At 37.6% G+C, this 115,343-nt stretch carries 113 protein-coding genes, 2 tRNA genes, 1 pseudogene and 2 riboswitches; of the genes and pseudogenes, 39 read left to right on the top strand and 77 right to left on the bottom strand.

Annotated elements, in window-relative coordinates; all coding sequences use genetic code 11:
- Positions 1-195 precede the first annotated feature (195 nt).
- The 7 genes from PQG54_RS09880 to PQG54_RS09850 all read right to left on the bottom strand — a co-directional run bounded on the left by PQG54_RS09880 (position 196) and on the right by PQG54_RS09850 (position 5,765).
- On the bottom strand, positions 196-1,512 hold the full coding sequence (locus PQG54_RS09880; RefSeq protein ID WP_271790066.1) for a radical SAM protein: 1,317 nt from the start codon (positions 1,510-1,512) through the stop codon (positions 196-198).
- Between the two features lie 27 nt (positions 1,513-1,539).
- Entirely contained in the window at positions 1,540-2,061 is a 522-nt protein-coding gene (locus PQG54_RS09875; protein ID WP_271790067.1) for a GNAT family N-acetyltransferase, read from the bottom strand.
- A gap of 88 nt (positions 2,062-2,149) precedes the next feature.
- Positions 2,150-3,829, bottom strand: coding sequence for an energy-dependent translational throttle protein EttA (gene ettA / locus PQG54_RS09870; RefSeq protein WP_271790068.1), 1,680 nt, complete (start codon positions 3,827-3,829; stop codon positions 2,150-2,152).
- Between the two features lie 101 nt (positions 3,830-3,930).
- A tRNA-Ile gene (locus tag PQG54_RS09865) sits at positions 3,931-4,004 on the bottom strand.
- Between the two features lie 62 nt (positions 4,005-4,066).
- Positions 4,067-4,387, bottom strand: coding sequence for a hypothetical protein (locus tag PQG54_RS09860; RefSeq protein WP_271790069.1), 321 nt, complete (start codon positions 4,385-4,387; stop codon positions 4,067-4,069).
- A gap of 151 nt (positions 4,388-4,538) precedes the next feature.
- Complete coding sequence (locus PQG54_RS09855) at positions 4,539-4,871, bottom strand: Fe(II)-2OG oxygenase family protein (RefSeq protein WP_271790070.1); 333 nt, start codon at positions 4,869-4,871, stop codon at positions 4,539-4,541.
- 9 nt (positions 4,872-4,880) lie between these two features.
- Positions 4,881-5,765, bottom strand: coding sequence for a hypothetical protein (locus PQG54_RS09850; protein WP_271790071.1), 885 nt, complete (start codon positions 5,763-5,765; stop codon positions 4,881-4,883).
- 295 nt (positions 5,766-6,060) lie between these two features.
- Between PQG54_RS09850 and ppa the strand changes: the two genes are divergently transcribed.
- Positions 6,061-6,585, top strand: a complete 525-nt coding sequence (gene ppa, locus PQG54_RS09845; RefSeq protein ID WP_271790072.1) for an inorganic diphosphatase — start codon at positions 6,061-6,063, stop codon at positions 6,583-6,585.
- 73 nt (positions 6,586-6,658) lie between these two features.
- Here ppa and PQG54_RS09840 read toward each other — a convergent pair whose 3' ends face one another.
- Positions 6,659-7,084 carry a MerR family transcriptional regulator gene (locus PQG54_RS09840; RefSeq protein WP_271790073.1) on the bottom strand — a complete coding sequence of 142 codons (426 nt, stop codon included), beginning with the start codon at positions 7,082-7,084 and terminating at the stop codon, positions 6,659-6,661.
- Positions 7,085-7,494: 410 nt separating this feature from the next.
- Between PQG54_RS09840 and nfsB (PQG54_RS09835) the strand changes: the two genes are divergently transcribed.
- The 6 genes from nfsB (PQG54_RS09835) to PQG54_RS09810 all read left to right on the top strand — a co-directional run bounded on the left by nfsB (PQG54_RS09835) (position 7,495) and on the right by PQG54_RS09810 (position 11,003).
- Positions 7,495-8,139 (top strand): oxygen-insensitive NAD(P)H nitroreductase, encoded by a 645-nt coding sequence (nfsB, locus tag PQG54_RS09835; RefSeq protein WP_271790074.1) that lies wholly within the window; start codon positions 7,495-7,497, stop codon positions 8,137-8,139.
- Positions 8,140-8,334: 195 nt separating this feature from the next.
- Positions 8,335-8,562: a hypothetical protein gene (locus PQG54_RS09830; RefSeq protein WP_271790075.1), complete on the top strand. Its 228-nt coding sequence runs from the start codon at positions 8,335-8,337 to the stop codon at positions 8,560-8,562.
- 70 nt (positions 8,563-8,632) lie between these two features.
- Positions 8,633-8,914: a hypothetical protein gene (locus PQG54_RS09825; protein WP_271790076.1), complete on the top strand. Its 282-nt coding sequence runs from the start codon at positions 8,633-8,635 to the stop codon at positions 8,912-8,914.
- 20 nt (positions 8,915-8,934) lie between these two features.
- On the top strand, positions 8,935-9,864 hold the full coding sequence (locus tag PQG54_RS09820) for a hypothetical protein (RefSeq protein ID WP_271790077.1): 930 nt from the start codon (positions 8,935-8,937) through the stop codon (positions 9,862-9,864).
- A gap of 23 nt (positions 9,865-9,887) precedes the next feature.
- On the top strand, positions 9,888-10,427 hold the full coding sequence (locus PQG54_RS09815) for a hypothetical protein (RefSeq protein WP_271790078.1): 540 nt from the start codon (positions 9,888-9,890) through the stop codon (positions 10,425-10,427).
- A gap of 24 nt (positions 10,428-10,451) precedes the next feature.
- A complete protein-coding gene (locus PQG54_RS09810) occupies positions 10,452-11,003 on the top strand; it encodes a hypothetical protein (RefSeq protein ID WP_271790079.1) in 552 nt (183 codons plus the stop codon).
- 147 nt (positions 11,004-11,150) lie between these two features.
- Here the strand turns inward: PQG54_RS09810 and PQG54_RS09805 are convergent, their stop codons facing one another.
- The 9 genes from PQG54_RS09805 to PQG54_RS09765 form a co-directional block, all read right to left on the bottom strand.
- A complete protein-coding gene (locus PQG54_RS09805; RefSeq protein ID WP_271790080.1) occupies positions 11,151-11,918 on the bottom strand; it encodes an ABC transporter ATP-binding protein in 768 nt (255 codons plus the stop codon).
- A complete protein-coding gene (locus PQG54_RS09800; protein ID WP_271790081.1) occupies positions 11,912-12,847 on the bottom strand; it encodes an ABC transporter permease in 936 nt (311 codons plus the stop codon). The genes PQG54_RS09805 and PQG54_RS09800 overlap by 7 nt, the downstream gene beginning before the upstream one ends.
- A complete protein-coding gene (locus PQG54_RS09795) occupies positions 12,844-13,881 on the bottom strand; it encodes an ABC transporter substrate-binding protein (protein ID WP_271790082.1) in 1,038 nt (345 codons plus the stop codon). The genes PQG54_RS09800 and PQG54_RS09795 overlap by 4 nt, the downstream gene beginning before the upstream one ends.
- A 188-nt stretch (positions 13,882-14,069) precedes the next feature.
- On the bottom strand, positions 14,070-15,353 hold the full coding sequence (locus PQG54_RS09790; protein ID WP_271790083.1) for a glycosyltransferase family 4 protein: 1,284 nt from the start codon (positions 15,351-15,353) through the stop codon (positions 14,070-14,072).
- A 112-nt stretch (positions 15,354-15,465) separates the two neighbouring features.
- Positions 15,466-16,554, bottom strand: a complete 1,089-nt coding sequence (locus tag PQG54_RS09785) for a hypothetical protein (protein WP_271790084.1) — start codon at positions 16,552-16,554, stop codon at positions 15,466-15,468.
- Between the two features lie 82 nt (positions 16,555-16,636).
- Positions 16,637-19,699, bottom strand: coding sequence for a glycosyltransferase (locus tag PQG54_RS09780; protein ID WP_271790085.1), 3,063 nt, complete (start codon positions 19,697-19,699; stop codon positions 16,637-16,639).
- A 51-nt stretch (positions 19,700-19,750) separates the two neighbouring features.
- Positions 19,751-21,679 (bottom strand): tetratricopeptide repeat protein, encoded by a 1,929-nt coding sequence (locus PQG54_RS09775; RefSeq protein ID WP_271790086.1) that lies wholly within the window; start codon positions 21,677-21,679, stop codon positions 19,751-19,753.
- 44 nt (positions 21,680-21,723) lie between these two features.
- Positions 21,724-23,295: an HlyD family type I secretion periplasmic adaptor subunit gene (locus tag PQG54_RS09770; protein WP_271790087.1), complete on the bottom strand. Its 1,572-nt coding sequence runs from the start codon at positions 23,293-23,295 to the stop codon at positions 21,724-21,726.
- Complete coding sequence (locus tag PQG54_RS09765; protein WP_370866908.1) at positions 23,295-25,568, bottom strand: peptidase domain-containing ABC transporter; 2,274 nt, start codon at positions 25,566-25,568, stop codon at positions 23,295-23,297. The genes PQG54_RS09770 and PQG54_RS09765 overlap by 1 nt, the downstream gene beginning before the upstream one ends.
- Before the next feature lie 384 nt (positions 25,569-25,952).
- Here PQG54_RS09765 and metH point away from each other — a divergent pair, with 384 nt between their 5' ends.
- The 11 genes from metH (at position 25,953) to nfsB (PQG54_RS09715) (ending at position 39,521) form a co-directional block, all read left to right on the top strand.
- On the top strand, positions 25,953-29,447 hold the full coding sequence (metH, locus tag PQG54_RS09760) for a methionine synthase (RefSeq protein WP_271790088.1): 3,495 nt from the start codon (positions 25,953-25,955) through the stop codon (positions 29,445-29,447).
- Positions 29,448-29,872: 425 nt separating this feature from the next.
- Entirely contained in the window at positions 29,873-31,285 is a 1,413-nt protein-coding gene (locus tag PQG54_RS09755) for a hypothetical protein (RefSeq protein ID WP_271790089.1), read from the top strand.
- Positions 31,286-31,685: 400 nt separating this feature from the next.
- On the top strand, positions 31,686-33,407 hold the full coding sequence (locus tag PQG54_RS09750) for a Na/Pi cotransporter family protein (RefSeq protein WP_271790090.1): 1,722 nt from the start codon (positions 31,686-31,688) through the stop codon (positions 33,405-33,407).
- Between the two features lie 299 nt (positions 33,408-33,706).
- Positions 33,707-34,237 (top strand): thiamine diphosphokinase, encoded by a 531-nt coding sequence (locus PQG54_RS09745; RefSeq protein ID WP_271790091.1) that lies wholly within the window; start codon positions 33,707-33,709, stop codon positions 34,235-34,237.
- Complete coding sequence (locus tag PQG54_RS12460; RefSeq protein ID WP_370866910.1) at positions 34,219-34,362, top strand: hypothetical protein; 144 nt, start codon at positions 34,219-34,221, stop codon at positions 34,360-34,362. Before PQG54_RS09745 ends, PQG54_RS12460 begins: the two co-directional genes overlap by 19 nt.
- Positions 34,363-34,591: 229 nt before the next feature.
- A complete protein-coding gene (locus PQG54_RS09740; protein ID WP_271790092.1) occupies positions 34,592-35,224 on the top strand; it encodes a CvpA family protein in 633 nt (210 codons plus the stop codon).
- 57 nt (positions 35,225-35,281) lie between these two features.
- The gene (gene purF, locus PQG54_RS09735; protein WP_271790093.1) at positions 35,282-36,751 is read left to right on the top strand and encodes an amidophosphoribosyltransferase; all 1,470 of its coding nucleotides are present in this window, start codon (positions 35,282-35,284) and stop codon (positions 36,749-36,751) included.
- Between the two features lie 3 nt (positions 36,752-36,754).
- Positions 36,755-37,432 carry an SDR family NAD(P)-dependent oxidoreductase gene (locus tag PQG54_RS09730; protein ID WP_271790094.1) on the top strand — a complete coding sequence of 226 codons (678 nt, stop codon included), beginning with the start codon at positions 36,755-36,757 and terminating at the stop codon, positions 37,430-37,432.
- 126 nt (positions 37,433-37,558) lie between these two features.
- Positions 37,559-37,855 (top strand): hypothetical protein, encoded by a 297-nt coding sequence (locus PQG54_RS09725; protein WP_271790095.1) that lies wholly within the window; start codon positions 37,559-37,561, stop codon positions 37,853-37,855.
- A gap of 166 nt (positions 37,856-38,021) precedes the next feature.
- The gene (locus tag PQG54_RS09720) at positions 38,022-38,789 is read left to right on the top strand and encodes a glycosyltransferase family 25 protein (protein ID WP_271790096.1); all 768 of its coding nucleotides are present in this window, start codon (positions 38,022-38,024) and stop codon (positions 38,787-38,789) included.
- Positions 38,790-38,876: 87 nt separating this feature from the next.
- On the top strand, positions 38,877-39,521 hold the full coding sequence (nfsB, locus tag PQG54_RS09715; protein WP_271790097.1) for an oxygen-insensitive NAD(P)H nitroreductase: 645 nt from the start codon (positions 38,877-38,879) through the stop codon (positions 39,519-39,521).
- Positions 39,522-39,709: 188 nt separating this feature from the next.
- Here nfsB (PQG54_RS09715) and PQG54_RS09710 read toward each other — a convergent pair whose 3' ends face one another.
- Positions 39,710-41,122, bottom strand: coding sequence for a lytic transglycosylase domain-containing protein (locus PQG54_RS09710; RefSeq protein ID WP_271790098.1), 1,413 nt, complete (start codon positions 41,120-41,122; stop codon positions 39,710-39,712).
- 475 nt (positions 41,123-41,597) lie between these two features.
- Between PQG54_RS09710 and PQG54_RS09705 the strand changes: the two genes are divergently transcribed.
- The 6 genes from PQG54_RS09705 (at position 41,598) to PQG54_RS09680 (ending at position 48,303) form a co-directional block, all read left to right on the top strand.
- Positions 41,598-42,425: an ABC transporter permease gene (locus tag PQG54_RS09705; RefSeq protein WP_271790099.1), complete on the top strand. Its 828-nt coding sequence runs from the start codon at positions 41,598-41,600 to the stop codon at positions 42,423-42,425.
- Between the two features lie 24 nt (positions 42,426-42,449).
- The gene (locus tag PQG54_RS09700) at positions 42,450-43,553 is read left to right on the top strand and encodes a glycosyltransferase 61 family protein (RefSeq protein WP_271790100.1); all 1,104 of its coding nucleotides are present in this window, start codon (positions 42,450-42,452) and stop codon (positions 43,551-43,553) included.
- 18 nt (positions 43,554-43,571) lie between these two features.
- Positions 43,572-44,399 (top strand): ABC transporter ATP-binding protein, encoded by an 828-nt coding sequence (locus tag PQG54_RS09695; protein WP_271790101.1) that lies wholly within the window; start codon positions 43,572-43,574, stop codon positions 44,397-44,399.
- A 99-nt stretch (positions 44,400-44,498) separates the two neighbouring features.
- Positions 44,499-45,572, top strand: a complete 1,074-nt coding sequence (locus PQG54_RS09690; protein WP_271790102.1) for an AI-2E family transporter — start codon at positions 44,499-44,501, stop codon at positions 45,570-45,572.
- Between the two features lie 136 nt (positions 45,573-45,708).
- Positions 45,709-47,028: an L-fucose:H+ symporter permease gene (fucP, locus tag PQG54_RS09685; protein ID WP_271790103.1), complete on the top strand. Its 1,320-nt coding sequence runs from the start codon at positions 45,709-45,711 to the stop codon at positions 47,026-47,028.
- Positions 47,029-47,301: 273 nt separating this feature from the next.
- Positions 47,302-48,303 carry an aldo/keto reductase gene (locus tag PQG54_RS09680; RefSeq protein WP_271790104.1) on the top strand — a complete coding sequence of 334 codons (1,002 nt, stop codon included), beginning with the start codon at positions 47,302-47,304 and terminating at the stop codon, positions 48,301-48,303.
- Between the two features lie 45 nt (positions 48,304-48,348).
- On the opposite strand, the gene PQG54_RS09675 is transcribed toward PQG54_RS09680, so the two are convergent.
- Entirely contained in the window at positions 48,349-48,678 is a 330-nt protein-coding gene (locus PQG54_RS09675; RefSeq protein ID WP_271790105.1) for a DMT family transporter, read from the bottom strand.
- 65 nt (positions 48,679-48,743) lie between these two features.
- Here PQG54_RS09675 and PQG54_RS09670 point away from each other — a divergent pair, with 65 nt between their 5' ends.
- Positions 48,744-48,908 (top strand): hypothetical protein, encoded by a 165-nt coding sequence (locus tag PQG54_RS09670; protein ID WP_271790106.1) that lies wholly within the window; start codon positions 48,744-48,746, stop codon positions 48,906-48,908.
- On the opposite strand, the gene PQG54_RS09665 is transcribed toward PQG54_RS09670, so the two are convergent.
- The 3 genes from PQG54_RS09665 to mutY form a co-directional block, all read right to left on the bottom strand.
- Positions 48,905-49,333, bottom strand: coding sequence for a POTRA domain-containing protein (locus tag PQG54_RS09665; protein ID WP_271790107.1), 429 nt, complete (start codon positions 49,331-49,333; stop codon positions 48,905-48,907). The two genes, PQG54_RS09670 and PQG54_RS09665, sit on opposite strands and share 4 nt — an antisense overlap.
- 84 nt (positions 49,334-49,417) lie before the next feature.
- Entirely contained in the window at positions 49,418-50,422 is a 1,005-nt protein-coding gene (hemH, locus tag PQG54_RS09660; protein WP_271790108.1) for a ferrochelatase, read from the bottom strand.
- Positions 50,423-50,448: 26 nt separating this feature from the next.
- Positions 50,449-51,513, bottom strand: coding sequence for an A/G-specific adenine glycosylase (mutY, locus tag PQG54_RS09655; protein ID WP_271790109.1), 1,065 nt, complete (start codon positions 51,511-51,513; stop codon positions 50,449-50,451).
- Positions 51,514-51,536: 23 nt separating this feature from the next.
- Here mutY and PQG54_RS09650 point away from each other — a divergent pair, with 23 nt between their 5' ends.
- Both PQG54_RS09650 and PQG54_RS09645 read left to right on the top strand, forming a co-directional pair.
- Positions 51,537-52,043 carry a DUF721 domain-containing protein gene (locus tag PQG54_RS09650; protein ID WP_271790110.1) on the top strand — a complete coding sequence of 169 codons (507 nt, stop codon included), beginning with the start codon at positions 51,537-51,539 and terminating at the stop codon, positions 52,041-52,043.
- A gap of 5 nt (positions 52,044-52,048) precedes the next feature.
- Positions 52,049-52,969, top strand: a complete 921-nt coding sequence (locus PQG54_RS09645; RefSeq protein ID WP_271790111.1) for a bifunctional enoyl-CoA hydratase/phosphate acetyltransferase — start codon at positions 52,049-52,051, stop codon at positions 52,967-52,969.
- Positions 52,970-53,017: 48 nt separating this feature from the next.
- Here PQG54_RS09645 and PQG54_RS09640 read toward each other — a convergent pair whose 3' ends face one another.
- Genes PQG54_RS09640 through PQG54_RS09630 form a run of 3 tightly spaced genes read right to left on the bottom strand, consistent with a single transcriptional unit; the run spans position 53,018 to position 54,093 of the window.
- Complete coding sequence (locus PQG54_RS09640) at positions 53,018-53,371, bottom strand: tetratricopeptide repeat protein (RefSeq protein ID WP_340163359.1); 354 nt, start codon at positions 53,369-53,371, stop codon at positions 53,018-53,020.
- Positions 53,343-53,657, bottom strand: a complete 315-nt coding sequence (locus PQG54_RS09635; protein WP_271790113.1) for a tetratricopeptide repeat protein — start codon at positions 53,655-53,657, stop codon at positions 53,343-53,345. Before PQG54_RS09635 ends, PQG54_RS09640 begins: the two co-directional genes overlap by 29 nt.
- A complete protein-coding gene (locus PQG54_RS09630; protein ID WP_271790114.1) occupies positions 53,650-54,093 on the bottom strand; it encodes an SEL1-like repeat protein in 444 nt (147 codons plus the stop codon). The genes PQG54_RS09635 and PQG54_RS09630 overlap by 8 nt, the downstream gene beginning before the upstream one ends.
- A gap of 113 nt (positions 54,094-54,206) precedes the next feature.
- Here PQG54_RS09630 and PQG54_RS09625 point away from each other — a divergent pair, with 113 nt between their 5' ends.
- Both PQG54_RS09625 and PQG54_RS09620 read left to right on the top strand, forming a co-directional pair.
- The gene (locus PQG54_RS09625; protein ID WP_271790115.1) at positions 54,207-54,683 is read left to right on the top strand and encodes an NTF2 fold immunity protein; all 477 of its coding nucleotides are present in this window, start codon (positions 54,207-54,209) and stop codon (positions 54,681-54,683) included.
- 13 nt (positions 54,684-54,696) lie between these two features.
- The gene (locus tag PQG54_RS09620) at positions 54,697-55,068 is read left to right on the top strand and encodes an SMI1/KNR4 family protein (RefSeq protein WP_271790116.1); all 372 of its coding nucleotides are present in this window, start codon (positions 54,697-54,699) and stop codon (positions 55,066-55,068) included.
- On the opposite strand, the gene PQG54_RS09615 is transcribed toward PQG54_RS09620, so the two are convergent.
- The 3 genes from PQG54_RS09615 to PQG54_RS09605 all read right to left on the bottom strand — a co-directional run bounded on the left by PQG54_RS09615 (position 55,054) and on the right by PQG54_RS09605 (position 58,598).
- A complete protein-coding gene (locus tag PQG54_RS09615) occupies positions 55,054-55,953 on the bottom strand; it encodes a tetratricopeptide repeat protein (protein WP_271790117.1) in 900 nt (299 codons plus the stop codon). The genes PQG54_RS09620 and PQG54_RS09615 overlap by 15 nt on opposite strands.
- A gap of 102 nt (positions 55,954-56,055) precedes the next feature.
- Positions 56,056-57,027 (bottom strand): tetratricopeptide repeat protein, encoded by a 972-nt coding sequence (locus PQG54_RS09610; protein WP_271790118.1) that lies wholly within the window; start codon positions 57,025-57,027, stop codon positions 56,056-56,058.
- A gap of 149 nt (positions 57,028-57,176) precedes the next feature.
- A complete protein-coding gene (locus PQG54_RS09605) occupies positions 57,177-58,598 on the bottom strand; it encodes a sulfatase family protein (RefSeq protein WP_271790119.1) in 1,422 nt (473 codons plus the stop codon).
- A gap of 197 nt (positions 58,599-58,795) precedes the next feature.
- Here PQG54_RS09605 and PQG54_RS09600 point away from each other — a divergent pair, with 197 nt between their 5' ends.
- From PQG54_RS09600 to PQG54_RS09585, 4 genes are all read left to right on the top strand, one after another.
- Positions 58,796-59,704 carry a DMT family transporter gene (locus PQG54_RS09600; RefSeq protein ID WP_271790120.1) on the top strand — a complete coding sequence of 303 codons (909 nt, stop codon included), beginning with the start codon at positions 58,796-58,798 and terminating at the stop codon, positions 59,702-59,704.
- 115 nt (positions 59,705-59,819) lie between these two features.
- Positions 59,820-59,993, top strand: coding sequence for a hypothetical protein (locus PQG54_RS09595; protein ID WP_271790121.1), 174 nt, complete (start codon positions 59,820-59,822; stop codon positions 59,991-59,993).
- Positions 59,994-60,545: 552 nt separating this feature from the next.
- Entirely contained in the window at positions 60,546-60,767 is a 222-nt protein-coding gene (locus PQG54_RS09590) for a hypothetical protein (protein WP_271790122.1), read from the top strand.
- Positions 60,768-60,797: 30 nt separating this feature from the next.
- Positions 60,798-60,980 carry a hypothetical protein gene (locus PQG54_RS09585; RefSeq protein ID WP_271790123.1) on the top strand — a complete coding sequence of 61 codons (183 nt, stop codon included), beginning with the start codon at positions 60,798-60,800 and terminating at the stop codon, positions 60,978-60,980.
- Positions 60,981-61,051: 71 nt separating this feature from the next.
- Here the strand turns inward: PQG54_RS09585 and PQG54_RS09580 are convergent, their stop codons facing one another.
- Both PQG54_RS09580 and PQG54_RS09575 read right to left on the bottom strand, forming a co-directional pair.
- Positions 61,052-61,537, bottom strand: coding sequence for a hypothetical protein (locus PQG54_RS09580; RefSeq protein WP_271790124.1), 486 nt, complete (start codon positions 61,535-61,537; stop codon positions 61,052-61,054).
- 84 nt (positions 61,538-61,621) lie between these two features.
- Positions 61,622-61,939, bottom strand: coding sequence for a hypothetical protein (locus tag PQG54_RS09575; protein WP_271790125.1), 318 nt, complete (start codon positions 61,937-61,939; stop codon positions 61,622-61,624).
- A 162-nt stretch (positions 61,940-62,101) separates the two neighbouring features.
- On the opposite strand from PQG54_RS09575, the gene PQG54_RS09570 reads away from it, so the two are divergent.
- The 3 genes from PQG54_RS09570 to PQG54_RS09560 all read left to right on the top strand — a co-directional run bounded on the left by PQG54_RS09570 (position 62,102) and on the right by PQG54_RS09560 (position 63,929).
- A complete protein-coding gene (locus tag PQG54_RS09570; protein ID WP_271790126.1) occupies positions 62,102-62,311 on the top strand; it encodes a hypothetical protein in 210 nt (69 codons plus the stop codon).
- Complete coding sequence (locus PQG54_RS09565) at positions 62,295-63,239, top strand: SEL1-like repeat protein (protein WP_271790127.1); 945 nt, start codon at positions 62,295-62,297, stop codon at positions 63,237-63,239. The genes PQG54_RS09570 and PQG54_RS09565 overlap by 17 nt, the downstream gene beginning before the upstream one ends.
- Positions 63,240-63,320: 81 nt before the next feature.
- Positions 63,321-63,929, top strand: coding sequence for a tetratricopeptide repeat protein (locus tag PQG54_RS09560; protein ID WP_271790128.1), 609 nt, complete (start codon positions 63,321-63,323; stop codon positions 63,927-63,929).
- Between the two features lie 51 nt (positions 63,930-63,980).
- Here the strand turns inward: PQG54_RS09560 and PQG54_RS09555 are convergent, their stop codons facing one another.
- The 29 genes from PQG54_RS09555 to PQG54_RS09415 all read right to left on the bottom strand — a co-directional run bounded on the left by PQG54_RS09555 (position 63,981) and on the right by PQG54_RS09415 (position 97,469).
- Entirely contained in the window at positions 63,981-64,928 is a 948-nt protein-coding gene (locus PQG54_RS09555) for an ABC transporter substrate-binding protein (protein WP_271790129.1), read from the bottom strand.
- Positions 64,929-64,966: 38 nt separating this feature from the next.
- Entirely contained in the window at positions 64,967-65,209 is a 243-nt protein-coding gene (locus PQG54_RS09550; protein WP_271790130.1) for a hypothetical protein, read from the bottom strand.
- A 172-nt stretch (positions 65,210-65,381) separates the two neighbouring features.
- Positions 65,382-67,781: a TonB-dependent receptor gene (locus tag PQG54_RS09545; protein WP_271790131.1), complete on the bottom strand. Its 2,400-nt coding sequence runs from the start codon at positions 67,779-67,781 to the stop codon at positions 65,382-65,384.
- Positions 67,774-67,869, bottom strand: a riboswitch (TPP riboswitch). (Overlaps the previous gene by 8 nt.)
- A gap of 138 nt (positions 67,870-68,007) precedes the next feature.
- Complete coding sequence (locus PQG54_RS09540; RefSeq protein ID WP_271790132.1) at positions 68,008-70,191, bottom strand: FUSC family protein; 2,184 nt, start codon at positions 70,189-70,191, stop codon at positions 68,008-68,010.
- A gap of 93 nt (positions 70,192-70,284) precedes the next feature.
- The gene (locus tag PQG54_RS09535) at positions 70,285-72,444 is read right to left on the bottom strand and encodes an FUSC family protein (RefSeq protein ID WP_271790133.1); all 2,160 of its coding nucleotides are present in this window, start codon (positions 72,442-72,444) and stop codon (positions 70,285-70,287) included.
- Positions 72,445-72,581: 137 nt separating this feature from the next.
- The gene (locus PQG54_RS09530) at positions 72,582-73,082 is read right to left on the bottom strand and encodes a hypothetical protein (protein ID WP_271790134.1); all 501 of its coding nucleotides are present in this window, start codon (positions 73,080-73,082) and stop codon (positions 72,582-72,584) included.
- Position 73,083: 1 nt separating this feature from the next.
- Entirely contained in the window at positions 73,084-73,929 is an 846-nt protein-coding gene (locus PQG54_RS09525; protein WP_271807721.1) for a tetratricopeptide repeat protein, read from the bottom strand.
- 157 nt (positions 73,930-74,086) lie between these two features.
- Positions 74,087-75,046 carry an SEL1-like repeat protein gene (locus tag PQG54_RS09520; protein WP_271790136.1) on the bottom strand — a complete coding sequence of 320 codons (960 nt, stop codon included), beginning with the start codon at positions 75,044-75,046 and terminating at the stop codon, positions 74,087-74,089.
- Between the two features lie 26 nt (positions 75,047-75,072).
- Positions 75,073-77,199, bottom strand: a complete 2,127-nt coding sequence (locus PQG54_RS09515; protein ID WP_271790137.1) for an FUSC family protein — start codon at positions 77,197-77,199, stop codon at positions 75,073-75,075.
- Between the two features lie 136 nt (positions 77,200-77,335).
- The gene (locus PQG54_RS09510) at positions 77,336-79,438 is read right to left on the bottom strand and encodes an FUSC family protein (RefSeq protein ID WP_271790138.1); all 2,103 of its coding nucleotides are present in this window, start codon (positions 79,436-79,438) and stop codon (positions 77,336-77,338) included.
- A gap of 80 nt (positions 79,439-79,518) precedes the next feature.
- Complete coding sequence (lnt, locus tag PQG54_RS09505) at positions 79,519-81,117, bottom strand: apolipoprotein N-acyltransferase (RefSeq protein WP_271790139.1); 1,599 nt, start codon at positions 81,115-81,117, stop codon at positions 79,519-79,521.
- A gap of 32 nt (positions 81,118-81,149) precedes the next feature.
- Positions 81,150-82,001 carry a GNAT family N-acetyltransferase gene (locus PQG54_RS09500; protein ID WP_271790140.1) on the bottom strand — a complete coding sequence of 284 codons (852 nt, stop codon included), beginning with the start codon at positions 81,999-82,001 and terminating at the stop codon, positions 81,150-81,152.
- Positions 82,002-82,028: 27 nt separating this feature from the next.
- Entirely contained in the window at positions 82,029-82,463 is a 435-nt protein-coding gene (locus tag PQG54_RS09495) for a Fur family transcriptional regulator (RefSeq protein WP_271790141.1), read from the bottom strand.
- Between the two features lie 153 nt (positions 82,464-82,616).
- On the bottom strand, positions 82,617-83,066 hold the full coding sequence (rimI, locus tag PQG54_RS09490; protein ID WP_271790142.1) for a ribosomal protein S18-alanine N-acetyltransferase: 450 nt from the start codon (positions 83,064-83,066) through the stop codon (positions 82,617-82,619).
- Position 83,067: 1 nt separating this feature from the next.
- Positions 83,068-83,763 (bottom strand): tRNA (adenosine(37)-N6)-threonylcarbamoyltransferase complex dimerization subunit type 1 TsaB, encoded by a 696-nt coding sequence (tsaB, locus tag PQG54_RS09485; protein WP_271790143.1) that lies wholly within the window; start codon positions 83,761-83,763, stop codon positions 83,068-83,070.
- Position 83,764: 1 nt separating this feature from the next.
- The gene (locus PQG54_RS09480) at positions 83,765-84,352 is read right to left on the bottom strand and encodes a malonic semialdehyde reductase (protein ID WP_271790144.1); all 588 of its coding nucleotides are present in this window, start codon (positions 84,350-84,352) and stop codon (positions 83,765-83,767) included.
- Positions 84,353-84,367: 15 nt separating this feature from the next.
- On the bottom strand, positions 84,368-84,934 hold the full coding sequence (locus PQG54_RS09475) for a NifU family protein (RefSeq protein WP_271790145.1): 567 nt from the start codon (positions 84,932-84,934) through the stop codon (positions 84,368-84,370).
- Between the two features lie 114 nt (positions 84,935-85,048).
- The gene (locus PQG54_RS09470) at positions 85,049-86,230 is read right to left on the bottom strand and encodes an MFS transporter (RefSeq protein ID WP_271790146.1); all 1,182 of its coding nucleotides are present in this window, start codon (positions 86,228-86,230) and stop codon (positions 85,049-85,051) included.
- A gap of 167 nt (positions 86,231-86,397) precedes the next feature.
- Positions 86,398-87,627 carry a tetratricopeptide repeat protein gene (locus PQG54_RS09465; protein WP_271790147.1) on the bottom strand — a complete coding sequence of 410 codons (1,230 nt, stop codon included), beginning with the start codon at positions 87,625-87,627 and terminating at the stop codon, positions 86,398-86,400.
- 12 nt (positions 87,628-87,639) lie between these two features.
- Positions 87,640-88,086, bottom strand: a complete 447-nt coding sequence (locus tag PQG54_RS09460) for an ExbD/TolR family protein (protein WP_370866909.1) — start codon at positions 88,084-88,086, stop codon at positions 87,640-87,642.
- A gap of 9 nt (positions 88,087-88,095) precedes the next feature.
- The gene (locus PQG54_RS09455; RefSeq protein ID WP_271790148.1) at positions 88,096-88,551 is read right to left on the bottom strand and encodes an ExbD/TolR family protein; all 456 of its coding nucleotides are present in this window, start codon (positions 88,549-88,551) and stop codon (positions 88,096-88,098) included.
- A complete protein-coding gene (locus tag PQG54_RS09450; RefSeq protein WP_271790149.1) occupies positions 88,548-89,477 on the bottom strand; it encodes a MotA/TolQ/ExbB proton channel family protein in 930 nt (309 codons plus the stop codon). The genes PQG54_RS09455 and PQG54_RS09450 overlap by 4 nt, the downstream gene beginning before the upstream one ends.
- 246 nt (positions 89,478-89,723) lie before the next feature.
- The gene (locus PQG54_RS09445; RefSeq protein WP_271790150.1) at positions 89,724-89,870 is read right to left on the bottom strand and encodes a hypothetical protein; all 147 of its coding nucleotides are present in this window, start codon (positions 89,868-89,870) and stop codon (positions 89,724-89,726) included.
- A gap of 65 nt (positions 89,871-89,935) precedes the next feature.
- Positions 89,936-90,361, bottom strand: coding sequence for an energy transducer TonB (locus tag PQG54_RS09440; RefSeq protein WP_271790151.1), 426 nt, complete (start codon positions 90,359-90,361; stop codon positions 89,936-89,938).
- A 14-nt stretch (positions 90,362-90,375) separates the two neighbouring features.
- Complete coding sequence (locus PQG54_RS09435) at positions 90,376-91,083, bottom strand: energy transducer TonB (protein ID WP_271790152.1); 708 nt, start codon at positions 91,081-91,083, stop codon at positions 90,376-90,378.
- A gap of 55 nt (positions 91,084-91,138) precedes the next feature.
- Positions 91,139-92,270 (bottom strand): peptide chain release factor 2 gene (gene prfB / locus PQG54_RS09430; RefSeq protein WP_271790153.1). Its coding sequence is split into 2 segments (ribosomal slippage): positions 91,139-92,200 and positions 92,202-92,270, totalling 1,131 coding nucleotides; the frame shifts between segments, so codons are not numbered across the junction.
- Between the two features lie 71 nt (positions 92,271-92,341).
- On the bottom strand, positions 92,342-94,861 hold the full coding sequence (locus PQG54_RS09425; RefSeq protein ID WP_271790154.1) for a penicillin-binding protein 1A: 2,520 nt from the start codon (positions 94,859-94,861) through the stop codon (positions 92,342-92,344).
- A gap of 111 nt (positions 94,862-94,972) precedes the next feature.
- The gene (locus PQG54_RS09420) at positions 94,973-95,887 is read right to left on the bottom strand and encodes an aldo/keto reductase (RefSeq protein ID WP_271790155.1); all 915 of its coding nucleotides are present in this window, start codon (positions 95,885-95,887) and stop codon (positions 94,973-94,975) included.
- A gap of 46 nt (positions 95,888-95,933) precedes the next feature.
- A complete protein-coding gene (locus PQG54_RS09415) occupies positions 95,934-97,469 on the bottom strand; it encodes a TerC family protein (protein ID WP_271790156.1) in 1,536 nt (511 codons plus the stop codon).
- Between the two features lie 143 nt (positions 97,470-97,612).
- On the opposite strand from PQG54_RS09415, the gene rdgB reads away from it, so the two are divergent.
- Positions 97,613-98,215: an RdgB/HAM1 family non-canonical purine NTP pyrophosphatase gene (gene rdgB / locus PQG54_RS09410; protein ID WP_271790157.1), complete on the top strand. Its 603-nt coding sequence runs from the start codon at positions 97,613-97,615 to the stop codon at positions 98,213-98,215.
- Positions 98,216-98,235: 20 nt separating this feature from the next.
- Here rdgB and PQG54_RS09405 read toward each other — a convergent pair whose 3' ends face one another.
- Positions 98,236-100,839, bottom strand: coding sequence for an MMPL family transporter (locus PQG54_RS09405; protein WP_271790158.1), 2,604 nt, complete (start codon positions 100,837-100,839; stop codon positions 98,236-98,238).
- Positions 100,840-101,288: 449 nt separating this feature from the next.
- Here PQG54_RS09405 and PQG54_RS09400 point away from each other — a divergent pair, with 449 nt between their 5' ends.
- The gene (locus PQG54_RS09400) at positions 101,289-101,906 is read left to right on the top strand and encodes a carboxymuconolactone decarboxylase family protein (protein ID WP_271790159.1); all 618 of its coding nucleotides are present in this window, start codon (positions 101,289-101,291) and stop codon (positions 101,904-101,906) included.
- A gap of 80 nt (positions 101,907-101,986) precedes the next feature.
- Here the strand turns inward: PQG54_RS09400 and ribH are convergent, their stop codons facing one another.
- The 4 genes from ribH to ribD are packed head-to-tail and all read right to left on the bottom strand — an operon-like array spanning position 101,987 to position 105,447.
- Positions 101,987-102,466 carry a 6,7-dimethyl-8-ribityllumazine synthase gene (gene ribH / locus PQG54_RS09395; protein ID WP_271790160.1) on the bottom strand — a complete coding sequence of 160 codons (480 nt, stop codon included), beginning with the start codon at positions 102,464-102,466 and terminating at the stop codon, positions 101,987-101,989.
- 31 nt (positions 102,467-102,497) lie between these two features.
- Positions 102,498-103,772, bottom strand: a complete 1,275-nt coding sequence (gene ribA, locus PQG54_RS09390) for a GTP cyclohydrolase II (protein WP_271790161.1) — start codon at positions 103,770-103,772, stop codon at positions 102,498-102,500.
- On the bottom strand, positions 103,754-104,374 hold the full coding sequence (locus PQG54_RS09385; protein ID WP_271790162.1) for a riboflavin synthase: 621 nt from the start codon (positions 104,372-104,374) through the stop codon (positions 103,754-103,756). Before PQG54_RS09385 ends, ribA begins: the two co-directional genes overlap by 19 nt.
- Positions 104,356-105,447, bottom strand: a complete 1,092-nt coding sequence (ribD, locus tag PQG54_RS09380) for a bifunctional diaminohydroxyphosphoribosylaminopyrimidine deaminase/5-amino-6-(5-phosphoribosylamino)uracil reductase RibD (RefSeq protein ID WP_370866911.1) — start codon at positions 105,445-105,447, stop codon at positions 104,356-104,358. Before ribD ends, PQG54_RS09385 begins: the two co-directional genes overlap by 19 nt.
- 82 nt (positions 105,448-105,529) lie before the next feature.
- A riboswitch (FMN riboswitch) is annotated at positions 105,530-105,686 on the bottom strand.
- A gap of 233 nt (positions 105,687-105,919) precedes the next feature.
- Here ribD and PQG54_RS09375 point away from each other — a divergent pair.
- Positions 105,920-105,994: transfer RNA gene (locus tag PQG54_RS09375), tRNA-Thr, on the top strand.
- An 82-nt stretch (positions 105,995-106,076) separates the two neighbouring features.
- On the opposite strand, the gene PQG54_RS09370 is transcribed toward PQG54_RS09375, so the two are convergent.
- The 13 genes and pseudogenes from PQG54_RS09370 to PQG54_RS09310 all read right to left on the bottom strand — a co-directional run.
- Complete coding sequence (locus PQG54_RS09370) at positions 106,077-106,958, bottom strand: STM4504/CBY_0614 family protein (RefSeq protein WP_271790164.1); 882 nt, start codon at positions 106,956-106,958, stop codon at positions 106,077-106,079.
- Between the two features lie 111 nt (positions 106,959-107,069).
- Positions 107,070-108,203: a hypothetical protein gene (locus PQG54_RS09365; protein WP_271790165.1), complete on the bottom strand. Its 1,134-nt coding sequence runs from the start codon at positions 108,201-108,203 to the stop codon at positions 107,070-107,072.
- A 296-nt stretch (positions 108,204-108,499) separates the two neighbouring features.
- A complete protein-coding gene (locus PQG54_RS09360; RefSeq protein ID WP_271790166.1) occupies positions 108,500-109,018 on the bottom strand; it encodes a hypothetical protein in 519 nt (172 codons plus the stop codon).
- Positions 109,019-109,232: 214 nt separating this feature from the next.
- Positions 109,233-109,550: a hypothetical protein gene (locus PQG54_RS09355; RefSeq protein ID WP_271790167.1), complete on the bottom strand. Its 318-nt coding sequence runs from the start codon at positions 109,548-109,550 to the stop codon at positions 109,233-109,235.
- Between the two features lie 318 nt (positions 109,551-109,868).
- Complete coding sequence (locus PQG54_RS09350) at positions 109,869-110,459, bottom strand: phage neck terminator protein (protein WP_271790168.1); 591 nt, start codon at positions 110,457-110,459, stop codon at positions 109,869-109,871.
- A gap of 571 nt (positions 110,460-111,030) precedes the next feature.
- Complete coding sequence (locus tag PQG54_RS09345; protein ID WP_271790169.1) at positions 111,031-111,216, bottom strand: hypothetical protein; 186 nt, start codon at positions 111,214-111,216, stop codon at positions 111,031-111,033.
- Between the two features lie 14 nt (positions 111,217-111,230).
- Positions 111,231-111,566 (bottom strand): hypothetical protein, encoded by a 336-nt coding sequence (locus PQG54_RS09340; RefSeq protein WP_271790170.1) that lies wholly within the window; start codon positions 111,564-111,566, stop codon positions 111,231-111,233.
- A 19-nt stretch (positions 111,567-111,585) separates the two neighbouring features.
- Positions 111,586-112,281 (bottom strand): hypothetical protein, encoded by a 696-nt coding sequence (locus PQG54_RS09335; RefSeq protein WP_271790171.1) that lies wholly within the window; start codon positions 112,279-112,281, stop codon positions 111,586-111,588.
- Positions 112,247-112,960 (bottom strand): single stranded DNA-binding domain-containing protein, encoded by a 714-nt coding sequence (locus PQG54_RS09330; RefSeq protein ID WP_271790172.1) that lies wholly within the window; start codon positions 112,958-112,960, stop codon positions 112,247-112,249. Before PQG54_RS09330 ends, PQG54_RS09335 begins: the two co-directional genes overlap by 35 nt.
- A 44-nt stretch (positions 112,961-113,004) precedes the next feature.
- Positions 113,005-113,163, bottom strand: a complete 159-nt coding sequence (locus PQG54_RS09325) for a hypothetical protein (RefSeq protein WP_271790173.1) — start codon at positions 113,161-113,163, stop codon at positions 113,005-113,007.
- Entirely contained in the window at positions 113,150-113,563 is a 414-nt protein-coding gene (locus tag PQG54_RS09320) for a hypothetical protein (RefSeq protein WP_271790174.1), read from the bottom strand. The genes PQG54_RS09325 and PQG54_RS09320 overlap by 14 nt, the downstream gene beginning before the upstream one ends.
- On the bottom strand, positions 113,544-113,792 hold the full coding sequence (locus PQG54_RS09315) for a hypothetical protein (protein ID WP_271790175.1): 249 nt from the start codon (positions 113,790-113,792) through the stop codon (positions 113,544-113,546). Before PQG54_RS09315 ends, PQG54_RS09320 begins: the two co-directional genes overlap by 20 nt.
- Before the next feature lie 95 nt (positions 113,793-113,887).
- Positions 113,888-115,343, bottom strand: a pseudogene (locus tag PQG54_RS09310) (hypothetical protein); the annotation flags it as partial.

The raw sequence follows: 115,343 nt of genomic DNA, 5'->3' as shown, positions 1-115,343 counted from the left end.
TAATTACATCTTTAACTTCTCGAAATATTGCAAACGGATTTTAAAAGAAATTGCTAAAGTGAATCAAAGCAATAAAATTTAAAATAAACATTATAATATGCAATTTGTGCAATAAATAGCAAGATTAACATTGCTGTTTATAATAACATTTGTTTGAGATGCTGTTAAAATAAATAAAACAGTTCATTTTATACTTTATAAAATTTGTTTTACTTTCAGTATTTCTTCGTAAAAACCCTTAGGATTCAGTATGTTATTAACATTAGTCTCTAAAATTTTACGATCCATTAAACTAGGAGCCACTTTTGCAAAAACTTCTATCGCCCCATCCCAAGAAACTCTTAACGTAAATTGTCTGTTTAAAATGATCTCTTGTACTTCCTGAGCTACTGGAATTGGTGGTGGATCTAGGTCTATATAATCTTTTTGTTCTTCTTTTTGGATCCTAAAATGTCTGTATAATGCAATCGTTTGTTTATCGATATATTTGAACTGATCCTCAAGCCAATCCCAATCTGCTTCTGATAAAAATTCCTCATCTTTGAAATCTTGGGCAATAAAAGGCAAATCAAAAGTGTCTCTCATTTCAAAATAAGATCCATGATATTTATTTATCAATGACTGATACATTTCAGGAAATTCTTTGAAATTCGTCTTATATGCCATAGCAATATAATTTATTGTTGTTATGGAGTTAAAAGAATTCATTGCTGTTGCAAGTCTTTCTAAATTATCCATAAAGATTTGATAACGTGCCCCTTTACGAAACTTTACATAAGATTGGGGAACAAAAGATTCAATGGATATATTAATATGATCTATGTTTGAGGTAGCAAGGAATTCGAAATAACTATCTGGCATTTTCTTGGCCAAATTAGTCGTAAACGAAATCTTCTTACGATATTGTTGAGGAATTTTTTGTAAAAAATATTCAAATTGAGGATGTAATGCTGGTTCATGTAGACAAGAAAACCAAAACTGACCATCATCTACATAAGGAAGTAACTTGAGCAAAATATCTAGAGTTTTCTCACTCATAAAATAGGTTTTTTTTGTAGAGGAATAATCATACAAACAAAATGGACATCTTAAATTACAATTATTGACAATATCCATTGCCATTTGAGCAAAAGGCTGAAACACAGTCCTTATCTGAGGTGCGAAAGGAATGAGTGTATTCGTTCCTTGAATACGAATAATAACTTTATCCCTTTCATCACTTGTCAACTCACGTGAAAATTTTATCCAAAATGCATAGTAATTCTTTCCATCCCCTACACTGGGGATATCCACATGATATAAAGAATTTGCAAGGGCGAAAGCTAATACTTCTCCCGTATCGGATATGACAGCCTCGCAAACTAATCTGTCATTAATATGGTTAACATCACAAACCCAACCACTGGCAAAGACGACATTAATTTCATCAACAAACCCAAAAATAAAACGGTTTGGATATAAATCAGATGTAGGTTTCTTCTTTTTAAAAATATTAAAAGGATTATAAACCAACGATAAGAACCTTATCTTAAATAAATATTAATTTTTATTATCGTTTTTACTGATATACATCAACATTTTATTTCCATGTCGCATAAAGACTTCCTCAATAACCATCCCTATTCCTCCTAATACTCTACGTGACGGGATATTGTCCTCTTTGGCTATTGCAACGATACGATCATGTCCACGTAAATGAGCCTCTATTAACACAGCATAAGCGGCCTCACGCGCATATCCTTTACCCTGAGCCCAAGGCCAAAGCGAAAATCTCAATGCGTATCCCCGACCATCTTGGCGATGATGAATCCCTGTTATGCCTAAAAAACGAGAACAACCCAATTGTGCATTTTCACGAACAACATACATTCCTATACGGTGACAACCCCAATATGTTGTATCTTCTGCCATTTCAATTTCAGCTTTTAAACGTGTCCTCACCCCACCCAACATGTGACCAAAGGCCTGGCTATCGGTTTTCAGAGAAACAACATCCTCTAAATCTTGCCATCCAACAGGGGATAAAATTAATCTTGGTGTATATAACTCAGAGGAAATCATGATATTTTCTAGACACACTTATAAATGAAAACACCCATTTCATCCTATAATGAAATGGGTGTATCTATTTCACAAGTCGAAATATGAATTACCGTGAAATAGGTTTATATTTAATACGGCTTGGTTCAGTAGCATCAGGGCCAAGACGACGGCGTTTATCTGCTTCATAGGCTTCAAAGTTTCCTTGGAACCATTCAACGTGACTGTCGCCTTCAAAAGCCAAAATATGGGTTGCCAAGCGATCCAAGAACCAACGATCATGGCTGATAACCACAGCGCAACCAGCAAATTCCTCTAATGCTTCTTCCAATACACGTAACGTATCCAAATCCAAATCATTGGTTGGTTCATCAAGCAATAAAACATTGCTTTCTTTCTTTAACATTTTTGCCAAATGCACGCGGTTACGTTCACCACCAGAAAGAATGCCAACTTTCTTTTGTTGATCGGATCCTTTAAAGTTAAATGCACCAACATAAGCACGAGACGCAATCGAACGTTTACCAAAATAAAGCACGTCTGTTCCGCCAGAGATTTCTTCCCATACGGTTTTATTTGGATCTAAATCATCACGAGATTGATCCACATATCCAAGTTTTACCGTTTCACCAACACGAATTTCCCCTTGATCTGGTTTATCCGCACCTGTAATCATCTTAAATAAAGTGGACTTACCAGCACCATTGGGACCAATAACACCAACAATACCTCCAGGTGGTAATTTGAAGTCTAACCCATCAATCAACAAACGATCATTAAATCCTTTGCTAAGGTTCTCAGCTTCAATGACAACACTTCCTAAACGAGGGCCTGGTGCAATATTAATTTCCGCAGTACCACCAGACTTTTCCTGGCTCTGCGCCAACATTTCTTCGTATTTTGCAATACGAGCCTGACTTTTTGCTTGTCTAGCTTTAGGAGAAGCACTGATCCATTGTTGTTCAGCCGCCAATGCACGTTGACGTGCACTTTCTTCTTTTTCTTCTTGAGCCAAGCGTTTACGTTTTTGATCCAACCATGAAGAGTAATTGCCTTCAAATGGATGTCCGCGCCCACGTTCAATTTCCAAGATCCAGTTCGTAACATTATCCAAGAAATAACGATCATGGGTAATCAAAATCACTGTGCCAGTATATTCACGCAATGTTTGTTCAAGCCAAGCAACGCTTTCCGCATCCAAATGGTTGGTTGGTTCATCAAGCAATAAAATATCTGGCTTTTCAAGTAATAAACGACATAAAGCCACACGACGACGTTCACCACCAGAAAGTTTTTCCACACTTAAATGTGCAGGTGGACAACGCAATGCATCTAAAGCAATTTCAATTTGACGGTCTAAATCCCAACCATTGCCTGCATCAATGATTTCCTGTAATTCTGACTGTTCAGTAAGCAAGTTATTCATTTCATCATCATCCATCGGTTCTGCGAACTTCATAGAGATTTCATTAAAACGATCAACTGCTTTTTTTAAAGGCCCAAAGCCTTCAGCAACGTTTTCACCAACATTTTTAGTATTATCAAGTTGGGGTTCTTGTTCTAAGTACCCTACTTTTATTCCATCAGCAGCCCAAGCTTCCCCACCGAACTCTTTATCTTTACCTGCAATGATTTTTAAGAGGGTTGATTTACCCGCACCATTCACCCCAAGCACACCAATTTTTACACCTGGCAAAAAGGATAAAGTAATGCCTTTAAAAACTTCTCGTCCACCAGGATAAGCCTTGGTCAAATCTTTCATTACATAAACATACTGAGGCCCAGCCATCGTAAGGAAGCTCCTTCAAAAATCCATCAAACATATAATATAGGGGGAAATTGCCCGCCTAATTTTTTGCTTCAGGCGAAATAATAGATATAAAAAGCGTCTGCGCCCGGCAGGACTTGAACCTGCAACCAGACCGTTATGAGCGGCCGGCTCTAACCAGTTGAGCTACAGGCGCACAAACGCTTTCTCTATTTGCCGTAAAATGAACCTTTTTGCAAGGTTTTTTTTAAGAAAAAATTACTCATTATTAAATTCTTCACCATAATACTCGGAAGGATCAAAATCACTAGGATCTATCAGTCCATAATAATCTTGAGGTGAATATGTCGTGCGGCGTGTATAATAATCACCAATCTTAGCTGCAACTAATTGCGGATATCCTCGTATTTTTAAACCACAAGCAATACAATCAAATTCAGTCGGAATTACAGACCTTCTTACAACAACTTCATATTCTCCATTTTCAATTTTGCTAGCTCCTATCTCCTTACCTATCACTGTTGCCACACTTTGACACGCAGGACATTCAACTTTATGATGACCTATGGAACTCAACACCTTACTCTTTAGTTCTGCCTTTTGACGGAGTTCTTCCTTATTAATTGGTTGCATGTAACATGGATCAAACATTATGCTTGTATCATTTATTCCAAACCAGGGAAAACTATAAACATTACCTCCTATTTGTTTTCTAAAAAAAATAGGAGATTTATTTACATATTTCTTTATTATCAAAGCTGTTTGATTTTTTTGATAAAACTGTTCCTGTATCCACCTTCTCTTTCAAAAAGAAAATAATATATCGGGCTGGAATAGACCAAAAAGTAGTGTCCGTATGTAATGGAAAACTATCAAAACCATAAAAATAACTTAAAGATTTAAAATTCGATGATAATTTATTCTTAGGTTGCAATATTTGTGTATCTTTGCCATTTAAAGGAAGTATTCGACCCAAAGCTTCTGTTAAGTTCAATGCGTCACTTAATGACTTAACATTATCAATTATATAAAAACCATGCTCTTGTAATGACTCAAACATCATACCAGGCTACTACCCGACCTTAATCAACCCTGTGAACGCACCGTTTTCTGATGTAAAGATCACTTTTTTCTCTTTAGTTTGCAGATTGGCTTGATACACATGCCCCATCTTATCAGCGACGAAAGCTAGGTGATGATCTGCATCAACCGTAAAACCGATTGTTTCATCAAACCCACGCACAACGACTTCTTTATTGCTGAGGGTTGAAAGCTGCAATCTATTCAACGAATTGCCATCAGGTTCTGCGCCTCTGTCTGACCAATAAAGATAATCATTTTTATAGTCAAGTTCCAGATCTATCGGTTCTGGAAGATGGTCATAGACGATTTTTATCTGAGATGAGTTAATCACGGCCTGCTTATCATTAAAATCAAAGGGCGCACAAAGTAAGCGTCCTGTTCCGCTTTTGGGTGGTCCTTTCATAGTCCAAAAGATACGGTTATTTTGAATATCCAACGCGATCCCAACACAATGTCTGTTTTCTTTTTCTTCATCCAAATACATATCCTGTGTATCAAGCAAAAATTCGACTTTACCAGTTTCGATGGCACATCGTTCAATTTTCATACCCTCACGATCGCACCAGTATAAATAATTCGTCCGTTGATCCAATTGGATTTGTTTCGGAGTATGGGTATCTCCAATTTTAACCGTGAAACCTGTATCTTTGCCATCCAAATTACAATGCTGAATATAGCCGTCCCAAGCATCAAAATCTGCCCCCATATTTGTCCAATAAAATAGCTGGTCATTAGGATTAAATACAATACCATCTGGCGTTCCAGATTGGTCTTGTAAAAGGATGTTGGTTGAATAATCATTAGGATTGATACTAATAATCTGCCTTTTCCTGGCTTCTAATACAATGAGTTTATAGTTTAAATGCGTAATCATTGATGATTACTCCTTATATTATCAATAAAATAAAATATTTTCTATAAACCTACGCCATTTTTCTTAATAAATAAATTAATAATATAGTTATTATTCTTAATTAAAATGAGAATTTATTATAATTATACATATATTATTAATTATTACTGATAGTTATATGATAATATTTCAAGTCAAAAAAATTGTGCTTCTTTATATTTATCTTTACCTGCAAATCATCAACATCTTATATATATTGAAAAAAAACTAATAACTCGCTATGCTTTTTCATCTTATTAAAAATTGGAAAAAAATTATGGATTTATCTAAGATTGCTCCTGGCAAAGACGTGCCAAACGACATTAATGTTGTGATTGAAATTCCTAAAGGATCAAAAGTAAAGTACGAAGTCGATAAAGACAGCGGTGCTGTATTTGTTGACCGCGTTGTATTCACACCAATGGTTTATCCAGCTGCTTATGGGTTTATTCCCAATACATTAGCTGCTGATGGTGATCCGATTGATATGTTGGTTTTATGCCCAGAGCCTGTTATTCCAGGATGCGTTATTCGCGCACGCCCGATTGGTGTATTGAAAATGGAAGATGAATCAGGCATGGATGAAAAAGTGATCTGTGTTCCGCACGACAAAATCCACCCAGCCTATACCAATATTAACGAAGTCTCTGAACTTCCAGAAATTACACGTCAAGAAATTGAACATTTCTTTACCCATTACAAAGACCTTGAAAAAGGAAAATGGGTTAAAATCCAAGGTTGGGATAATAAAGCCAAAGCTTGTGAATTGATCGAAACATCAATTAAAAACTTTAAAAAATAATGTTTAATGCTCTACAAGGCTGTTGGATAAAATAGCCTTGTAGATGTAAGTTTTTCTATTATGATCTTACTGACTAAGTATCAGAATAGTTATTAAGACTATCAATAATACCACATCCAGATATTTTCCCATCAGGGCATTCTTTAATTAAGTTTTTTAAACTTGTTTCCATCTTTTGTAATGATGATATTTTTGACCTAATATTTTCTAAATGGTTCTTAGTTATTGTTAAAACATCCTGATTTAACAAAATATCATTTTCACTGAGCTTTAATAAATTTTGTATTTCAATAAGTGAAAATCCCAAAGCCCTGGAGCGTATTATAAAAAATAATATTTCTTGATGTTTTTTTGTATAGGCTCTATATCCCCCTTCTGTCCGTGGAGGCTCAGGAAGAAGCCCTATTTTTTCATAATATCTTATTGTTACTACTTTGGTTCCTGTCGATTTTGATAAATCTCCAATACTATAAAATAAATGATTTTTTTTGTTTACCATGCTGTTGACCCTATAGTTACTATAGAGTGCATATTAGTTATGACGAACGATTCTCGTCACTATAAATTAAAGAAAGGAACTTAAACATGTCTAATAATATTAAACAATCTAACTGTAAATGTAATCAACATTGCAATTGTGGTTCAAATTGTAATTGCAAAACTGGACAAATTTGTAACTCTGCTTGCCGTTGTAGAGAATAGTCGTCAATTTTACTTGTGGTCATTATTTAAAAACCACACAATGTAAATATAACTATATACGTTGCTAGCCATCGATAGGCTGGCAGCGTATTTTAATAATAACCCTCAATGAATATTGATTCTTTTATTAAAGAATGATTTGACATCGTTTCCTCTTATATAGATAATTTTATTAATAAATTTTAAATAAATATTGAGGGAATAGAAATGGATATTGTTGAAATTTCAGAAAAACGTTACACGGCAAAACGTTATGATAAGAATAAATCTGTTTCCCGTGAAGATTTAGAGAAATTACTGACTGTCCTTAGAAACAGTCCCTCTTCTGTGAATTCACAACCATGGCATTTTATTGTTGTAAATAATGCGACTTCACAAAATAAAATCTTGCCAGCGATTTTAGATTTCAATCATGCTCGTATCACAGATTCCACTTATACCATTATTTTTTGTATCAAAACATCATTGGATAATGACTATTTAACACATATTTTAGATACTGAAATACAAGATGGTCGTTTTACAAAACCTGAAATCATCCAAAGTATGGACAAAGATCGTCGCTATTTTATTGGGCTAAATAGTATTACAGATGAAAAATTACATAGCTGGGAAAGTTGCCAATTATACTTGGCATTGGGACAATTCATGTTTGCCGCAGCCTCCATTGGTATTGATTCAACGCCAATCGAAGGGTTCGATGCACAAAAAATGGATGAGCTATTGGGATTAAAAGAAAAAGGACTGAAAAGCATTGTCGTTGCCAGCATTGGCTATCACGCCGATAATGACAGCAACGCCAAAAGACCAAAATCCCGTTTACCAAAAGAGGAAATATTTACATTTGTTTAAATATTATCCATTGAAACTATTGAATAAATATGAGATTATATTAACAGATTGATATTATTACATTTGAAATACTCCGAACGACCTTTTATAGGTCGTTTTTTTATGCCTATTTTTTCCTAAAAACGAAACCAAAACTCAATTCGACGCCATAGCTGCGTCAAAATTCCAAGAACAATCAAAGAAAGAGACGATCAAATGACAGAAAAGAAAACTCCTGCCAAAGTCACTGCCAAAGCCCCAAAAGATAAAAAGTTCCCAAAGTTAAAAACACTAACTTATAAAGAGATGTACAATTTAGTGGGTAAGTTCCTGCAAAAAGCAATCCCAATTAAAGGGGCAAAACTGCAAATTATTCGGGGATTAGAGAATAGAGTTTCAACACCAAAACCGCCTTATAATTGTTTTACAAATTACAGGTTATGAGGCCCTTTCAAGTCCTGAAACACGATATACAGATTAATATAAAATTACATGGTGCAGATCCCAAATAACCATGGGATTAACTTTTATTGGGAATGATAATATTCCGGTCTTACAAATGGCAAAAGCATTTTCAATCAGGTTTAATGATGCCTGGGCAAGTGAACAATTCGAACAATATCAAAAACCATTTTTTCCATTATATAGCGATGATGCCCTCGTCGAACCTGTCTTTATTGATGCCGAAGACCAATATCAAGATAAATGCTCTATGAATGTTTATTTTGAATACCATCCCGAAGTTGGCGTTTGCGAGGCAAGTGCCAAAGAAATCATCATGAATGTGAATAAATAAAACGGGCAAAAAAAACTATCATGGAATACAAAGTAGGGTCTGAGACTATTAATGGTCGCAAATATACAGTGACAATTAATGATGATGATAATCAGTATAAAGAAAAATATTATAGAGAAATTGACGACTTACGAATTGCAGTCGGAACATTGGGTGCCCGACTTGGATGGGATACGAATGTCAGACGGATTTATACCGTTGCAATCCAAAAAATGAGTCAAAATATCGAAAACCAAATCCAACGCGGTAAAATTACATATAGACAAGGCTATTTGATTGCGAACAAGCGACGTAACTTTATTATGGATGCAGTTCGTGAAGTAACACACTCTATTGGTCTGTCTTTTGCCAAAGAGGAAAAGCCAGAGGGAAAAACAGCAAGGTCTTTACTATCCCATTATGCAATCACTGAACATGTTGAAAAAACGATAGAACTTCCCCCCCATTTACCTGATGATGAGAGAAAAAAACGTATTCGTAAGGAAGTTAAAAAGATAAAGGAGAATTTATCGCCCGCACAACAAAAGAAAATGTATTTAGACCTGCCATATAAAGAGAAGGAAATAATCATACACAGAGCAAGGAAGGCAGCAGGAGATGCGCAAGAGGAAGTTCTTAAAAGATTAAAAAACCCTCCAACCAAACTCCCAGAAGGAAAAACAAATAGGTTTGGAGGGAAAACCGATATTTATGGAAGAATAAATAAGACTGGACGATATTTATTCTATCTTTCTATTTCCATATCCATTTATAATATTTTGACTGCGAATGATAAAGTGGCGGCAGCTGAACATGAAGCCATCTTACAAGGGGTAATGTTTGTAGGAGGATGGACAGCGGGCACAGTGGGGGCAGCGCTCGGTGGTCCTCCAGGGGCATATATTGGTGCCATGGTCGGGAGTACGCTGGCGGTTTACCTGACCGATTCTTGGTTAAAACATAATGAATAATTGATAAATGAAAGGCGGAGCAAATGACAATGAGAATAATTGAAGACGACACCGTCACTTTAAAACGCGTACGCTTTAGGTTTCAAAGGAGTCGGATTTGTATTAATGGGCATCGCACTTGGTTCACCGTTGATGGTATCAAGTTGGAAAAAGCCATTCAAATTGGCTCTCGTTATTTGCTCTTTGTCTCCACCAATCAAGGGGATATAAATTGGGCAAAAAGCTGTGATATTTATTTGATTAACCAATCAGGCAGAATTTTAGAAGAAAAAATTATAAGAATTGAGAGTGAGGATGATGAATATTATAATGATTACAATTATTGGGAAAACTATGATTGTTGGGATCTAGGAAAGTTTAACCTTATCCCACCCAATATGATTACCTTTTATTTCGGTGGTATGATTTACAACATAGAAGTGTTGGATAAACCAGTTTATCCTTGGTCTGATTATTACAAAAATAAGAAAAATGATAATTCTCGTTACCATTCTAGAGGGATATTATCCCTTTTCAGAAACCGTTTACAGATTAGTAGAAAAAAATTTAACTTTAATGAGTGACGGTAAAATATAAAAGACTTTGATATGAGAATAATTGAAGACGGCACCGTCACTTTAAAACGCGTACGCTTTAGATTTGAAAGAAGTCGAATTTGTATTAATGGACATCGCACTTGGTTCACCGTTGATGGCATCAAGTTGGAAAAAGCTATTCAAATCGGCTCTCGTTATTTGCTCTTTGTCTCCACTAATGAAGGGGATATAAATTGGGCAAAAAGCTGTGATATTTATTTAATTAACCAATCAGGTAGAATTTTAGAGGAAAAAATTATAAGGTTCGATAGTGAAAATAGTTTATATTATAACGATTACAATTATTGGGAAGACTATGGTTGTTGGGATCTAGGAAGGTTTAACCTTATCCCGCCCAATATGATTACCTTTAACTTCGATGGTATGATTTACAGTATAGAAGTGTTGGACAAACCTGTTTATCCTTGGTCTGACTATTACAAAAATAATAAAAATGATAATTTTGATTACTTTGCTGGAGGAATATTATCCCTTTTCAGAAATCGTTTACAAATTAAAATCATTCAACAAAAATTAGATATCTCAAATTACATTAGTAAGTAAAATATTTCTATCATGAGAATCATTGAAGACGACATGTCCACCTTTAAACACGTGTGCTTTAGGTTTCAAAGAACGTTGCGCTTGTTCTATACATCAACAGCACTTTTGTCACAGACTAAAAAGGACAGTAAAAACTGCCCCTTTGATCTACCAATCAGATTTATGCCCTAATAACCCAAAAATCTCTCGACGGATTTTCAGAAGCTCCTCTGAATCTCGATGCCTTGGATAGTCCATATCCAATTTGAACTCACCAATAATATGCGCTGGACGTTGACGCATCACGATAATACGGGTCGCGAGTAACAAGGCTTCCTCAATATCATGCGTTACCATCAAACCAGTAAATTGCTTATTTCGCCATAAATTAACCAGCTCTTTTTGCATCGTAATGCGGGTTAAACTGTCTAATTTCCCCAAAGGTTCATCCAAAATCAACACACTAGGATCATTTACCAACGCCCGTGCCAACGCTACACGTTGTGCCATTCCGCCAGAAAGCTGTGATGGATACGCATTATCAAATCCTGCCAGCCCAATCATTTCCAACATGTCGGAAATGGCTTTATCATCCTTTTTCTTTTGGATCTTAAAGCCCAACTCAACATTTTGTCGAACCGTTAACCAAGGAAACAAGGTTGGATCTTGAAACACGACAATTCGAGAAGGATCAGCAGCAATAATTTCCTCACCATTGGCTTTGATAGACCCTTGTTCAGGACGTTCTAACCCCGCCACCATGCGCAGCAACGTTGACTTGCCACATCCTGACGGCCCTAAAATCACAACGAACTCATTGGGTTCAATCGTTAAATCAATCTCTTCCAAAACAGGTAAGTCATGATCGTCTAAACTATAACTATGACTGACATTCGTAATTTCAATTTTTTGCTGTTTGACCAAAGAATCTACCATTTAATGCTTTCCTTTTGCCAACGTAAAAGACGATTACGAACTTTGAATAATAAGGTCATAAAGGAAGTACACATCACCGCCATAATCAATAATGCCGCATACATATTCGGATAAGCTGCCCATCCTTGCGCCCATTGCATATAGAACCCAAGACCTGCTTTGACCCCAAGCATTTCCGCCACGACCAACATGTAAAAACAAGACCCCAACGCCATAAACATGCCCACGAATACAAAAGGCAATGCCGCAGGAATAGCCACATGGCGAATAAGGAATAATGGTTTTGCTCCCATTGTTTTTGCTACGTCATAATAACTCGGATTAACCCCAGCAATTCCAGACCACGTCAAAACCGCCACAGGAAAAGACGCTGCAAAAGCCATTAATAACTCACCCGCCACAAAGCTGGATGGAATGACGGCGAATAATAAAGGAAGGAATGCAACGGGAGGTAAAGGCCCCAGAAATCGTAATACAGGATGCGCCCAATAACCAAACAGTTTAGACCATCCCATTCCAACGCCAATAACAAATCCTATAATACACCCAAGAAGATAACCACCCACCAGCAACATCATTGAATGCGCCAAAGAATTCAGCAATTTAGCCCAATCCGTAATAAACACATCCAATAATTCTTGAGGCGCACCAAAAAACGGTCTTGGCAACAAGAGTAATTTTGCTTGGACAACTTCCCAAATGCCAATAAAAAGCGCCAAAGCCAAAATCCAAGCCCCATAATAACGCACTTTATTCAACGGCAAAGAGATGGCACTTAAAATAGCAATACCCAAACACACTACAGCAAATGTTGTGGTTCTTGGAAAATCATCAGCATTTGGAATGAAATAAGTCAGCCCTGCGGTCGCTAACCATGCAACCGCTCCCACAATTTGAGGCCAATAGGCGTTTTTTACAATTTGTTTCATCCAGTGAAAAGATCCTGCGTTACTTTATTGGCATAAGTTTCAGAATTTAAACTTTGTGGGAAAACACCAATTTTCTTTAACTCATCTGCATAAAAGACTACATTGTCACGTAATTGTTTTCCAACAGATTGCTCATGCGTCCCTTCTGTTTCCAAAATCGCAGCAAGCTCTTGAGCTGATACTTTCGGCGCATAAGGTTCAAACATTTTGGCTGCTTCCATCTTGTTATGATGCACCCACTGCCCTGCTTCTAAAATAGCTTGCGTAATCGCTTTGGCAACCATTGGCTCTTTGCGGATCAATGACCCACGCAATCCAACCACACAACAAGCAATATGCTGCCACTTGCCTTCCATATTGGAGTCAATGGACACTAGCTGATTTTTTGTTTGGAACAAATGTGCCAATGGATCGTCTAATCCAGCAGCTTGAATTGCACCCCGTTTTAAAGCCAGTGGTAACATATCTTCTGGAAATTGACGCCAATTTACATCTTTTTCTGGATCAATACCGATTTCTTTAAAACGCATGCTAAAGAAATTCTTTGCAGGCCCTCCAATATCACCAACACCAATGGTTTTGCCTTTTAACTCAGCAAGGGTTTTAATAGAACCATTTTGTGGAGCCAGCAAATGTAAACAACCAGAATGTAATCCAGCCACCAACTTTACATCAAACCCTTGTTGCAAAGGTTTTAACCATCTTAACGCCATGCCTGATGCGCCATCTGCTTTACCAGTAGACATGGTTTCCAGCATTTGATCGACAGAACCTGCAAAATCAATGAAATTTACATCAAGATTATATTTCTTAAAAAACCCCTTTTGTTGAGCCACTGGAAAAGCTGCGGTACAAATTGAATCGGCACTCCATGCCAAGGTTACTTTACGAGGGGCACCTTCTATTTTAACAGGTGCGCCCACATTTGGAAATGCTGTATCCATTTCTGTAGCCATCGCTTGACGTAATGGATTGGTCAATAACGCTGCCCCAGAGGCAGCTAATAATGAACGTGAAAATTGCCGCCGATTCATAAAATTAAACCCCATAATTTATTTTAAATAGAAAGGAAATATAGAATAAAGAAGATTAGTAATAGTATGTAATTAATTTATTGAAAAATACAATCTTATTTTTAAGTACAAAGACTAAAAACACTATAATTCTAAGTATATATGAATTAAAAAAATACCTTATTCTTTTAACGAATAAGGTAATTATATTATTTTTTCAAATTTTGTAAGGCCCTATCCGCAGGCGAGTTCCCTAAATTCAAGGACGGCGTTCTGCGATGAATTAAATCATCAATTAATGTTTCATAATTATTCATATATTCATCCATCGACAAGCTCCGTTCTGCTTCGGCTCTTGCAGCTTTACGAATTGATTGGGCGAGTTTTTTGTCTTCTAACACTTCTAAGATACGATCCGTTAATGCATCATAATCCAAAAATGGAGTTAATATTCCTGTAACACGATCTGCAATAAACTCTTGTACTGGCTGTGTATCACTTGCAATAATAGGACAACCTATCGCCATTGCTTCTCTTAACGACCAAGATAATACAAATGGATAGGTCAAATAAATATGAGCATCAGAGCGTTTTAAAACACTGTTAAACACGTTATACGGAACTTGCCCTGAAAAATGCACCCTAGACATATCCAACTTATTATGCACTTCTTTTAACATATAATCACGCCAAGACATGCCACTTTCTAAACTGGCACCGTAACTGACTTGATCCCGACCAATCATAACGACTTTAACATCTGGACGTTCTTGTAATAATCTTGGTAATGCCCGCATAAAAATATGAAAGCCACGATAAGGTTCTAATCCCCTAGCTACATAGGTGACCAGCTTATCTTCAGGTTTGACGACAAAATCCTTCAACTCTAGATCAGATTTATAAATTGATGGGTCAGGACTACATTTCTCTAAATTGACCCCTTCTCTTAAAATCGTGATTTTTTTCTGAGCCCAATCGGGATAAGTCGAATGTTGGAATAATGTCGGCGTTTGCCCCCAACCTGGATTGGTTGCTGAAACAAGATTGATTGTATTTTTAATCCGAACCCGCGCGGGCAGCATTTCATCAGCTGGAAATTCAGGATCAAAATCAACATCCAATCCAGAGGAATGATAATAAAATTCAGTATAGCTCAAAACAGGGACATCGGGATATATATCTTGTAAATTCAACATTTCCCCCCATCCCTGATGTCCGATAATAATATCAGGAATAAACCCTAAATTTTTGAGGGTTTTCATCGTTTGATAAACGGCATCCCCTCTTTTTATTGCTAGATCCAACTCTCCCAGAGGGGCAAGCAACCCTTTGGCAGGTTCAGGAACTTGATAAAAAACAGAACGTACCCCCTGAATTCTGGCATTTGAGGGCTGACTAATAAATACAATCTCGTTATCTTTTTGTTTAGCAAGATGTTGGACAATATGTAAATATTGCCCAGGAAAATTCTGATGAATAAATAAATATTTCACGACGATACCAATTCAGTAATATTTTACCTTGTTTCATATCATTCATCTTAAAAACTAAGGTAAAATCATTACGTTAATGTTTACAACAAAATAAATTTTAATTTGATAAATTTTACTTTGTTTTCTTACTGGTAGCTTTTGTCGTTACTTTACGTTCCATCGCTTTTAATGCGGCTTCTTTGGATGTTGATGTTTTTAATTTAATATTGCTTCTGACTGGTTTTGCTGGGACTATTTTTCTAATAATTTTTTTAGGTGTTGCTGTTTCAATTTCAGAATTAACAGAAACAGAGGTTGAAATACCAACAGGTTTACCATCTGCAATAGAAATTAATTCAAATCGAACAGCCTCTAGAGGGGCAACAGATTCTGCTGACAGGATTGTTTCATCTTCAACAGGTCCAACTTTTGTTCCATCAACAAACGTAGCACTCAGGCGAACGTGATATTTTTTTGCAGCTTCGTCACTTAATTTAATTCCAAGCCCACATAATGGTAATCCCATGCCACGGCTACCACAAAACTGATTGCCTTGGTGCCATGGGGACATCCATCCTTTTCCCAACAAAGCCTGATATTCAATATCTTCTGGTTTGATATATTTATTAATATTCAGTCCAAAACCTTCAATCCAAGTTTTGCTATCTGGAATTCCAATCCAATCGCCTAATTTAACCGTAACATCACCCATTCTTTGAATATGGGCAAATATAGAAATGTCATTTCCAGACTCTGTTTTGGCTTGTGTAACGGCTGTTTGTTGTTCTTGTTGAGCCATCTTGGCATGTTCTTTGACAGTCGAAACAGGGACAACCGCATCTTTATTAAGGTCAACAATTTCAGGCGCGTCATTTAACCTCACGACTTGTAATTTTGGTGCAGGCAGCTGACTGGATGGATTTTGATAAACAGTTACTAAAATCAAACCAGGACCACCAGAAATCCGAATAAGTGCGGCATTTTTTTCAGCACCTAGCCATCCATCGTTTTCAAATGTTTCAATTGAAACATATGCTGATTGTTTGAAAGGCGGCAAAGAGATACGCAAGCCAGGGAAACCAAATTCATCTGCTGGAGCCTGTTGTGGTGCATGATAAATACAATATAAGCCAGCGTCTAAACTCATCAAATGACCATTTACATTTAAATCAATCACTCTTTGTTGTTGACCTTGCTTGCCTTGGTCTCTGCCTTCTGACATTTATATTTCCCTATCTTTAACGTAATTATTATTTTTGAAATTTTTTATCTGACTTTATTAGCTCAACATTATGGCGTAATTATTAACTACGATTTAAATGTTTTACCTCTTTATTATATAACCCTTTACAAAGAGTTAATAGCATATCATTTAGTTCAGGAATAGTCATTAAAGGTGATAAAACCCATCCCCTTTGCGTATTTTTTATTCGCTGTGATATTGCTCCTATATCAAATGCTGCCGTTTGCAATCCAGAGCGCCATGCAATGCTGAGAGCATAACACCATGTTTCTGGCCAAATTGCAGGAAAGAATGCTATATTTGCGTTTTGTTGCTTAACCAAGGAAACAGCTTCTTCTTCTTGATAAGTACCTGTTATAAAAAGGCGATCTGATTTTTCAAATAAACGATCATCAACCGTTCTTCCAACCAATATAAATTCCAAAGGCAGCTCCCTTTGATTCGCATCGTGAACTAAATCCTTGAGAATATTAAACCCCTTTTCAATACCAATCGCACCAATGATACAAATTCTAAATCTATTTAAATTTATTACGGGTTGTTCATCTAAATCAGACTGTGCAATTTGTGAAAAATAAGCAAGCTGCTCTATAGACAAATCGGGGCGATCGTCTTCTAACTCTTGGGTCTTAATCGCTGTTAATTTTGGAAAATGCTTGTAAATACGTTTCTTTGTATCTTCAGAAGGAACAATAATAGATCGTGCTGCGTCGAATTCCTTTTGGGAACGCGAAATCCATTGTCGTATTTGAACTGGTTTTTCTTCATCAAAACAATCTTTACCGATACAATGTTGACATACATCAAGATCTTTTGGTTCACCACAATAATGTTGTTGTGGATTAATCAACGATATCCTAGGACAAAAAGACATATAATCATGTAAATAGATTTCATATTCTATCTTCAAGTCTTGTAACAAATTGCGAACGGCAGGATGATGACCAGTAAAATGATGAACTTGCATCATCAGGATAGGCTTGCTATTTAAAAACTCTAGCAAAATATGATATTCTGACGGCAAGTCGTAAACCAAATTGGGATACAAATCTTCAATATTAATATGAGATGATAAAGATGATTTCAGTTGTATCTCTATTCGGCATGCATCACCTAACAATGTGGGACGAATAATCAAGGGGATTCCCCCTTTTATACGCCAATCATTGGCGCGTTCTTGCACAGCACGTTCCACTCCACCACCATAAATATGGGTGATAAACAAACCATATTGCAGCGATTTCCCTATCTTTTTTTGTCTTTTTTCAAACGTTTGTAAACGATATAAATCAATCTTACGACGCACAGCACGTAAGAAATCTTGATCAATATAATCCATTACCATTTGGTCGTAATCAGGATAGAGTTTATTTAGAATAGAAAGATTACGTTTTAATAATGATTTTTTACTATTCTGGAACGAAATGCCACCTTTATGACCAACAAAAACATCTGCTGCCAAGACGTGCCGCCAGCCCAAATGTTGAGCCCGCATACTAAAATCATTTTCCTCGCCGTAACCTTGAGCAAATAAATTCTCTCTGAATAACCCCACTTGGTGCAAACAATCATGGCGAATAAACATACAAAATCCATGAGCCGTTGGCACATCAACAGTTAGTTGTTTATTCACCCTCTGCACAGAATGCATCAAATTCTCAACAGCTTTTAATTCGGGGGTCGGATTTTCTTTGTCATGACGAGGATAAGAAAAAATACTGGCATCGTTCGAAAAAGGAGTGACCGTTCCAATAGCTGGATCACTATACGCTGCATCCAATAAACCGTTGACCCATCCTTTGGGAACCAATGTATCACTGTTTAATAAAATCACATCATGATCAGGCCAAGCCAACATACCAGTATTCACGGCACCTGGAAAACCAAGATTTTCCAAGTGATGAATCATGAATATAGTTTCATGATTCACTTGAGATTCCAACCACTCCACAAGTTCAATATCTGGCGAACAGTCATTTACAAGTTGTATCTTAAATCCTTTGGGCAACGTTTTTAAAACGGATTGAACACACGATATTGTTTCTTCTTTTCCTTTATATACAGGAATAATAATGACAACACCTAGTCCTGAATGTTCTGATATCTGCGGATTACACCCCTTGTAATATGCAGATACAGGCAAATAATGTTGATGCTTTTTATCAATATTTCTGTAGGATTTCGTTTTACGGTATAACAATAATGGATCAATCGGACTGCCGATTAAATGCCTGCCATAATCGTCTGTAAAAGAATATGACCCTTCTTCAAATTCTGCCAAAGGAATATAAAATTGCTTTGCCCTAAAAAGCGGGAATTCTAAGGTCGCGACATTAAATTCTTTTATGGCTTGTACTTGTTTACGTAAAGTATTTTGAGCATCATAGACATGAATTGTTGAGACACGATCTGCTTCTGCTGGATACCATAACCAACCCTTTACACATTGATCGTCGCTTTCGACAAAGCCTTCTGTGCGTAAAATAGCTTGTAAATCAATTGGGCTGCCAACCAGAGGTTTATTCTGTGTTTCAATCGATAAATAGGAAAAATTTTCCCAACCCTCTGGTAAAGAAAAAAAAGGATCTTTTGTTTCAAGAATGAACTTATCATCTAAATATACGTAAAGCGTTAGACGGTTTTTATTACCAATCCATACCTGTCCCGAAGAACCAATAACACCACAACATCCCTCCTCTCCACCATCAGTGACGATTTGCACTATAGTCGCCCACGAATTTTTAGTTGGACAATAACAAGACAATAAATATTGTATTGTTTCTATGGCTTGAGAGAATTCTTTTCTGTGAGCATGTATGATTGATAACACGACCCACCCCTTATAAAAATCAAATTTTTTTATCAAAGGCACAAGTAATCGATATGCATCATTATATCGTTGCTGCTTTAAAAGCAACATTATCAAATCAAACGTAATATTTGGGTTATGTTCTGCCAATCGATGGGCGCGATCCATCCAGCGAACAGCTTCTACAATGTTTTTTTTATTCTGTTGGTCCAGAGCTTTTACAAAAGCGGATTGAGCGCTTTGACGTATGCGCTCAATCCCTTCTTTTTTTTTCTTAGAATATTCTAATAGTTTCTTTTTATATTGATCAGACAATGAATCACTCTTTAAAAAAAATACATTACAAGATTCATCATTCTTTAAATATTATTTTTTCTTTACAAAAAATAAACCTGGAGCCACTTCAACTTTGTCAGTTGATTTTTCTTGTATTATTTCCTCAGAACCGGGCAATTCTTGCGTTTGTTTCTCTGGCATTCGCTGCGCTGTTTCGGATTCTTTAAGCTCTGGTATAAAATTAGGGTTCTCTAATTTTTTCAGATCATTTTGAGCTTCTTTTTCCCCCGCATTCAAAGCCATTTCAAACCAATATCGTGCTTGTTTTGCATCCTGTTGTCCAGCCAAACCTTGTGCCAAATATCGACCCAACATTAATTGAGCCTTCGAATGACCTTTCTCTGCTGCTTTTCTGAACCAAATTTGAGCCTTTTCACGATTAGGTTCTAAATGATTTCCTCCACCATATATCGCACCCAAAGAAAACATTGCTGGAACACTGCCTTGATCTGCAGCCATTTGATAAAATTTCAGAGCTTCTTCGGCTAAGGCTTGCCCATTATTGGATTTACCCTCTAATAAAATATGGGCCCACAAAATTTGTGCATCCACAATCCCTTCTTCTGCTGCAGATGATATCCAAGCATATGCTTCATCAGGTTTTTGCTCTCCTCCAGCACCCTCAAGCAGCATTCTACCATACCAATATCGTGCTTGCATCACTTCTGGACAGCTTTTCCTCAACCATTCACGAGCTTGTTTTTCTTTTTCAACATCGGGATTAAGCGTATTGCTTTTCAACAAAGCCACTGCCAAGTTAAACATAATTGGCTGTATACCCTGCTCTGCACCAGGGATGAGATAATCTTTAATGACATCGTCAATCTGCAAATTACTGTCTGACAATTGAATTGCCATATCACCAAGAGTGACCGTCGCAATAACGTCCCCCTTCTTAGCAGCAAAACTTAATAAATCTATGGCTTTATTAGTTGATTGCGGAAGCCCCATTCCTCTTAAATACAACAACCCCAATGATCTTGTGGCCGTAACATGTCCTTTTTCAGCAGCAACTACATACCAACGAGCAGCCTCTACATAATTAGGAGGGATATCATTATTGCCCTGACCATTCATATCTGCTAACACAACAGCAGCCTCTATATCTCCTGCCAAGGCCGCTTTTCGTAACCAAGTTTCTGCCTGGATAAAATTTTGCTCTACCCCTTGACCATTTTTTAACGCAACACCATACAGCGCTTGGGCAGATCTGACACCATTTTCAGCCGCTCTTTTATATAGCTCTGCTGCACGCTGAATATCAAGTGGAACCCCTCTACCCGATTGATACATTACCCCCAATTTGTATAATGCTGTTGCCATATCCCTCTCTGCGGCAACTTCTAGAAATTTAGCAGCCTCGGCATAATCATTATCATTTTCTCCCGTTCGCAATAAAAGCAATCCTTTGCCCATATAGCCTTGGGCCGAATCTTGGGCAATTGCTTTATCATACCAACTCAATGCTTCAGAAACTATTTCTGGTTCTTTCGTTTCCGAAGAAAGCAAATAAGCATATAATGCTTGGGCTTCAGCCAAACCCTGTTCAGCAGCTTGTTTAGCCCAATAACGTGATTTATCTAAATCGGGCTGTAAGTTATCATAATTTTCTTCTGGAAGAGGTTCAAAAATATTTTGTCCAGTTATTTCTTGCGCCTCTGGCACCCCTCTCATATATAATAACGCCAGCATATACGCTGAATCAACCCAACCTGCGGTTGCTGCTGTTTCATGCCACAAAGCCGCTTCACGAAGGTTAAAAAGAACCCCATGAGCATTTAAATAGCACATCCCTAGCCAGTATTGCGCCTCTGGAGACTGCATTGACGCAGCTTGAGAAAATTGGTTAAAAGCCGTTTCATAATCTTCATTTTCATATGAACTTTTGGCCTTATCCAATATTTTCTCAATTTTTTTAGATTGACGATTTTCACCGCCTATTCTAAATAATCTGCGCATTCTTTCTTAAACTCCTGTAAATTACAACAGTAAACAACCAACTCTTACTGAGGGTCACGCATACCATTGGTTAATTGCGGAACGATACCGTTCAATAAATATTGCGCAACAGTCCTTTTTCCAACATGGATATCAGCTGAAACGGTCAACCCGGGTGTTGGGTGAAAAAAGTTGGGAACATTATGTAATGTGTATTTTTCAATTTTTAAACGTGCTCTGAAAAAAGGTTTATCTCTAAAAGTCAAAGGAGCATTTCCCAGACGATTTGTTTCTTGTGTCATATCACCTGGTTGGAAAACATCTGCACTGATATTTGTTAAAATTGCTTCGGCACCACCATATTGCGTGTATGGAAAAGTATTAAATTTAATATTTGCCTTATCTCCTAACTTTAAATATCCAATCTCATCACCAGAAACAGCAGCCTCTACTTCTAACCCTGTTCCTACAGGAATTAATGTAATAAAAGGAACACCCGCATTTAATACTGATCCAACAGATCCTTTGGTAATTGATAAAACAATAGAATCCTGTTCAGCTTTTAACATTACCTTGTTTTTACGTAAGCGTGCTTTTTTATAGTCGCCCTCGTCACGTGCATATAGTTTAATAGCGGCATTCAACTCTTTATAAACTGTCCCTTTCCAATTTTCGATATATGCAGTACGCTCAGATTGTAGAGATTCAATACGTTTTGCCGTTGCATTAGCTGTCTGTTGTGCTGTAATTAATCGATTTTCGACATCCATTAACGTATCTTGTGAACCAAGAGTGGATAATTTACTACCCACTTCTTCTTGTTGCAGTTTTGTACGCATTTGATGAACATCAGAGGCCACTTTGACGCGACCGCGTAATACAGCAATACTCGCAATAGAATTTTTTAACTGTGCTTGTTGTTCAGCAATTTTTTGATCAAAACCAGCAACCTTCGCGTCATATTCTAATTTACGTTTCAGGAATAAGTTTCCTTGTTCAACAGAGTAAGAATCTGATGGATCAACGGTATAAGTTTTTCCATCTGCCTCTGCACGTAAACGATCATATTCTGCTTTATCAGCACCGACTTGAACTTTTAAATTATCAATATCCGCATCTGATAATGTTGGATCAAGATGTGCAATAACTTGCCCCTTCGTAACAAAATCACCTTCTTTGACGTCAATAGATTTGATAATACTTTGTTCCAAAGGTTGTACTAATAAAGGCGTTTCCGTAGAAATTAACCGACCTTCTGCTGACACAACCTTATCAAGCGGGAAAAAACACATTCCTATAAATGAAAACGTTGCTAATCCACCCATTAACCATGTGATGTATTGAGCAGAAGCCGTCGGAGGCATATTAATGACCGCAGACGTTGGCGAATGGAATTCCAATAATGCAATCGGCATATCCGCCTGGAAGCTATCATCAGAATCTGCTTCAGGTAAATAATACCCGTCTGGCACATGATTATCATCATCTTGCCCGTTATCAATATCGGATGCCTGTGTATTTTTCTTAGGCAGCGTCTGATTTTCGTCAGACTGAGTTAAACCGTTTTCTATATTGTTTTTCCCATCAGGTTGAACGCCTTTTGGTAATTGATCATGTTTATTATCATCAACCATCATTACATTCCTTCAGGCACCAAACCATCGCCACTTTGTTTTTCTTTTTTGGGTTTCTCTTGGGTATGCCTATTTTGCTGCAACCATAAGGTACGATAGATTTCACAAGTTTCTAATAATTCCTCGTGGTTACCAATTGCTTGCATTATCCCTTGATCTAAAACCAAGATTTTATCACAATTTACCAAAGAAGAAAGTCGGTGTGAGACGATTACCATCGTACGTCCAGTAGCAATACGCTCTAGGTTGGCATTAACCAAAGCTTCGCTTTCTGGATCCAATGCTGACGTTGCTTCATCCAAAATCATGAATTTAGGATCTAAAATTACAGAACGTGCAATTGCCAACCGTTGCCGCTGTCCACCAGAAATATTAGTAGAACCCTCTTCAATAAAGGTATCATAGCCTGCTGGCATACGTTCAATAAACTCTTCTGCTCCTGCCAAACGTGAGGCACGAATGACATCCTCCATCGTTAGCCCTGGACGACCTGCGGTAATATTATCTTTAATTGTTCCTCTAAATAGGAAGTTGTCTTGTAATACCACACCAAATGAGCGTCTTAAATGTGTTAAGTTAATTTCACGTAGATCAACACCATCTAACCGTAAGAAGCCTGTATATTCACGACTTACACCTTGTAGCAAGCGCGTAATAGTTGATTTACCAGAACCGCTTCGGCCAACTAACCCCAACATTGTTCCAGCAGGAATAGAAAAACTCAAATCTTTCAACGCACGGTTGCTGCCACCTGGATATGTAAAATTCACATTTTCAAACGTTAAAGCACCAACAATCTTAGGACGGAGTCCAGTTGTCAATGCTTTCGTTTCCGTGGGGTTATTTAAAATGTCGCCGGCTTGACTAAGAGAAGTCCTCACCTCAGTAATAGATGAAGTCAACTTTGCCATACCAACAAGTGGACTAGCAACACGCCCACCCAACATCATAAATGCAACAACAACACCCGCATCAATCCCAGATGTCGGATTTGTAATTGCAAGAAACGCACCAATCAGAATAATACCACGATTAATAAAGAAATCGAGTGGCATTACCAATGTTTCTGGCCAGTTTTGGATCCGAGAGGTCGATAAACGCCATTTAGAAACATCCGCAATCACCTCGTCCCATTCGCGTCGACGTGCAGGTTCTAGCGCCAGTGTCTTAAGCGTCCTAATCCCAGCCACAGTCTCATACATCATTGAGGAACGTGTCATTTCAGCTTCGATACGACCCTTAAAACGTTTGCTAATTGCAGGTAAGAATAGAATAACGATAAGCCCAATCAAGCCTGCAGCTGCAACCGTCAACCATGCGAGTGTTGGACTGATGTAGAACAAAAATGGCAAAATCACGACCAACGTAAACAAATCCAAAAATGTTGACAGCAATTTACCTGTAATAAAGTCTCTTACCATATAAATCTGGGACACTTTACCAACAATACGACCCGCTTGTTGACGTTCAAAGAATTCTAATGGTAATGCCAATAAACGGTTATAGGTGTGAATGGAGATACGCGAATCTAATCTTGTGGCCAAAATAGCAGTTAATTCACGACGAGCATAACTGATTAAAACTTCATAAAAACACAAAATAATCAGCAAACCTGCAATCGAGATAAGCGTCGAAGTTGAATGAAAAGCAATGACTCGGTTAATAACTTGCATCACAATAAAAGCAGGAAAGATTTGCAAAATACTGATAATCATTGAGGCAAAGCTAATATCGCGTAATAAAACACGCTCACGCAATACCATCTTTGCAAGCCATGCAAAGTTAATAACAGCATCCGCCTCAGAAAGATTCCGATTGGCTTTGACCAATAAGACATCCCCTGTCCATGCTTGACGCAAACGTAATTCATCAACGGCTATGGGTGCATCTGTTTCTTTACCCAAGGGATCTCTAAGAAAAACAACCCGTTTCTTTGGGTTAACCCCAACCATTAAACCCGCAGAACCATCTTTAAACATCAATACGACGGGTGGGGAATTATATAAACGAATCAAATAACGCCACTTTAAGCGCATTCCTTTTGCAACCAATCCCTGACCATTCAGCCAACGTGAAAGCGTTGCTGGAGAAGGAGATGCTTCGTCTGGTTGCTTGGCTAGATCACGCATATCAAGATCAACACCGTGATATTTAGCAGCAGCCATTGTGGCACGAATACGGATCATCATCGGAGAAAGACGCTCGACTTTTTGGGTTGCACCGTCTTTATTTTGCCCCGATCCTGACTGAGGGGGAGTGTTTAATGGTTGATCCACGGATCATCTTTCATCAAAAATCTCTACAATACTAAAACTTAACGCTTCTTGGAAATTGAGATGCCCAGTTTAATCTTAAATGACTCTCTCCAAAGAAACACCACGGAACATATCAATTATTTGTCAATAATTCAACCATTTCAAATATTCTAATAAAATTAGCCAAATTAAAATATTATGATTTGTAAATTACCTAGTCATAATATAAATGGTGAAATCATTATAAATTTATTTCATTTTCAAAACAATACTATTTTATATGATTTTTTTTATTTTTACATCTTGCTATTATAAAGTAAGATCTATCTTTAAAATACTTCACTTAATAAACTGCAATTGACTACCTTTACTCTTCACCTCAACCGATAATTAGGCTTTTAATTTATGTCTGGACAAAGTAAACTTCTCGAAAAACTTCAACAACAAATCCTCCTATGTGATGGCGGCATGGGTTCGATCGTTCAAATGCTTGACCTTGATATCCAAAAAGATTTTTGGGGCAAAGAAAATTGTACAGAAGTCTTAAACTTATCCAGACCTGATTTGGTAAGAGATATCCACCGCCAATATTTCGAGGCAGGTGCGGATATGGTGGAAACCAATTCTTTTGGTGGCTCTACCATTACACTTAGTGAATTTGACCTTCAAGACCAAACTCGTGAAATCAATAAACGTGCGGCTGAAATTGCTCATGAAGCTGCTGATCTTTTTAAAGATGGGAAAGAACGTTTTGTTGTTGGATCAATTGGCCCAGGAACACGCCTTCCCTCTTTAGGTAACATCGCTTATGATCCGTTAGAGGCTGCACTTGCGGAACAATGTCGTGGATTAATTGATGGTGGGGTTGATTGTTTTTTAATTGAAACATGTCAAGACCCATTACAGATCAAAGCTGCGGTCAATGCTGCAAAAATTGCTCAAAAAGAAGCCAGCCTCTTCTTGCCTATCTTTGTCCAAGTCACAATTGAAACGACTGGCACTTTGTTGGTTGGCAGTGATATTGCTGCTGCTGCGACGGTAATTGATGCTTTAGACGTGCAAATGATGGGCATGAACTGCGGAACAGGCCCACGCGAAATGGGTGAAGCCATTAAATGGCTTTCTCAATATTGGCCACGTTTAATTTCTATGCAACCCAATGCTGGCCTTCCGGAGTTATTAGATGGTAAAACACACTATCCATTATCTCCAGAAGAAATGGGCGTTTGGATGGCGCGTTATATCGAAGAACAAAAAGTCAATATGATTGGTGGGTGTTGTGGTACCAATCCAAACCATATTGCTGCAATGGACAAAGTGTTACGCGAAAGAGCCACTAATGAAGGTTCTGCTGGTCGTCCAAAATCCATTCCACGCACACATGTTGCCATGCCATCTGTTGCCAGCCTTTTCTCTGCCACCCCATTACGTCAAGAAAATAGTCTATTTTCTATTGGTGAGCGTTGTAATGCCAATGGGTCTAAGAAATGGCGTGATCTGCAAGCCGATCAAGATTGGGATGGTTGTGTTACCGTTGGGCGTGAACAATTAAAAGAAGGCTCTAATGCGCTTGATGTCTGTATGGCGTTTGTTGGGCGCGATGAAGATGCTGAAATGCGTGAAATTATTCCTCGTTTTACCTCTTCTATTAATGCACCTTTAGTCATTGATTCCACGGGCACCGATGTCATTGAAACTTGTTTAAAATTACATGGTGGGAAGCCAATTATCAACTCTATCAATTTTGAAGATGGCGAAGAAATCGCAGCAGAACGGATGGTTTTGGCAAAAAAGTTTGGTGCTGCTGTAATTGCCCTTACCATTGACGAGGTGGGAATGGCAAAAACGCCCGAGGATAAATTGCGCATTGCAACACGCCTGGTTGAATTTGCTTGTGATCGTTATGGATTGCCCCAGTCTGATTTGATGATTGATCCCCTCACCTTTACCATCGCCACTGGGGTTGAGGATGATCGTAAATTAGGTCTGTGGACATTAGAAGGCATCAAAGCCATTCATGATAAATTCCCTGATATTCAAATCGTTTTGGGATTATCCAATATTTCCTTTGGGTTAAATCCTGCTGCACGTGCTGTCTTAAACTCGGTCTTTTTATATCATGCGCAACAAGCAGGTATGACTTCTGCAATTATTCACGTTTCTAAAATCCGTCCTATGCATTTAATTGACAAAGAAGAAGTCAAAGTTATTGAGGATTTGATTTTTGATCGCAGAACCGAGGATTATGATCCTTTAAAGAAAGTCTTAGAAATCTTTGCTGATCGCAAAGCCTCTCAAGCTGCGGCACGTCCTGTTGCAACCACGATTGAAGAACAGCTTCATGATCGTATTGTGGATGGCAATCGTAAAGGCTTAGAGGACGATTTGAAGAAGGCTATGGAAAAATACGAGCCTTTAGAAATTATCAATACCTTATTATTGAGCGGCATGAAAACCGTTGGTGAGTTATTTGGTTCTGGGAAAATGCAACTTCCCTTCGTTTTACAATCTGCTGAAACAATGAAAGCTGCTGTTTCTTTTCTGGAACCTTTCATGGAAAAAACCAGTGATGATACGAAAGGCACCATGGTTCTGGCTACCGTTAAAGGGGACGTGCATGATATTGGTAAAAACCTTGTTGATATTATCCTAAGCAATAATGGGTTCAACGTTGTTAATTTAGGGATTAAAGTCCCTGTTGCAGATATGATTAATGCTGCCAAAGAGCATAATGCCGATGCGATTGGTATGTCGGGTCTATTGGTAAAGTCCACCGTGATTATGCGTGAAAACCTTGAAGAGATGGCAGAGCAAGGATTAAATGTTCCTGTGTTACTTGGTGGTGCTGCTTTAACACGTGCTTATGTTGAAGAAGATTGCTCTGAGGCTTACAGCAAAAATAACGGCTTGGTTGCCTATGCACGTGATGCGTTTGACGGGCTGACCTTAATGGAAAAAATCGCAGAGGGAAATTTAGAGGGATATGTTGCTGCTCAAAAAGTGCAGAATAAACGTCCTAAACGTGCGGCTAAGAAAGAAAAGATCGAAGTTCCCCCATTAACGAAGGAAGAATCAACACAACGCCGTCGAGAAATGGCTCCCGACGAAGAGGTTCCTACACCACCATTTTGGGGGGTAAAACGATTAGAAGCAAAAATGAAGGCAATCCTGCCGTTTCTTAATGAACGTTCCTTATATCAACTACAATGGGGCATGAAAAAACAAGGGAAAACGCTGGAAGAATTCCTTGAAAATGCAAAAGTTGAGTTAAGACCCATTTTACATAAACTCATAGAGCAATGTGAAAAAGAAAATATCCTGCAACCTCAGGCTTTGTATGGCTATTGGAAAGCAGCAGCATGCGGTGAAGACATCATTCTTTTTGACGAAGATGGTCAAACTGAATTATGTCGGTTTAATTTACCCAGACAGCCTGGCGCTAATCGTTTTTGTTTAACCGATTTTGTGCGTGATATTGATGATCCTGTTCGTGATGTTATTGGATTGCAAGTTGTGACTGTTGGTCAACAAGCGTCTGACACTACTCGAGTATGGTTCGAAGATAATCGCTACCAAGATTATCTGTACCTACACGGATTATCTGTTGAAATGACCGAAGCCATGGCAGAATATACCCATCAACGTATGCGTTCTGAACTGGGATATATGGGTGAAGACGATCCCGACATGAATCAACTTTTGATGCAAGGATATCGTGGCTCCCGTTATTCTTTTGGATATCCAGCCTGTCCAAATATCGAAGATCAAAAGCATATTTTGAAATTACTGAAAGCTGAGCAATTGGGGATTACCCTATCTGAAGAATGGCAATTACATCCAGAACAATCCACTTCTGCGCTGGTTTTGTTTCATCCAAAAGCCAAGTATTTTATTGTTTAAACATATATCATTATTTTAAGTAGATCAGGATATAGTCTTTCTAGTTTTTTTAAAACAAGAAAGACTTTTTTTTATATAAAACTGACTGTCGAATAAATTTAAATTTTAGAATTATCAGATGATCATACGCCAAAAAATACAACCTAATTGACTTCTATGAACCTGCAAAAATCATCATTCACTTAATCGTAAAAGGCTACTGTAACGTGTTACACTAAATATATTAATGATTTTTTTTGTTCAAGCAATCTATACCATCTCATCGACCATCTGCTAATCTTAATGATTATAGCTTAAATCAAATTTATTTCGATAATGTAAAATAAATAATAAATAAACTAGGAACCTTGCAATTATCGTTATAAATACTATATATATTTATGTACATAATATATACGTTCGTAATAACTATTTTGGAATCTACAATGATTATTTTCAAAGGCAAGGATCTTATACTCCATCATCATAAAGGAAAATCTGATTATATTATTATTTCATTTAGACCTGGCTATGAATTCAATACTGCCCTTGATGATTTCTTTCTGTTGCCTGTTGTCAAGAAATATGACATCAACTTCTTAGGAATTAATGCTTTCTGGAATCATTACTACTTAACTTCAGAAATGAACAAAGTAATTGAACTTTGTAATCGAATTTCTAAACAATTTAAAAAAATAATTGTTATGGGTTTATCACTAGCAGGATATGCTGCATTAAAATATTCTAAAGCACTAAATGCTGATATTGTTTTTGCCATGTCTCCCAGAGCTACACTTGATAAACAAGTATGCCCACTTTCACACATGTCTGAAGATGCCGTTACTAAATTACCATACACGACTGTGAAGAAATCAACCATTCAAGCCAGCGATATTAAAGGTAAAGTATTTCTTGTATTCGACCCATATGTCCCAAAAGAGGATCTAGATAAAGAACATCTTAGTTATCTTCGTAAGCAAATGACTGAATGTGTAGATATCCCAACTTATTTCGCTGGACATATGCTTATTACGCATTTGCAAGGATCTGTAGTCTTCAAATCGATTATAGATGCCTTAGTTTCTAATAATAAACAAAAAGTTATTAGCACTGTTGCTGATGTCAGACGACATCACATCGAAAATATTAAAGTTAAAGCTGCTCTATTCATCGACAAATATCCTTACTTAGTCTACCGGATGTTAACGAGCCAATCTTTTTTACAAGTTCAAAATAATCAAAAAATTTTAAATGACTATCGACTATTATTGAAATTAAGTTTCAATTTGGCAAAAAAAGGATATCAACAAGAGAGCGCAAACTTTTTAAGAAGTATATTATTTGCTAAGACAGGAAACTTTGACGTATCCAATACTACTCCTCAACAACAATCTTGTCTTACCCCATATCCGTATCTTATTAATTTCCATGGTTATTTTTTAGCATATAATTATCAAACAAAACAATTAGAACCTGCTGCTAATTTAGATGAAAAACCATATTGCTTACCTGTCCAAATTTATAATCAAAATGGCAAAATGAAACTCATATGTATTCATCTTGGTTTTATCTTTGAATTAAAATATCAGGATAAAGTATCCTATCATCTAGATTTATTGTCCGACGATTATACACCTAATCATATCAAACCAATTTTAATTGGTAACGTCATGTTTATACATACTATTGAAAGAAATAGATTCATAGGCGTTCATCAAGGAAATATACACATAGCATCACGACCACAAGATTGGGAATCATTTGCGCCTATTTCTATGGTATCTCCTACACAAATTGCTAAACAAAATAGTATATCTGTTAATGTTAACAATCAAAACATCACCATATCCGTTAATTAAGATATACAACTAAGAGAGTTGGCAATAGCCGTCTCTTTATAGAGGTAATGATGAATTTTTCTTTAACTTTTATTAAATCCATCATTACCCCTCCTAATATAGTCTGGATTAACCAACAAAATTCAGACATTATTTTATTACAATACTTAACATCCATAAAATAATCACAAGTTAAATTGTAATATCTTTACAAGTAATCATAATATTATTATTTTAGAAAATATTTTTAAAAACTTAAACAACTTTTCCAACGATTATACACTACCCATTTAAAACAAAAATTGCATTTTTTTAAACTTTAATGATAAATTAATACCCCTGTAATTCATTTAAGATATTATTTTACTCTTCTATCTCTTATAGAAATGATTACCGTTCTTTACCCAAGCGAGGTTTATTATTGAATTTTGTTAGTATTATTGATCTTGCCGGCAGTGTTGCCCTATTGCTATGGGGTGTACATATGGTGCAAACTGGCGTACAGCGTGCTTTTGGCGCAAGACTCAATCAAATTTTATCAAAAACATTACGAAACAAGATTCAAGCTTTTTTTGCGGGTTTGGGCATCACTGCCGTTTTGCAATCATCTACAGCCACTGGATTAATGATTACCAGCTTTACCGCAAATGGAGTCATTGGACTTCCCTCTGCTTTGGCGGTGATGCTTGGGGCGAATGTCGGAACAACGTTGATCGTTCAATTGTTATCATTTGACGTATCACGCATAGCTCCTTTGTTTGTTCTTATTGGGGTGGTGATGTTCAGACGGTGGATGAACGCTGTACGTGATTTAGGTAGATCGTTCATTGGGTTGGGTCTAATTTTAATTTCTCTGCATCAATTCTTAGAAATCTTACAACCATACACCAACCAGCCTTCTTTGCGCTTGATGCTGGGCAGCATCGCAGATATGCCCTTAATCGCCGTATTTATTGCATTGGTTTTAACATGGATTATGCATTCCTCTGTTGCTGTTGTCTTATTGATTGCCTCGTTCGCATCGCATAATGTTATCCCACCAGAAACCGCTTTTGCAATGGTTATTGGCTCCAATATCGGGACAGCATTGAACCCCGTATTGGAAGGAACTGGCAAAGATATCGTCTCTAAACGTTTACCTATCGGGAATCTATTAAACCGTGTTATTGGTGCAGCGATCTGTATGTTATTTTTGACGCAAATGACTCGTTGGTTTATCTACTATTATCCTGATATGAATCGTTCTGTAGCCAATTTTCATACTCTTTTTAACATTGTGACGGCTGCTGTATTTTTACCCTTTTTGACACCTTATGCTGAGTTCCTGAAGCGCATCATGCCCCGCCCAAAAGAGGAAAAAACAGAAGATCCGTCTAAGCCAATATATCTTGATAAATCCGCTCTGAAACAATCCCCTATGCTTGCTATCAGCAACGCAATCAGGGAATCTTTGCGTTTGTGCGATGCATTGGAAAAAATGTTGTATGGGGTGGATAATACATTGAAAAGCAAAACCCCTCAAATCGCCATTGAGGCAAGAAGAGTTGATATTATTCTGGATAAATTAACCAGCTCTATTCAAAGTTATGTCACAGCATTAGATCCAGAGTCTTTAAACCGGAATGAATTAACGCAAACAGAACGCATACTTACTTTTTGCACACAAATTGCCAATGCCAGTGATGTCTTGGATCGCAATGTCTTACCAACGGTTCATAAAATGGCTAAGCAGCGCATCATATTACCCGATGAGATGATGCAACCTTTGAAAGATATGTTAAAACGTATGCATCAAAATTTACGTATTGCTGCAACTTTGTTGATGAACGAGGATGAAACCATCGCCAGAAAGCTGGCCGAGGAAAAGGATATTTTCAGAGAAACTGAAAATCAAGCAAACTCTATTTATTATCGTCGTTTACGAGAAGAAACCACCAATAAAAAAAACCAGATCCTTTATGGATCATTTATGCTGGAACTTGCTCGTGATTTAAAACGTACTAACACGCATATCGTGGCATCAGCGGCTTATCCTGTCTTAGATCAATCAGGTTTATTATTACCTAGTCGTTTGCAACCCGAAGATGATACCAATTTATCCACAGACAAGGAATTGTCCAAACGCGAGGAAAATGAAGAATGATATATTCATTCAACTCAATATAACTAAAATGCCAATGATTCGAGTTTTTAATAGCTGTTTTGCCAAAGTCTAACAATAATTTCCTGCGCTATATATAAGGTATACTCCACGCCTCCCTTATCTTTAAATAGTTGCTCCTCTAAATATCTCCTAACGTTCTCTATTTATCTGAGCAAAAACACTATTTTCTTGTCTTATCAAGGAAAAAATAGTGACTTTATATTATTCTTCAAATTAAGATTACAATTTATTCAACTTTTTAAAACTGATAATACAGTTTCCATAGGAAAAAATATTCTATGAAATACTATCCTATGCCCACCATCCAAAGTACAGCACAAGCCATTATCCTCGCAAATGGTGATTTCCCCCGTCACCCTATTCCAAAATTGATTTTACAATATCATCAAGACAAGTTGGTCTGTTGCGACGGAGCAGCCAATAATTTATTAAACCATCATCTTACTGCACAGGTCATTATTGGGGATGGCGATTCTTTATCGCTAGATAATCAGATAAAATATCAAGATAAATTTATAAAATTATCAGACCAAAATACCAACGATCTCACCAAAGCGGTGTTATTTTGCCAAAGCCAATCCTTACAATCTTTGATTATCTTAGGCGCAACGGGGAAAAGAGAAGACCACACCATCGCCAATATTGCCTTACTGGTAAATTATCTATCAATCATTGACGACGTCACCATGATTACCGATTTTGGCGTTTTTAATGCTATTCAACTTCTATGCAGCTTTGAAAAAGCTATTCTAAACAACAAGTTTCTTTATTTAGTCAGTCCCCTACTCCAATTACTACCACCAATTTAAAGTATCCTTTGAATCAACAAAATCATATTTATTGGTGGCAAGGGTCGTTAAACGAATCTTTAGGGGATGAATTTACAATTGAAGTTAATAACGCTTTGATCGTTTATCGAGCATTTCGAGAGTAATTGTCTATTATGCGATGAAGAGCAAAAATATTTTTTGATAAAATTTGATTTTAGAACAATTCTTCCTATCTATCATTCACTAAGTAAAAATAACGATAAGGCAAATAATAGGTTCTTGGTGTAACGAAAATAATTTATAACTATCTATTGATATAAAGACATTGTTTAATTATGAATATGTTTTACACACTTCATTAAAAAGGGATCTCTTAATAAAGTGCTAGATAATATGAACTGGATTGATCTGGTTTGCCTTGGGATAATTATCCTGAGTGCTTTATCAGGATTAACCAGAGGCTTTACCCGAGAATTCATTGGTTTGTTTGGATGGGTTGTTGCTGCAAGCCTTGCTAATCGTTGGTATCCTGACCTCGCACCAAAGATCACCCCTTATATTAGCAACGAAACCATTGCTGACATAGCATCATTTGCTACTATTTTTATATTATGTTGCATCGTCATTAATACGCTTGCTAATGTGATTGTTGGTCAAAACTCAACACGTTTTTCTATTCTAGGAAGACTGGATCGACTGCTTGGTGCTGCGTGTGGTGCGGTAAAGGGGTTTGCCACCTTGGCAATTATTTATATTTTTGGTGGTATTGTTTTTCCTTCGGCGCAATGGCCAGAAATTTTACAAGAAAGCCAAATGGTTCCTTATGTTTATCAAGGTGCTGTTTATATTAACGGCTTGCTGCCCAGCTCCATGCAAAGAGATATTATTGTTCCACAGATAAAAACGCCCAGAACATCTTATCCGACCAATACAAACACCGATCCAAATATGATTACTGATCCAAATGAACCTTTGCCTGCAACTGGACAACATAATCCAGACGAAGGGGTTTCCCCTGATTATTAACCTCATATTGTTCTCTTACGATTATTCTGTTTTTCCCTTAACCACCATGGATTTATCATGACACTTTCCTCTCTTTTTTCTCATGAACTTGATTTTATCGACGATGACGAATTCCACGAAGAATGCGGTGTTGTCGGTATATGGACAACCCAAGATGCAGCTTCGTTAACCGCATTGGGGCTACATGCTTTGCAACATCGTGGGCAAGAAGCAAGTGGCATCGTGACCTATGATGGGAACCAATTTCATACACATCGTGGTCTAGGATTAGTTGGGGAAGTCTTTGATGACCCAAGGGTGATTGCCTCTTTACCAGGAGGAATGGGAATTGGCCATAATCGTTATGCCACCACAGGTGAAACACAATTACGCAATGTGCAGCCTTTATATGGCGATTTCGAATTTGGTGGGTTTGCGGTTGCACATAACGGCAATTTAACCAATGCACAATTATTAAAGCAATCTTTGGTGCGCAGAGGCTGTTTATTCCAATCCAGCACAGATAGTGAAGTTTTTATTCATTTAATTGCAATTTCTTTATATAGCAACGTCATTGATCGTTTCATTGATGCCATCAAACAAGTTCAAGGTGCATATTCTTTGGTTGCTTTATCCAAAGACATGTTAATCGCTGCCAGAGATCCTTTGGGCGTAAGACCTTTGATTCTTGGTAAATTGCCATATAGTCAAGATGAAAACTCATGGGTTGTCGCCAGTGAAACCTGTGCATTGTCCAGCATGGGTGCGGATTTTGTTCGTGATATCGAGCCTGGCGAGGTCATCATTATCGATCACGATGGGGTTCGCTCTATCCATCCATTTGCTGATAATACTTCAAGTCGTTTTTGTATTTTTGAATATGTGTATTTCGCTAGACCTGATTCGGTTATCGAAAATAAATCAGTTTATATGGCACGAAAAAAAATTGGTGCTGAATTAGCAAAAGAATCCCATGTGGAAGCCGATGTCGTCGTCCCTGTTCCTGATTCTGGGGTACCAGCTGCAATAGGTTACGCCGAGGCAAGCAATATTCCTTTTGAGTTAGGCATTATTCGTAGCCATTATATTGGCAGAACCTTTATTGAACCGACCGATCAAATTCGTAATCTGGGGGTCAAATTAAAGCATGCCACCAATCGTGCCGTCATTAACGGCAAGCGTGTAATCTTAATCGATGATTCGATTGTTCGTGGAACCACGTCTAAGAAGATCGTTGAAATGGTCAGAGCTGCAGGTGCTATAGAGGTTCATTTGCGTATTGCCTCCCCTCCTACACAACATTCTTGTTTTTATGGAATTGATACCCCTGCCGAAGAAAAGCTATTGGCTCATACTCATTCAATCGATGAAATGTGTAAATTAATTGGCGCTGATTCATTGGGATTTGTGTCTGCTGACGGTCTTTATCGTGCTCTGCAAGAAGACAAAAGAAACAACCAAAACCCACAATATTGCGATGCTTGCTTTACAGGGGATTATCCAATTCCGTTAACAGATCATGATATGCAATTAGTCAAATCTAAATAAATAATGGGTTTACCATTACAAGATAAGATTGCCTTTATTACAGGTGCCAGCCGTGGAATCGGTCAGGCCTGTGCCGTCGCCCTGGCACAGGCTGGTGCCCATTGTATTATCAGTGCCAGAACCCAAATGGGATTGATGCAAACCGATGATATAATCCTATCTTTTGGCGGAAAAGCAACTTTGTTACCCCTAGATTTAGGGAATAGTGACGCTTCACAACAAATTGATCTGATTGGCCCTTCGATCGCAGCACAGTTTAACCGATTGGATATTTTTATTCATGCTGCGTTTCAATATGTCCCCCTTACCCCAGTGACACAAATCACTGATAGAGCTTGGGATAAAAATATACAGGCGAATTTATCAAGTGTTTGGCGATTAATCCGCACGTTGTCACCATTGTTAACGGCAACAGCCGATGCTAATGCAATCTTTTTCCGACCAATAACGTCAGTACAACCTTTCTGGTCTCCAGTCGTGTCCATCCAAACAGCTCTTGGAGCAATGATTCAAACTTGGCAACAGGAAATTGCACAATTATCGTCTTTAAATATCCATTATCTCTCTCTTCCACCTACAAATACTTTATTGAGGCAATCTTTTTTCCCAGCCGAAAATAAACTAAAATTAAATACACCAATACAAACAGCAAACGATATCATCGCTCTTATTACGCATTAATAAAATAATATATTATTGACATCTAGAGTTTAATTTAATATACTTAAAGATCGGTGTAATAATTTTACGGCAAAACCCATATATGAAATAATCGCTAATTAATAAAAGTGGAAAGGAGAGAATAACATGTATTCAATTCATCGTTATCTCTATGGAACAATTATTGGTTCCCTTATTGTTTGGACAATTTACCTATTAACCATTGATTTTTTTTCAATTGCATTTGTCCCTTATCAATATAAACAATTAATCCACGTTCCTCTACCGGGAAGTTGGCTAAATTTCTCCTTTTTAGCAGTCATTAATCTAGTTACTATTTTCGTGATTTCTTGTTTAACATTAGTAGCTCAATTCAAAAACATTAAGATCATTCCAACCCCTATTTATCGATTAGATGGTTCTGAGGATAAGGCTGAGGCTTAATATCTTTTGTAAAATACATTGCATTTTATAATATTATCACGTTAATATTTTAATTTTATAAAACGCAATGTATATTAATTGTTAAAATAAGTTTTCTAATTACTCAGAAATTCTAAATAAAATTATAACAAAAATATACATCAATTATGGACTAATTTGAGTTAACATGAAGTATTTTGTTATATATTCTGATAATAACAGTGATCATTTAGAAAATTTCAAAACCAATAATCAGCACCTAACAACTGATGTCACTCCTATAAAAGCGCCAGTTTCTAATCTTGCTTTGCGTGATGAATTAATAACAAACAATATTATTACGGAAAATAATATTTATGATTTAACAACACTTGCTTTTACCAAAACTCATCTTTCCCTATGGCAACAAGCAGTTGAAACACAGTCACCAGTAACCGTTTTTGAATCAAATACGGTCACTCACAAAAATTTTTTGGAGCATCAAAAGAAATCTTTGTCTCTTAAAACGGAATATGATTTAATCATTTGGGGCTACAATCTCAATTGGAATCCTTGCGTAGAAATTATGCCTTGCTTGCCTAAGATCATTTATACATTTATGGGATATGGTACAGAAGAACTTGAAAAACCAAATAATGATCTAATTAATGTATCTTTGTATAAAAACAGCGACTTAAAGGCCATTCAAACACTCAAGACATTCTCCTTCTCTGGCCTTGGATGTTATACAATCTCTGCCAAAGGTGCAAAACAACTTCTGCAAAAGGCAACGTCAATAGGCAACGAAACCGCTCGATCCTATCAAGAGGAGCCTCATGGAAGTAATTTTTATGTTTTCAACCCTATTGCCAACAGAGAAAATACTTCGTTTGACATTGAGATTAACCGTCATATAGAGCCATTAAATACGTATATGACTATTCCAATGTTAGCGGTTATTCCAACTAATCCTTAATATGTAATTTATTTAATTTGCTTTAAACCTTACGTCATTATGTATGTAATTAAATTTATACTTAACTAACTTTTAAAAGAGGACAATATGAATCTTCAACAAATTATTCATCAACGTTATTCAACCAAAAAATATAATCCAAACAAAAAAATACCCGAAGAGCAAATAGAACAATTGGTTGAATTGTTGCAATATACCCCAACTTCTATAAATTCTCAGCCTTATCATTTCATCTTGACAGGGACGCCAGAAGGTAAAAAACGCATTGCATCTTCAATGACTTCTGGTTTATTTACGTTCAATTATGATAAAATTATTAACTCATCCCACAGCATTGTAATATGCTCTAAAACCAATATAGATCGCAATTACTTAACTAAAACCATTGAAAAAGCCTATCATGACGGTCGTCTCGATTCTTATGAAAAGATTGAGCAACAAGTCAATCAATACATGAACTTTATCGATCTACATGAGGATGCTCAAGGTTGGATGAATAAACAATGCTATATTGCATTAGGTAATCTATTATTAGGTGCTTCGGCTTTGGGAATAGATGCAACCCCTATCGAAGGATTTGATTGCAAAATTTTAGATAAAGAATTCAATCTAACAGAGCAAGGCTATATGAGCCTGGTTGTCATTGCTTTGGGATATAGGGCTGACGACGATATATTTGCAACGTTACCAAAATCTCGTTTGACCAAAGAAGATCTTTTTACAATTTTATAATATTTGACTTGTGAAAGGATTTTGCTCTTTTTGCATTCAAAATAATATTTACTTTGATATCTTACCTGCTAATCACTATAGAAAAGACAATTTATATAAAATAATCTTAAATGCTAAACAAAAAAAGCAGCTTCAAAAGCTGCTTTTCTTAATTCTTAATTACAATTAAGCACTTTTATGATTAATTTCTAGATTTTTGAAGGCGAAAGCAACATACAAGAGGACAGTTTTTGACAAGCATTCTGAGCAGCATCTTTACTTAAGCCTGTAACTCTGGCTCGATAAAGTTTATTTTTTCCGACTTGAACTGCTTGTACTTGTTGGGAACCTGCTTTCAACGCTGCTTTGCTTTTTGCTTTACCAGCAGCACTTTGCGCCAAAGAGGAAGATGCAAAAGCGCCGACTTGAATGCCCCATCCTCCAGCCGCTGAAACATTACTGGTTTTTACAGGTGCAGCGGCAGCTCTCTTGGTACTGGCGGCCGGCATACGATAAGAAACAGGTTGATAGTAACGACTGCTATTACTAACAGGTGCCGAAGCAACTTGGACAGGTTGAGATGAAGACGGGATAAAAATAGGTGGCTCGCCACTAGAAACAGGCGGCGGGGATGCTTTATACCCTCTTGACGCCCAAGCGGATTTAATATCTTGGCGTGTTTCTGATTGTGCAACAGTCGTAGGTTGGCGATCGAAACTTTTCCACTGTGTCGGATAACCAGTATTCCCATTGCGTCGTGATGATCTTGTAGAAGCAACAGTGCGTCCAGAACTATTCAGACTTTGACCATTCAAAGCTTCAGTAGTCGCATTGCCAACACGATTTAAGCTTGCAACATTCAAATTGTCAGCAGATGACTGACTGCCACCCCCCATACGATTAGCCCAAGCTTGTTGCACTGAATTTGCTTGTGGAGATATTGCAAGTTGACGTGAAGAAGATGGTTGAGCAGCAGATGCATAAAGGGTTGGGTCAACGCCAGAACCAAGGCTGTGACTTTCTACCAATAAATCTGCCTGAGAACGACGTTTCGGATTTGCCCCCTGAATTCTAGGACCAATAGAAGCTACATAACGACGTGTTTCCAAAGGTAATGTTCTATTACGGGTTAAAAAATCATCAAGCCGACCTGGTCCACCATTATAAGCTGCCAAAAATCCTGGGGATCCGTAAATATCATACATTTGGCGAATATAGGCTGCACCCGCAGCGATATTATCATGTGGATCATAAGCATCATCACCCAAGTTATACGCGATACGAAGCTCGTCATACGTTGGGGGCATTAACTGCATTAGTCCCATTGCACCAGGTCCAGATGTCGCAAAAGAATTGCCACCTGATTCTTGTTTCATGACTGCTCTGATCCAAGCCTCAGGCACATCGAAACGTTCGGAGGCTTCTTTGATATAAGGTCCCCAAGGGTCGCTTGCTGGTCCAGGTGGAGCGTAATAAGAGCGTGCGCGTGCTTTATAATTAGCAACCTCTTGTGCAATAGGCATTTGTTGCGGACGTGGTGTAGAAGAAGAGCAAGCAGCAACTAATGCTGCCAATCCACTGACGCTCCCTATACGCAATATCAAGGCAGTAGATGACTTCATTGACAGTTTCCGTATTACACTCAGTTGACACCAACCGAATGAAGACTGTAATAATTTGCTTCTCAAGTGCGTCATCATGCCTTTACCTTAATCAATATTCATTCAAAAAAATAAATAATCATATTTAATTTTTGAGCGAAATTATGCACTTATCCTACATTTTCTAATATGTTTATAAGATTATTTTTTAATAAAAGAATCAGAATAAACTTAATAAATATCTTCTTAATATTTACAAGATATTCAATTTATTTGCAAGTACAAGCTGCCAGATTAACGATCGAAATTATTTATCACCAATAAATAAAGAAATTATTGATAACCATCTGTAAAAAAAGCCTTAATATAAAGCCTCTAATATAAAGATTGTTTCTTGGAATACTATCCTTTATAGTTAACCATCACATCATTAAGTGTCATTGTTTTGAACAGCTTGATCTCTTTTTAACTTTAATTGCATAGTCATTTTAACCAAATGTCATTACTTACGAAAATAAACAGCAATACGGCACACTCTCGATATTATCAAGCATTGATGGACATCATCAAAGGGTTTAAACTGTGGCGTTTGGCGCTCTCTCTGGGTTGGTTTGATATCAAATTGCGGTATAAAGGTTCTGCTTTGGGGCCTTTGTGGATAACATCAACTTCAGCTGCTATGACGGCAACAATGGGTGTCATTTATAGTTCATTGTTTAAAATGGACATCCATGAATATTTACCGTTTGTTGCTTTATCAACCGTTCTATGGGGGCAAGGAATTGCGTTGACGTTATCGGACGCGTGTCAATGTTTTCTGCAGGCCAATGACACCATCCACTCTATTAAACTTCCTTTTTTCCTACAAGCACTTAGAACCGTATTCAGAAATATAATCATTCTAAGTTTAAATCTTATTATTCCTATTATTGTCTTTATTTTATTCAAAGTACATGTTGGGTGGAATGCTTTGTTCGTGCTTCCTGGGTTTATCTTGTGGTTTATAAACGGGTTGGCTGTTTGTTTGTTATTAGGCTGTATCTGCGCTCGGTATCGTGATATCCCACAAATTATTAACAGTTTCATACAAATTATTTTTTATGTAACGCCTATTATTTGGTTACCACAGCAATTAAAACATCATATAGCTTACTTGGTTTATAATCCATTATACCCTCTGATCGAAGTGGTAAGGGGTCCTCTACTAAATAATGGATTTAACGGCACCATTTGGATTTATGCGCTTGTGTATAGTATGCTAATATGGTTGGCGTCTGGATATATATTTATCAGAGCCAGAGGGCGTTTAGCTTTTTGGATATAAAATTTAGATTTTGAGGTATTTAAAATGAAAATTAAGGGTCAATATTCTACATTCTCCTTTCGCCCGCCGGGTGTATTAAAAAGTTCGGTATCAACATCACCTCGACCAAGATTGAAACCTGTTGAAGTATTACCTAATCAGCAAATGCTGCGATTAGCGCAGGGTATTGATCCAAAAAACGAAAAACCGCTTGAAACACTTGATGAAATTCCTGCAGGAATGATCTTTTTTTGTGAATTGGAAAATGCGTACTTTACAATCAAAGACGGTATAGACGGTGTGATTATTACAGATGATTTGCATGTCATTACAGAAAGTATTTACGATACCAAATTTCAATCACAAGATTTGCCTGAATTACAAGGTGTTGAATTATTGGATCAGGTCTTTCTTTCTTTTGATTCTCAATGGATGCGTTATAATCATTGGATGGGATATTGTTTGTCCAAGGCCTATTTAGCAAGCCTTTATACACCAGAAAGTGTACAAATTATTATCCCTGAATATCGTGAACATACGTCTATTCCACATCCAATTTCAAAAGAAATTTACGATGCTACTTTGGAAAAAACAGGATTAGTTAAACGTGCTGTTAAGTTAAAAGACGGAATTTATAAAGCCAAAAAGCTATCTTACTTCTGGCAAAACAGTTATGTTCCAAGCTCTTACTTTAATTTTCATGATGCCAAATCTGTTTTTTCGCATATCAATAAGCATACCAAGTATCACGATAATTTCCCCCCTCGCTTCTTTATCAACCAAGATCAAAATATGGAACCTATTTTGAACGATGAAGATATTATATTGATACAAAAAACGTTAAATGAATTAAATATTCCTTGTATCGATCTCGACAAAATGGATTTGGATAGTCAAAGAATTCTCTTTTCTCAGGCTGAATTGGTTATTTCACCTCACAGACCAGAGTTAATTAATCTTCTATATTGCAGCAGTGATACAGAAGTAATTGAATTCACACGTGCATCAAACAGAACAAACTATTTGCCTGCTTGGCCTTATTTAATTTCATCATCTAATCGATTACAATATACGTTCTTTGATCTTGATTGGGTTGTCTTGACAGCCGACATGATTAAAGATGCAGTTTCTAAACTTGATTCGATCTGATTTAACCAAGTATAAACAATGAATATATCAGCCCCTGCCAGCTTTATTAAAATGGAACATCTTTCAATTGAATTCCCAGTATTCCAATTAGAAAGCCGTTCTTTGAAAAAAACATTATTTTCAAATGTTAAGAAAATGATGAATAACCCGCAACGTCATCATCAACGTACAGGGGCTGAGATTGTCACAACTGCAAATAATGATGTTGTCGTGCAAGCACTTCGAGATATCAACCTGACTATTCAATCAGGGGAAAGAGTAGGATTGATCGGTCACAATGGCGCTGGCAAATCAACCTTGCTCCGCGCTATCACTGGGATCTACGAACCCAATTCTGGTCACATTCAAAGCCATGGTCATATAGAGGCGTTACTGAGTACAAATGCAGGAATGAATCCTCTATTGTCTGGAAGAGAAAATATATATCTTAGAGGGAAGAGATTAGGATTATCACAAAAAAAAATCCAAGAACTAGCAAAGGATGTCGAAGCCTTTGCAGAGTTAAATGAGTTTATAGAGCTACCCATTAAAATTTATTCTTCAGGCATGTTAATGCGCCTTGGTTTTGGATTATCGACTTCTATTGTACCAAATATTTTATTAATGGACGAGTGGTTCATGGCTGGGGACAGCAATTTTCAAGAAAAAGCCCGTAATCGATTGGTATCCATCGTTGATAAAGCCGATATTCTTGTGCTGACCACGCATTCTCTATCTATTTTACAACAATGGTGTAATAGGCTTATTTGGCTCAAAGCGGGTCAAATTATTGCTGATGGACCAACAGATATTATTTTAGATCAATATAAACGCGCAATGACAACGGATTCTGGTGCCCAAAATTGATTCTTCTATTGTATTATTTGTATAATCACTGCATGATAAAACCAATATGGCTTAAATTTTACTCTTATTTGAAAATATAAATTGTAAATGTCTTCTATTATGCCCTCTCCCACAGAACCAACACAACAAGAACGTTTTTATTCTCTGATTCAAAGCGTAATTATCGCTGCTGTTGGAATATTGGCCATCTGGTTAATTGGCGATTTATTAATGATCGTTTTTGCTGCGACGTTAACTGCCATTATTTTAAAGGGTCTTGCGTCTATTTTACGTAAATATACTCGCTTGCCTTATTGGGTATCTCTGACAATTGTTATCATTGTTATCATCAGTGCTTTTTTGGCATTAATGTTGACCAGTGGACCACAAATCAGCGAACAAATTATTAAATTGAAACATGCCATTACAACACAAGTAGGCAGCTTACGAGATCAATTACATACCAATCCATTAGGCAGTATCATCATGGATTACTTGCCCAATTCTGTTGGTGGCGGTGGGCATCCTCCTTCGGGCGGGGCATCTCTGGGATCACGTATAGCAGGATCAATGACAGGCTTTATTACCTCTGTTTTTGGTGTTGTGGGGACTGTTTTTGTTATCTTTATTGCTGGACTATATTTTGCTGCATCCCCTACTTTATATGGAAACGGATTGCTTCGTCTATTCCCAAGCCGTCAACGTCCGCAAATTCGTAAATTATTATTAATTGGTGGGCACACATTATGGTCATGGACAGCAGGGCAATCCGTCGTCATGTTAGTTGTGGGAAGTTGTTCTTTTATTGGGCTGAGCATTATTGGAATTCCATTAGCACTGGCATTGGGCGTTGTTGCAGGATTGGCTAATTTTATCCCCTATATTGGAGCGATTATTGGGGCGGTTCCTGCTATATTAATTGGACTATCCCAAGGAAGGCAAGAGGCAATCTTAGTCTTGGTATTATATTGTGTTATTCAATTTGTAGAAGGTAATGTTATCTCCCCATTAGTACAAAACCATGCCGTACGTATGCCCCCTGGAATCACAATTCTATCACAAACGGTGTTTGGGACGATCTTGGGAATGCCAGGGTTAATTTTGGCTTCGCCTTTGACGGCTGCGATTTTAGCGATTATGGATGCCAGCACACCCAAACTCAAAGATGAAGAAAAACTACCTCCCTTAGATTAAGATGTTACAAAAATATTACTTAAGATAAAAAAAATTTCGTTTTATTAAAGATTGATTTTCATCTTTTCTTTTTAATTAGATTAATTTCTTTTTACTGATTAGTATATTTTTACTAAATCAGTAAAAAGGAAGTCTTATGACCAACAAAAATTCTATTGAACAGCTTCCAGACGGTTATTTAAACAAAACACCAATTTTTCAATTTATATTACTTTCTTGTTTATTTGCCTTATGGGGTATTCCAGTTAGCCTAAATGATATTTTAATTACCCAATTTAAAAGTATCTTTAATCTAAGTGACTTCGCCAGCGCCCTTGTCCAAAGTGCTTTTTATGGGGGCTATTTTTTAATTGCTATTCCTGCCTCTTTAATTATTAAAAAAACAAATTATAAAACAGGGATCATCATTGGTCTTGCTGTTTATATTATTGGTTGTTCATTATTCTTCCCAGCCTCAACAATGGCTACTTACACGATGTTTTTAGCGGCAATCCTTGCTATGGCTTTTGGGTTGAGCTTCCTTGAGACGGCTTCAAATACCTATAGCTCTATGCTGGGGCCAAAAAAATATGCAACGTTGAGATTAAATATCAGCCAGAATTTCCAACCTTTTGGAGCAATCGCCGGTGTTTTGATGGGCAAATATTTGATTTTTCAAGACGGCAACAGCCTGCACTCACAAATTCAAAACCTTTCTGGGGATGCTCTGAAGAGATTTCAATTAGAACATTTGCAATATACGTTGGTGCCATATAAATATATTATTATTCTTCTTGCTGTCGTTCTGTTGTTATTTATATTGACCTCCTATCCGAATTGTAAGCCCACCAACACTGCCGACCATAAAGTCGAAAAAGTATCTTTTGGGGAAACTATCTCTTATTTAATCAGAAATACCAGCTTCAGAAACGGTATTATTGCGCAATTTGTTTACGTTGGTATGCAAACTGCGGTTTGGTCATTTACCATTCGCTTAGCGTTGGTAATGGGCGCACAAAATGAAAGAGAAGCTGCTAATTTCATGTTATATAGCTTTGTGTGTTTTTTCATTGGCAAATTCATCGCCAATGTCTTTATGACACGATTTAATCCGAAGCTAGTACTGTTTATTTATTCTATTATTGGCACTTTACTATTGCTTTATGTTGCTTTCGCAAGTGATTTTTCTGCTATTTATGCAGCGATCCTGACTAGTATTTTAATGGGACCATGTTGGCCAACGATTTTTGCCAATAATTTGGAAGTTGTTGACAAAAAATATGTTGAAATTGCTGGGGCTATTACCGTGATGTCGATTGTTGGCGGCGCTGTTGTTCCTGCAATCCAAGGGTTCGTTTCCGACCAATTACATTCCATGCAACATGCTTTTACCGTATCAGCAATTTGTTTTGCAATTGTTGGGCTTCATTTCCTTAGAGAATACCTAAAAAAAGATAACTCTACTAACGTAGTTTAGCTTTATTGCCATTCCTTTTATAAAGTATTTGATGAAAGGAATGGATAATCCCCGCAAAAAACCTTTTCATATTGGGGTTGCATTCAACCCCTTTTATCGTTAGCATCATTATATCGACTGTTACTTTATAATGTGATGTCTAAGATATAACATCGTTCATTGAACAATATTTGATCTTGGCTGAATGCTTCTATTGATCGAATCATAGAACATGTTCACAATTTATTTATAAATAATCGCCTAATTATTATATTGATAGTGTAAGGAGATTCTATGTCATACAATTCAAAAGATACCGTTATCATCAAGGGAATAGATAAGCCCGTATTGCGCATTGCCCTTGGAACTTGGGCTATTGGTGGATGGATGTGGGGTGGCCCAGACGATGACAATGCCATTAAAACCATCCATAAAGCCATTGATAACGGGATCAACATGATTGATACAGCCCCAGTATATGGTTTTGGGCATTCAGAAGAAGTAGTAGGAAAAGCACTACAAGGAAAAAGAGACAAGATTGTCATAGCAACCAAAGTTGCTTTGAATTGGACAGATGATAAAGAAAAAGTCTTTCGCGATACCAGACCTGAACGTATTCGCCAAGAAATCGAAGATTCTTTGAAACGATTAAAAACAGATTATATTGATCTGTATCAAATCCATTGGCCTGATGACAAAACGCCTATCGAACAAACAGCGATTGAATTAAACAAACTGCACAAAGAAGGTAAAATTAAAGCAATCGGGGTTAGTAATTTTTCTGTTCAACAAATGGAGGCCATTCGTCAATATACTGATCTTGCTTCTATTCAACCGCCTTACAATTTATTTGAACGAGAAATCGAGAAAGATATTTTGCCCTACGCCAAGAAGCACGATCTTGCTGCACTTTGTTATGGCCCTCTATGTCGTGGGTTGTTAAGTGGAAAAATGACCAAAGATCGCGTTTTTAACGGTGATGATCTGCGTAAATCGGATCCTAAATTCTCTGCTGCTAATTTTGAAAACTATTTAGCGGCGACAGAAGAATTAAAAGCTTTCGCAAAAGACAATTATAATAAATCATTGCTAGCTTTGGCTATTCGTTGGGTATTGGATCAGTACCAAGGCAATATCCCTTTATGGGGTGCCAGAAAACCTGAACAAATTGAAGGTATTCAAGACGCTCTTGGATGGTCTTTATCTGAACAAGATTTAAAAACGATCGACGATATTTTGAATAAACATATTAAAGAACCTATTTCGCCAGAGTTTATGGCTCCTCCTAGTCGTTAACAAATACCCTATCCCTTTTATGACATATAAAAGGGATTTTACGATTTACGTGTGATTTCCCATATTTCCAAAATTGACAATAATGACGCCAGTTACAATAAACACGATACCAACAACAGAAATAAAAGATAAATTTTGCTTATAAACAAGCCAAGCAAACAAACAAATACCTACCGTACCTATGCCAGACCAAATCGCATATGCGATTCCCACAGAAATTTCACGTAAAGCCATTGACAAAAAGTAAAAAGAAACACCATATCCTATTAAAGATAATAATGTAAAAAGCCAATTCGTAAATCCGTCAGAAGCTTTTAAACTGCTTGTGGCGCCGATTTCGATGATAATTGCGACAACTAAATATATATAAGACATTCACTTACTAACAAATTTGAGTATAATACTAAAATTAACATATTATTAAGAAAGAAGTTATCATAATGAGTGTTTTGAGTGTTTACGGAGCAATGATATTATTAACAATTATTACATCATCATTATTCATGTTCTTTCTTAAAATCATTGGATCAGTGCAAAAAGACGAAAAGAATGATTCATTAAATGAGGCTATTCAAAGAGATACTGATGAATTTAATCGATATTAATTTGCATTGCCAGTAAGCTGCTCGTGAATATCAAATTGAATCTGTGTTGAACTAATCGCTATTTTTTCTAGAACAGGCGTAATCGTCACTTTGATATTTTTCGTCTTGTAAATTTGTGCAATTTTTACCATTGAATCCATAATAATATTTGCATTCGCAACATCTTGAATTTTTAAAGGAATAGCTTTCAGCAATACTTCGGAAGAAAAGATTGTATTTCCTGTAAAACTTATTTTTTTTACGATTGGCTGGGAAATATACTCTTCATGAGTATCTAACGAAGGATTATTTTGTGTATTTTGTTGGTTTTTCCCTTGAGTAGATTCATGAGAATCACGCGCATTTATTGGTTTTGCATTTACAATAGAGATTGCAAAAGATCCACCGAGCAGCATTATAGAAAAAAGAAAGCGTTTTTTAATCACAATTAATCTCTTTTGTTTTTTAAATAAAGTTCAGTATTTTAAATAATATTAAGTTCAAAATTCAATATATTTCGATAAATATTCCTATATCCACCCTTTAATTTCTTGCTGAATGATATTTTTTAACAAAGAAATTGCCAAGGGATGATCATTTAAACAGGGGATATATGTGAATTCTTTACCACCATTAGACAAGAAAAGCTCTCGATATTCACAATTGATTTCTTCTTTGGTCTCTAGGCAATCAGCCATAAAGCCAGGCGCAACCACAGCAATATTCTGAATGCCTTGTTTGTTATATTCTTTGATCACATCCGCAATATTTGGCCCCAACCATTTATCTGGCCCAAAGCGAGATTGATAAACTAAAGGCATTTCTTGCTCTGTTTTCCCAAAAGCATCCCGTAAAGCAGCTGCTGTTTTTTGGCATTCTTGTTCATAAGGATCGCCCGCTTTGACATAACGCAAAGGCAAGCCATGAAAAGACAAAAGAATGCGCTCAGGTTGAACAGCCCTTGATTGAAGCTGTTCTTGGATCGTATGGTGCAAAGCCTTGATATAATCAGGATGGTCAGGAAAAGAAAATAACGTGCGTATCGCAGGTTGCTGACGATAGCTCATCAAGACACGAAAAACTTCATCATTCACAGTTGCCGTTGTGGTGGCACTATATTGTGGGTATAAAGGCAAGATCAAAATATGATTGCAGCCTTGTTCTATTAAAAAATCCAATTTCTTTTCAATTGATGGTTTGCCATAGCGCATTGCCCATTCAACACAAATATTTTGATTGGCAAAATCAATTTGTAAAGATTCTGCTTGATTTTGTGTAAACACCGCCAATGGACTTTTGTTTTTAACATTATCCCATATTTTTTTATAAGAATGTCCCAAACGACGTGGGCGAAATGCCAGAACAAACCCTTGTAAAATCGGTTGCCATAACAAAGAAGACAGCTCTATCACACGCTTATCTGATAAAAATTCTGATAAATATCGACGAATAGACCAATAATCAGTACCTTCAGGCGTTCCCAAATTTACCAATAACACACCAATCTTACGCTGATGACGCTCATTCCTATTCATTGATAGTTTCCTATTTAATTCTCAGATTATATTTTGGTACTATAGGCAATCATTTTTTTCATTAAAGTCGAGCAAGGATAATGATTCAACTCATCAGAATGAATCCACATATTATCTTGCGCTACTTGTGTCAGCTTTAGATCACTGACTAATTTGAACAGCTTAACTTTTAAAGTAAAATGTGTAAAGACATGCTTGATCTCTCCAATTTCTTGATATTGACCCAAACACCCTGTTTCTTTGATGGCTTGTTCAATAGAAATATATTGCTCTGACCAAATGCTGCTGGGTAATTCCAATGTTCCTGCCAGCACCCCTTTTTCTGGCCGTTTGCGGAGTAATATCTGATTTTTATCATTCTCGATAAACAGAGAAATACCGTATTTGGTTGGTTTTTCAGCTTTCCTCTGCCTTATTGGTAAAATATCAGCAATTTTTTCCAAAGATGCTTTGCAAACTTCTGACAAAGGGCAAATTAAACAGGATGGGTTTTTAGGCTTGCATATCGTTGCACCAATATCAAACAAAGCCTGTGCAAAATCCCCTGCTCTTTCTTGTGCCTCTCGTCCCTCATTAAGGGTTTTTGCCAGAGCGGCTAATGTCGGTTTGATCATCGGCAAAGGCTCTTGAATCGCAAATAATCGTGCTGTCACCCGCTCTACATTTCCATCAACTGCTACATAAGGTTGATTATAACCAATCGATAAAATAGCCGCCGCAGTATAATCGCCAATTCCTGGTAATGCTTTTAGTGCTTGATAATCCTTTGGGATTTCTCCACTTTGTTTGGCAACCTCTTGGGCACAGCGATGAAGATTACGAGCCCGACTATAATAGCCTAACCCCGTCCACATCGCCATTACTTTTTCCAATGATGCCTCTGCCAAATCATTAAGCGTTGGAAAATTTTCAATAAACTTGTTAAAGTATGGAATAACTGTTGCAACTTGGGTTTGTTGCAGCATAATCTCGCTAAGCAATACGTAATAAGGATTAGGTATTGTGCCTGTCTTTGCTCGCCACGGCAAAATACGTTGATGACGATCATACCAACGTAAAATCAAAGTGGCATATGGAATCTGAGTCGACATATATATAAATGGTGCCTTTAAACATGGATGAACAAAACAGTAACAATGATGAATACTATAATACGGACTATCCTGTAAATAAAACAGCAAGACGCACGTATGATATGTATCAAATTGCAGGTTCTATTCAAAAAGTCACTCGTCCTATTTTTAAACAAAAATCACTTTCAAATACGCAATTAATAACGGATTGGTGCGATATTATTGGGCATCATTATGGCAGTTTAACCGTACCCTATCGCCTTGCAAATGGCACATTAACCATCGCATGTTCCAGCACAACAGCCGCAGAAATGCACTATATCAGCAATAATATCATGCAAAAGATAAATATTTATTGTGGCAAACCTATTGTCAAATCAATCAAGTTCATATCCAACAGAAATGCACTTGCTTCATTACCAAAAAAACCGATTTTACCTATTCGCCCACCGTCCCCTATTAAAATAGATGATTTTCCCCACGGCCCTTTGCAAGAGGCTTTGGCGAAATTGGGTGGGCATTTACAATCTAAACAAAGAGGAAGATAATCATTATGTTTGCACATCATCAAAAACTGATTGAAAAAGCAAAAGAAAAAGAAGCACCCAAATGTGCCGTTTGTTATCCATGCGAACATACCGCCATTGAATCTGGTATCGAAGCTCACAAATTAGGTCTATTGAACCCTATTTTTGTCGGTCCTGCGGATGAAATCAAAGCGATTGCTGCCAAACATAATATTTCCCTTGATGGATATGAAATTATTGATGCGAAAAGCGAAGCTGCTGCTGCGACAAACAGTGTGCAATTAATTCGTGAAGGCAAAGCACAATTATTAATGAAAGGCAGCCTTCATACTGATGTGATGTTAAAGGCAGTTGTTAATAAAGAAAATGGGTTAAGAACAGGCAAACGTATTACGCATGCTTTCTTGATGGATGGTCTTAATTGGGAAACCCCTTACATCATTTCTGATGCAGCCATTAATATTGCACCCGACCTGACCACTAAAATGCATATCATTCAAAATGCAATTGATTTACATCATGCTTTGGGTTATGGCGTGCCACGTGTGGCGATTTTATCTGCTGTCGAGATGGTCAATCCTGATATTCCATCAACTTTAGAAGCCGCAGCATTATGTAAAATGGCCGATCGTGGACAAATCACCAATGGGATATTAGATGGCCCATTGGCATTGGATAATGCCGTCAGCTTAAAAGCTGCCCAAATGAAAAAACTGGATACGCCAGTCACAGGCAAAGCACAAATCCTGATCCCACCTGACTTGATTTCAGGAAATATTTTATTTAAAGCATTATGCTTTATCGGAGATCAACCTTCCCATGCAGATAGCGCAGGTATTGTCCTTGGCGCCAAAGCGCCGATTATCCTGACCAGCCGTGCCAGCGGTCTTGATAGTCGTTTGGTTTCTTGTGCAATGGCGAAGTTATCTTATTATCATAGCGTTTAGATAATAGGAAAAGAGTATCTGTGATGGATACTCTTTTTGACTGAACAATTATTTAACAAAACCGTTTATTATTCTTAAAACAGGAGCGAATAATGCTCTGCAAATAGGATCAATATCAGAATTAGGGTCTAGAATACTATCAGCACCGTATATACTACCACATTCATCCATGATGCTCCCTTTTAATTCTAAACATGCATCAAACTGATCCTCAGAGCAAACTTGATCATAATATTGTTTAAATTTATTCCTGTCTCTTGGTATAATCTGATCTATACCCTTAAAATAAAGCTGACTTAAATAAGTGGCACTCTCTATATTTCCTTTATCAGCCGCAGTCTCATATAACTTTACAGCTTTTTCTTCACTTTTATTAACACCATACCCTTTTATTAACACCATACCCAAGGTGATAGCATAATCCTAAATAATACAATCCCTCAACATTCCCTTGGTCTGCTAACTTTTGAAATATGACTTTGGCTTTATTGTAATTTTTTTCAACACCATCTTTGCCTTTAAAATACCATTGTCCTAAATCAATCTGAGCCTGAGTAAGATCTTGATCTGCTGCTTTAGTCATCCAAACCACTGCCTTATTATGCACACTGCTGTCAGAGTTGTTAATATAATATAAAGCTAACTCATATTGATCGTTAGCATTTCCTTTATTAGCTGCTTTAAGCAACCACTCTTCTAGTTTTTTTATACCTCGAAACCCTTGCTTGTTCTTCACTGCTATTAAACCTATAATCTATTTTTTTTAAAATTTTCTTATAATATTCTATCAACTCATGCTGAGCTTTCTCATTACCCTGATTAGCAGCCTTCCCTAACCATTCTTGTAACTTTTGCTCATAGTCGTCATTATGACTGAATACTGTTTTATAATATTTTTCTGCTTTATTGTAGTAAAACATTCCTAAGTCATATTGTGCCTGCGCATCACCAGTATTAGCTTTTTTGCATAGTTCTTGAAACTGAACCAACTCTTTTTGCGCTTCTGTATTTCCAATTGATGCTTCTTTTTTAAGTCCAACAACATAATCATCCGTTGTTTCTGCGAATACAGAACTCATAGGCAATAATAAAGCTGTAGCCATTAATAACATTTTTAATTTCACAATTTTTGCCTCATAAAATACTATCTATACTCGACTATAATCAATAAAATGACGTAACAGAAGTTAAATATGATTAATAAAATATATTTCAGTATTATTATAAAGAATATATCATGAATGAAGATACATCCCTGCAAGATCAAATCCTGTCGATGGTCATTAACTTTGCTTCGCAATGGAATGTTATTGAAAACGATATTCGTAACCAAATGGATGCAGAAGAAGCGATCATAATCAAAAAGAATGATGGCGTTTACGATCATTATGCCCCAAGGACTAATTGGTTTTCTCAACTAAACGAGCGAATATCCCCTTTGATCGATCATTTTTGCACGGAAAAACCTCGTATATATGGCGGCAAAACGCAAAGATCGTTTGGTTTTCCATCCAAATTTAATGGAATTGAAACTGCTGAAAAAACAGCACTAGAAATCAAAAGCAAAAGTCGAATTGAGGTCTATTTTAAAACCACAATGACGTTCGATGATGAATATCTATTTATCGTTCTCAAAAAAGCTGGAAAATGGAAAATTGATAGTTACAAAAACCGTCGTTATCATAAAGAGAAATGGAATAATCAGATTTTATAATGAAGAAGAATTTATGATGAATACGAAAATTACCCAGCATTTATTAACCATTGAACTACAATTTGATATTCAATTCCCTACACTATACAAACAATTCTTAGTAGAGATTATTCAGGATCAAGCAAACTATGAAATCATGGATATAAACCAAAATTATGTCTCTCTTTATTCCTATTCTGATCTGATAGAACGCAATGAAACCTATCAAATCCAAGAATATGAGCCAGATTATCTCTTGATTGGGCAAAATGGCGATCAAGGATATTTTATTTATGTTAAACCCAATCATGCTTCAGAGGTAATTTATATCAATGATCTGGGTGCTTTGGGCTCTTTGGAAATGCAACCCATCGCACCCACGATTAATGACCTAGCAATGCCATAACCTGCGATGTGTTTTCGCCCTCAGGTCACAAGATTTCTTACGATACTCCGATGCTTTTTTATCTTGCTTTTGATCGGAATAAATCTGAGATAAGAGGTTCAAGGCTTCATAATTTCCTTTATCACCAGCCTGTTGATATAGAGAGATTGCTTTCTTAATATCCTTTGGAACCCCTAATCCTTCTTGATAGCATTGTGCCATACTCAAATAACCAGTGGCATCGCCTTTCTTCATCGCCTCTTTAAACAAAGAAAGCGCTTTATTGATGTCTTTAGGATAACCATTCATTCCTTTTAAATACCACTGACCCAACGCTACTTTTGCAGGCATATTCTGTTGTGCCACCGCTTTTAAAAGCCATTCTTTGGATTTATCGAGATCATAAGTGCCTAAATCCATCATCATTGTGCCAGAACGATAACAGATAGCCCACTCTTTTCCTTGCAATGCCAAAGATAACTGATATTGCGCAGGAGCATAATTTTGATTGGCTGATTTGTTTAACCATTTCAATCCATCTTGAACACTTTTCTTATCAATACAGACACTATCATCCGCAGTATTATGCTCATCAGCAATATAAAAAGAGCCTATTTCATATTGAGCAGTTTTATCGCCTTGCTCTGCTGCTTTGACCAAATATTCGTTCGCAAAGGCACCTTGATGTTTATAAATCATGCCCAACTGATATTGCGCCTCGACATTTCCCTTATTGGCTTTGACGGTTAACATATTGATCTGGTCTAGTTTTTGTTGAGAGGCTTTATTGCCCTGTTCTGCTTCTTTTTTCAAGGTATCTAAATATTGATCCACATAATAATCCGCAAAAGCAGATTGCATTAATAAAACAATACCACAACCTACAATCATTAATTTATTGACCATTCCAGATCGCCTTACCTATTCATTAACTGATAAACTGCATCTCTATCATTTAAACTTGCAGTTTATTGATTAAAAGCAATTAATTATCTCTATAAATATCTGTTAACAACACCCTATGGCAATCATTCTTGTACAATTTTCTATTCCTGCTTTGATTTTGAATTCATTTTCTTTTTCAGGATTTTTATAAACTACATCATCTCGATAAAGATCAACCAATGCGTTAATCGCCTGAACGTCATGTAAATCAGCAGCCTTAGTATAATATTGAATGGCTTTCCGAACATCTTTTGGCATTCCAAGACCATGTTCAGCACAATATCCCAGCCCTGCAATGCCTGCTGCATCCCCTTGATTAGCTGCCTGTATAAAATAATCAATCGCCTTTTGAAAATCTTTTGGATAAGGATGAATACCGTAGAGATATTGCCTACCCAATGAAGCTTGAGCAGGTGCATACTGTTGCTCCAGTGCTTTATTTAACCACTCTTGAGCTTTTATGAAGTTCGCTTTTTTAAAATAGGTTTGGTCGTTATTGCTGCCATAACAAACATTTTTACCACTCTGATAGAAATTGAACAAACCATATTGTGCAGGAGCATATCCTTGTCTTGCTGCTTTTAACAACCAGCGTTCACCTTGCTTGATATTGGTAGCAGGAATACAAGACGCATCGTTGGGCATAATGATGTAATCTGCTGCATAGGATGATCCCAGCTCATATTGTGCTTTGACATATCCTTGCTCTGCAGCTTTGCTTAGCCAATAAATTGATAATTCTGAAGATACATATCGTTCTTGTTGATCTGGCTGAGTTTTGTAAAATTGTGATAAGGAAAATTGAACCTCGGCACTGCCAGACCGTCCTTTGGCAGTATCTTTAACAAGATTTTCCAGCTTCTCTTGAGACGGAACATCACCCGCATCTGCTTTTTTCTGTAATGTTTGAATATAATAACGCACATTAGGAGGAAAATCGTCAAATAAATCCTTTGCCAAAGTAACAGGAATAAAAATCAACACACCGACTGCCAATGTAAAGCAAAAGAATACGATATTCTGTCTTATTGTCATTACCGCCTCACAGAGATTTATTCCCTCTATATATCACCCTAATTTAAGTTTATTGTCTATTCAATATCATTCATTTTATTTGTTTTGCCAGAATAAACACCATACGAATATATATGGTGTCATTCATGCATTATTCTTATCATTATAAATTACAAATTATCGTTATCAGCAGGAACGCCATAATGGTCTGCGAAATGCTTTCCGTCAGCACCCCAACTGTAATTTTCTGGAGTATAAGGCAACATTTGTGCGTTCCATTTTGCCCAATCTTGTTTTAATTTAGCAAATAATTCAGGCTGACGTGCTTTTAAATTTGCTCGCTCTTTGGGATCATCGACAACATTAAATAAAAACTCATTATCACCAATTTTTAAATATTTATAATTTCCATCTAATTGAGCATGTTGGTCATGAATATTATAACGCCAAGACAACACACGTTTTTCTTTTTTCTTAGTATCCGTTAAAAAGGGTAATAAATTCATACCATCTGTTGCAAAAGATGGATCTGGTTTTTTTCCTGCTGCATTCACAAACGTTGGCAACCAATCCATACTGATATTCACTTGATCTGAAACTGATCCAGCTTTGATTTTTGCAGGCCAACGGGCAACCACTGGGATACGTAATCCACCTTCTAATAACTCGCCTTTTATTCCTGTAAAGGGGGCAATATTGGAAAAGCGTTCTCCTCCATTATCACTGGTAAAGACAATGATTGTATTTTCAGCCAAATGATGCTCGTCTAGGGCTTTTAAAATATTCCCAATCTGATTATCCATTGCCTGCACCATTTTTCCATAGGTCTTTTGCGTGCCCCCATCATAATCTGCAAGATGTCCTCGAATACGTTTTGACTCTGCTTCATCTTCTGGTCCTTCCCAAGGCCAATGTGGGGCATTAAAATGCACACTAATGAAAAAAGGGCTTTCATTTTTCGCATAACCGTCAATCAAACGGACGGTTTCTTGACCGATTAAGTTTGTTAAATATCCATGCTCATGGATCAGTTTATCATCCCGATAAAACTGATCTGCACCAGTATGCATTTGATGCGTGAAATAATCTGCTGCCCCACCTAATATTCCATAAAAATGATCATATCCACTTTTCAAAGGCCCAAATAAAGGGGGATATCCCAAATGCCATTTCCCAACCAACGCCGTTTGATATCCAGCTTTTTTAAGCTGTGCTGGCAATGTCGGCAATCCTACAGGCAATCCAATCTTTTTATTTTGTCCTGTCAATGGCTCGTCCAACCCACATTCTAAACGATCTTGATAGCGTCCAGTAATCAACGCAGTACGCGTTGCAGAACATACGGCAGAATTAGCATAAGAACGCGTTAATCTAACCCCTTCATCCGCAATACGATCAATGGCGGGAGTCATGTAGCCTGGGTTTCCAAAACAGCTAATATCCGCGTATCCCAAATCATCTGCCAAAATAAAAATAATATTAGGTTGTTTTGATTGCCCCGTAACATTGGCTTTTGTTTTAAGGGTTGCTGTAACCCCTAGCCCAACAAAAGCTCCCAAAACACCCCGTCGATTGAATGAAGAAACCATCATCGTTACCTTTTCAAAGTTGAATTCAATATACGATAAGGTAAGTTTGATTAATTATGCAACTATTTATTTTAGTATATTTTATTATATAACTATTTATTTAAGGGTAATTAACTTAATTCATCACATTCTCTATTCAATAAACAGAAAATAGAATATTATTTCTTTTTTAATCTCTCCCTTTTATCTTGGAGCCTTTGATGTCCTCTGAAAATAATCAGTTTCTTGGTATGTGTGCTGTGATTATTGCAGCTGTTTTATGGGGAACAACGGGGGTCAGTGCCGCTTTTGCCCCAGAGGTCAGTCCCATTGCCATTGGGGCAATGGCAATGGGTGTTGGGGGATTATTACAAACGGCGATTGCTGCCAAAACAATCCGCCTTTATCGCTTTAATTTATACACACAATGGAAATATCTACTTTGTGGAGGAATTTCCATTGCGATTTATCCATTGGTTTTTTATGCCTCTATGCGCTTGGCTGGGGTGACGATTGGCACGGTCGTCTCGATTGGGTCTGCACCTTTACTATCCGCTGTGATCGAAGCTATCATGGAAAAAGCAAGATTTTCAACCAAATGGATCATTGGTGCCAGTCTGGGGATCATAGGGATTATTTTACTCTCAGTCGCAGGACAAGGACATCATACGAATACAGCTCAACATTCTAATGTTATTTTGGGTGTGTGCCTTGGATTACTTGCAGGGTTAACGTACGCGCTTTACTCATGGGTCGCACGATATTTAATGTTACAACGCATTCCATCCAAAGCTGCAATGGGTTCTATATTTGGTATTGGTGGGTTATTATTAATGCCTGTTTTATTCGCAACGGGATCAGCCTTTTTAAATTCTTGGACGAATGCCAGTGTAGGGATTTATATGGCGTTGGTGCCGATGTTTATAGGTTATCTTTGCTTTGGGTATGGCTTAGCCAGAATCGCCGCCAGCACCGCAATCACCATTACTTTATTAGAACCGATTGTTGCTGCCCTCTTAGCCGTTATCATTATCAAAGAAAACCTGTCCTTATTAGGATGGTTTGGGGTTACATTGGTGTTTGCTTGTTTAGTTTGTGTAATTACGCCCACACGCAAAAAGAAACAATAATTTATAGTTGTAATATATACAGTTCTTTAAAGTAGCTTATAATATATATAAAATTTTTTATATATCATAGGATCGTGTTACGTTCTCTAAACCATATACTTACACAATACGTAGTATGTTTCCCAATACATCCACAATCCTTTCTGTTGCTATTGCTGACGAAATACAAATCATAGAAAAATTAGCCGATCGAAGAAAAGCTAAAACACATTATGAGTGGGAAGTGGAAATCGTTGATGATAAAAAAGAGAAAAGAAAATATTATATAAAGATCGAAAATCAATTATAAAACCATTCTTTCCCAACATATATCAATTAACAAACTTGCATTATTATTTATCTGTTTGATTGAAGCCATTGAGTTAACATCAAAAAAACAACTCATAACAAATAGAATGTGCAATCCTATAAAATCATTTGTGAAATAAATAGGGTTTCTCTTTTTGATATATTAAGGATAGTTTCATGTTTTTGAAATCATATATACCTTTACTATCTGGTATACTTGCTTGTACCACGATTATACCTTTTGTTTCTTTTGCAGTTGAAGTTTAAACCATTGGAAAATAGCCGATGAAGGACAAGCTAAGCTCAATATGAATGGGGCATGATCTTAATTGCAGGTAAAAAAGGCCAAGAAGCAGCTCTCGTTTCTTTATATGATAATTACGTCTAAATAACTATAATTGAAAGTCTTCTTATGGAAATCATTACATTGATCCCTTTGATTGGTTTTATATGATTGATTGTTTTGGCGTATAAATTTATACGCAGCAAAGGGTCGGTCATAACCAGTACCCTATGTATTCTCTTTGGAAGCATCTTTATATATGTTACCTATTTGGCAGCAGATTTATTATGGACTTTGGGATGTTCTTTAGGACGACTAAAACCGTGCAAATCGACATGGGAAAAGTTGAATGCAACTTCCGATATTCGTGTTTTTTATTTTATCGCCAGCTTAGGTGCCATCTATATCTTGCTGGGCTTTTGTGGAATACTGCACAAACTATACCAACAATATCTTTTAAAAAAACAATTAAACAAAAATCATCATGATTAATCTTAGATTTTTTTCTTATACTAGGTGGATATGATGCTCAGTATTTGTTTTATCGTTATTGGCAGCGTCGTTATGATTGCCAGCTTTGTCCTTGATAGTCTTTTGGTTGAATATGCCCGTGGGAAGAATGTAACAAGTTGTCACAATCATTATTCCATTCAACTCAGTAATTTTTTAAGCAATGAGTCATTGATATTTTATTTACCTGCCTAATGTGGATTTCTCCTTATTTTCATTAGGCTATCTATCCATTACAAAAGAAAGAAATACTGTCTAATAATAAATTAGTCTGTGATTTCAATCCAATCATTTGACACGATGTCCCTATGATAACAACATAGTTCATCTTTTGAAGTATGCTTTATATTCTGTAAGATAATTTCTTTACATTGTTCATAAGAAATATCTGTTTTGATATAACATTCATCCTGCAAAAATAAAATTAAAATTGACTGTTTTTCTTGTTTATTGGATACATAAATCGCAAGATGTTCATGATATAAACGATGATGAAAACTATAAACCTTCTCTATACAAAATATGTACGGAACTGACTGAATGGATAATTTTTCATAAGTCGCAAATAAATTAAAATCATCTCTTTGATCTGGAAGATAGGATGTAAAAAAAGGATTAACACCGTCAATAAACATTCCTATCACTTGCTGGTTATTGGTTTGCAAAAAGACAACATCTGCTAAGCGGTGGTGATCTTGATCTTGCAAATAAAGCAATGATGTAATTTGTTTATTTGAAAGATAGAAATCCAATTTTTTGAAAACACTTTTTAAATAAAGCGATATGCACATATGAAAAACCTCAATATTTCGAATAGTAAAATAATTAATTGGTAATCATTTATTATTTAATAAAAATACATCTCCCACTTTTTTAGGCCCCTCATATATTTCAAAAAATGAATAAAGCGTAAACCGTTCGTGGGGAGCATCATCCACTAAAAAACGTACCTTGGCATAGCTGATTAAATCACCATTTTCTGTACTCGTTTCACCTAAATCTAAGACGACACTCCATATCATATGATGGTTAAACCAATCGATTTCTGTTTCTATTTCTGGAAAGCGAGCAAGTGGATAATATCGATTATTTGTTGGAACTTCTTTCCGTCCACCTTGTTGATACGCAACCCATTTTATTTTTACGTCACGCACCGCTATATATGCTTTCAAAACAAATAAAATACTTCAAGATAAAGTAATATTATCGTTTATTGATAGCATCTGCAATAATTTTACTTTGTCATTATTATCAGGGTAATTATAACCATCATTGTCTATCCATTGCGCTTAATATTATAGATAAAGAAATTAAATATGAAAAAAATTACTTTTCCCATACTTATCATAACTGCTCTTTTTGGATTTACTCAACCAGGTTTCACACAAAATTCCGTCAATTTAAAAGAAATGCAGGAACCAGCAGATCAAAGTAATGTTGAAGCTCAATATAATATGGGCGTCATCTATGATCGTGGTATAAATATGCCAAAAAAATGGGTCAAAAGCTGTGGAATATTATTATAAATCAGCACAGCAAGGGTTTAAAAATGCACAATTTAATCTTGCTGTTATATATGATGAAGGAATATTAATTCCAAAAGATATTGCAAAAGCCATTGATCTTTATACAAAAGCTGCTGCACAAGGCGATGATGAAGCCATGTATAATTTGGCTCATGTTTATTCCAAAGGCATTGATATACCTCCTGATTATAAAAAATCCATTGAGCTTTATACAAAATCAGCCAATTTAGGTAACTCGATGGCTGAATATCAACTGGGGAACATCTATCGTAATGGCAAATGGATTCCACAAGATTTAAAAAAAGCATTTGAATATTACAAAAAATCCGCCGATCAAGGAAATGCGAGAGGTCAATTCAGCTTGGCGGTCATGTATGATGAAGGGCAATATGTTCGCAAAAATAAACAAAAAGCCTTGGAATATTATACAAAATCAGCAGATCAAGGATATGATGATGCCTTGTTTAATCTGGGTGAACTATATCGTGAAGGCGACTATGTAAAGCAGGATTATAAAAAAGCGATCGAATATTTTCAAAAAGCCGCTCAACAAGGTAATGTGACTGCCTTATTAAACTTGGGACTAATGTATTGCGAGGGCAAAGGCGTTCAAAAAGATACCAAAAAAGGCTTTGAATTCATTCAAAAAGCAGCATTGCTAAATGATCCAACTGCGCAATTTAATCTTGGCGTTATTTATGGCAAGGGAGAACTAGTTTCTAAAGATCAAGAAAAATCAATAGAGTGGATAACAAAGTCAGCAGACCAAAGATTTGTCAGGGCTCAACTTTATCTAGGATTAATTTATGGCCAAGGAAAAATCATCAAACAAAATCCAGAAAAAGCTGAACATTACATCAAAGCCGCTTGTCAAAATCACAGTCAAGAAGCATGTGACATAGTAAACTCTATTGATAGTGAACCGTAAACATAGTTAAAATGCTTTCATCACCATAAAATATGGATAACATATGAATTATAATTATATAAAGATGGATCAAGCGTTATTATGTTGAAAAAATTCACCTATATATTGCTTTTGACTACTGGGCTTGTCTGTATTAACAATCAGAGCTTTGCAGTAGAAGCTCCTGACTTCCAACAAACTAAACAATTAGCTGAAAAAGGAGATGCCATAGCACAATTTAACCTTGGTTTAATGTATGACAATGGTGATAATGTTCAGAAAGATAGTTTTAAGGCTTTGGAATGGTATTCAAAGGCTGCTGATCAAGGCTTAGTAAATGCTCAATCGAATCTTGGGTCTATGTATGAAAATGATGACGGTGTTCCTCTGGATTATAAAAAAGCTGTTGAATATTATACAAAAGCAGCCAATCAAGGAGATGCAACAGCTCAGACTAACCTTGGAATAATGTATTCTAACGGTAAAGGTATTTCACAAAGCTATCAAAAAGCCGAAGAATATTTTTTAAAGGCAGCTAAGCAAGGATACGGAGACGCTTATTTCAATCTAGCTGTTATGTACGGTCAAGGGAAAGGTGTTCAACGGGATTTCAAAAAGGCCGACGAATATATGAAACAAGGCTGTTTGCACCAAAATAAACAAGCATGTGAATTTTATGCTGCACGACAGAAGGATATGCAATCACACTAAATTCCTTTACGGTTCAGGTGCTGTAATTAAACACAGCTGAGCCGTCACACCCTATTCCTTTACCTGCATAGCATAATCAGAAAATGGGTGCTGTTGCTTAATCACTTTTTTCTTCACTAAATAATCGATAAAATTCTGGATCTTTGGTTGGTCTAATTTTCCAGGATATTGTACGACCAAAGGTAGCGTTACTTGCCATGCAGCTTTGTTCAACGGTGTGTTCAACTCTGGGTGATCTTTAATCGCTTTGTTAAATACTTCATCAGGATGCGCCTTTAAATACTCACCCCCTTCTTTTAACGCTGTCATAAACCGAGCAATCTTTGGATCTTTGGCTTTGTCTGGACGTGCAACAAATATTAACTCGTCATAATCTGGAACACCATATTGTTCTGGGTAAAAGTATGAAACTGGAACTTTGCGTTGTTGTAAATCAATTAATTCGTAGTTACGTGTAGCACCAATCACCGCATCCACAGAACCCGTCATTAATGCTTGTTCTAATTGAAAATTCACATTGATTAATTGAACATCAGACATGGATAATCCCGCACTTTTCAACATGCTTCCTAAAACCGCTTGTTGATCGCCAGCAATAGAAACACCAATTTTCTTGCCTTTTAAATCTTTGATCGATTTGATATTCCCATTCGTAATCAAAACATCCATTGGTTGATTTAACAAAGATCCTACTTGAACCAATGGAATATGCTGATCGACCATCATTGCTAATTGAATAGGATATGAAATAGCCATATCCGCTTGCCCTGCTGCAACCAATCTTGGTGGTGCACTAGGATCAGCTGGCGCAATCAGCTCCACATCCAATCCGTGTTTTTGAAACGCCCCACTATATTGCGCAGCCAATAACGATTCATGGCTGGCATTCAAAAACCAATCCAAAATAACGGTTACTTTGTCATTGGCACTTGCAATAACATTATAAAAACATCCAATACAAATTATCCAAGCAGATAACAAAGATCGTATTTTAAACATGGTTAATCCTAATAAATTTGACACCATTAATAATAATTTTAAGTCATAGAGCGCATAAATAATTGATGTATTTTTACACTGAATTCTGATTGTTCAATCTCATCTGGAAGCACCAAAAGATAATGAAAAATATCATCAATCGATAAATAGCTCTCAAAAACACCATCATGCTCAGTAAAAGATGCCTTACCATGCAAATTGACAAATTTTGCTTCTAAGTCAAAACATCCCTCACTGTATAAGTCAGTATTATATCCATGCTCTAAATGATATTCCAGCATCGCTTTGTTTTTATAAAACAGTAAATTTCGTTCATTTTGATATTCATGATAATCCCATTGGTACCCAATGGTTTTAACTTCTTTTTTTAAATAATTCGAAAATAGTTTCTATCGGCTTGTTGGAATAGAAACTATAAAAAAACCCCGTAAATTCTGCCATTTACCTCATTCTCTAAAACGCCGTCGTCATCGTTAACATCGTTGCAAACCCACCACCAATATAATAATTAGGCGATGACCCAGGAATGGATGTTCCGTATTTACCCGTTGTTGTTCGAGCATTCCCTGTAGGGCTGGAAACGCCTGAAAGATATTTTTGATCGGTAATATTGATAAAATTCATGCGAATTTGGGGGTGCTGCATGAACCCATAACTATCAAATCGATAACCAATCGCCACATTCCCCGTGGCAAAAGACCCAATCGATTCATCATTCATAAAAGTCGCATATTGCTTACCTACCATTTTAACATTTCCATTCGCAAAGAAATGCCCATTATCATAGGTCAAACCCACTGCAAATTGCCAAGGAGGGCTACGCACTGCTTGCTTTCCTTTGGTCGGTAATAAATCACCATAAGTGCGCAAATCATTATCCATTCTGGTATATAAATACTCACCAGAAACATAAGGGCTAAAATGATGCCAAGGTTTTAATCCAATTTCTGCATCCACTCCACGAGAAGTCTGTCCACCCGCATTGATACTGGAGCCAACCCATGCGCCATTTTGATGTAAAATTGTTGAAATCATACGGTTCGTATAATTATAATTGAAAAATGTAATGCTTCCTAAAAATCTTGGTCCATTATAACGATACCCCAGCTCTTCTTCGATAGAATATTCCGTTTTTAAGTTTTTCGCTCCAGAATTCACAATCTCCCCAGAATTCGGATCATAAGTATCAAACAAAGCCGACCTATGTGGCACAGCAAAATTCGTATTTACACTGGCAAAAATCTGATGCTCTTTCGTAAATTGATAACGCATCCCTATTCTAGGTAAAGGTTTAGAAACATTATTTCCTGTACGATATTGTGGTCCTGGGATTTGATTCCAACCTGAACGGTTAAAGAAAACTTGCTTGAACCCTGCGTCAATAAAAAGCTTATTATCCATAAAATTCATATGGTCGCCTAAGAAGATTGCATTGACCTGTGTGATCGTATGGTCATTTTCCGCAGCTAGTTGCTGACCATTGGACAAGTGAATATTATTTTTAGAGCCACCCCACAAATCCCAAGGCTTCCCATTTGACAATACTGCTGTAAAAGGTTGTGTAATCACATCATCAGAATAATCATACCAATATCCTAGCAAAAGTTGATGATGTTTTAAATTATAAGTAAGTGTCGGTGTAAATCCTGAACGATACGTGCGTTGATACCATCCCCCCATTACTAATCCAGAGCCATCCACTGCCCCAGGAATGGTCACTTTTCCATCGACGGGTTGGTTTCCTTGCCATAGACTATTTTCATTTAACACCGTTCCATATGGTGAATTCCCATAACCATACTGAAAATATGGGGTCACTTTGAATTGTAATTTATCGTTCAACGTAAATTGACCAGGTGCCGCAACGTAAACTTGTTGAAATGTTTGTTGGAATAATTTCCAATAATTCGTATTTTCAAGACGATCTTTATACCATGTTCCAGAATAATTATTGCCATTTCCAGCACCCTCTGAAATCCATTCAGATTTGGTTGGTGTATAATAACTGCTTGTCAGGGTACGATTCCAGTCCCCAAAAAACGTAACATGATTATCATTGCCCCATTCTTTGGTAAATTTGAAATCCACATGGTTTCTGTGGTCATATCCAGGTCCACGCCAATTATTTCCACCTGTATAAGAATAAGAAATAAACCCTTTAATTCCTGTTTTACCGATTTCCCCTGTATCAATCCGCATAAAAGCACGCCCTGTATGATGTGATCCATAGGATAAATCCATCATTCCACCAAATTTATCCGCAGGGTCTCGTAGTTTTAAATTAACAACCCCGCCGGCTGCATTATAAACTGGACTATCTAAATCTGGTGCACCTTGAGCCAATGAAATATTTTCTATGTTCTCACTATCGATGAACTGACTTAAATACCCCAATCCATCAGATACATCATTTAATGGCATTCCTTCCATCACATATCCAATGGAATCTCCTGTCATACCACGAATGGTAATATCATTTTGTGGGGATATTCCATAAGGATCAGAAGTGGAAACATTTGCCCCAGGCAACATACTCAAAAGGTTAAACGCATTAGATGTTGGCGCTTGCATTTGAATATAATTTTGGGAAATATTACTGACTGATTTATCTGCGGTTTCAGGTTTAATTAGCCCCCCACCTGCTTGATCGCCAGTATAACCATATGCAGTTTTATAGCGAGGCGTTTTCCCCGTCACTGTAATATGTTCACCATCTGTTTGATCTTTGACTTGAGGTTCAGAAGATGATGTTGAAACGTCGGAATCTTGTGCCCAACTCTTCTCTTCGATACAAGGTAGTAAAAATGTGATTACAAAAGATACACGTACTAATAAAGAGACTTTAAGTGTCATTTTTTCCTCTCCCTTCGCTGGCATGATCCAGATCAGGTTCTACGGGTTTATTCTCAGCCTCTAATCAGAGACACCCCGGTCAAAATAAAATATTTTTTTTACTTACTGTATTTTAAAGGATTTGAATAGTCCTTTTTCAAGCAGTTATCAATTTAGAATGATACTGTGACAATCTTGAAAAACTGAGTGGCTTAATACGATATTTAGATCAAGAACAATTCATATTTTATTCATTCCATTTTTCATTGAATAAGAAATAATGCGTTACATCAAGAAAGGTTGCATTTTTTTCAAGAGAATCTGCAATAATGGTTAGGCTTGAAATAGCAGCTATGATTTCCATCCTTACTGCTAAGTTTTTTTCAATCTTTTCTCGTTTACGCAATCGTTTAATAACATTATGCGCAATCATTACCGTACGACCATAAGAACCATACATATTAAATCTTTCAATACGTCGTAAGATAATTTTTAATAAGAGTTTAATATCATTTGTTACAATATCTTGATCGTTCATTAATCGTAAACGCAATATGTTTAATCCAATCATCATAACCGCTATTGTACCCAAATGATATGCCTGCACGACTTTTGTATTTTTGGTTGTGTTTAATTGTCGCATCATGGTGACTAATAATTCTGTCGTTTGGAATAACCAAATACGTGGACTTCTCTTGGTTACTTTTGGCAATAGCCGTAATTTTTTAAGTAATGTTTGACGCAAATGTAAACGCGTTTGAAGAGGACTATAGGGATAAAATAGTTTAAAAGAAAGTATCGTAATAATAATCCCCATAAATAAAGATAGTGAATTGTTAAAGAAACCAACTTCGTCCAGTCTCACTCCATTATCTAACCCAACCATATAAGGCAAATAAGAAGCATAAGAAGCGGATACAGATAGCGTTTGAGGATTAGCAATCCCCAATCCACCAATCATGGTCGGAATAAATAATATCGCACATAATGTCTCGATATCGCTTAATGGTGGAATAAAATAAAATGTTAATAACCACCCAGCCAATAACGCCCACAAAGATCCTTTGAACCATCCCATCGTGGTCGCGGATGGATTTTCGAACAAACAAAAACGCGCACAACCCATGCCAACCAACGCAACGGCAGAGCCACCTTTATCCCACCCTGTAATATACCACATGATACATGCCGCTAACATTGCCATTAATGTTCGAATGCAATTCTTCCATGCAAGATCATAATTCAAAGACGGCGTTACGTGAAATCTGTAACGATCATTTTGCAAAGGATGTGTGCTTTTGTAATATTCATTTAAGGTGACCTGTAATTCACCTAAAAGCTCGCTGAGAGTTCGAAATAAAATTCGATCATTAAAAATCGCATCTTTGTATTGCTCATAATCTTCTGGTGCGCCAGAGTATTTTTTTTCATAAAAACTATCGGTAATTCGTTGCCGACATTCCCAGCGGAGTTTGTTTAATTGCCGTTGTTCATGCTGGAAATCCTGTTCTTGATCGATGCGACGCAGTAGTTTGTCCAAACGATCCTGAACCTGAGGAATAATGGCCGTGAACTCAGCCGTCACATTTTGAAAATGTGACATCTGTGTCGCCAGCCCCATCCCTCTGGCAATAACCGCCGTTACCGAAAATAATGCTGCATGGGCATGATCCCCAGTATGATCGTGTCCATTCATTTCAATCTGCCTAAATTCAATAGCAGAATTAAAATTAACAATAGAATTAAACAATTCTTGGGACTCTACAATCGCCTTGGTATCACCACCCACGATCTTGGAAACAGATTGCAACGTGCCTTTGATTGCAAATAATAAATTATCGTTCAATTGTTTACGCGCATGACTGTCAAGATTGAAATCAAAAATACGGCCTACAAAACTATCTGCAAAAACACCCAAAAGAATATAAGTGGTTCGTGACATCGCCAGCATAAAGATACCATTGGGATTATCAACAGAACCAAACGCAATAATCGCACAAGTATATCCTGCCAACACCATCGCATAAGCTTTGAAACTTTGCATACAAGTTCCAAACCATACACAAACGGCCACAAATATTGTTACAGAAATATCAAATAACCATGCCTCTTGTGGAAATATTACAACGAAAAAAACCGCGGCAATTGCGCCAAAAACAGTTCCCACCGCTCGCCAATAGGCTTTGGAAATCGTCTCTCCACGAGATGTATTGCGCGCACACACCCATACGGTCATGGGTGCCCATTTTGGACTGTCCATTTGCAACCATAACGCAATAGCCAAGGCTAAAAATGAAGCAATCGTTGTTCTTAATGCAAAAAAAAAGGCCGACGCGGATGGTGCATAAATCCAGCGAAAAGACTCAATAAATTCTTTGCGAATCAGTAAATGCCTATCCATCCAAGACGTGACTGTTTGAAGCCGTCTCACAATAAACCTTTTAAAATGAAAATAAAAACTTGCCTAAGTTATTCCTTTTTTATTTGTTCTACAAACAATTATTTCAAATAAGATTAATGAATTTTAATAAAATAACGATCTGTATGATTTGACACGTAAAAAAGATGCATCTTTATCCAATGCATAGGTCATTAATATCAACACAGAAATTGCTACACTCAGTTCCATACGAACAGCTAAATTCTTCTCTATTGCCTCACGTTGACGAAATTTCTTTATTGCACGATACGCAATGATAACTGTACGTGCATGTTGCCCATATCGTGCTTTGTGTCCCTGAAACTTTGCTACACGGCGCAATACAACGCGTAATACATTACGAATATCCTGAGTAATAATGTCATTTTCTATCATCGTTCGCAGACGAATAACACAAATCCCAATCAACATCACTGCCATACTGCCATGACGGTAAGTATTGGCTGTTGGAACGGTCTTATCAATCCCTAATTGCCGCATTAAAATCGTAAAATTACCAGATACAAAATTAATCCATTCTCTGGGCGAATATGGCTTACTTTTATTTGCCAGATTATGTAACCCATCTAGCAATTTTTGGCGCATTTGATGTTTAAGTCTGCGTCCATGATATGGAAATATAATACGATAAGCAATGAGCGCCACCAAACCGCTGATAAATAATGCCATTGCATCATTTAAGAATGCAGATTCATTAACCCTGCCACTATTTTCAAACCCAAGTAAATAACAAAAAAAGAACATATAGCCACCCGCAATCGGCGCATATTTTGGCGTGCACATCGCCAATGCACCAATTACCAAAGGGGGTAATAAAATCAAACATAAAATTTCAAAAGAAGTAATCATTGGCATAATGAACATATTAAAGAAAAATGCCACGATGATCGCAATACATATTCCTTTGAACCATCCCACACAAGCTACGATAATATTATCAAACACACAAAAACGCGAGCAACCCATACATAAAAATGCCAAGAACACGGTGGCATTGTTCCATCCTGTAATTTCCCATAATAAGCAACCAATCGTAATGGTGACAAAAGCTCTGATCGCATTTCGTGCGGCACGTTTATAATCGGGTGGAAATTTTACAGAGAATTTAAAATTATCCTGCAAACTGGTATCTTGACTTTTATATAGCTCAAGCAAAGTGCTTTCTAATTCTGCCAAGATTTCACGCAAATTTTGATATAAAATACGATCATTCAAAGATTTTTGCGTATAGCTAGTATCAAGCTCTTGGGAATTTCTAACATCGCGATAAAAGCTGTCAGAGATTTTTTGCCTACATTCCCACCGCAATTTATTAACACTTGCTAATAAAATTTTTAAATCTTCGTTTGTTTTTAATCCTTTTATAATGAACTGTATTGTGCTTTCAGCCTGCGGTAGGATTTGATTAAATAGTTGTAATTGGTTTTTCATCTCTTTTAAATAAATTGAAAATCCCATTGCTTTGACCAACAAAGAAGACACCAAAGATAATGTAGCACGAGCATGATCGCCTGTGTGACCTGTACCTTTCAGCTCTATTTCACGGAATTCCACATTATGATTCAAAGAAATGATCGAAGTTAACATATGATCGGATTGTGCCGCTGCCCAATTCTTTCCCTGAACAATATGCAATACCGAAGTCAATGCACCTTCGACCGCTTTTTTAAGATCACTATTCAGTTTTTGATGCGCATAATGATGTAAATTCACCTCAAACAGACGAGCCACTAAATTCTCAATGAAAATACCAAGAATAAAATAGCTGCCTCTCGACATTGCCATCATGAATGTTGTGTCTGGGTCTTTCACCGAAGCAAATAACACAATCGCACAACTGAACCCCGCCATTGACCAACCAAAAGACAGGAAATGTCTCGTACAACTTGCAAACCAACAACAAACAGAGACCCATAAGGCAACCGTTAATTCAAATAATAACGACTGTTGAGGGAAACTGGACATAATACATAAAACAGCAATAATGCCAACGATATTTCCCAAAATCACCCAATAGGCTTTGGATAATATCTCACCCCGAGAGGAATTTTGTGCTACGACCCAAACAGACATGATCGCCCAACGTGGGCTATCCATTTCCATCCACAAAGCAATCGCCAGCGCAGCATAAGAGGCTAGAATGGTTCTAAATACGAAAATAATAGCTACTTTAGAAGGACAAAATAACCAACGCCAATTTTCAAATGATAAAAAATCTAACGATATTACTCTGCTAAAACGCACTTAAATCAGCCTTACTCATATAAACGGAATTAAAAATGCATCTTACTAAAATGTTGCCAAATTCAAAGTCCATTCCATCAAATTAGGTAAAAAATCGAATTTTGTGGTAAATAAAACATTCTACGTTATTTATTCGTTTATTCTGTATTTTTCAGACAAGATGCTATTGTTGCAGATAAAGGATTATAAATGAATTTCAATTTTGCTGAATATGTCAAAACCACAACCATTATTCGATCCTCTGTGCCTTTCAACAATTTCGTATAAAATATCTTTCCCTCTTTATCATAACCACTGACCACCGCCCACTGAGGATGATATGAACGATATGTTATTCGTCCCTTGCCACCCACCATCCATTGACTGATTTCAGTAACAATTTTTTTAAAATCCTGATCCAAACGATATGAACCATAAACGCGTATGCTGGCTCCATCCTTGGCAGTAAATAGCTGGCCATCGCCATTATCGGACTCCCCTTGTGGAATCATCATGAGTGGGTAACATATTTGGTAATGAAAACGAGAATTGTGATAAAGATGCCATTGGCTGGTTAACGATATCTCTTTAGCAATGCCACTATCATTGACAAATAGTGCGCCAACAATCATCCATACAAAAAAATATACCTTTTTCATTTTAATATTGTTTCGACTTCTCAAACCATAGTTGAGATTGTTCAAGATTTTTTTCTACACCTTTTCCTTGCTGATACATCATCGCAATATAATGCATGGCCTCTTTATTCCCAAGTTCGGCTGCTTGTTCATAATAATGAAAAGAACGTTTGAGATCTTTCGCAATGCCATCTCGACCAGCAAAATAGATTTGACCTAACATGACATTCGCATCAATGATTGCTTGTTTTACAGCATGATCTTGATTAACTGGGTTGGTGGCAGCAATTTTTTCCCATACCTCTACACCTTTAACAGGATCAGCACGACCAGTAATCCCTATAAAATAAAAATTTCCTAATTGATATTGTGCGGGTAGATATCCTTGTCGTGAAGATTTTTCCAACCAATCTATACTGGTTTGCAAATAATGATTATAAAGAGACAACATCGCCAGTTGATATTGGGCTTTGGCATTCCCTTGATGGGCTTGATTTTGAATATGCTGAACCGTCATTAACAAAGATTGAGCAATGCTCGCCCCTTGTTGGTCGATTAATTTCAACATCGCGGCAGCTTCTTTACTGCCTTGTTTGGCAGATTGCTCATAAAAAACCAGCGCAAGCTTTGTATCCGCTTTCACTTGGCAGCCTATAAAAGATAATTGTGCCAAATGATACAAACCCTTGGCATCAGCGTTCGTTGTGTAATTTTTTCCTGCTTGCATACAGTTTAAGCCATCATTTTTTTCATCAGGATAATAAATCCCGTCGGTAAAGTGGGTTACCATATCCGCTTTATCGATCTGATTTTGGGTTTGTGCATTCATTAAAGAGGATATCATGGTTGAATCAGCAAAACTGTTCAAAGAATAAATCATTGACAATATCGCAGTTATAACAATGAAATATTTATTTTTCCAGATACCCATTATTCTTCAACAAGCTTGACTCTATAACTTTAAAGTATTTGTCATGATAGAAATTTGAATCGAAACCAATATCCTATACAATCAAATCATCCAATCATAACACTTGATGCAATTTATCACATGCTTGCTCGTAACCATTCGCACAGGATTGTTCATAATATTTCTTGGCCTTGGCAATATCTTGTTCTACACCATTTCCATATTCATATATTTCACCAAGATTAAACTGGGCATAGGCATTGCCTTGGTCGGCAGCCTGTTCATAATAAGCAATTGCTTTTGGATAATCTTGCGCCACTCCCTCTGCAAAATAATACATTCCACCCAAACTGAACAATGCATTCACATGCCCTTGAGAAGCTGCTTGCTCATAATAAGCAACGGCTTTAGTAAAATCTTCATCTACACCATCGCCTAAATGATATTTTAATCCCAAGTAAAATTGAGCATTCGCATTGCCACTATCTGCTGCTACGGTAAAAAAGTCTATTGCCTTTGGAACATCCTGTGAAATCTCATCATTGCCCGTAAAATATATCATAGCCAAATTATACTGAGCTTCAGTATCTCCTTGATCGGCAGCATTTTTATAATATTCGATCGCTTTTTGAATATTTTGTTCTATACCAGCACCATTTTCATACATTAGCCCCAAATAGAATTGAGAATCTATATCCCCTTGCACTGCGGCTTGATGAAAATAATCAGCAGCCTTTTCGTAATTTTGTTCAACCCCCTCGCCTTTGAAATACATCAATCCTAAATTATATTGAGCCTCTGAAGCACCTTGTTGCGCTGCACGTTGATAATAATCTTTGGCTTGATCAAAATCTTGTTCTATCCCTGCACCTTGCAAATAAAGTGTGCCTAAATGAGTTAATGCTTTGATATGCCCTTTTTGCACAGCTTGTTCATAATAAGTTCTAGCCAGTGCATAATCTTGTTCTGTTCCATCACCATTGTCATACATACATCCCAACGCAAATAACGCGTCTGCATCTCCCTGTTCAGCCTTTCCTTGATAATGTTTGAATTGTTGTTGGTCTTGTGTCATTAAACAGTTAATCCTTTAAACTATCATTAATGTTTCTTAATTCTTAAAAAAGAAGCGTTTTTATCCAAAGCATACGCAATTAAAATCAACGATGAAATCGCAGCACTGACTTCAACACGCACAGCCAAATTTTTCTCGGTTGCTTCACGTTGTCTGAAACGTGTAATCGCACGATGCGCAATCATGACAGTTCGAGCATGTTGGGCATATTCAGCACGACGACCATCAAAAGCAGCAATCCGACGTAACACGACCCTTAAGATATCCTTGATATCTTCTGTCATAATATCGTGTTTTACCATGTGGCGCAGGCGAATAATATTAATGCCAATTAACATCACCGCCATACTGCCATGCCGATAGGTTTTTACCAATGTCGTGTTGCGATCTTCGTTTAATTGACGCATTAACACTACAAAAGACTCAGAGACAAATCCAACCCATTCTCTGGCCAATGGCAAAGATGAAGCCTGTGCCAATTGATGCAATCCACGCAATAACTTCATCCTCATTTGCCGCCTGAGCTTTCTGGCACGATAAGGAAAAAATAACCGATAAGATGCCAACGCAAACACACCGCTCATTAATACAGCTAATGCATTATTTAAAAAAGAGATTTCATCCACACGCCCTTCATTTGCAAACCCCAGCATATAACAAAAGAAAAATGTATATGTCGACGCAACGGGTGCAAGGCGTGGAACACACATCGCCAACGCCCCAATCCCCAAAGGAATTACCATCAATATAAATAGAAAGTTAAGGTTACTGACGGCAGGCATAATAATAAAATTATAAAAACCACCGACAATAATCGCAATACAAGCCCCCTTGAACCATCCCAAACATGCCAAAGTTGCATTTTCAAATAAACAGAAACGTGCACATCCCATGCATAAAAATGCTAAGAATAAATAGCCTCTATCCCAGCCCGTTACTTCCCATGCAAAACATCCTAACGCAATCGCAAAAAAAGCACGGATTGCGTTTCTCCATGCTCTTTTAAAATCAAGATTTGATTTGACCTCAAATCTGAATTTATCATGCAAATTAAAATCTCGACTTTTACTTAATTCACGCAAAGTCACTTCTAATTCCGCCAAAATCTCTCGTAAACTTTGATATAAAATACGATCATTTAAACTTCTGCGTGCATAATCATCACTAGTTGTTTGATATTGCTCCAAATTTTTATAAAAACTATCTGCAATGCGCTGACGACATTCCCAGCGCAACGCATTTAAGGCCCTTAACGTTTCTGATAATGACCCTCCTGTTTTTAATTGCTCTCGTAATTTTAATAAATAATTTTGCGTTAATGGCACAATATAATGAAAATTCAGAACATCTGTTTGAATTTGCTTAAGATGAATGGAAAAACCCGTTGCTTTCACCAATAGCCCAGAAACGGACGCCAAAACAGCGCGAGCATGATCACCTGTATGCCCCGTGCCTTTCATCTCTTGCTCTCTGAATTCAATATTATTATTCAGACCAATCATTGCCGATAATAACTGATCCGATTGTGCCACTGCCCAAGCGTCACCGTCCAACATTTTCGAAACAGATTGAATGGCTTCTTCAACGGCGTTTTGTAAATCTTCATTTAGTTTTTTATGCGCTTGATGGTGTAAATTCAAATCAAATAAACGGGCTGTAAAATTCTCTGCTAATATCCCCAAGATAAAATAGCTTCCCCGGGACATCGCAATCATAAAGGTATCATTGGGATCGCTGACCGATGAAAATAACACAATGGCGCAACTATAGCCTGCCATCACCATGCCTAACGCCCGAAAATTACGTGTGCAGCTGGCAACCCAACAACAAAACGCCACCCATAATGCAACCGATAATTCAAATAGCAAAGGTTGTTGAGGGAAGCTGCCCATAATACATAGCGCAACAATAATACCCGTGATATTGCCAACAATAATCCAATAGGCTTTGGACAAGACCTCTCCGCGAGAGGAGTTCTGCGCCACAATCCAGACCGCCATAATCGCCCAGCGTGGACTGTCCATTTCCATCCACAATGCAATCACAAGAGCAATATAAGTCGCAAGCAGCGTACGAAAAGCAAAAATAATCGCCGTTTTTTGAGGGGCATATAGCCACCGGAACGGTTCAAAAAACGACTTACTTAAAACCATGGACGAAAATGCCTAATCGTATTTAATAATGATTATTTAAAATCATCATTAAAAAATTGTATATACAAGATTACGAGTATTTTAAAATAATATAATGATCTTTGTTATCAATTTTTTTGAATACTAATAGCTTGATTTAGTCCAGATTATATAAACGATACGAAGGGTTAAGAAAAGCGGCATTTTTGTCTAATGCAAAGAAAATTAAAATTAAATACGCAATCGCTGCCGTTATTTCCAACCGTTTCGCAAGATTTTTTTCTTTTCCTTCTCTGGCTCTTAATCGACGTACAGCACTTTTAATGATTAATACCGTCCGTCCTAAGCGCCCTCCTTGGAAATGCTGAATACGACGTATCACCACTCTTAATTCATTTTTGATATCTTCAGGCAACACATCATGTTCAATCATACTGCGTAATTCCATAATATTTAACCCAATTGACATCACCGCCAATGCCCCATGATTATATTCTTGGATTAATTCCTTTTCATTCACAGGATCGAATTGACGCATCAAAGACACAAACCAATCCATTGTTGATGCCAACCAGCGACGGTGGTTAGGGTTATGCTGAACCGTCGTTAAATCACGAATACTATGTAACATACGAGAACGGATTTCGAGCCTGACTTTTTGCGGCGAATAAGGGGCAATAAACCGAAAAGCCATTGCCGATAAACCTACCCCACAAATCACGGCTAAGCTGGTATTTAAAAAAGTTACCTCATCCATCCTGCTTTGATTACTCACGATAACCATAAACGGAAGGAAAATTGCAAAACTCATCCCAGTTCCCCGCGTTGGCAAATGATAAATAGCCAACCCACCAAAAAATAAAGGAATAAATAGCATTAAATAAACCATCTCTATTGAGTTAGCCAATGGCATTAATGTGATATCAATTACCCACGCAACCAATACACAAACCACAACGCCTTTGAAAAATCCAATACACATTTTATAGGCATTTTCAAATAAACATAACCGTCCACACGCAACACATAATAACCCAATAGCACTGGGCAGCTCGTTCCAAGCTGTAATCTCCCATAAAAAACAAGCTACGATTACTGCAATAAAAACACGTAATAGATTCCCCCATGCTAATTTAAAATTATATAATGGAGGCAAAGAAAATCTAAATTTATCTTTTAGATTGGGATTGATCGCATTGTGATATTGCAAAATCACAACCTCAATTTCACCCAATAATTCACTTAAAGAACGATATAAAATACGTGGTTCTAACAAACTTGCTGAGTTACTATTATTTTGGATCGTATTGGCATCTTGATAAATATAATCCGATATAATTTGCCGACAATCCCATCGCAACTGGCTTAATAATTTTAAATGATCTTTGAAATTTTTATCTTGTTTAACAGAAATAATAAGCTGATCTAAATAATTTTGAATCTTGTCAATAAGACCCTGAAATTGCGCGTCTTTAGGGAAATGATTCATATAGATTGTTAAATTAATAAGACGCGTCAAAACCACACTTACCGATGATAAAAGTGCGTACACATGATCGATTGTACGATCATCTCTCATTAATTCTTCTTTACGAAATTCGACACTGGTTTGAAAGGCGGAAACTGCGGCAAAAATCTTTTGCACCTTAAAAGCGGCTTGATAATCCCCTTTCAGTACCTCGCCGATCACCGTAAGCGATCCTGAAACAGCTAAAGAGAGACTATTATACAAGCTTTTCTGGCTTTTTTCACGCATGTTTAGGGCAAAAATACGCTCTATAAAGGTCTGGCACAATACCCCAAGAAGGATATAGCTCCCTCTTGACATTGCCATCATAAAAACACCATCAGGATCACTGGCTGTACTTAATCCAATTAGGGCACACGTATATCCAGCTAACACAACCCCATAAGAGCTAGAATTACGCATTAAACTTGCGATCCAGCAGCAACACCCCATCCAAATCGCAATCGTAATCCCAAATAAAACAGGCTGTTGGGGAAAAGAAGCCGCCATCAAGATGGCCATACTGACCCCAACCAAAGTGCCAACAACCCGCCACCTTGATTTGGAAATTGTTTCCCCTGGTGAAGTTTGGGCAACAATCCAAACCGTCATCATCGCCCATTTTGGACTATCTAATTGCATCCATAAGGCAATCGCCAAAGCCAAATAAGAGGCAAGAAGCGTTCTTAATGTAAAATAAATTGCTTCCTTAGGGGGCGCATATAACCATGAATATGATTTAAATTTATTCAACGGAAACAGCTTGAAGTTTTTTATCCACGCTAAAGTCACAAAAATTGAACTCACATATACATATTATTTAAAAACACAGATTATGCCTCTGTTGTAGGAAGCATTCTCTTTTTATAATTAGGAAAAATAATCCCAAATAGAACGTAAATCATTGAAATGATAAACGGAATCCACCGCCCAACATGAGAAAAGAGCGTCCCAGACAAAGAACCAGGCAAAGCAACAGCCTTATCAGCCCGTATCCCCCAACCAATCCGTACCATTTCACGACCATAAGGATCAAAAACCGCAGAAATACCAGTATTCGCCACACGAACGATTGGAATTCCTTCCTCTACTGCACGTAATCTTACTGCGGCTAAATGTTGGCGTGGCCCAGCTGAATTCCCATACCACGCATCATTGGTTAAATTCAACAACCATTTTGGTCGATGCGATGAGTCAATAACTTGTCCTGAAAAAATAACCTCGTAACAAATCAAAGGTCCAAACGAACTGACCCCAGCAAGCGGTATCGTTTCCACGCCTTTACCTGGAGTTAATGGTGATCCTGGAACGATGTGAAAGGGAATATACCAAGGTTGAGATTCCCCAAAAGGCACCAGCTTTGCTTTGTCATATTGAGCAATAATTGCGCCATCTTCTGGTTTTAAAACAACTAGGCTATTATGAATATGCCCTTGCTCATCACGTGTAATGGCACCTAATATCCCTGCAGCAGCGCCTTTTGCTTGCTGCATCAGAACTGTCCTCGCTACTGAATCATACGCTATATCGCCAGGAAAAGAGCTTTCTGGCCATGCGAATAACACAGGGCGGTTGGGAATGACCTGTTGCTTTTGAAGTTGTAATGCTTTTTGCATTCCCTCTTTTGTCAAAGACAAGTAGTTTTGAAAAATACGACGAGGATCGGTGTTGTTAATTTTATCGTCCTCAGCAATATTGCCTTGAATTAACGCAACGATCGGCGTGTCTTGTTGAGCAACAGGCGCTGGAGAAAGCCTGACCCATCCTGCTCCAACCCAGCAAATCATTGCGACAATCAGAGAAACCCAGCCTTTACACCCGTAAATAGGTAATAAAACCAGTAAAACAGTGAATAAAGTCAATCCATCCACCCCAACCCATGCCGCAGGTTGGATCAATATATCCCCTACATAACCAGGGATCTCCCAAGCACTTCCCAAAGGGTTCCAAGGAAACCCTGTTAATACAGGATTCCACCAAGACGGCGAGAGCAAAATCGCCCTCGACATATCACATAAGGTCCATAATCCCGCAAACACAAAGATCTTTCGCCATCCGCTGGGACGTATCCAATAATATAACGCCCCGACCAATCCCGTCCAAAACGCCAATAAAATTGCACATAAAGGGGAAACGATAGGAACCAGCCACCAGAAATCTTGAGCTCTGATTAAGATCGCATTAACCAACCAAGACAGGCCAACCGTATGTAACCCAAATCCAAACCAATATCCTTGAGCGAACGCTTTTTTCCAGCTTGTGGCTTGATCTATTCTTAAAAGCAATAATGGAAATGTGAATAACAAGATTGGAATACAATAGGTTGGCGGGAAAGCTAATGAAGACAATCCCCCTATTCCTATGACCAGTAAAACCGCTTTAAATCCCGTTAGTTCAATCAATTTATTCAAAATAACACGTGCATTCATCATTTAAGGCTTGGTTCATCATGCGATGCACTTTATTAAGTTATTTCCAACGCATCACGTAAACGACGTTCATAATGACGATAATATTTATCAGCAAATAATTCGGTTTTAACGATAATAGCAACATCGGTGGTATTAAATTGTTCATCAATGACCGCGCCGTCGCCCACATAGCCACCCAACCGTAAATAACCCTTGATTAACGGGGGTAACTTAACCAACGCATGACGGTGATTTAATTTGTGCGGATCCATATGCACCATTTCAACACGTCTTTCTGGAACAGCTGTTACTCTTAATGCTGGGGGGGCAAGATGGGCATGATACAAATAAGTCAAACTTTCTGCATGATCGGCTAGATTGGTTCCTGATAAGCTGGCACAACCAAATAAAATATCAATACGATGGATGAAAATGTATAACGCAATGCCTTCCCACAAGAGCTGCATTGCCACTCGACCACGATAGTTGGCATCAATACAAGAGCGTCCAACTTCTAATAATCGACCAGGATATTCTTGCAAAGCTGTTAAATCATACTCGCCCGCACTGTAGAATTTACCTGCTAAATCCGCTTTTTCTTGTGGTAATAGACGATAAGTTCCAACAACCTGATCCATCACAGTGCTTTGATCGTAATCAAGCACCAACAAATAATCAGCATATTGATCAAAATCATCAAAATCACGCTTTGTTCGAACTGCTTGTTCACTGGGGATTGCCCCCATTTCTTCGTAAAAAATTCGATATCTTAATGCTCTGGCTGCATCACGCTCTTCATCATTTTTAGCCAAACGTACGCCCAAATTTCCAGCGCGCAATTCAACATGTTCATCACGTCGTAAATTCAATTCTAACAAATTATTCGTGGACTTTTCTTCTGTCACCACAACCAATTCCCTTTTCCTTAGCTTTTATTTCTCTTGAATACGACGTGCAAATAGCTCTAAGCGATGCTGTAATAAATCAAACCCTAATTTTTTTGCCATCTGTTGCACCAATTTGACATGCTCTGGATCTTCGAATTCAATGACTTTTCCAGTATCCACATCAATAAGATGATAATGGGTTCCTTGTTCCGTGACCTCGTATCTGGCTCTGCCACCACCGAAATCATGTTTTTCTAAGATGCCTTTTTCCTCAAGCAGACGCACCGTACGATACACGGTTGCCACTGAAATATTATCATCAAGACGAGAGGCTCTGCGATACAGTTCCTCTACATCTGGATGATCGTGGGATTGTGACAGAACGCGTGCAATAACACGCCGTTGCCCCGTCATTTTCAATCCTTTTTCAATACATAAACGTTCTATATGGGATAAAATATCTTTATTTTCACGTGTCATAGAAACCAATTTACTAATTAATAAAAACTTTTTCTAAAATTGCTTATAAAATACACATAATGCAAATGATATTTTATAAATTTTACTTTTTTTTAAGATAAACAGAAAATAACTTTTAAACAACAAATTATTTATTCATGTCCTTGATGACCATTATAGGGACAAAGACATTAATAACGCATCAATTTTATTTTCATAATAATTTGAACGTCTTCCATTCAAAGAAAAACCCAACCGATAATATAAATTCACCGCCGCAAGATTATTTTCGGCAACATCTAACAACACTATCTTAACCTGCTTTTCTCTCATTTTAGTGAAAAATACGTTCAAAAGAGTTGTTCCTACTCCTTGATGTTGTTTTACAGGATCGACGCAAAAAGTCAAAATTTCTGCTTCATCCAATATCAAAGAATAAAGTAAAAATCCATTGACTTGGTTGCTTGCGTCATAATCAACAACCAGATGATGAAAAGAGATTTCTAACAGCTCATGAATATCTTTCCCTTTCCATCCTTGCTTTTCTGGAAAAGCCGCCATGTGTATCAACGATAATTCTACTGCTAATTCTTCACCAATATGGCTTAAAAATTCGATAGCCATTTTAAATCGGGGCTTTCCTTAATCCTTTTTTGGGCAATTTAGCCTCGGGCGCATCAACGTATAAAGGACATATCGGATTCGAAATATAATTTGTGTTATTATATTGATCGGCTATTTTTGCCATCATCAATGCATCTGCTTCATTCACATCCATCAATCTTTGCGCATGGCTTGGCAGCGTGTCTTCTATACTTGAAACAGCTTCTCCGGTGATAAAAAAAGGCTCATCAGGAAAAAGGATTTCATCATCATTATAGGCAATTACTTGTGAAGACTGATTAGTCTCCACAAAAACCCGTCCTCGGCGTGCTTGGGTGATATGCCAAATTAGTTGAGAAGTTGAATGATCCGATAAAAACGGAAATAATACTTCGCCACGTCTTAATCCAACAGCAGGGCATCCTAAACCAACCTGCATCCCTAACGCAAACGCAATCGATGCTCGCAAACCTGTAAATGACCCAGGCCCTACCATCACCGCAATCAGATCTATTTGATCTGGTTTCAGAATATTTTGTTCAATAAATGACTGAAAATAAGTTGGAAAACGTTCAGACCCACCTTTAAGCGTTGTTTTTTCTTCGGCAAGAACAGAATATTGAGAATCACGCTTTTGAACAATCGCAATATAATTAGGTGCTGTTTCAGAAGAAGACGCACCGTTCATGACTAAAATCGTTTTACAATCGCTCATCATCTTATAACATCAAACATGCGTCTTGAAAGTCAAGACGAGGCAATCGTTCAGATGGTTGATCTTTCTGAGCATATCCTAAACAAATTAAAAAATTAGAATGCCAGCCTTGTTCTTCAAAAAATAACGTATCGACCATCGAGTTATCGAACCCTGACATAGGCCATACATCAAGACCCAATGCTCTGGCTGCCAAGATTAAATATCCGCCTTGCAATGTTGAGTTACGAAAAGCTGTCTCTTCAGCAAAAGGAATATCCTCGGCATACCAAGAACGCAGTTCAGCTTCGGGATATAATGTAGGTAACTCTTCATAAAATAAAGGATCATGCGCAACAATAGCAATGACTGGCGCGTTTAATGCATGATCAACATTACCCGCAGATAATGCAGAACGTAATTTTTCTTTGCTGACCACGTGCGTCACAAATGCAAAACGTGCGGGTTGACAATTGCCAGAGGTCGGTGCCAACTTTACCAGATTATAAAGCTGCGTTAATAGAGCAGGATCTACTTCTTTATTCGACCAAGATTTAGGTGTTCTGGCGTCTTCAAATAATTGACGCAAAGATTCCTCTGGCAAAGGGTTCATTTGAAAATCTCTTTTTTAAAAGTCAACTTTTTCAACAGATACAAGATCAGGCAAATGACGGCGCAAAATTGTTTCTACACCATGTTTTAATGTCAAGGCAGAGGATGGACATCCTTGGCAAGCACCTTGCATTCTCAGATAAACGCTGCCGTCTTTGTAACCGTGAAAAATAATATCCCCACCATCACGAGCCACAGCAGGTCTGATTTCATCGTCAAGAATATCTTTGATTTTCTCTACAATCTCTTGATCTTCAACCCCAATTTCCATTTCAGAAGCACCAGATAATACAGGATCCATTTTAATCATGGTCTTATGCATTAAAATAAATTCCATAATGATGGAAACAACCAACCCTTTTAAGGTTTTCCAATCAACAGAATTATCTTTTGTCACCACCAAGAAATCAGAACCAAAGAAAATTCTTTGAACCCCTTCTATATCGAACAATGACTGTGCCAAAGGCGCACAAGCAGCACTCTCTTTATCTGTAAACTCAATTGCTTGCTGTTCTTGCAAAATAGTTCGCCCCAAAATAAATTTTAATGCATTCAGATTTGGGGTTTCTTCGGTATGGATCATTCTGATTCAAGAGTCCTTAATGCTCTATATCGGCTATGTATATATTAATAGATAGACATTTCTTTTATGCTTTTCCAGATAAATAATCAACTCTTGTTCACTCAACACAGAGCATCACCCTACAGAATAGCGCTTATTCTTCGTAAACATCACAATAATCACTGCGATCACCATAAAAACTAACAAAACAGGAATCGTCCGTTCAAAGCCATTGCAAATAAAAGAAATGATCGTTCCTGCAACACTGCCAAAGCCAAATCCTAAATAGATAAAGCCGTAATTTTTAGTAACCCCTTCAAGTCCGAAAAAATCTCCAATCAATGGAGGATAAACTGCAATTGTCCCCCCAAAAGAGAACGCAATACAAGCCACCGCAATAAAAAACAATATCATATTTAAAACTGGATAACAGATAATAGCAACCCCAATACACAGCAATATTTGGCAAATTTTCAAAGATAATAAGGTGCCAATTTTATCTGAGGCACTACCGATGACCAAACGACCACATAAATTAAAAAACGTTAATACCGCAACGGCATTTGCTGCCATATTTGCATCAAGATGCGCCATTTGCTCGCCAATATCTTTGGCAGCACCAATAATATATATTCCCGTCATAGAGGTAATCAGAAAAATTGTCCAAAACCCCCAATAAGATTTAAAAACCAATACTTCCCTTAACCGTTTAGCCGTATTTTTAGCCTGCTCAGGAGAATCAACCATAAAAAAAGCTGGCACAATCATTAATGTAAAAACAATACCACCCCACAAGAAAAAAGCATATTCCAGCCCATATACACTCAAAAGATGATGATTAACATATTTAAAAATCACACTCCCAAGCCCATAAGCCCCAATGGACAAAGACGCAATGACCCCTTTTCTTTCTGGGAACATTTTAACACAATTGGTAATAATCATTAAATAGACGGCACCTTCGGCCAGTCCCATAATAATCCCTGCACCAATATATATCCCAAATAAACTGGTGGATTGCGAAGCAATAAATAATCCTGAAAACATCAAAATCGCTGCGATAATAGTCGTATAACGGACGCCAATCTTCTTTTGTAAATATGCAGCCTGAGACGACGCTAAGGATAGGCTTAAACAGAATAATCCAAAGGTAATTGCCACTTTGAAAACATCAACGCCTAAATGATGCGCAATAGAGCTATTAAATAAACTCCATGTATATGCAGATCCCAAAGCTAATTGAACAATTATTGCCCCTATTAACGTCAGGACTTTTCGATAACTAGGTAACGCATCAGAAAGAACAGCTGAATTCATGGCATCATATTACTTTCACACTCAATTAATATGTTTAATAGATATTAATTAGCTTATTTCATTCCTCAAAGAACGATCAAATCACAATATTGAAAGATCGTTCCTATTGAAATTTAACTTATGAAATAATATCAGCAGAATTACTTAGTAATAAAAGATTTTAAATCTTACTTAGCTTCTAATTTCATCAACCACAAACCTGCTAGCTCCGCTGGGACGCCAGTCCCTTTTATCGATTTCAAAAGCTGAATTGCTTTGGCTTTTTGCCCAATATTTTGTTGAACAATAGCCGTTTGCAATAATGCCAAATTACGATCTGTAATAGGTTTGGACAATGCTTGTTGCATTAATTTTGGACCTTCTGTTACTTGTCCGTTCCAGAACTGGTCATAACCCAATGCAAATAAAGCATCACCAGAAGTATCTTTTTCTGCTTGAGCAAGCTGTGCGGCATAATCAGCTTTTGCTTTTGCTGTAATCTTTCCAGCATAATCCTCAAAACGTAATACACGTTTTTGATCGCTAGCACCGAACAGGTTTTGACTGTGGATCTGAGCCATTGCTTGCTTTGCAGCATAAGGGTAGCCTGCTTGAATAGCAATCTCAGCCATGGTAATATATTGATCGGCTGTTGTTAACAACCCTGCCTTGGCTCTGAACTGCCATACTTCGAATTCAACAGCGGGCTTCATGCCTTTGGTTGAAACCAACGAATTCATAACATGTGACCAATATTCAGGTTTAGGATAATGCGTTGCTAGCTGGACATAACTATTACGCATGCCATCTTTGTCACCTAATTTTTGTTGGCAATTCACCATAAATTGCCATTGTGTTTCCGCTGGAACAGAACCTTTTTTAAGCTCTACATCAATTTGTTTTTGTTGTTCAGCCAAAGCAGATTTATAATCATTATTCAAAAAATAAGATTGAATCAGCAATGTCTGCATATGGGGATTGTCCCCACCTTCTTTGAAATAACTCTGAATATATTGAATGGTTTCAGGATATTTTCTGTAACGATAAGCCAAGCTGGCTTGCGCCATGATCGTTTGAATACGCTGTGCTTTGGTCAGACGAGATGAAGACAATAAATGCGTATAGGCCGCCAACGCAGCATCAACTTTGTTTTGTTTAACCGCCGAGGCAATTTGAAGCTGCGTAATAATATCGCGCTCATAGGGTGTCGCATTCGCAATTGCTTGTGCTTCTTTGATCGCTTCATCAGCTTGAGGATACTTCCCTTGCTTCATCAACTGTTCCGCTTTTTTCAAAGGCACAGCCATTTGATTGCTGACAATATCTTTGGCATGCAGTGTCGTGGCACCAACACTGATCCCAGAGGTCAAAAAAGTTGCTATTAGTAATTTACGCATCCAAGCTGATTGCTTCATCATCTCTATCCCGTCTTAGTTTTGTCCCATGATCCCGATTTTTTTTATCCCCAATCGCTGAGCATCCGCCATGATGATGGCAACGGTTTTATAGCTTGCCAATCTGTTGGGTTTAATAAAAATTGTTGGTTGATCTGGAAGTGCTGCGATTTCTTTGAATTTCTGTTGCAACGCATCTTCGTTGGCAACATTCTGATTATCGAACGAGATCGTATTGTCAAAATCAATGCCAACCGTTAAACTTGGTGGAGGCTCTGCTTGAACAGGTTCCCCACTGCCCAACGCAAGTTGTACAGATTGTGTTTGCAAAGGAATGGTAATGATCAGCATCACCAACAGCACCAACATCACGTCAATTAATGGGGTCGTGTTAATATCAACAATCACCTCTTCCTCTTCTGAGCTTTTTTGCATAGAAAGGCGGCGCATTTGTCGGGTTCTTAATGTATTATTATTCATCATTAATGCCCTCTAATTTGGCTTTGGTGGTTGTGTAATAAAGTCAACACGGCTGATCCCCGCTTGTTGGCAAGCTTCAACCACTTTTCCCACAAACTCATAGCGCGCACTGATATCACCACGGATTTGTATTTGAGGTTGCGGTTTTAACGCAGCAATTTCGGCAAGTTTCGTATTTAAAGTGCTGATGTCAGCAATAGGTTGTTCATTCCAGAACATTTTTCCCTGCCCATCAACTGCTAATACAATATTGCCTTGCTTCACAACCGTCAGATGGCTCATCCGTTCAGGCAGATTAACCTGTACCGAGTGCGTTGCAACAGGAATGGTGATTAAGAAAATAATCAACAAAACCAACATAATATCAACCAAAGGGGTTGTGTTAATTTCGGAAACGACTTCGTTTTCCTCTCCTCCCATTCCCCCATAATCCCCGCCACCGCGAGGACCACCTATGTGAATGCTCATGCAGCGTCACTTTCTTTCGTTGCAGGATTTTTACCTTGAGGATTGCCACCAATGAGTACACATTGAACGTCTGCGGTGAAATTGCGCGCTTGATCCATCACCACTTTGTTGCGACGGACTAAAAAGTTATATCCCAACACTGCTGGTACAGCGGTTGCCAACCCGATTGCAGTCATGATTAACGCTTCACCCACTGGTCCTGCCACTTTATCCAAGGTTGCTTGACCTGCAATGCTGATGGCTGATAGCGCGTGATGAATCCCCCAAACCGTTCCAAACAACCCAACGAATGGTGCTGTTGATCCCACCGTTCCAAGAAAAGCCAATCCACTTTGTAAACGTCCTTGAATATGATCCAATGCACGATGCAGGCTCATGGAAACCCAGCTATATAAATCGATTGAATCTTGCAAAGCCCCTTTGTGATGTTGAGCTGCCTCGATACCATTTTCAGTAATATAGCGATATGCAGATTGCGCACTTAAAACGTCAGCACTTTGTTGTAAATTCTTTTGTTGCCAGAATTTTTTGCGGTTGACTTCTTTATACGCACCCGCAACACGATTTTGTGCAATAATTTTAATAACAATTACATACCAACTGCCAATAGACATAATAGCCAAAATCAATAAGGTAATTCGAGAAACAATATCCCCACCAGACCATAATGCTTTTAATCCATAAGGATTTTCAGCAGATTTAGCTTTATCTTCACCAGATGCAGGTATGGCAGATACTGGCTGCTGTGCAGGGACAGGTTGTGCAGAAGGAGCTGGTGCTGCAGGTTGTGCAGGGGCTGCAGCAGGTTGCACAGGGGCTGGTTGATTAGGTTGTTGTGCCATAGTTGTTTGATTAGCAGCCACCGCCATTGCCAATGTAAAAGCAACAGGAGCAACATAACGAACAAAGTGATAACGCTTACTCATAATTTAAAAATATTCCTCAACAAAACAAAAAAGCAAACTGGTTCAAAGATAATCTAGTCTTTATATTCGATGGACTAACAAAAACGAAAACGCATTTCAGAAAGAAACTTGCAAACAAGATTTCGTGAGATGACAAGCATCAAACGCAAAACAAATTTTAAGTAAATATACCTTAAAATATTTCGGGTTAGTTTACTGGCAAAAAAACCATCATCTCTTTTGACAGTCTTTCTGAACAATTTTGCACTACAAAGCAAACGGGTTCTCCTCAATGCCTTCGTTTTTCATTGAGTCAGAAGAAGCAGTCAACTTACTTTGATTTGCTGAGTGTTTTTTTGACATTTTACGACCCCAAAAAGTATATTTTTTTGCATTTGCTGTGTTAGAGGACATGTTTCGCAACTTTTGTATGTTCTCATATAGCACAATTAAATTAATCATTCTTTGTAACATATTGCTTATTGACCTAATTTAAAATCAACAACATAACGATGTTTATATTCCTTAACAGGAATACCATCTCGCATCGCTGGATCAAATAAAGCATACATCATATACCGTAACGCAGCCATATCAAATGCTTTATATCCACTGCTTTGCGTTATCTGACAATCGACGGGCTTTCCTGTCACTTCTACATCACAAGACAATATCACCCTTCCTTCTTTGTGATTCCCCAGCATATCTACTGGATATTGAGGTTGAACACCATTGAGAGGATGACTGCCTGCTGCATGCGTTATTGCCCCTATGTTCGTTCTTTTCGCTTCTTGTTCTGTTTTATTAGCCCAAGGGTATAAAAACTGACCCAGGGATCCTAAACAACTCAGCAAAAATAATAATGCTGAAAAGAACATTTGTAAAAGATGATATAACTCTGCCAATAAAAGTAATACCCTTATAATCTAAAGTTAATGGTATAACGATGACCTAATTCTTTAACAGGCGCACCATTCTTGGTTGCAGGACGATATCGAGCACTATTGACGTATTTCAAAGCAGCCTTTGTAAATGACATGCCCCCAGAGGAACTAATCACATGACAATTACTGGTTGAACCATCGGTCTCTACATCACAAGATAAAATAACCCGTCCTTCTTTTTGAGCCGCCTCCATATCAGGTGGATACTCAATCTGCGCCCCATTCAACGGACGACTACCTGCACTGCGGTCAGGCTTACCCAAACCTGCGTTTGATTGACCTTGACCTTGCGTTCCCACCATCGAACCAGAAGTTGCCTCAGGTTGAGAAGCTGGCTGACTATGTGCAGGTGGCGTAACAGGAGGACGTTTTTTAACCTGTTTTTTCTTTACCACCGGAGGAGGCTTGGGTTGGGGTGGTGCCTCTGTATTAATTGGGGGTGGTTCAATTTCAGGAGGCGGTGGCACAATCATTTCAGGGGCTGGCGGTTGCGCTGATGCTGAAGATGAAGCAGAAGAAGCAACATCAATAACTTGAACCTGTACAGGAAGCGTTTCAGCTTGTTCCTTTTTAGGGGTTGATAAAAACACCACCAAAAGCCATATCACCAAGAGGTGAAAAATAACAACTCCGATGAAGCCAATAACATGCTCAACAGGATGACGCTCATTCAAACTGACCATCAATGAATACTTCCTATTCTGTATAAACCCATAATCCACCCAATTTTTGTTTTATTTACGATGCCTGAGCACTGGCTTCTGAACGTGTTGCCCCAACCCGTAATGCTAAAGCTGCTGCCATAAATTCATCCAAATCCCCATCCAATACAGCTTGCGGATTTGTTTTCTCAACCTCTGTACGCAAATCTTTAACCAACTGATAAGGTGCCAAAACATACGAACGAATTTGATGTCCCCAACCAATATCTGTTTTTCCTGCTTCTGTTTGAGCAGCGGCCTCTTCTCTTTTCTTCAACTCAGCTTCGTACATACGTGCTTTTAACATTTCCATTGCCGTGGCACGGTTACGATGTTGTGAACGATCCGTTTGACAAGCTACGACAATTCCTGTTGGCATATGCGTAATTCGAATAGCAGACTCTGTCTTGTTAATATGCTGCCCGCCCGCACCAGAAGCACGATACGTATCGACCTTCAAATCTGATTCATTAATGTCAATCTGTATTGAATCATCAATCACAGGATATACCCATACAGAAGCAAATGATGTATGACGACGTTTTGCAGAATCAAACGGCGAAATACGTACCAAACGATGCACACCTGCCTCTGACTTTAACCAACCATACGCATTCATTCCACTTATTTGTAACGTTGCCGATTTAATACCCGCCGTTTCCCCTTGCGTACTTTCCATAAAGGTTACTTTATACCCACGTTGTTCAGCCCAACGTGTATACATACGCAACAACATTTCTGCCCAATCTTGAGCTTCAGTTCCGCCTGCACCAGAATTGACCTCTATATAACAATCATTACGATCTGCTTCACCAGAAAGCAAGCTTTCAATTTCAAGACGTTTGACTTCTTTTTCTAATGCTTTCAAGTTATTTAAAGCATCATCAACAATTGATTGATCCTCTTCAATTTCTGCCAATTCAATCATTTCAAGATTATCTTTACAATCTTGCTCTAACTTACGAACTAACGCTATTTGATTAGCAAGATAAGTTCTTTCTTGCATAATCTTTTGTGCATTATCAGCATCATTCCACAAATTAGGATCTTCGATTTGATGATTCAGTTCCGCAAGTCGATCCAACGCAACATCCCAGTCAAAGATGCCTCCTCAGCAGCTCTAACGACTGCTCAATCACTTGATGAATGGCCTCACTCTCTGTAGACATACCCTTTTAACTTCCAATTGCAAATGCTTCTTAATATTACTATCAACTTTTTGAAATGAATTCAAGTCTGTTTAATACAAACCACCCATTCCAATATCCTCTCCCCCTCCTGATGATGGGGTTGTTTTCGGTTTAATCGCTCCTCCTTCATTCACGTAGTCCCCAGAATATCCAGCCCCCATGTTTTCTTCGGAATCAGGAACATTTTCAGCACCCGTATCAGCAGCACTTAATGTGCCCGTCGCCGCTCCTGGACTTAGATTAATGCTGTCGCCTGGTTTTTGATCGGTTTTAAACGCATCGGTTACCATTCCTTTGCTGGTGCTATAACTTGCCATAACAATTCCTGATGGTCTGATGAAATCTCTTTTTGGATAAGTTGGCAATACATCTTTCATATACGCATTCCAGACGGGCCCTGCCAAAATCCCACCGGCCATCCCTCTTCCAAGGGTTTTTGGTGTATCAAATCCAAACCAAACAATCGTCACAACGTCAGGCGAGAAACCTGCAAACCATGCATCGTTAAAATTCTGAGAGGTTCCTGTTTTCCCAGCAATCGGTGTATCGATCCCTTTGCTAGAAGAAAAACCTGTTCCACGACGCATTACATCTTCCATCATGGTAATAATTTGGTAAGAACTCTGCTCTGATACGACCCGTTTACGATTATCGGTAAGAGTTGGTAAATGATTAGGATCATTTACATTATTCGCTGCAAACCCATCAGAACGCCAAATGACCTTACCATTGCGATCCTGAATATAATCAACCGTCGTTGGATGAACAACTACACCACCCGCAGCAATGCTGGCATATGCTCCAGCATGACGTAAAACCGTCGTTTCAACCGCACCCAAAACAGCAGGCAATACTTTTGGCATTGAATCAACTTCACCCAGTGCAATTGATAAATTAGCAACGGCATCCATACCAATCTGTGCAGCCAAACGAATAGTCACCAAGTTACGAGAATATCTTAACCCATTATGTAGCGCTGTAGGTCCCCAGAAATTCTTTTCATAATTGTTCGGATGCCAATCCCCCACGGAAAACGGCGAATCCATAAAGATCTGAGACGGTAAAATCCCTTTTTCCATCGCTGCCAAGTACACAATCGGTTTAAAAGAAGAACCAGGTTGGCGTTGAGCTTGAGTTGCTCTATTAAACTGAGATTCTGCAAAAGACCAACCGCCAAACATCGCCAAAACGCGTCCCGTTCTGACATCCAACGAAACCAATGCCCCTTCGATCAAAGGAATCTGACAAAGTTCAACTTGATTACCCTCTGACTGAGGCTCAACCATCACGATATCACCATCTTTTAATGGTTTACGTTTCGACCAAGATAGGCTTTTGGATAAAATGGTTGCTTGATGGGTTGCACGCCCTCCACCAGACACCCAGCCCACTTCACCTGTTTTTGCATTTAATACCATTGCCAAACGCCAATTTGGCAACATACCACCAGGCGCTTTCTGTTTCTTTAAGTTCTCTGCCCAATCCGCAACAGCATCCGCCCCAAGATGTGCGACCGCACCACGCCAACCGTGATTCCGATCATATTTCATTAAGGCTTGACGCATTAGTTTGGTTGCCAGCGCCTGATCTTGCAAATTAAGACTGGTATGAACTTCCAATCCACCTTGCATAGTTTTTTCAAGACCGTAACGATCAATCAAATCACGACGAACAGCCTCCGCATACCATTCAGTTCCTGCTAAGGGTCCCCGACGACCACTGATACTTTTTGATGAGATTGGTTCATTTTGGGCTTGAACCTTTTCTTCCTGAGTAATCGCACCTGTTTCCGCCATACGACTTAACACAAAATTACGTCGTTGCTTTGCTGCCTCTGGCTTACGGAACAAATCATAATTATAAGGCGATTTAGGTAACCCACCCAAATATGCCGCTTCTGCCGTTGTTAATTGATCTAAATTTTTATGAAAATAAATCTGTGCTGCTGCTGCCACCCCATAAGCACCAGCACCTAAATAAATTTCATTCAAATAAATTTCAAGAATTTGATCTTTGGTCAATGATTGCTCAATACGCATTGCCAAAATGGCTTCTTTGATTTTTCGTTCCAACTTACGATCATTATTTAGCAACATGTTTCTTGCAACTTGTTGAGTAATCGTCGATGCCCCCACCAAGCGCTTGCCATGAACACGAAATACGTCTTGCACCAAAGCACGCCCAATCGCCATTGGATCCACGCCACCATGTGTATAGAAATTTTTATCTTCTGTTGAAATAAAAGCATCTTTGACTTTTTGAGGAATGGCTGCAATCGGCACAAATAACCGACGTTCAGAGGCCAACTCTGCCACGACCTGATCGTCGTTTGAATAAATTCTACTCATCACAGGTGGGGAATAATCCCGCAGACCCTCAATAGTTGGCAACCCTTTGACTGCGCTTTGATATTTAATCCATATCGCAAGCCCTCCGCCAACAAGGACCAGTAAGAGCAATCCAGTAATTGACCCAATCAATATCCGCCAAAACCTGTAACGAGGACGGGGCGAAATAGCAGCAGTACGTTTACGTTCAGAGTCACGAGTATCAGGGGTTTTAGGAGACATATGAAACAGGCTCTATTCTCAAAAAATAATATAAATAATTCAACTTAAATGACATATATACAGATTTTCATAAAAAATTGAAATAAGCCAAATAAGTTGAAGATCAAAAACTTAGTCTTCTGCTAAGTATAATTTCACAGAATTTTTACGTTTTTCCCACATTTCTGCGCCTTCTTGGTCTAAACGCGCAAATTCAACGTCGGACAACTCTATATTCACCGCTGCAGTATTTTCTTCTAGATGGTTGACTTTACCCGTTCCAGGAATAGGAATAATCTGCTCGGCACGTCTTAACAACCATGCCAATGCAATTTGACGAGCCGTGGCTTGTTTATGCATCATGATTTCTTTTAATACGATCCCTTCTTCGAATTCTTTTTGATCCAAAGGAGCATAAGGGATAAAGGCAATATTATGCGCTTCGCAATATTGTAAAACTTTTTCTGATTCACGGTTAATCAGATTATATTTATTTTGCACAGAGACCACTTCGAAAAATTCTTGTGCCTTTTTAATCATGCTAATGTTGACCGCCGACAAGCCAACATGACCAATCAGTCCCTCTTGCTGCATCTTAGCAATAACTTCAAATTGAACTTCTGCGGGGGTGTCTTCTGCTACACGATGTAATTGCCAAAAACGAATCTGATCCAACTTTAATCGACGTAAACTCATCAGAACACATTGGCGTAAATAATCGGGATTACCAATCGGACGCCAAATATCAGGGCCATGCCGAGTATGTCCCCCTTTTGTTCCAATCAGTAATTCTGGGGGATAAGGATATAAAGCTTCACGAATTAAATCTTCACTTATAAATGGACCATAACTATCGGCGGTATCAATGAAATTAATTCCCAATTCAACGGCACGTTTTAACGTTGCGATTGCTTGATTGCGGTCTTCAGGCTCTCCCCAAACCCCTTGTCCAACAATACGCATTGCGCCAAAACCCATGCGATTAACAGGGATTTCCCCACCAATCTTAAATGTTCCAGCATTGGCTGCATTGATATCTAGCCCCATTTTTCCATCCCTTTTAACAAAATACCCATGTTAGCAAAATCGTCACTTATTCATCAGTGTCTGTTATTTTTGTAATTCGTACTAATTCAATACGATAGTCTTTGACTTCTAAAACTTCAAACTTTAATTGTTGAATTTCGACTACTTCACCAACACTCAATATTCGTTTATGATGGGCAAAAAGAAATCCTGCTAGGGAAACATATTCTTCATCATGATCGAAAAACGCATCACAATTCAAGGTCATCATCACAGAATGAATATCGGTCGCCCCTTTGACAAGCCATCCATCGCCATCTTTCACAATTTTTGAAGTTTCATCTTCATCGGGAAACTCCCCAGCAATCGCTTCCAAGACATCAACAGGGGTTGCTATTCCTTGAACCGTATCGAATTCGTTGGTAATGACAACCAAACGCCCTTTGGCTTTCTTTAGGATTGGCAGCAAATTAATCACATCAATCATGTCTGGCACGATAATGGGCGGATGTTGTGCTGCAAATTCTGCAACATTGCCATTATCATTAATAACCATCAATAAATCTTTGGCTCTAACCACACCAATGATTTTATCCAACTCACCTTGACATACTGGAAAGATATTATGCGGTGTGGCCATGATCAAATCTTTGATTTCTTCCAAAGAATCTTCACAATCAATCCAAGAAACTTCTATACGAGGGGTCATGATACTGCGCAAAGAACGTGATGCCAAGGTCAACACCCCATTAATCATATAACGTTCTTCTTCGGCAAAACTTTCTTGCAAAGATTTTTCAACATTGCCTTCCATTCGTTGCGCACCATTACCGCCCAGCAATCCCAAGATTTTTTCAGCTGTTCGATCTCTAAACGGTCTTTTGGATTGGTTTTTAAGAAAATTGCGCCGAGCAACTTGGTTAAAGAATTCGATAAGCAAGGAAAAGCTGATCGCAGCGTAAATATATCCTTTGGGAATATGGAACCCTAGTCCATCAGCAACCAAACTGACACCAATCATCATCAAGAAGCTGAGGCACAACACAACCACCGTTGGATGGGCGATAACAAAACGTGTCAGAGATTTAGAAGCATAAATCATCACCATCATCGAAATGATAACCGCAGCCATCATGATCGCAAGTTCATTGACCATTCCAACCGCAGTAATCACAGAATCTAGCGAAAAGACGGCATCTAATACAATGATCTGGGCAATCACCACCCAGAATTTAGCATTGCCTTTGCCTTGATTATCTTGATGTTCATGCCCTTCTAATCGTTCATGCAGCTCCATCGTGGCTTTGAAAAGCAAGAAAATACCGCCAACAATTAAAATCAAATCACGAACAGAAAGGCTGAATCCTCCATAACTGACCAACGGCTTGGTCAGTGTCACGATCCATGACACAATGGATAACAACCCTAAACGCGTCACCATCGCCAAAACCAGCCCAATAATTCTGGCTTTATCACGCTGATTAAAAGGGAGTTTATCAGCAATAATCGCTACGAAGACGAGGTTATCGATCCCAAGGACAATTTCCAAAACAATTAGGGTAATGAGTCCCATCCACGCCGAAGGATCCAGTAAGAGTTCCATATATCTTTCTCAAAAAAATAATAAAAAGCCTAATTAGTCATTATTCGCATAGTAGTATAAAATATTTATAGCACCCAATAGTTCATGCCAATATGCTAAAACAATCAAGTCTATTTTATTTATATAACAAAGAAGATATTTTTATGACAATCTATCGCAAACTCGAACATGGTTCCCAATTAGTCGTCGCCACTCATAATTCTGGCAAAGCACAAGAAATCAGCAGTTTGCTGGCTCCGTTCCAAATAAAAACTTATTCTGCTGGGGCATTAAATTTACCTGAACCCGAAGAAAATGGTTCAAGTTTTCATGAAAATGCTCGAATCAAAGCATTGGCTGCGACACAAGGGGCAAAATTACCCAGCCTTGCTGATGATTCTGGCTTTTGTATCAATGCGTTGAATGGCGATCCTGGAATATTCTCTGCACGTTGGGCTGGGCCAAACAAAGATTACGCCATGGCAATGCGCACGATGTATGATAAATTACAACCATTCTCTGATCATTCTTGTTATTTTATCTCGGTGCTATGCTTGGCTTTTCCAGATGGGTATCACTGTGAATTCGAAGGACGAATTGAAGGGAACTTTGTTTGGCCAGCCAGAGGTCAAAACGGACATGGCTATGACCCAATTTTCCAACCCAAAGGATTTTCTGTTACTTTTGCAGAAATGAGCGAAGGCGAAAAAAATAAAGTCAGCCATCGCGGATTGGCTTTTCAACAATTTATCAAAAATTGTTTCTAAGCCATCCATCTTCCCGCCTGTTATCGCTCGTCAATATCACGTTTGGGCAACAAAGCGGGAACAAGTCCCAACGTCACCACTAGCGTACATCCTAGCGAAATTAATAGTAACACGCCCATACTTGCCGTTCCGGGATGTGCAGAGGCTGCCAAAGCACCAAACGCTGTTCCCGTCGTCAATGCAGAGAATAAGACCGCTCTGGCTGTAGGGGAAGATAAAGGATTTTTTAACCCTTCGCGCCAATTCATCACAAAATAAATATTAAAAGAAACCCCTACGCCTAAGAAGAGTGGCAACGTAATAATATTGGCAAAATTCAATGACTGACCAATTACGACAATGACAATGATCGCCATTAACGCCGATAAAATTAAAGGGATCATGACCAAAATCATATCCAATACCCGACGTAGGGCAATAAACAGAATAATCGCCAATACAACGATCGCCATAATAGCTGCTACAATGAATGAATGAACAACTGTATTAGCGCTTTCGACAATATCAACGACCGTTCCTGCTGCTTCTGGTGCCACTGTGCGAACCTGCTTGACAAAATCAATAATCTGATCGGTTGTTAAATCAACCCCTTTGGGATAAACTTCGACCCTTAATCTCTCATCTTTCGTACGATATTGTTCAGCAAGCTCTGCTGGAATATCTTGAGTTGTTGTAACGGTGGGTGACAAAATCGTTTTTAATCGTTCCAGTTGATACGGTAAAAATTTAACCAAATTATCGTTAATTGCCACCAATTGATCATCTGGCATTTTTTCAATCTTTTGCAATGCCACCTGCATACGACGCAGAGGGCTATCAGCAGGAACTAAATTTTTAATAGAATCAAGCCCTTGCACCATTTTCACCACAGATTGTCGTAACTCTTGTGCCGTTGGCTTATCTTTTGGATGTTGTAAAGATAATGTTGGTAATAAAATAGAAGCCGCATCATCTAGCATTAATAATTTTTCTTGTTGTTTTTCTGGAATAAATGAATTCAACCAAACAACGCTTTTTACCGCAGGGAGTTTTTTTAATTTATCAGCCAATTCCTCAGCTTGTTGAGGTGTATTTACAATAATATCCGCTGTATAAGGCGACGTATTGGGATCCCCCATCATTTTTTTCAGCGCCATCATCCCTTCGGAATGAGGGTCTTTGGTATGAAACGGATCTGCATCGAAAACAACCTTTTGATCTGCAAGCAAGAAAATACCAATAGCCCCCAACACGCCATACAAACTAATAATGATATAACGATGCTGACGCATTTTCTTATCAATAGATTTTAGCCAAGGGAAGCCTGCTTCTTTTTGCACAATATTTGGGCGGAAAATAACCAACAAAGCAGGTAAAAAGGTTACCGTACAAATAAATGCAATAATCATTCCGCCGCCAGCAATCAAGCCCAGCTGCTTCACACCAATAAAATTTGTTGGAGTAAAGGCTAAAAACCCAGCAGCGGCTGCAACAGCTGCAGTAAAGATTTGATGTCCTGCCTCATACCCAGTGTGAGATAATGCATAGAGTAGATCTTCTTTTTTCTTAGTACTTATTAAATCCTGTCCCCTAAAACGAACGCAAAATTGGATGCCAAAATCAACGGCAATACTAACAAATAAAATCGCAAAGGAAATTGAAATCAGATTCAACATTCCCACCGTTATTGATGCAAATCCTGTTGTTAATACCAGCCCAATAAAGAGCAACAACAAAATTGGTAAAATCAAACGCCATGTGCGAACAGCCATAAATAACCAACCGGCAACCAACACAAAAGAAACAAATAATCCAACAATCATTCCATGCAGAACGGTCGAAAATTCCTCGTCATTAATTTGAGCATCTCCAGTTAAATAAACTTTGACAGCACCACTTTTGACATAAGGCAGATTATTCATTGTATTTCGCAATAGGTCAGAGGGAACACCTGAGGGACGAATGGAATTCAAATCCATTTTGGGCTTTGCCACAACCAGTTGGTATTTCCCACCAAGATCCGATAAATCTCCAGACAGACTTTTTTCCCAAGAAAACGGTTGGATTTTCCCTTCTGCATTTTGAGTTAGTATATTCGCAAACCCATTCAGCGCATCATTAAATTTAGTAAGATCAATTTGTTTTTCTTTGACCCCCAACGTCACCATACCCAATGTATCAAATAACCCACGGGCAGACGGATCAGCAGATAAGCTGCTTAAAAATGGTTGTGCCTGAATGATATTATTTAACGTCGTATCTAACAAATGGGTTGGCAAAAAGAGCAGTCCATTTCTGACCAAGAAAGGATCATTTTGCAAAGATTCAACAAAATAAAAATGTTTTTTGTCATTCTTTAATTTGTTAACCAATGCTTGTGCGCTCAGCTCACCTTCTTCAGGGATTTTTGATTCAAACAAAGCCACCAACAAATATTCGCGTTGTGGAAAATCTTTGCTCATCTGATCGGAACGTTTCTTCCAATCCATACTTGAGGAAAACATTTTGCTTGTATCTGTTGTGATCTCAAGGTTTTGATAAGCGACCCAAGACGAGGTTATTGCAAGAACAATATAAAATAAAATCACAAACCAAGCGTGGCGAGAACAAAACGCCACCACACGCCCAATAAATGCGGACATCATTGGCAAAAAACCCCTCTAACCTCAAAAATTCAAGCAAAAACCACTAAGTAAAAAATTTTAGCAGACAACTAAATATATCTTTGTGTTCATAAATAGAAATAAAAAAAGAATAAAACAACCTTTATGTACACCCAAAAGTAAAAACTATTATGTTGAGATAAAAAGACACAATAATAATGAGTATTTTTCATTGAAATATTGAGTTTATAATATCTAATCAGACAGTTAGTTTTTTATTATATTCAAAGAATAATTTCTATAAATACTAAAAATGTTTTTTGTTTATAATTTTATCAAAAATAAACTCACACTATATTACAGATAACCAGCAAAGAGATAAATTTATAATATAAACGACAGTTTTTATCCTTACATATCAGTTTTAAACAACTTACTATTTGCACTTAGATGCCTATCAATTTTATTAATAATCAGCGTTAAGGAAAACAATGTCACAATTAACACTTAAACAACAAAACATCATTCCAATCTCGGCTTTCACCGCTGGTGGTGATTTACAAAGACTATCTTTTACCATTAATAAAGGATTAGATGCTGGATTAACAATCAACGAAATCAAAGAAATACAAATCCAACTTTATGCTTATGCAGGATTTCCCAGAGCAATTAATGCAGTTTCAACATTGATGACGATCGTAAAAGAACGTCAATCACAGAATATCCATGATGAAATTGGCAAAGATGCCAGTCCTATTTCCAATACAACAGATATGCTTGCTTTAGGCACAAAAGTTCAAACACAGCTTGCTGGAAAAGTTGTGGAAGGGCATTTGTTTGATTTTGCGCCCACTTTAAATCAGTATTTACGTGCACATTTATTTGGCGATATTTTTGCAAGAGACATATTAAGTTACCAAGACCGAGAAATTGCAACGATTGCAGCATTATCCGTTATTAGTGGTGCTGACTCTCAATTAAAAGCTCACTATCAAATTGGATTAAACGCTGGATTAACCCAATCTCAACTATTTGAAATAGTTCAACTCATCACAGCGACGGTCGATCAGAATACAGGCAACCACGCAAAAATTATTTTAGAGCAGTAAATATTGTCTTAAAAACAAAAAAAAGCGGCCAGGCCCTTTTGAAGGATCTGACCGCTTTTTAAATAATGTTATGTAATCTGTTAGATATTTTGTATCAAAGCCAAGCTTTCAATACAGGCTGCGACCGCTTCACGACCTTTATTTTCTTTATTTTCCTCTGAACGAATTTCAGCTTGTTCACCAGTATAAGTCGTAAGGATACCAAAACTGATCGGTGTTTCGGTTGTTAAAGAGGCTTGCATAATCCCAATCGTTGCGCCAAGGCTGATAAATTCGAAATGAGCAGTATCACCTTTAATCACACAGCCCAAACACACTACGCCATCATATTTACCACTTTTCGCCAAAGATTGTGCAATTAATGGCAATTCAAACGCACCAGGGGCATACATTAAATCTTCTTCTGCATTAAACGGAATATGATGTTCAGCCAACCATTCCTGCGCGCCCTTAGCCAAACCACCCGTTACTTTTTCATTAAAACGACTGACCACAATAGCAATTCGTGGCATTTTCTTAAATTGAAACTCTGTCAACGATTGAGGAGCTTGCTTAATCATTATTAAATACTTTCAATACGCAAAATTAAAATTATTGATCAATTTTTTCAGAAGATAACGCATGTCCCATACGATCTCTTTTGGTTTTTAAATAAGATGCATTATGAGGATTAGCTTCAATTTCAATAGAAACCCGATTTTTCACAGCAAAACCTTGTTTTTCAATCATTTCGACCTTGTCCATATTATTGGTTAATAGGTCAAGTTGATGAATATTGAGTTTTTCCAAAATTGCGCCTGCGACTTTCCAATCGCGCATGTCTGCAGCAAACCCTAAACGATGGTTGGCCTCTACAGTATCTAAGCCTTGATCTTGTAGCGCATAGGCAGAGATTTTATTGAATAAACCAATGCCACGCCCTTCATGACCGCGCAAATAAATCACAACCCCTTTGTCGGATTCACCAATCATTTTCATAGCTTTGTGTAACTGAGGACCACAATCACAACGCAATGACCCCAACACATCACCAGTCAAACATTCAGAATGCAGGCGAACCAACGGTGTTTTTGCATCAACAGAAGAAAAATCACCTTTCATGATGGCTAAATGTTCGTTGCCTTTCAAATCAACAAAAGATTGAACGGTAAAATCTTCCCCACCGTAATAGTTCGGTAATTTAGCAACTTCTCCTGCTCTAACCAAAAAAACCAACGGATCGACAGGCGCTGCATCATATTGTTTACGCCATTCAACAATAGAAGATACCGTCACCAATGGGATTTGATGTTGCTCTGCGAATTTTTTTAGCTCTGGCATTCTGGCCATTGTGCCGTCTTCGTTTAAGACTTCACAAATTGCAGCAACAGGCTTCAGCCCAGCCATTTTGATCAAATCAATGGAACCTTCGGTATGACCATCTCTGGCCAAAACCCCGTTTGCGTCTGCAACCAAAGGAAACATATGACCAGGACGAACGATATCATTGGCAGTGACATCACCCTTCATCACAACTTCAAATGTTTTCGCACGATCATCAGCAGAAACACCCGTGGTAATGCCTTCTTTGGCTTCAATCGAAATGGTAAATGCCGTTTCATGAGGGGACGTGTTATGTTGTGCCATTTGATACAGGTTTAATTGTTGCGCTTTCTCAGCCAACATCGGCATACATAAGATTCCACGAGCATGCGTAATCATGAAATTAATAATTTCAGGCGTTACGAACTCACCCGCAGCAACCAAATCACCTTCGTTTTCACGACCTTCATCATCAACCATTAATACCATTTTACCAGCACGTAATGTATCAATAGCAAGTTTTAACTCAGGACTTAACGTCTTGATCATTTCTGGACTAAACATAAATTCTCCACATACTTTGCAATAATATCCACTTCCACATTCACCATATCGTCTGGGGATAAGTGCCCCAAAGTCGTATGTTCCCAAGTATGCGGAATAATCATAATATGAATAATAAATTCATCTGAACTGGCACCATCCCTACCAATTTTACCAACGCCATTGAGGGTCAAGCTGGTGCCATCAATCGCAATAGAGCCTTTTTCAACAACATATTTTCTTAATGATGCAGGAAATGCAAAAAAAACTTTATACGCATCCCCACTTTGCTCTGCTTTTAAAAATCTGCCTGTTGCGTCCACGTGTCCTTGAACAATATGCCCAGACAAACGAGTTGAAGGCGTTACGGCACGCTCTAAATTAACTCGTTTATCAACATGTAATGTATTCAGATTGGTTCTATTCAACGTTTCTGAACTAATAAAAAATGAAGCTTTCCCTTGGATATCATATTGTACAACGGTCAAGCATACACCGTTTACAGCAACACTTTCCCCCATAGAAAGATCAGAAATACCAGTTTCAACCTCAATTACCATCGCATTGGGTTCATGGTTAACAGTAAGAATGGTCCCCAAAGATTCTATGATACCAGAGAACATAAATCTTCCTTTTCAATATGAAAGTGAGCATCAGATAAGAGTTGACGCGTTGGAGATGCACTATGTTTAGAAATAATATTCACGTCGTCTTCACCTTGGGCTTGTTGACGAATGGTCAACCATTCATCCCATAATTGACGCTGACGAAATTCCTGTAATAATACAGGACCAGCCTCTACCATTGCCCACATGACTTTATGTGCATAAAGAAGTTCTGGCAATCGTTCCAAATCATTACAAAGTAACAAAGAAAAACCATTGGTTTTTGCTTGTTTTATATAATGTTCAGACAAAGCATCTTCTAATTTTTCTTTGGCTTGGCTGCAAATCACTAATAAACGGGTTACATCTGGGTGATCGGGCACATGGCGAACGGTAAATGAAGGAATATCCATTTTAATCGTATTCACGCCGGTAATAATTGCCTCTGTCCCACGACGCAGCTGATGCGCCAAGGTTAATGATTTTTGCGATGTAAAGGTTTTTTGCCCTTTGGGAGGAACCATTGAACCCGCCATATTCATTGCTTGTTTAACGGTAATCCAGCTTTTTTGTTCAAGCATAAATTTAGTAAAGGGTGCCAACAGATCAACGCATTGTTGATGCCAATATTGTGCGATTTCAGAAGATTGTTCATCCAGTAAAATAACTTCTTTGCCACCCTCATGTAACCGTATGTGCCCTGCTCCAGCAACATATGGATTAGGATCTTTGACACCAATCCATATTCTTTTTGCAGGTGTTTTTAACAAGGCCTCGGAACAAGGCGGTGTGCGCCCTGTATGATTACAAGGTTCTAACGTCACAATCACATCACAAATCTTATCCCATACACCAAGGGCTTTGCATTGTTGCAAGGCCAAAGCCTCGGCATGCAATGCACCCGCTTGATGATGCGCGGCAACGGTTAGAATATCCCCTTGTTCATCTAAAATAGCACAGCCTACAGGAGGATTGGGCGCAGTACGCCCTACATATTGCAAGGCTTCGTGAATAGCTCGACGAAACCCATTTACAATTCTTTCAGAAAAGTCAGCCTTTTCTGATAATTTTGAAACAATGCGTGCTTGCATTATAAAAAACCAGTCCTTTGCTCTGGACGCACGCGGGCAGATATGCCAAGGCTGTCGCAATAGTTTCCTATGTACAATCCCAGCACGTTCTTTCTCATCCGGACTATGACCGTCGGCTTCGGAATTACACCGAAATCTGCTTGACCTTATATCATCACTGATATAAGCGCTCACGGGCTTAGAAATATTGCTATTTCATCACCGCCGGTGAGGAGTTTCACCTCGCCCCAAGAACGTCGTATTCATTTATAATAACTAAGAGTCGTTATAACTCCTGATTGCTAAGTTTAGGTTTATTTGAGTAAATGATCAAGATAAAAGCTGTATTTTTATGAAAAATTCTAACAACAAAGAGTGATTATCGATCGTTCAAGATAAAATTTAAAAAAAAATCGTGTTTTTATATTTTTTTACTTGTAATCGAACGTAAAATATTGCATAGAACATTTCAGCAAGCGTCAAACGCTGAAATGCCGGATTAGCACAGTGGTAGTGCAGCGGTTTTGTAAACCGAAGGTCGGGAGTTCAAATCTCTCATCCGGCACCATTATTCCTAACAATTACAATTTAAGATTTTGTTTGGGTATATTGTTCCCAAGCTTTATATAAAAACATCACATTTGATGCTGTCAAATTGAGTAAATATTGCCCCATATATAAGGGTTGTTCGGATTGTTCACTGCCCTCACCATGCCCACCATATTCATTCCGAAGCGCGGGCACTCCATTTTTAACGTTGCAATAAAAGCGTTGAAATTGTTAGCCATCCCATCTTGAAATAAATTCTTATTTCTAACAAGGGTGATTAAATCACTGGCTCTGACACCCGATTGATAATCCCAACTTTCAAGATCACAGATGGTTTTTAACATCGTTTCAAAAGCACGATTACAGGAAACAACACAATCTTTGACAAGTTTATTGCGATAATGTTGGTGCGCCAACCTATATTCTGCGTCAACTTTCTGAAATCGTTCATCCCCTAAGAGTTGTAATACAGGTTTAATAATTTCTTTATGAATATGCTGGCTATCTATACGAATAATTTCAGTTTTATTATACTCATATCCAAGAACAGATTCTTTAAAGTATGTGTTTAATTCTTCTATAGCAGGATGATACATACGTAGAAATACAGCATATTGCTCAATTTCAAATGGGTTTCTTTCACACCATTTGTTGATACTCTCAATTACATCTCTAACATATATAAAAAGCAAATCACAGAAATCTAATATCTCCAGTAAATCTGCATCTTTTTCAATATAATCTACTAAAGAGCTTTGATAAGGAAAAACACGCAATTTTCTGATACCGCATTCTTTGGCAACAATCTTACACAGATCTTGCCATGCTTGTTCAATTAAGGAACTATGAGAGCCAAATAATTCGTCCATGATACATAGCAATTGCGTTCTCAACTTATCAGGCACTGTATCATACTGATACACATCATCCCCTTTAGATTGACTTGCACGTAACCGACGAGAGTAAATATTGGCTACAGCCACAAAGATCATCCTCAGAATATTATCATTCAGAATATCATAGCAATAAAAATAAAAAAAAAGCCACCCCGAGAACGGAGTGGCTTTATACACATCATAATTTATTCAATTATATTAATCAGGAATATATTGAATGTTTGTTTGTGATTCAACATTCACATTCGTTCCTGGTGTGGTTGTAATTTTTCCCAAAGGAAGCATTGCTTGGACAACGCAATCACCATCATTAACATGAACAGGTAAATTCTGATTTGGACGAACATTCCCCACGACACTGTCCCTACCATTACCGACAAGGGTAAAATCGGAAATAATCGTTGATGTTGGCCATAGAACAGCTGTTGGATTAGGGGCTGAACCAACCCCTGCTTGATCTTGGGTTTGAAATCTCTTCGATAGATCCTGTCCTTGAGTATAGTTTTTAAATCCAACTTGACAACTATTATTCTTTACAACTGCTGTCACATACCTTACAGACCAATCTCCTTTATTATTAACATAACTTCCTGATGCAGTAGCATCTCCATTTACACTAAAAATTGTTCCTGGTCTAATTACCCCTTGACCTGGGCCTGCACCTTTGGCCACGGGATAAACAATATATGCATTATATCTGGCTTTTGCTGCATAAGTATCGACATCCAAAATAAATTCACCATCTAAAGGAATACCAATAGGCTGAAATGAATATTTTAATTGAAGATCTGCCAGCATTGTATAAGGTTTCTTTTTAAAATCAGTGCCATCAAAATAAACCACTCCACAGCCACCATTTCGAGTATCCAATACCGTATCATACTGATTCATAAAATCAATATTATATACTTGCGTAGCATTTCCTTTAGTTTGCTTAACAATACCACCAGTTAATGAAAGATGATTACCAGCACCATATGCACTGTCCATACTTAATATTCCGTCGCCTGCTTTAGGACACGCATTCTTTACAAACGCTATATTAAATAATGTTTCTGAATAAGTATTTTCTTTACCATTCTCATCAAAACTTGCTTGTGTCGTTGTTGAAAGCTGACCTTTAATCCCTTTAAATACAGGCACGCCTGGTAAATCAGCAGGAAATTTAAAGGGAAAAACATTTTTTACTGTAAAGTTATCTGTTTGTTTCGTATATTCCTGATGAATATCTAATGTACGATAATGCTCTGGAAAATCAATTGCTTTGGAAGCTGTTGAACCTAAAAGTAAAGAAAAAGCACATAGTGCGCTTGTATATAAAAATTTATTCATAATTTTATCCTGATAAAATAATATAATTAAAAAAACACTTCTTTAATGCTGATCATAATAATTGATCTGTTGTAATAAAGTAGTATTATGATTAGATTGATTTCTGTATTTACAGAGATCGAATCTTTTAAAATTTATTTATCTATTAAAATTTTAATATATAAAGTCTTATGCTTTTCAATTGATATTTTATATAGATAAATTTAGTCAGCAAGATATTAAACTTATCCCTGAAATTCTGTGTGCTACGATTTATTGAAAATATAAAATAACCGCAAAAATTTGGCAAAATTAAACTAAGCATCAATCGCTTGTTGAAAACGATCGACATTATCCTGCCAAACAGCTTTACCTAGGGATGTATTATAATATTTCTTGTGATATTGTGCCATTCCGCTCGCATCACTCGCAAGAGGCAGTGCTGTTGGAACTCTTAAATAAAATATACGGCACATTGCTGCTGCAAAAAAAATGTCTCCTGTTAGGGTATTTGGCTTTGGAATACCCGCACTATCGGCGTTAAATGTGCCAGCAATATTTTTTAATAAATTTGCCAGATGATTACGTTTTGGAGTCAATAAGAAGTTCTTCCAAATATCATTATAGGTAAATGGTTCCATTTGCATGGCACCCACCGCAGGCCCTTTGCCAAGCTGTTTTAAATAAGTAAAACCACCCGCATAGCCTTCTGCTAGAAAAGTGCCTGTGACTTGGTTAATGGCACGTGCGCCACCCAGACCTAAATAATCCAAAGCTGGTTGAATAATTTCATTTTTTAAATGAGGAATATAAATTCCCCCAGTGACTTTCGCCATGTTTTGTTTCCTTGTATTTGTAATTTTAGAGATAAAAAAAGCCATTCGTTAAGAATGACTTTGAAAACTGGTAAGATTAAATTGAATAGTTGGTCAAACCTGATTGTTCTGTTCGATAGTCTTCCCAAAAGTCGACTATCATATTTACAAACTGAATCGCTGTCAGGGGTGATTTGCCGTTATCATTAGAAGAAGATTCTTCTATTATTTCTATTTATGAAATTTTATAGATACATTTTGTTAAAAGATCAGATAAAAGTAAAACGACTATGAAAGGGGCTGATAGAACAAACATAAATTGTTTCCAAATAGGCTTATGTTCTAAATCAAAATAAATAACACTAGGAAATCTTGTATCCAAACTCCATTGTGGTGCTCCCAAAAATCTTTTATATTCTAAGACAAGAAACGTTACATCATCACCATAAATGGCACAAATATGATTAGAGGCTACCTCTAGATAGCATTTTTCGGGTGGCAATCTATAAAAATCATAAAAGATTTGTAGCATTTCTTCGCGTTTATTATCCACCAGCATATTCCCCTTAAGCCACCAATGACATATACCCACTGTTGCGAGGATCGTAAGAATATCTACTGGTTATTGTAACGCCCACAGTTGCTTACCAATCGAATTGTAAAGAACACAATCTCATACGTAATCTCTCATCATTTCTGGATGCAGTAGTAAAATATATAATTATTTCTATGGTTAGGAAGTCGTAATCTGCAAGTTTCATCCAGCGTTAATGTAGATAAATAATAAATGTCTTCAATATATAAAGGCTAAAATTAAATCCTTTTCAACGACCCTCTCAAATTATTTTACTAATGCTAGTTGTAATGCTCATTATGACTCAACGATACCCATATCCATAACAATTTCTTTGGCACTATTTGCACAGACACCCGTTTCTGGATGATATTCAAAATAAGCATTAACTGAGTAAGCAACATCGATTTGATCTTCGGCATTTATCATTTGACCCGCCGAGCTGACATCGTCACTATATAGCGGAAATAAAATATCACTATACTGCTCGAACTGTTCACTCGCCCACGCTTCATTAAACCGCATATCAAAAGCATGTGCCATTTCTAAAGCTGGGATTTGTGGACTGCCCACAAATAAGATATGAACAGAAACTTGTGACCGACACCACGTAATTTTATACTGATCTGTATAACGGGCTTCAGGCGTAGATAATCTTTTCCTCTCTGTAATTTGTAAAGTAATATAAGGCGATTTAGGCGTAGATGTTCGGTTTTGTGAATCATTGATGATCGATAACCTAGCCCCCTTGATAGGAATAGCTTTACGCATAAATTTGGCAATCAAATTATAGATTTCTTCGTGAGTAAGGGCCTTTAAGGCTGGAAACTCATTATCTTTCGGTGCCTTAACCTTGACTGGAACGGATTTGCTTTTCTTTCGCACCATGTGAATACTCTTTTTGATAATTATAAATAATGTATCCTTTGAACGCAGCAATGGCGTTCAATTCATAAAATAATTTATTTATGTGAGAAAATAATAAATTGCACAAATGGATGGAATAATTTGGCAAGATCTTACAATGTGAATAAAAAGATACTCATCAATATGTGAGTATCTTTTTATTCAAAATGACCAACTGGGGTTTTATTAAAACTCGTTGGTAATAATCGTTAATTTACTGAACTAATCTGAATATCAGCATGAATAGTAATCAATCTCAAGCATAAAAAAAACATATAACGAATATCCATTACATAAACACCAAATTACTCAAATGTCTCTGATACTTGGTATCCTATTGTCCGCAATATTCCAACTTCCCCTTTACACTATCGTTCCCTTATTTAAGGCGCGCTCTTATGAACAAAATCTCTCCACTCTTTTTTCTCATAAATATAACGAATACCAATTCTGGTTGCACATCCTATATGCTTCATATTATCTAATAAAAAAAATTTTCTTTTCGTTTCTGCTGCTGTAAAACTTAGTGTGGTGTCAGATTTTAATGGAATGGTTAAAAAAAATCAGGAATGGTCAAAGCAAACTCGTCTTTTAATAGTTTTGCATTAACACATTGTTTTTGATCAAGATCAACATACACACCTTGTATAATATTTTTATTTTTTAAACTTTTTACAATTTCTACTGACTTAATAATCACGTCATCTTGCGTAATCAGATGTTCAATCTGATAAGACACTAAATGATTATCGTTTATTTTAATTGGTATTTTTTTTCAATAACACCGTCTTTCGTAACAACATTTTTAACCTGATAAAGTGATAGGTCGTTGCTCTTTTCTTTAATCGTAAATTCCTTATCAAAGACTTTCTGTAATTTATCAAAAGAAGTGGGCGAAGATTTAGCAATAATATGGATTAAATCAATAAAATTATAAGATAAAACAGGATATTCCTTTAAAGCATCTTCTGGCAGGGCTTCTTTATATAAAGGCATTGATTGAATGGAGGTTTTTGCATGAGAAGATAGTGCGAAAATTATCCCTGACATACACATTAAACCAACTAATATATCTTTGGCGCTTTTCACTTCATTACCTTCTATATTTTCATTTTCCCTCTAGCTCTCTTTTTCGTGCTCTTTCTTGTAAATGAGGAGCCTGTTCACGAACATATTTTATCCATTCTTGCTTTTCTTCTTCATCATCAAAGGCTTCTAAACCTATATCTGTAGCACAATCTGGATAATCCATAGTTGATCCCATTACAAATTTTCCATTCTCATCTGTGGTGTAAAAAGCTATTGGGGCATTCGAAACTGGATGAAAAGACAATAATCTAGGAATTAAAAACCCAAATTCTTTTTTTAATAATCTAGTATTCACACATTGTTTTGGATCTAAATAGATGCCTAAACCAACTATTTGATTCTTTTTTTCTAAATATATTAAAACCCCAACTTTCTTTATTATCACCCCATCTAATGTTCTAAATGAACCTGTTTCATAAGTCTCAGAATCATTATCTTTTTTTATAATACGTAATTGGTAGTCAAATATTTTTTGAAATTTACTTAAAGAAACAGGTAACGGTTTGGGTAGAATTTTAATCAGATCTATAAATTTATAAGGTAAAATGGGGTATTGCTTTAAAGCTGCCTCAGTGATCGATTCTTTATATAAAGGCAATAAAGTCGTTTGTTGTGCATAAGAAGGTGTTATGACAATCATTCCCCATAAAGCGAATAAATAAGTAATTATTTTTTTCACTTTATTTTTTTGCATTTTTTTTACAATAATCACCATAACTATCCTTATACTTTTGAGGAGGATTTGAGGTACTAGTATATTGTTCAGAATATATTTTTGCAATTTTCATCTTTGCAGTTTTCATATCTCCTGTTCTTATGCCCTCACCATAAAATTGAACAAATTCATTTTTCATAAAATCATATTCTCTTCCTTCTTCAAAAATATCAATACATGCTTCTTTTAAAATCTCATTACGAACAACAATCTGATTAACAATTGCATCTGCTTCACTGCCACCACCAACCATTAAACTTTCCATACATTTATCAAAAGAAGATAAGTCAGGCTCTTTATGAAAATAAGAGTGCCCAACCTCATGCGCAAGTGTCGATGTTACATACGCAATATTTTGCGAATCTCCATTGTTAAAATTTGAATCTATTACAATAATTCCTTTTTGTTGTTCATATGGAGCCCTTGAAAAAGTCCCTGTTCCTGCAGATCCCCATCCGATTTGCCACTTTTTTCTCTTTAACTTTAAGATCTGTTTTACTAACGTCGGTGATTGAGAAGCATAACGATCAACATCACTACCCAACCCTGTCGTAACAATAATCTTTAGCTCATTCCTACGACGCTCCATTTCTTTTTCTGTTGGTCTTGTTCTGGCTATATCTGTAAAAGCAGACAAAGGGGGTGGCGAGCAAATGGGCTTTACTAAAAAATATTCCATCAATATCAATCCTAATTTCAAACAATCTCACTAAAATAAAAAGATTACTTTCCCCGCCAGACTTTAATGAGCGCACAGATTGCGCGGATAACGAGCGATAAAGGAATAGATACAGCCATGACCGGAATAACCCAAGGATCGTGGATTTTGATCCATTCGGCATTGCTTTCCCACCACCAGCGCAGGATTTCAAAGAAGTTCATATCTTTTCTCCACGCGCGTCATAATCCGAGCCAAAGCGTAGAGATTAATCACAGCAAATATCCCCCATGCGACCAAGCTGAAATGGCACCGACCGTAGAAGGCAACATTTAATGTCCCCCAAATTAATAATGAGGACGCAAAGAACGCAGCAACCCCTCTGCCGATCATGCTTTCACAACGCAAAGCGGTAAATTGAAACAAACCAAACCCAACAAACAGCCATTGCCATACATCAAAGGGCAACACTTTCAAAAAACCATTAATAAAAGATTGGTGAATAATCAGACTATTGGGGACACACAATCCATACATCCCAACAATCATCAGTAAAATAGAGCTCCACCACTCGGCAAACCAATGATCGTGTGTTTTCATCGAACTAATTAATCTTTTGACCATCCTTGTTCTCCGTTTTTGAAACCGATGGCGTTTTAAAAGACGCCAAAGTGTGAATGACCTTCCACAGTTTATACCCCTTGCTGGTCGTGGCTGGTATTTTCCAAAATCGCACAATCAACGTACAAATGGTCACGATTGTTGTCACCACAGCAATCATGTTCCCTGCAATATCGCCTGGAATAACACCCAGTAAATATTGAAAACACTGCATCATTAAATCACTATCCATCTCTCTTCCTCCTCAAAAAAAGGCATAAAAAAAGACGCTCACACGCCCCGTTTTATGCCCGATTATTATTTTAATATTTAATCAATTAAGAAAAACTAATATTGACATGATATAAAACACTGATTCCACATAGCAATTTTAAGAATCGCCCCATTGCATGAGAAAAAATTATAAGTTTTGTTACCTCCTACAGCACTAAATGGATAGGCTCCATTAATAGCAACGCCTGTTTCCTCCCAAATTAAAACATCACCTTGAGGGGTATTATACTCTGTTCTTGTTATATTTAATGTTTTTGTAGTATCATCCCATTGTATTTTATACTTTATTTCTGGTATTACTAAGGTAAAAGACAAGGTTCCTCTCCAAGTATTAAACATTACTTTTTTAATATAATCCCCTTTTATTTGATAAAAATTCTCAGCATCTGCTGCAAGAAGATAAGGGGATAAATCCAAACTTTCGCCTTGATCGCCTTTATCGCCCTTTTGCCCTTTAGGTATAGTGATATTGAGACGTGTATTATTTTCGTCACCTACATTTGTAACAATAGCATCTGTTTCGGGCTCACCAGTTGTAACGGTGCCGATGGTAATTGTTGCGGCTTGTCCTTGATCTCCCTTATCACCTTTGTCACCTTGATCGCCTTTGTCACCTTTATCGCCCTTTTCGCCTTGGATACCTTGTTCACCCTTTTCTCCCTTATCTCCTTTTGGGATGGTGAAGTTTACGATGACATCGCTTGATGTTCCGACATTTTCGACGATGACTTTTGTGCCTGGTTCGCCTGTTGTGATTGTGCCAACGGTAATGGATGCGGGTTTACCCTCTGGTCCTGCCACCATTCCAAGGGGTTCTGACCATTCACCATTATTCAGCTTGATATAGGTTTTGGCTTCGTGCTCTGCAGCAGCCAATTGCAAATACATATCCCCAGAACGAGGTGCACCACGTTCATCTTTGACCCCTGTTGATGCGTTTGGTTCTTGTGTTCCAGAATACCAACGAGAGCCTGCATCTCCTTTATCCCCTTTAGGTAATACAAAATCTAGCAGCGCAGCATTCTCAGTACCACGATTAGTAATACTGGCATTATCCCCTTTGGAAACATTACCAATTTGGATCGTACCAGCTTTGCCATCTGTACCAGCCTCACCTTGATTACCTTGTTCACCTTGGAGGCCTTTAATATTACCAGTCAATTGCCATTCAGAACCGTTATTGACATAAATATTATAGGTCAGTTCATCAATATAACAATCAAACTCTTTATAGTTCTTTGATGGCGCAGGAACACCTTCAGCACTAATCCATAAAGACCCACGCTCACCTTTATCACCTTGCGCACCCGTTGCACCATCTTGACCAGGCAGCCCTTGAGGCCCTTGAGCACCTTGTTCACCTTGAAGACCTTGGGCACCTTTGATGTTACCAATTAACTGCCATTCAGAACCGTTATTGACATAAATATTATAGGTCAGTTCATCAATATAATAATCAGATTCTTTATAGTTCTTTGATGGCGCAGGAACACCTTCAGCACTAATCCAT

Origin of the sequence: Commensalibacter communis (assembly GCF_947179015.1) — a bacterium.
Lineage (GTDB): Bacteria > Pseudomonadota > Alphaproteobacteria > Acetobacterales > Acetobacteraceae > Commensalibacter > Commensalibacter communis.
The sequence above is the reverse complement of the archived record's forward strand: the minus strand, read 5'-3'. Positions and strand labels throughout refer to the sequence as shown.

Excerpts from the sequence above, each read along its gene's own strand:
- PQG54_RS09875 (WP_271790067.1), bottom strand. The coding sequence starts at position 2,061 with ATGATTTCCTCTGAGTTATATACACCAAGATTAATTTTATCCCCTGTT.
- ettA (WP_271790068.1), bottom strand. The coding sequence starts at position 3,829 with ATGGCTGGGCCTCAGTATGTTTATGTAATGAAAGATTTGACCAAGGCT.
- PQG54_RS09855 (WP_271790070.1), bottom strand. The coding sequence starts at position 4,871 with ATGATGTTTGAGTCATTACAAGAGCATGGTTTTTATATAATTGATAAT.
- PQG54_RS09850 (WP_271790071.1), bottom strand. The coding sequence starts at position 5,765 with ATGATTACGCATTTAAACTATAAACTCATTGTATTAGAAGCCAGGAAA.
- ppa (WP_271790072.1), top strand. The coding sequence starts at position 6,061 with ATGGATTTATCTAAGATTGCTCCTGGCAAAGACGTGCCAAACGACATT.
- PQG54_RS09840 (WP_271790073.1), bottom strand. The coding sequence starts at position 7,084 with ATGGTAAACAAAAAAAATCATTTATTTTATAGTATTGGAGATTTATCA.
- nfsB (WP_271790074.1), top strand. The coding sequence starts at position 7,495 with ATGGATATTGTTGAAATTTCAGAAAAACGTTACACGGCAAAACGTTAT.
- PQG54_RS09830 (WP_271790075.1), top strand. The coding sequence starts at position 8,335 with ATGACAGAAAAGAAAACTCCTGCCAAAGTCACTGCCAAAGCCCCAAAA.
- PQG54_RS09825 (WP_271790076.1), top strand. The coding sequence starts at position 8,633 with ATGGGATTAACTTTTATTGGGAATGATAATATTCCGGTCTTACAAATG.
- PQG54_RS09820 (WP_271790077.1), top strand. The coding sequence starts at position 8,935 with ATGGAATACAAAGTAGGGTCTGAGACTATTAATGGTCGCAAATATACA.
- PQG54_RS09815 (WP_271790078.1), top strand. The coding sequence starts at position 9,888 with ATGACAATGAGAATAATTGAAGACGACACCGTCACTTTAAAACGCGTA.
- PQG54_RS09810 (WP_271790079.1), top strand. The coding sequence starts at position 10,452 with ATGAGAATAATTGAAGACGGCACCGTCACTTTAAAACGCGTACGCTTT.
- PQG54_RS09805 (WP_271790080.1), bottom strand. The coding sequence starts at position 11,918 with ATGGTAGATTCTTTGGTCAAACAGCAAAAAATTGAAATTACGAATGTC.
- PQG54_RS09800 (WP_271790081.1), bottom strand. The coding sequence starts at position 12,847 with ATGAAACAAATTGTAAAAAACGCCTATTGGCCTCAAATTGTGGGAGCG.
- PQG54_RS09795 (WP_271790082.1), bottom strand. The coding sequence starts at position 13,881 with ATGAATCGGCGGCAATTTTCACGTTCATTATTAGCTGCCTCTGGGGCA.
- PQG54_RS09785 (WP_271790084.1), bottom strand. The coding sequence starts at position 16,554 with ATGTCAGAAGGCAGAGACCAAGGCAAGCAAGGTCAACAACAAAGAGTG.
- PQG54_RS09775 (WP_271790086.1), bottom strand. The coding sequence starts at position 21,679 with ATGCGCAGATTATTTAGAATAGGCGGTGAAAATCGTCAATCTAAAAAA.
- PQG54_RS09770 (WP_271790087.1), bottom strand. The coding sequence starts at position 23,295 with ATGATGGTTGATGATAATAAACATGATCAATTACCAAAAGGCGTTCAA.
- metH (WP_271790088.1), top strand. The coding sequence starts at position 25,953 with ATGTCTGGACAAAGTAAACTTCTCGAAAAACTTCAACAACAAATCCTC.
- PQG54_RS09755 (WP_271790089.1), top strand. The coding sequence starts at position 29,873 with ATGATTATTTTCAAAGGCAAGGATCTTATACTCCATCATCATAAAGGA.
- PQG54_RS09745 (WP_271790091.1), top strand. The coding sequence starts at position 33,707 with ATGAAATACTATCCTATGCCCACCATCCAAAGTACAGCACAAGCCATT.
- PQG54_RS09740 (WP_271790092.1), top strand. The coding sequence starts at position 34,592 with ATGAACTGGATTGATCTGGTTTGCCTTGGGATAATTATCCTGAGTGCT.
- purF (WP_271790093.1), top strand. The coding sequence starts at position 35,282 with ATGACACTTTCCTCTCTTTTTTCTCATGAACTTGATTTTATCGACGAT.
- PQG54_RS09730 (WP_271790094.1), top strand. The coding sequence starts at position 36,755 with ATGGGTTTACCATTACAAGATAAGATTGCCTTTATTACAGGTGCCAGC.
- PQG54_RS09725 (WP_271790095.1), top strand. The coding sequence starts at position 37,559 with ATGTATTCAATTCATCGTTATCTCTATGGAACAATTATTGGTTCCCTT.
- PQG54_RS09720 (WP_271790096.1), top strand. The coding sequence starts at position 38,022 with ATGAAGTATTTTGTTATATATTCTGATAATAACAGTGATCATTTAGAA.
- nfsB (WP_271790097.1), top strand. The coding sequence starts at position 38,877 with ATGAATCTTCAACAAATTATTCATCAACGTTATTCAACCAAAAAATAT.
- PQG54_RS09710 (WP_271790098.1), bottom strand. The coding sequence starts at position 41,122 with ATGAAGTCATCTACTGCCTTGATATTGCGTATAGGGAGCGTCAGTGGA.
- PQG54_RS09705 (WP_271790099.1), top strand. The coding sequence starts at position 41,598 with ATGTCATTACTTACGAAAATAAACAGCAATACGGCACACTCTCGATAT.
- PQG54_RS09700 (WP_271790100.1), top strand. The coding sequence starts at position 42,450 with ATGAAAATTAAGGGTCAATATTCTACATTCTCCTTTCGCCCGCCGGGT.
- PQG54_RS09695 (WP_271790101.1), top strand. The coding sequence starts at position 43,572 with ATGAATATATCAGCCCCTGCCAGCTTTATTAAAATGGAACATCTTTCA.
- PQG54_RS09690 (WP_271790102.1), top strand. The coding sequence starts at position 44,499 with ATGCCCTCTCCCACAGAACCAACACAACAAGAACGTTTTTATTCTCTG.
- fucP (WP_271790103.1), top strand. The coding sequence starts at position 45,709 with ATGACCAACAAAAATTCTATTGAACAGCTTCCAGACGGTTATTTAAAC.
- PQG54_RS09680 (WP_271790104.1), top strand. The coding sequence starts at position 47,302 with ATGTCATACAATTCAAAAGATACCGTTATCATCAAGGGAATAGATAAG.
- PQG54_RS09675 (WP_271790105.1), bottom strand. The coding sequence starts at position 48,678 with ATGTCTTATATATATTTAGTTGTCGCAATTATCATCGAAATCGGCGCC.
- PQG54_RS09670 (WP_271790106.1), top strand. The coding sequence starts at position 48,744 with ATGAGTGTTTTGAGTGTTTACGGAGCAATGATATTATTAACAATTATT.
- hemH (WP_271790108.1), bottom strand. The coding sequence starts at position 50,422 with ATGAATAGGAATGAGCGTCATCAGCGTAAGATTGGTGTGTTATTGGTA.
- mutY (WP_271790109.1), bottom strand. The coding sequence starts at position 51,513 with ATGTCGACTCAGATTCCATATGCCACTTTGATTTTACGTTGGTATGAT.
- PQG54_RS09650 (WP_271790110.1), top strand. The coding sequence starts at position 51,537 with ATGGATGAACAAAACAGTAACAATGATGAATACTATAATACGGACTAT.
- PQG54_RS09645 (WP_271790111.1), top strand. The coding sequence starts at position 52,049 with ATGTTTGCACATCATCAAAAACTGATTGAAAAAGCAAAAGAAAAAGAA.
- PQG54_RS09640 (WP_340163359.1), bottom strand. The coding sequence starts at position 53,371 with ATGGTGTTAATAAAAGGGTATGGTGTTAATAAAAGTGAAGAAAAAGCT.
- PQG54_RS09625 (WP_271790115.1), top strand. The coding sequence starts at position 54,207 with ATGAATGAAGATACATCCCTGCAAGATCAAATCCTGTCGATGGTCATT.
- PQG54_RS09620 (WP_271790116.1), top strand. The coding sequence starts at position 54,697 with ATGATGAATACGAAAATTACCCAGCATTTATTAACCATTGAACTACAA.
- PQG54_RS09615 (WP_271790117.1), bottom strand. The coding sequence starts at position 55,953 with ATGGTCAATAAATTAATGATTGTAGGTTGTGGTATTGTTTTATTAATG.
- PQG54_RS09610 (WP_271790118.1), bottom strand. The coding sequence starts at position 57,027 with ATGACAATAAGACAGAATATCGTATTCTTTTGCTTTACATTGGCAGTC.
- PQG54_RS09605 (WP_271790119.1), bottom strand. The coding sequence starts at position 58,598 with ATGATGGTTTCTTCATTCAATCGACGGGGTGTTTTGGGAGCTTTTGTT.
- PQG54_RS09600 (WP_271790120.1), top strand. The coding sequence starts at position 58,796 with ATGTCCTCTGAAAATAATCAGTTTCTTGGTATGTGTGCTGTGATTATT.
- PQG54_RS09595 (WP_271790121.1), top strand. The coding sequence starts at position 59,820 with ATGTTTCCCAATACATCCACAATCCTTTCTGTTGCTATTGCTGACGAA.
- PQG54_RS09585 (WP_271790123.1), top strand. The coding sequence starts at position 60,798 with ATGATGCTCAGTATTTGTTTTATCGTTATTGGCAGCGTCGTTATGATT.
- PQG54_RS09570 (WP_271790126.1), top strand. The coding sequence starts at position 62,102 with ATGAAAAAAATTACTTTTCCCATACTTATCATAACTGCTCTTTTTGGA.
- PQG54_RS09560 (WP_271790128.1), top strand. The coding sequence starts at position 63,321 with ATGTTGAAAAAATTCACCTATATATTGCTTTTGACTACTGGGCTTGTC.
- PQG54_RS09555 (WP_271790129.1), bottom strand. The coding sequence starts at position 64,928 with ATGTTTAAAATACGATCTTTGTTATCTGCTTGGATAATTTGTATTGGA.
- PQG54_RS09550 (WP_271790130.1), bottom strand. The coding sequence starts at position 65,209 with ATGCTGGAATATCATTTAGAGCATGGATATAATACTGACTTATACAGT.
- PQG54_RS09545 (WP_271790131.1), bottom strand. The coding sequence starts at position 67,781 with ATGACACTTAAAGTCTCTTTATTAGTACGTGTATCTTTTGTAATCACA.
- PQG54_RS09530 (WP_271790134.1), bottom strand. The coding sequence starts at position 73,082 with ATGAAAAAGGTATATTTTTTTGTATGGATGATTGTTGGCGCACTATTT.
- PQG54_RS09520 (WP_271790136.1), bottom strand. The coding sequence starts at position 75,046 with ATGACACAAGACCAACAACAATTCAAACATTATCAAGGAAAGGCTGAA.
- PQG54_RS09515 (WP_271790137.1), bottom strand. The coding sequence starts at position 77,199 with ATGGTTTTAAGTAAGTCGTTTTTTGAACCGTTCCGGTGGCTATATGCC.
- lnt (WP_271790139.1), bottom strand. The coding sequence starts at position 81,117 with ATGATGAATGCACGTGTTATTTTGAATAAATTGATTGAACTAACGGGA.
- PQG54_RS09495 (WP_271790141.1), bottom strand. The coding sequence starts at position 82,463 with ATGACACGTGAAAATAAAGATATTTTATCCCATATAGAACGTTTATGT.
- rimI (WP_271790142.1), bottom strand. The coding sequence starts at position 83,066 with ATGGCTATCGAATTTTTAAGCCATATTGGTGAAGAATTAGCAGTAGAA.
- tsaB (WP_271790143.1), bottom strand. The coding sequence starts at position 83,763 with ATGATGAGCGATTGTAAAACGATTTTAGTCATGAACGGTGCGTCTTCT.
- PQG54_RS09480 (WP_271790144.1), bottom strand. The coding sequence starts at position 84,352 with ATGAACCCTTTGCCAGAGGAATCTTTGCGTCAATTATTTGAAGACGCC.
- PQG54_RS09475 (WP_271790145.1), bottom strand. The coding sequence starts at position 84,934 with ATGATCCATACCGAAGAAACCCCAAATCTGAATGCATTAAAATTTATT.
- PQG54_RS09470 (WP_271790146.1), bottom strand. The coding sequence starts at position 86,230 with ATGAATTCAGCTGTTCTTTCTGATGCGTTACCTAGTTATCGAAAAGTC.
- PQG54_RS09465 (WP_271790147.1), bottom strand. The coding sequence starts at position 87,627 with ATGATGAAGCAATCAGCTTGGATGCGTAAATTACTAATAGCAACTTTT.
- PQG54_RS09460 (WP_370866909.1), bottom strand. The coding sequence starts at position 88,086 with ATGATGAATAATAATACATTAAGAACCCGACAAATGCGCCGCCTTTCT.
- PQG54_RS09455 (WP_271790148.1), bottom strand. The coding sequence starts at position 88,551 with ATGAGCATTCACATAGGTGGTCCTCGCGGTGGCGGGGATTATGGGGGA.
- PQG54_RS09450 (WP_271790149.1), bottom strand. The coding sequence starts at position 89,477 with ATGAGTAAGCGTTATCACTTTGTTCGTTATGTTGCTCCTGTTGCTTTT.
- PQG54_RS09445 (WP_271790150.1), bottom strand. The coding sequence starts at position 89,870 with ATGTCCTCTAACACAGCAAATGCAAAAAAATATACTTTTTGGGGTCGT.
- PQG54_RS09435 (WP_271790152.1), bottom strand. The coding sequence starts at position 91,083 with ATGGTCAGTTTGAATGAGCGTCATCCTGTTGAGCATGTTATTGGCTTC.
- PQG54_RS09425 (WP_271790154.1), bottom strand. The coding sequence starts at position 94,861 with ATGTCTCCTAAAACCCCTGATACTCGTGACTCTGAACGTAAACGTACT.
- PQG54_RS09420 (WP_271790155.1), bottom strand. The coding sequence starts at position 95,887 with ATGGGGCTAGATATCAATGCAGCCAATGCTGGAACATTTAAGATTGGT.
- PQG54_RS09415 (WP_271790156.1), bottom strand. The coding sequence starts at position 97,469 with ATGGAACTCTTACTGGATCCTTCGGCGTGGATGGGACTCATTACCCTA.
- rdgB (WP_271790157.1), top strand. The coding sequence starts at position 97,613 with ATGACAATCTATCGCAAACTCGAACATGGTTCCCAATTAGTCGTCGCC.
- PQG54_RS09405 (WP_271790158.1), bottom strand. The coding sequence starts at position 100,839 with ATGATGTCCGCATTTATTGGGCGTGTGGTGGCGTTTTGTTCTCGCCAC.
- PQG54_RS09400 (WP_271790159.1), top strand. The coding sequence starts at position 101,289 with ATGTCACAATTAACACTTAAACAACAAAACATCATTCCAATCTCGGCT.
- ribH (WP_271790160.1), bottom strand. The coding sequence starts at position 102,466 with ATGATTAAGCAAGCTCCTCAATCGTTGACAGAGTTTCAATTTAAGAAA.
- ribA (WP_271790161.1), bottom strand. The coding sequence starts at position 103,772 with ATGTTTAGTCCAGAAATGATCAAGACGTTAAGTCCTGAGTTAAAACTT.
- PQG54_RS09385 (WP_271790162.1), bottom strand. The coding sequence starts at position 104,374 with ATGTTCTCTGGTATCATAGAATCTTTGGGGACCATTCTTACTGTTAAC.
- ribD (WP_370866911.1), bottom strand. The coding sequence starts at position 105,447 with ATGCAAGCACGCATTGTTTCAAAATTATCAGAAAAGGCTGACTTTTCT.
- PQG54_RS09365 (WP_271790165.1), bottom strand. The coding sequence starts at position 108,203 with ATGAATAAATTTTTATATACAAGCGCACTATGTGCTTTTTCTTTACTT.
- PQG54_RS09360 (WP_271790166.1), bottom strand. The coding sequence starts at position 109,018 with ATGGCGAAAGTCACTGGGGGAATTTATATTCCTCATTTAAAAAATGAA.
- PQG54_RS09350 (WP_271790168.1), bottom strand. The coding sequence starts at position 110,459 with ATGGTGCGAAAGAAAAGCAAATCCGTTCCAGTCAAGGTTAAGGCACCG.
- PQG54_RS09335 (WP_271790171.1), bottom strand. The coding sequence starts at position 112,281 with ATGGTGATTATTGTAAAAAAAATGCAAAAAAATAAAGTGAAAAAAATA.
- PQG54_RS09330 (WP_271790172.1), bottom strand. The coding sequence starts at position 112,960 with ATGGAATATTTTTTAGTAAAGCCCATTTGCTCGCCACCCCCTTTGTCT.
- PQG54_RS09325 (WP_271790173.1), bottom strand. The coding sequence starts at position 113,163 with ATGAACTTCTTTGAAATCCTGCGCTGGTGGTGGGAAAGCAATGCCGAA.
- PQG54_RS09320 (WP_271790174.1), bottom strand. The coding sequence starts at position 113,563 with ATGGTCAAAAGATTAATTAGTTCGATGAAAACACACGATCATTGGTTT.
- PQG54_RS09315 (WP_271790175.1), bottom strand. The coding sequence starts at position 113,792 with ATGGATAGTGATTTAATGATGCAGTGTTTTCAATATTTACTGGGTGTT.